The 115343-nt window shown below is 39.2% G+C and carries 111 protein-coding genes, 1 pseudogene and 1 other annotated feature (2 of these 113 only partly in view); of the genes and pseudogenes, 98 read left to right on the plus strand and 14 right to left on the minus strand.

The genetic code is table 11. The annotated features are described in order from the left end of the window. Nucleotides 1-221, minus strand: partial view of an ISL3 family transposase gene (locus AC4PHI_RS03960; protein WP_492201016.1) — the 5' end (the start) only. 1084 nt of this gene lie to the left of the window's left edge; the window shows 221 of its 1305 coding nt (coding positions 1-221); its start codon is at nt 219-221; the stop codon falls past the left edge of the window. Nucleotides 222-747: 526 nt separating this feature from the next. Then, nucleotides 748-1575, minus strand: coding sequence for a pyruvate, water dikinase regulatory protein (locus AC4PHI_RS03965; protein WP_492201017.1), 828 nt, complete (start codon nt 1573-1575; stop codon nt 748-750). A 72-nt stretch (nt 1576-1647) separates the two neighbouring features. Between AC4PHI_RS03965 and AC4PHI_RS03970 the strand changes: the two genes are divergently transcribed. The 3 genes from AC4PHI_RS03970 (at nt 1648) to AC4PHI_RS03980 (ending at nt 2865) form a co-directional block, all read left to right on the plus strand. After that, nucleotides 1648-2115 carry a Fur family transcriptional regulator gene (locus tag AC4PHI_RS03970; RefSeq protein WP_492201018.1) on the plus strand — a complete coding sequence of 156 codons (468 nt, stop codon included), beginning with the start codon at nt 1648-1650 and terminating at the stop codon, nt 2113-2115. 105 nt (nt 2116-2220) lie between these two features. Continuing rightward, nucleotides 2221-2397 (plus strand): 30S ribosomal protein S21, encoded by a 177-nt coding sequence (gene rpsU, locus AC4PHI_RS03975; RefSeq protein ID WP_492201019.1) that lies wholly within the window; start codon nt 2221-2223, stop codon nt 2395-2397. Nucleotides 2398-2421: 24 nt separating this feature from the next. Further along, the gene (locus AC4PHI_RS03980) at nt 2422-2865 is read left to right on the plus strand and encodes a GatB/YqeY domain-containing protein (protein ID WP_492201020.1); all 444 of its coding nucleotides are present in this window, start codon (nt 2422-2424) and stop codon (nt 2863-2865) included. A 116-nt stretch (nt 2866-2981) separates the two neighbouring features. Here the strand turns inward: AC4PHI_RS03980 and AC4PHI_RS03985 are convergent, their stop codons facing one another. From AC4PHI_RS03985 to AC4PHI_RS04005, 5 genes are all read right to left on the minus strand, one after another. Further along, nucleotides 2982-3803 (minus strand): NUDIX domain-containing protein, encoded by an 822-nt coding sequence (locus AC4PHI_RS03985; protein ID WP_492201021.1) that lies wholly within the window; start codon nt 3801-3803, stop codon nt 2982-2984. Between the two features lie 224 nt (nt 3804-4027). Then, nucleotides 4028-4402: a lactoylglutathione lyase gene (gene gloA, locus AC4PHI_RS03990; protein ID WP_492201022.1), complete on the minus strand. Its 375-nt coding sequence runs from the start codon at nt 4400-4402 to the stop codon at nt 4028-4030. A gap of 74 nt (nt 4403-4476) precedes the next feature. After that, entirely contained in the window at nt 4477-5283 is an 807-nt protein-coding gene (yidA, locus tag AC4PHI_RS03995) for a sugar-phosphatase (RefSeq protein WP_492201023.1), read from the minus strand. Nucleotides 5284-5378: 95 nt separating this feature from the next. Continuing rightward, entirely contained in the window at nt 5379-6746 is a 1368-nt protein-coding gene (locus tag AC4PHI_RS04000; RefSeq protein WP_492201024.1) for an HD domain-containing protein, read from the minus strand. Beyond that, nucleotides 6730-7611, minus strand: a complete 882-nt coding sequence (locus AC4PHI_RS04005) for a lipoate--protein ligase family protein (RefSeq protein WP_492201025.1) — start codon at nt 7609-7611, stop codon at nt 6730-6732. Before AC4PHI_RS04005 ends, AC4PHI_RS04000 begins: the two co-directional genes overlap by 17 nt. Nucleotides 7612-7801: 190 nt before the next feature. Between AC4PHI_RS04005 and AC4PHI_RS04010 the strand changes: the two genes are divergently transcribed. From AC4PHI_RS04010 to dltD, 7 genes are all read left to right on the plus strand, one after another. Continuing rightward, on the plus strand, nt 7802-8245 hold the full coding sequence (locus AC4PHI_RS04010; RefSeq protein WP_492201026.1) for a YwiB family protein: 444 nt from the start codon (nt 7802-7804) through the stop codon (nt 8243-8245). Nucleotides 8246-8319: 74 nt separating this feature from the next. Then, nucleotides 8320-8934 carry a DNA-directed RNA polymerase subunit delta gene (rpoE, locus tag AC4PHI_RS04015; protein ID WP_492201027.1) on the plus strand — a complete coding sequence of 205 codons (615 nt, stop codon included), beginning with the start codon at nt 8320-8322 and terminating at the stop codon, nt 8932-8934. A gap of 391 nt (nt 8935-9325) precedes the next feature. Further along, nucleotides 9326-9487 carry a teichoic acid D-Ala incorporation-associated protein DltX gene (locus tag AC4PHI_RS04020; protein ID WP_492201028.1) on the plus strand — a complete coding sequence of 54 codons (162 nt, stop codon included), beginning with the start codon at nt 9326-9328 and terminating at the stop codon, nt 9485-9487. Nucleotides 9488-9570: 83 nt separating this feature from the next. Next, entirely contained in the window at nt 9571-11085 is a 1515-nt protein-coding gene (gene dltA, locus AC4PHI_RS04025; protein ID WP_492201029.1) for a D-alanine--poly(phosphoribitol) ligase subunit DltA, read from the plus strand. Beyond that, complete coding sequence (dltB, locus tag AC4PHI_RS04030) at nt 11082-12314, plus strand: D-alanyl-lipoteichoic acid biosynthesis protein DltB (protein ID WP_492201030.1); 1233 nt, start codon at nt 11082-11084, stop codon at nt 12312-12314. The genes dltA and dltB overlap by 4 nt, the downstream gene beginning before the upstream one ends. 12 nt (nt 12315-12326) lie before the next feature. Then, entirely contained in the window at nt 12327-12566 is a 240-nt protein-coding gene (gene dltC, locus AC4PHI_RS04035) for a D-alanine--poly(phosphoribitol) ligase subunit DltC (protein WP_492201031.1), read from the plus strand. Between the two features lie 2 nt (nt 12567-12568). Continuing rightward, nucleotides 12569-13834, plus strand: a complete 1266-nt coding sequence (gene dltD, locus AC4PHI_RS04040) for a D-alanyl-lipoteichoic acid biosynthesis protein DltD (protein WP_492201032.1) — start codon at nt 12569-12571, stop codon at nt 13832-13834. Nucleotides 13835-13934: 100 nt separating this feature from the next. Here the strand turns inward: dltD and AC4PHI_RS04045 are convergent, their stop codons facing one another. The 3 genes from AC4PHI_RS04045 to AC4PHI_RS04055 are packed head-to-tail and all read right to left on the minus strand — an operon-like array spanning nt 13935 to nt 15818. After that, nucleotides 13935-14666: an alpha/beta fold hydrolase gene (locus tag AC4PHI_RS04045; protein WP_492201033.1), complete on the minus strand. Its 732-nt coding sequence runs from the start codon at nt 14664-14666 to the stop codon at nt 13935-13937. 56 nt (nt 14667-14722) lie between these two features. After that, entirely contained in the window at nt 14723-15115 is a 393-nt protein-coding gene (locus AC4PHI_RS04050) for a hypothetical protein (RefSeq protein WP_492201034.1), read from the minus strand. A gap of 4 nt (nt 15116-15119) precedes the next feature. Then, nucleotides 15120-15818 (minus strand): DNA/RNA non-specific endonuclease, encoded by a 699-nt coding sequence (locus AC4PHI_RS04055; protein ID WP_492201035.1) that lies wholly within the window; start codon nt 15816-15818, stop codon nt 15120-15122. A 119-nt stretch (nt 15819-15937) separates the two neighbouring features. Here AC4PHI_RS04055 and AC4PHI_RS04060 point away from each other — a divergent pair, with 119 nt between their 5' ends. The 7 genes from AC4PHI_RS04060 (at nt 15938) to floT (ending at nt 23068) form a co-directional block, all read left to right on the plus strand. Next, nucleotides 15938-16504, plus strand: a complete 567-nt coding sequence (locus AC4PHI_RS04060; RefSeq protein ID WP_492201036.1) for a TetR/AcrR family transcriptional regulator — start codon at nt 15938-15940, stop codon at nt 16502-16504. 21 nt (nt 16505-16525) lie between these two features. Beyond that, nucleotides 16526-17227 carry an ABC transporter ATP-binding protein gene (locus tag AC4PHI_RS04065; protein WP_492201037.1) on the plus strand — a complete coding sequence of 234 codons (702 nt, stop codon included), beginning with the start codon at nt 16526-16528 and terminating at the stop codon, nt 17225-17227. Between the two features lie 8 nt (nt 17228-17235). Beyond that, nucleotides 17236-20010: an FtsX-like permease family protein gene (locus tag AC4PHI_RS04070; RefSeq protein WP_492201038.1), complete on the plus strand. Its 2775-nt coding sequence runs from the start codon at nt 17236-17238 to the stop codon at nt 20008-20010. Nucleotides 20011-20239: 229 nt separating this feature from the next. Beyond that, the gene (locus tag AC4PHI_RS04075) at nt 20240-20479 is read left to right on the plus strand and encodes a hypothetical protein (RefSeq protein ID WP_492201039.1); all 240 of its coding nucleotides are present in this window, start codon (nt 20240-20242) and stop codon (nt 20477-20479) included. Between the two features lie 99 nt (nt 20480-20578). Next, nucleotides 20579-20743 carry a hypothetical protein gene (locus AC4PHI_RS04080; RefSeq protein ID WP_492201040.1) on the plus strand — a complete coding sequence of 55 codons (165 nt, stop codon included), beginning with the start codon at nt 20579-20581 and terminating at the stop codon, nt 20741-20743. A gap of 327 nt (nt 20744-21070) precedes the next feature. After that, nucleotides 21071-21592, plus strand: a complete 522-nt coding sequence (locus AC4PHI_RS04085; RefSeq protein WP_492201041.1) for an NfeD family protein — start codon at nt 21071-21073, stop codon at nt 21590-21592. Between the two features lie 18 nt (nt 21593-21610). Further along, the gene (floT, locus tag AC4PHI_RS04090; RefSeq protein ID WP_492201042.1) at nt 21611-23068 is read left to right on the plus strand and encodes a flotillin lipid rafts scaffold protein FloT; all 1458 of its coding nucleotides are present in this window, start codon (nt 21611-21613) and stop codon (nt 23066-23068) included. A gap of 51 nt (nt 23069-23119) precedes the next feature. On the opposite strand, the gene AC4PHI_RS04095 is transcribed toward floT, so the two are convergent. Next, complete coding sequence (locus tag AC4PHI_RS04095; protein ID WP_492201043.1) at nt 23120-23725, minus strand: FUSC family protein; 606 nt, start codon at nt 23723-23725, stop codon at nt 23120-23122. Nucleotides 23726-23853: 128 nt separating this feature from the next. On the opposite strand from AC4PHI_RS04095, the gene AC4PHI_RS04100 reads away from it, so the two are divergent. From AC4PHI_RS04100 to AC4PHI_RS04360, 53 genes are all read left to right on the plus strand, one after another. Then, a complete protein-coding gene (locus tag AC4PHI_RS04100; protein ID WP_492201044.1) occupies nt 23854-24807 on the plus strand; it encodes an aromatic acid exporter family protein in 954 nt (317 codons plus the stop codon). A 71-nt stretch (nt 24808-24878) separates the two neighbouring features. Beyond that, on the plus strand, nt 24879-25427 hold the full coding sequence (locus AC4PHI_RS04105) for a hypothetical protein (protein ID WP_492201045.1): 549 nt from the start codon (nt 24879-24881) through the stop codon (nt 25425-25427). Nucleotides 25428-25437: 10 nt separating this feature from the next. Beyond that, nucleotides 25438-26256 carry a M15 family metallopeptidase gene (locus AC4PHI_RS04110; RefSeq protein WP_492201046.1) on the plus strand — a complete coding sequence of 273 codons (819 nt, stop codon included), beginning with the start codon at nt 25438-25440 and terminating at the stop codon, nt 26254-26256. Further along, nucleotides 26195-26836: a glycoside hydrolase family 73 protein gene (locus AC4PHI_RS04115; RefSeq protein WP_492201047.1), complete on the plus strand. Its 642-nt coding sequence runs from the start codon at nt 26195-26197 to the stop codon at nt 26834-26836. The genes AC4PHI_RS04110 and AC4PHI_RS04115 overlap by 62 nt, the downstream gene beginning before the upstream one ends. 58 nt (nt 26837-26894) lie before the next feature. Beyond that, complete coding sequence (locus AC4PHI_RS04120; protein ID WP_492201048.1) at nt 26895-28019, plus strand: ATP-grasp domain-containing protein; 1125 nt, start codon at nt 26895-26897, stop codon at nt 28017-28019. A 23-nt stretch (nt 28020-28042) separates the two neighbouring features. Continuing rightward, nucleotides 28043-28708, plus strand: coding sequence for a GntR family transcriptional regulator (locus AC4PHI_RS04125; RefSeq protein ID WP_492201049.1), 666 nt, complete (start codon nt 28043-28045; stop codon nt 28706-28708). Nucleotides 28709-28734: 26 nt separating this feature from the next. Next, complete coding sequence (locus tag AC4PHI_RS04130) at nt 28735-29664, plus strand: aldo/keto reductase (RefSeq protein WP_492201050.1); 930 nt, start codon at nt 28735-28737, stop codon at nt 29662-29664. A 106-nt stretch (nt 29665-29770) separates the two neighbouring features. Further along, on the plus strand, nt 29771-30412 hold the full coding sequence (gene pcp / locus AC4PHI_RS04135; RefSeq protein ID WP_492201051.1) for a pyroglutamyl-peptidase I: 642 nt from the start codon (nt 29771-29773) through the stop codon (nt 30410-30412). 274 nt (nt 30413-30686) lie between these two features. Continuing rightward, nucleotides 30687-31289 (plus strand): TetR/AcrR family transcriptional regulator, encoded by a 603-nt coding sequence (locus AC4PHI_RS04140; protein ID WP_492201052.1) that lies wholly within the window; start codon nt 30687-30689, stop codon nt 31287-31289. A gap of 116 nt (nt 31290-31405) precedes the next feature. Continuing rightward, the gene (locus tag AC4PHI_RS04145) at nt 31406-31891 is read left to right on the plus strand and encodes a flavodoxin domain-containing protein (protein ID WP_492201053.1); all 486 of its coding nucleotides are present in this window, start codon (nt 31406-31408) and stop codon (nt 31889-31891) included. A 65-nt stretch (nt 31892-31956) separates the two neighbouring features. Then, nucleotides 31957-32952 carry an aldo/keto reductase gene (locus tag AC4PHI_RS04150; RefSeq protein ID WP_492201054.1) on the plus strand — a complete coding sequence of 332 codons (996 nt, stop codon included), beginning with the start codon at nt 31957-31959 and terminating at the stop codon, nt 32950-32952. 718 nt (nt 32953-33670) lie between these two features. Continuing rightward, entirely contained in the window at nt 33671-34783 is a 1113-nt protein-coding gene (gene pdhA / locus AC4PHI_RS04155; RefSeq protein ID WP_492201055.1) for a pyruvate dehydrogenase (acetyl-transferring) E1 component subunit alpha, read from the plus strand. Nucleotides 34784-34785: 2 nt separating this feature from the next. Continuing rightward, nucleotides 34786-35763, plus strand: coding sequence for an alpha-ketoacid dehydrogenase subunit beta (locus AC4PHI_RS04160; protein WP_492201056.1), 978 nt, complete (start codon nt 34786-34788; stop codon nt 35761-35763). A 34-nt stretch (nt 35764-35797) separates the two neighbouring features. Beyond that, complete coding sequence (locus AC4PHI_RS04165) at nt 35798-37411, plus strand: dihydrolipoyllysine-residue acetyltransferase (RefSeq protein WP_492201057.1); 1614 nt, start codon at nt 35798-35800, stop codon at nt 37409-37411. A gap of 12 nt (nt 37412-37423) precedes the next feature. Then, nucleotides 37424-38830, plus strand: a complete 1407-nt coding sequence (lpdA, locus tag AC4PHI_RS04170; RefSeq protein ID WP_492201058.1) for a dihydrolipoyl dehydrogenase — start codon at nt 37424-37426, stop codon at nt 38828-38830. A gap of 465 nt (nt 38831-39295) precedes the next feature. Further along, the gene (locus AC4PHI_RS04175) at nt 39296-41341 is read left to right on the plus strand and encodes a BglG family transcription antiterminator (protein WP_492201059.1); all 2046 of its coding nucleotides are present in this window, start codon (nt 39296-39298) and stop codon (nt 41339-41341) included. Beyond that, complete coding sequence (locus tag AC4PHI_RS04180; protein ID WP_492201060.1) at nt 41334-41621, plus strand: PTS sugar transporter subunit IIB; 288 nt, start codon at nt 41334-41336, stop codon at nt 41619-41621. Before AC4PHI_RS04175 ends, AC4PHI_RS04180 begins: the two co-directional genes overlap by 8 nt. 112 nt (nt 41622-41733) lie before the next feature. Further along, nucleotides 41734-43092, plus strand: coding sequence for a PTS ascorbate transporter subunit IIC (ulaA, locus tag AC4PHI_RS04185; RefSeq protein WP_492201061.1), 1359 nt, complete (start codon nt 41734-41736; stop codon nt 43090-43092). A gap of 36 nt (nt 43093-43128) precedes the next feature. Next, the gene (locus AC4PHI_RS04190) at nt 43129-43968 is read left to right on the plus strand and encodes a transketolase (RefSeq protein WP_492201062.1); all 840 of its coding nucleotides are present in this window, start codon (nt 43129-43131) and stop codon (nt 43966-43968) included. Next, complete coding sequence (locus AC4PHI_RS04195; RefSeq protein ID WP_492201063.1) at nt 43968-44921, plus strand: transketolase family protein; 954 nt, start codon at nt 43968-43970, stop codon at nt 44919-44921. Before AC4PHI_RS04190 ends, AC4PHI_RS04195 begins: the two co-directional genes overlap by 1 nt. A gap of 200 nt (nt 44922-45121) precedes the next feature. Beyond that, nucleotides 45122-45360, plus strand: a binding site (T-box leader). A 46-nt stretch (nt 45361-45406) separates the two neighbouring features. Then, a complete protein-coding gene (locus tag AC4PHI_RS04200) occupies nt 45407-46051 on the plus strand; it encodes an amino acid ABC transporter permease (protein ID WP_492201064.1) in 645 nt (214 codons plus the stop codon). A 12-nt stretch (nt 46052-46063) separates the two neighbouring features. Then, complete coding sequence (locus AC4PHI_RS04205; RefSeq protein WP_492201065.1) at nt 46064-46696, plus strand: amino acid ABC transporter ATP-binding protein; 633 nt, start codon at nt 46064-46066, stop codon at nt 46694-46696. Nucleotides 46697-46707: 11 nt separating this feature from the next. After that, a complete protein-coding gene (locus AC4PHI_RS04210; RefSeq protein WP_492201066.1) occupies nt 46708-47550 on the plus strand; it encodes an amino acid ABC transporter substrate-binding protein in 843 nt (280 codons plus the stop codon). A 424-nt stretch (nt 47551-47974) separates the two neighbouring features. After that, nucleotides 47975-48364 (plus strand): DUF1149 family protein, encoded by a 390-nt coding sequence (locus tag AC4PHI_RS04215; RefSeq protein ID WP_492201067.1) that lies wholly within the window; start codon nt 47975-47977, stop codon nt 48362-48364. Between the two features lie 196 nt (nt 48365-48560). Beyond that, entirely contained in the window at nt 48561-49295 is a 735-nt protein-coding gene (locus tag AC4PHI_RS04220; protein WP_492201068.1) for a metallophosphoesterase, read from the plus strand. 62 nt (nt 49296-49357) lie between these two features. Then, a complete protein-coding gene (locus AC4PHI_RS04225) occupies nt 49358-51544 on the plus strand; it encodes a Tex family protein (protein WP_492201069.1) in 2187 nt (728 codons plus the stop codon). 8 nt (nt 51545-51552) lie between these two features. Next, nucleotides 51553-52050, plus strand: a complete 498-nt coding sequence (locus tag AC4PHI_RS04230; RefSeq protein ID WP_492201070.1) for a SprT family protein — start codon at nt 51553-51555, stop codon at nt 52048-52050. Between the two features lie 182 nt (nt 52051-52232). Next, entirely contained in the window at nt 52233-53117 is an 885-nt protein-coding gene (gene cdaA / locus AC4PHI_RS04235) for a diadenylate cyclase CdaA (RefSeq protein ID WP_492201071.1), read from the plus strand. Then, entirely contained in the window at nt 53110-54168 is a 1059-nt protein-coding gene (locus AC4PHI_RS04240) for a CdaR family protein (protein WP_492201072.1), read from the plus strand. Before cdaA ends, AC4PHI_RS04240 begins: the two co-directional genes overlap by 8 nt. A 21-nt stretch (nt 54169-54189) precedes the next feature. Continuing rightward, a complete protein-coding gene (gene glmM, locus AC4PHI_RS04245) occupies nt 54190-55548 on the plus strand; it encodes a phosphoglucosamine mutase (protein ID WP_492201073.1) in 1359 nt (452 codons plus the stop codon). A 65-nt stretch (nt 55549-55613) separates the two neighbouring features. Continuing rightward, nucleotides 55614-56540, plus strand: coding sequence for an alpha/beta hydrolase (locus tag AC4PHI_RS04250; RefSeq protein WP_492201074.1), 927 nt, complete (start codon nt 55614-55616; stop codon nt 56538-56540). 348 nt (nt 56541-56888) lie between these two features. Continuing rightward, entirely contained in the window at nt 56889-59540 is a 2652-nt protein-coding gene (alaS, locus tag AC4PHI_RS04255) for an alanine--tRNA ligase (protein WP_492201075.1), read from the plus strand. A 48-nt stretch (nt 59541-59588) separates the two neighbouring features. Next, nucleotides 59589-60134 (plus strand): DUF805 domain-containing protein, encoded by a 546-nt coding sequence (locus tag AC4PHI_RS04260; protein ID WP_492201076.1) that lies wholly within the window; start codon nt 59589-59591, stop codon nt 60132-60134. Between the two features lie 92 nt (nt 60135-60226). Continuing rightward, a complete protein-coding gene (locus AC4PHI_RS04265) occupies nt 60227-61165 on the plus strand; it encodes a hypothetical protein (RefSeq protein ID WP_492201077.1) in 939 nt (312 codons plus the stop codon). Nucleotides 61166-61311: 146 nt separating this feature from the next. After that, nucleotides 61312-62640 carry a UDP-N-acetylmuramate--L-alanine ligase gene (gene murC, locus AC4PHI_RS04270; RefSeq protein ID WP_492201078.1) on the plus strand — a complete coding sequence of 443 codons (1329 nt, stop codon included), beginning with the start codon at nt 61312-61314 and terminating at the stop codon, nt 62638-62640. A 68-nt stretch (nt 62641-62708) separates the two neighbouring features. Continuing rightward, nucleotides 62709-63410: a Bax inhibitor-1/YccA family protein gene (locus AC4PHI_RS04275; protein WP_492201079.1), complete on the plus strand. Its 702-nt coding sequence runs from the start codon at nt 62709-62711 to the stop codon at nt 63408-63410. 232 nt (nt 63411-63642) lie between these two features. Beyond that, the gene (polA, locus tag AC4PHI_RS04280) at nt 63643-66297 is read left to right on the plus strand and encodes a DNA polymerase I (RefSeq protein ID WP_492201080.1); all 2655 of its coding nucleotides are present in this window, start codon (nt 63643-63645) and stop codon (nt 66295-66297) included. A gap of 75 nt (nt 66298-66372) precedes the next feature. Beyond that, complete coding sequence (gene mutM, locus AC4PHI_RS04285) at nt 66373-67206, plus strand: DNA-formamidopyrimidine glycosylase (RefSeq protein WP_492201081.1); 834 nt, start codon at nt 66373-66375, stop codon at nt 67204-67206. 16 nt (nt 67207-67222) lie between these two features. Then, the gene (coaE, locus tag AC4PHI_RS04290; protein ID WP_492201082.1) at nt 67223-67825 is read left to right on the plus strand and encodes a dephospho-CoA kinase; all 603 of its coding nucleotides are present in this window, start codon (nt 67223-67225) and stop codon (nt 67823-67825) included. Between the two features lie 145 nt (nt 67826-67970). Continuing rightward, a complete protein-coding gene (nrdR, locus tag AC4PHI_RS04295; RefSeq protein ID WP_492201083.1) occupies nt 67971-68462 on the plus strand; it encodes a transcriptional regulator NrdR in 492 nt (163 codons plus the stop codon). A 12-nt stretch (nt 68463-68474) separates the two neighbouring features. Then, nucleotides 68475-69875 carry a replication initiation and membrane attachment family protein gene (locus tag AC4PHI_RS04300; protein ID WP_492201084.1) on the plus strand — a complete coding sequence of 467 codons (1401 nt, stop codon included), beginning with the start codon at nt 68475-68477 and terminating at the stop codon, nt 69873-69875. A 1-nt stretch (nt 69876) separates the two neighbouring features. Next, the gene (gene dnaI / locus AC4PHI_RS04305; protein WP_492201085.1) at nt 69877-70809 is read left to right on the plus strand and encodes a primosomal protein DnaI; all 933 of its coding nucleotides are present in this window, start codon (nt 69877-69879) and stop codon (nt 70807-70809) included. A 251-nt stretch (nt 70810-71060) separates the two neighbouring features. Next, complete coding sequence (locus tag AC4PHI_RS04310) at nt 71061-71243, plus strand: ABC-2 family transporter protein (protein WP_492201086.1); 183 nt, start codon at nt 71061-71063, stop codon at nt 71241-71243. Nucleotides 71244-71326: 83 nt separating this feature from the next. After that, nucleotides 71327-71896: a YceD family protein gene (locus AC4PHI_RS04315; protein ID WP_492201087.1), complete on the plus strand. Its 570-nt coding sequence runs from the start codon at nt 71327-71329 to the stop codon at nt 71894-71896. 59 nt (nt 71897-71955) lie between these two features. Then, nucleotides 71956-72138 carry a 50S ribosomal protein L32 gene (gene rpmF / locus AC4PHI_RS04320; protein ID WP_492201088.1) on the plus strand — a complete coding sequence of 61 codons (183 nt, stop codon included), beginning with the start codon at nt 71956-71958 and terminating at the stop codon, nt 72136-72138. A 551-nt stretch (nt 72139-72689) separates the two neighbouring features. Continuing rightward, nucleotides 72690-74204 carry a 2-isopropylmalate synthase gene (locus tag AC4PHI_RS04325; RefSeq protein WP_492201089.1) on the plus strand — a complete coding sequence of 505 codons (1515 nt, stop codon included), beginning with the start codon at nt 72690-72692 and terminating at the stop codon, nt 74202-74204. 20 nt (nt 74205-74224) lie between these two features. Continuing rightward, the gene (gene leuB / locus AC4PHI_RS04330; protein WP_492201090.1) at nt 74225-75274 is read left to right on the plus strand and encodes a 3-isopropylmalate dehydrogenase; all 1050 of its coding nucleotides are present in this window, start codon (nt 74225-74227) and stop codon (nt 75272-75274) included. 12 nt (nt 75275-75286) lie between these two features. After that, nucleotides 75287-76672 (plus strand): 3-isopropylmalate dehydratase large subunit, encoded by a 1386-nt coding sequence (gene leuC / locus AC4PHI_RS04335; RefSeq protein WP_492201091.1) that lies wholly within the window; start codon nt 75287-75289, stop codon nt 76670-76672. After that, on the plus strand, nt 76673-77254 hold the full coding sequence (gene leuD / locus AC4PHI_RS04340) for a 3-isopropylmalate dehydratase small subunit (RefSeq protein ID WP_492201092.1): 582 nt from the start codon (nt 76673-76675) through the stop codon (nt 77252-77254). Between the two features lie 127 nt (nt 77255-77381). Next, nucleotides 77382-78800, plus strand: coding sequence for an NADP-dependent phosphogluconate dehydrogenase (gnd, locus tag AC4PHI_RS04345; RefSeq protein ID WP_492201093.1), 1419 nt, complete (start codon nt 77382-77384; stop codon nt 78798-78800). Between the two features lie 146 nt (nt 78801-78946). After that, on the plus strand, nt 78947-79633 hold the full coding sequence (locus tag AC4PHI_RS04350) for a response regulator transcription factor (protein ID WP_492201094.1): 687 nt from the start codon (nt 78947-78949) through the stop codon (nt 79631-79633). Then, on the plus strand, nt 79633-81129 hold the full coding sequence (locus tag AC4PHI_RS04355) for a HAMP domain-containing sensor histidine kinase (protein ID WP_492201095.1): 1497 nt from the start codon (nt 79633-79635) through the stop codon (nt 81127-81129). Before AC4PHI_RS04350 ends, AC4PHI_RS04355 begins: the two co-directional genes overlap by 1 nt. 232 nt (nt 81130-81361) lie before the next feature. Further along, nucleotides 81362-82366 carry a Gfo/Idh/MocA family protein gene (locus tag AC4PHI_RS04360; protein WP_492201096.1) on the plus strand — a complete coding sequence of 335 codons (1005 nt, stop codon included), beginning with the start codon at nt 81362-81364 and terminating at the stop codon, nt 82364-82366. Between the two features lie 83 nt (nt 82367-82449). On the opposite strand, the gene yidC is transcribed toward AC4PHI_RS04360, so the two are convergent. Further along, a complete protein-coding gene (yidC, locus tag AC4PHI_RS04365; RefSeq protein WP_492201097.1) occupies nt 82450-83424 on the minus strand; it encodes a membrane protein insertase YidC in 975 nt (324 codons plus the stop codon). An 83-nt stretch (nt 83425-83507) separates the two neighbouring features. Then, nucleotides 83508-83783 carry an acylphosphatase gene (locus AC4PHI_RS04370; protein ID WP_492201098.1) on the minus strand — a complete coding sequence of 92 codons (276 nt, stop codon included), beginning with the start codon at nt 83781-83783 and terminating at the stop codon, nt 83508-83510. 231 nt (nt 83784-84014) lie between these two features. Here AC4PHI_RS04370 and AC4PHI_RS04375 point away from each other — a divergent pair, with 231 nt between their 5' ends. The 10 genes from AC4PHI_RS04375 to AC4PHI_RS04420 all read left to right on the plus strand — a co-directional run bounded on the left by AC4PHI_RS04375 (nt 84015) and on the right by AC4PHI_RS04420 (nt 94620). Continuing rightward, nucleotides 84015-84800: a TrmH family RNA methyltransferase gene (locus tag AC4PHI_RS04375; protein WP_492201099.1), complete on the plus strand. Its 786-nt coding sequence runs from the start codon at nt 84015-84017 to the stop codon at nt 84798-84800. Between the two features lie 96 nt (nt 84801-84896). Next, nucleotides 84897-85394, plus strand: coding sequence for an HD domain-containing protein (locus AC4PHI_RS04380; protein WP_492201100.1), 498 nt, complete (start codon nt 84897-84899; stop codon nt 85392-85394). 115 nt (nt 85395-85509) lie between these two features. Next, nucleotides 85510-85857: a winged helix-turn-helix transcriptional regulator gene (locus tag AC4PHI_RS04385; protein WP_492201101.1), complete on the plus strand. Its 348-nt coding sequence runs from the start codon at nt 85510-85512 to the stop codon at nt 85855-85857. Nucleotides 85858-86220: 363 nt separating this feature from the next. Beyond that, the gene (gene pheS / locus AC4PHI_RS04390; protein WP_492201102.1) at nt 86221-87273 is read left to right on the plus strand and encodes a phenylalanine--tRNA ligase subunit alpha; all 1053 of its coding nucleotides are present in this window, start codon (nt 86221-86223) and stop codon (nt 87271-87273) included. A 1-nt stretch (nt 87274) separates the two neighbouring features. Beyond that, complete coding sequence (gene pheT / locus AC4PHI_RS04395) at nt 87275-89689, plus strand: phenylalanine--tRNA ligase subunit beta (protein ID WP_492201103.1); 2415 nt, start codon at nt 87275-87277, stop codon at nt 89687-89689. A 241-nt stretch (nt 89690-89930) separates the two neighbouring features. Then, a complete protein-coding gene (racE, locus tag AC4PHI_RS04400; RefSeq protein ID WP_492201104.1) occupies nt 89931-90731 on the plus strand; it encodes a glutamate racemase in 801 nt (266 codons plus the stop codon). Nucleotides 90732-90753: 22 nt separating this feature from the next. After that, the gene (gene rph / locus AC4PHI_RS04405; RefSeq protein WP_492201105.1) at nt 90754-92097 is read left to right on the plus strand and encodes a ribonuclease PH; all 1344 of its coding nucleotides are present in this window, start codon (nt 90754-90756) and stop codon (nt 92095-92097) included. 67 nt (nt 92098-92164) lie between these two features. Then, entirely contained in the window at nt 92165-92677 is a 513-nt protein-coding gene (locus AC4PHI_RS04410) for a metallophosphoesterase (RefSeq protein ID WP_492201106.1), read from the plus strand. Between the two features lie 103 nt (nt 92678-92780). Next, a complete protein-coding gene (cbpB, locus tag AC4PHI_RS04415; protein ID WP_492201107.1) occupies nt 92781-93269 on the plus strand; it encodes a cyclic-di-AMP-binding protein CbpB in 489 nt (162 codons plus the stop codon). A 214-nt stretch (nt 93270-93483) separates the two neighbouring features. After that, a complete protein-coding gene (locus tag AC4PHI_RS04420) occupies nt 93484-94620 on the plus strand; it encodes a glycerate kinase (protein ID WP_492201108.1) in 1137 nt (378 codons plus the stop codon). Between the two features lie 48 nt (nt 94621-94668). On the opposite strand, the gene AC4PHI_RS04425 is transcribed toward AC4PHI_RS04420, so the two are convergent. Next, nucleotides 94669-95580: a mechanosensitive ion channel family protein gene (locus AC4PHI_RS04425; RefSeq protein WP_492201109.1), complete on the minus strand. Its 912-nt coding sequence runs from the start codon at nt 95578-95580 to the stop codon at nt 94669-94671. A 158-nt stretch (nt 95581-95738) separates the two neighbouring features. On the opposite strand from AC4PHI_RS04425, the gene AC4PHI_RS04430 reads away from it, so the two are divergent. From AC4PHI_RS04430 to AC4PHI_RS04515, 18 genes and pseudogenes are all read left to right on the plus strand, one after another. Next, nucleotides 95739-96182, plus strand: a complete 444-nt coding sequence (locus AC4PHI_RS04430) for a DUF948 domain-containing protein (RefSeq protein WP_492201110.1) — start codon at nt 95739-95741, stop codon at nt 96180-96182. 20 nt (nt 96183-96202) lie between these two features. Continuing rightward, nucleotides 96203-96661 (plus strand): YtxH domain-containing protein, encoded by a 459-nt coding sequence (locus tag AC4PHI_RS04435; RefSeq protein ID WP_492201111.1) that lies wholly within the window; start codon nt 96203-96205, stop codon nt 96659-96661. 151 nt (nt 96662-96812) lie between these two features. After that, on the plus strand, nt 96813-97559 hold the full coding sequence (locus AC4PHI_RS04440; protein WP_492201112.1) for an NADPH-dependent oxidoreductase: 747 nt from the start codon (nt 96813-96815) through the stop codon (nt 97557-97559). Between the two features lie 218 nt (nt 97560-97777). Beyond that, nucleotides 97778-97978, plus strand: a complete 201-nt coding sequence (locus tag AC4PHI_RS04445) for a hypothetical protein (protein WP_492201113.1) — start codon at nt 97778-97780, stop codon at nt 97976-97978. Nucleotides 97979-98135: 157 nt separating this feature from the next. Beyond that, nucleotides 98136-99059 (plus strand): annotated as a pseudogene (locus tag AC4PHI_RS04450) (IS30 family transposase). A gap of 438 nt (nt 99060-99497) precedes the next feature. Continuing rightward, a complete protein-coding gene (locus AC4PHI_RS04455; protein ID WP_492201114.1) occupies nt 99498-100259 on the plus strand; it encodes a MurR/RpiR family transcriptional regulator in 762 nt (253 codons plus the stop codon). Between the two features lie 627 nt (nt 100260-100886). After that, the gene (locus AC4PHI_RS04460; protein WP_492201115.1) at nt 100887-101897 is read left to right on the plus strand and encodes a LacI family DNA-binding transcriptional regulator; all 1011 of its coding nucleotides are present in this window, start codon (nt 100887-100889) and stop codon (nt 101895-101897) included. A 5-nt stretch (nt 101898-101902) separates the two neighbouring features. Beyond that, entirely contained in the window at nt 101903-102841 is a 939-nt protein-coding gene (locus AC4PHI_RS04465; protein WP_492201116.1) for an ROK family protein, read from the plus strand. Nucleotides 102842-102881: 40 nt separating this feature from the next. Next, nucleotides 102882-103826 (plus strand): ABC transporter permease subunit, encoded by a 945-nt coding sequence (locus AC4PHI_RS04470; protein ID WP_492201117.1) that lies wholly within the window; start codon nt 102882-102884, stop codon nt 103824-103826. A 14-nt stretch (nt 103827-103840) separates the two neighbouring features. Further along, nucleotides 103841-104725: a carbohydrate ABC transporter permease gene (locus AC4PHI_RS04475; RefSeq protein WP_492201118.1), complete on the plus strand. Its 885-nt coding sequence runs from the start codon at nt 103841-103843 to the stop codon at nt 104723-104725. Between the two features lie 27 nt (nt 104726-104752). Beyond that, a complete protein-coding gene (locus tag AC4PHI_RS04480; protein WP_492201119.1) occupies nt 104753-106378 on the plus strand; it encodes a type 2 periplasmic-binding domain-containing protein in 1626 nt (541 codons plus the stop codon). A gap of 19 nt (nt 106379-106397) precedes the next feature. Beyond that, a complete protein-coding gene (locus AC4PHI_RS04485; RefSeq protein ID WP_492201120.1) occupies nt 106398-107018 on the plus strand; it encodes a DUF624 domain-containing protein in 621 nt (206 codons plus the stop codon). Next, nucleotides 107015-108343, plus strand: a complete 1329-nt coding sequence (locus tag AC4PHI_RS04490; protein ID WP_492201121.1) for a glycoside hydrolase family 30 protein — start codon at nt 107015-107017, stop codon at nt 108341-108343. Before AC4PHI_RS04485 ends, AC4PHI_RS04490 begins: the two co-directional genes overlap by 4 nt. A gap of 1248 nt (nt 108344-109591) precedes the next feature. Further along, complete coding sequence (locus AC4PHI_RS04495; RefSeq protein ID WP_492201122.1) at nt 109592-111646, plus strand: BglG family transcription antiterminator; 2055 nt, start codon at nt 109592-109594, stop codon at nt 111644-111646. Continuing rightward, nucleotides 111639-112091 (plus strand): PTS sugar transporter subunit IIA, encoded by a 453-nt coding sequence (locus AC4PHI_RS04500; protein WP_492201123.1) that lies wholly within the window; start codon nt 111639-111641, stop codon nt 112089-112091. The genes AC4PHI_RS04495 and AC4PHI_RS04500 overlap by 8 nt, the downstream gene beginning before the upstream one ends. A 102-nt stretch (nt 112092-112193) precedes the next feature. Then, nucleotides 112194-113258 carry a PTS fructose transporter subunit EIIC gene (locus AC4PHI_RS04505; protein ID WP_492201124.1) on the plus strand — a complete coding sequence of 355 codons (1065 nt, stop codon included), beginning with the start codon at nt 112194-112196 and terminating at the stop codon, nt 113256-113258. Between the two features lie 14 nt (nt 113259-113272). After that, complete coding sequence (locus AC4PHI_RS04510) at nt 113273-113587, plus strand: PTS fructose transporter subunit IIB (protein WP_492201125.1); 315 nt, start codon at nt 113273-113275, stop codon at nt 113585-113587. Nucleotides 113588-113752: 165 nt separating this feature from the next. Then, nucleotides 113753-115343 carry the 5' end (the start) of a GH92 family glycosyl hydrolase gene (locus AC4PHI_RS04515; protein ID WP_492201126.1) on the plus strand. It continues 3431 nt past the right edge of the window, so only the first 1591 of its 5022 coding nucleotides appear in the window; its start codon is at nt 113753-113755; its stop codon lies beyond the right edge, outside the window.

Raw genomic sequence — 115343 nt, forward strand, 5'->3', positions numbered from 1 at the left:
TCCAACCGAATCATAGAAGATTTAGTCCCATTTTTAACGACCCTATACTTCCCCTCATGGTCCATAGGACTTGAACCGCATACTTGGCAAACTTTAGGAGCGGGTAAATAATCAGCTTCAATAATCAGTGTTTGCCTGTCTTGATACACTTCTTTAGAAACAGCTAAAATAGTTAGATCAGGGTCTATAATTCTTAGTAATTTTTTGATATCATGTGTCATAGCATATAGTTCTCCTTACTGTTTAGGTTAGACGCTTTAATAGTAACAGAAGAACTATATGTTTTTTTATTTAATACAAAAAAATGGGATTGATGAATCAATTTTTGATTCATCAGTCCCATAAATTATAGAGCCGATTAAATCGTAAGATGTTGGTTAGGAAATAGACTTTCTGAACAGCATCTTTTTAGTTATTTTGATAAAGTCATTCATTAAAAAGATTTTCAACCCGATATTTTTAAAGTCGTAGAAAATAGTTCAAGGGCTTAAAAAAAGAGAAATTTAAAGGTGCGTGATTTTTATCTTTTTCATTTATTTTCTTATTAGTTTATCAGAGAGTGCAAGCAGAAGTGTCAAAAAGAAATGATAAATTGAGTTCGTTATCAGGGGTTGGAAAGTTTTGCTTGAACTATTTTTTGAAGGTGGAGTGGGCAACAGGATTAGGAATAAATTAATAAAAAATAAAACAGCATGGCCAAGTGCCGTGCTGTTTTATGAAACTTTGTTCAGTTTTTTTAAAGATTTTTTATCCGTAATAACTGTGTTCGTCAATCTCCAGCAAATCTAATATCATCGAAGAGGTTTCTTCGATAGACCGGTCAGCAACGTTGATGACGATGCAGCCTAATTTGTCATAAAGTTCTTGTGCAAATTTTAATTCTTCATGGATTTTATCGATATTAGAATAGGCGGTATCCGGATTGAGTCCGTAGGCTTTCATCCTTTCTTGACGGATCCTGTTTAACACGTAGGGATCGTTTGTCAAGCCGACGATTTTTTTGGAGTCGATTTCCCAAAGCTGCTTAGGAATATGGGCCTGCGGAATCAGCGGCAAGTTTGCCACTTTCAGATTTTTATTTGCTAAGAATAAGCTCAAAGGTGTTTTCGAAGTCCTAGACACTCCTAAAAGAACGATATCAGCTTCAAGGAAGCCGTTGGGATCTTTACCATCATCGTAGGTAACGGCAAACTCCATTGCTTCGATACGTTTAAAATAGTTTTTGTCTAGAAAATGTAGTGCCCCAGGTAAACGGTTAGGTTTCACATGGGACCTTTGTTCTATTTCTCCCACGATAGGTGAAAGAATATCCATACAGAACAGCTGGTGTTTTTCACAATATCGGTTTGCGATATCTACCAATTTAGTAGATATCATGGTGTGGATAATCATGGAGTTGGAAGAATGAGCCATTTCCAGCGCCTCCATCAAATCTTCTTCTTCATTGATAAATGTTTTTCTAACCAAACAAATATTTACATCTTGGTACTGAGCGATTGCAGCAGAGGCTAGTTTTGATGCTGTTTCGCCTGCTGAATCTGAAATTACAAATATACTTACGCATTCTTCGTTCATCTTGAGATTCCCTTCTTGATTTTGTTCCCAACTTATTATAGCATAAGTTTAGAAAACGGAGGACTGGTAAAAATGAGCGATTTGAAAATTAATCAAGCTCTGGCACTGATGAAAGAAGCAGGCTTTAAATTTACTGAGCGAAGAAAGGCAATGCTGACTTATTTAGAAGCAGAAGATAAGTATATCTCGGCAAAAGAAGTTTATGATTTCATGAATGAACACTATGAAGGTATCAGTTTTGATACGATTTACCGCAACTTAAGTGATTTTACTGAACTGAACATTCTTGAGGAAACTGAATTTGACGGGGAGAAAAAATTCAGGTTCCATTGTGCTCATGGGGGCAGTCATCACCACCATCATTTTATTTGTACAGAATGCGGAGCGACACAAGTGCTTGAGATGTGTCCAATGGATTATTTTGAAGAACAGTTAAATGGCGCTGAGATTCAAGAGCACCGTTTTGAAATTTTCGGAAAATGTGCAAAATGTGTCGCAAAAAAAGCCGAAAAAGATAACAGTTTTTCCAATAAAAGTTGACGTAAAAATAGCAATTAGATATAATGGTGTAAGGACAGTTTTTTTGTCTGAAATTATTCAAAGAAAAAACGGTTACTTTTTAAGCTCGGAGGGAGGGGAATTTACATGTCAAAAACAGTCGTTAAGAAAAATGAATCTCTTGATGATGCTCTTCGTCGCTTCAAACGTTCCGTTTCAAAAACAGGTACACTGCAAGAGTATCGCAAGCGTGAATACTACGAAAAACCAAGTGTCAGACGTAAGAAAAAATCTGAGGCAGCTAGAAAGCGTAAGAAATTTTAATCTTCGTGAATGGAGCTGGAAAGTATGTCATTATTAAATACTTTAAATGAGGACATCAAGGTAGCAATGAAAGCGAGAGATCGCGAGACGTTGACTACATTACGGATGATCAAGTCTTCCTTGCAGAATGAAGGCATCAAGGTGGGGCGTGAGCTGACAGAGGATGAAGAGTTAACTGTTTTAGCCCGTGAAGTAAAACAGCGACGTGATTCCATCAGTGAGTTCAGTAAAGCCGACCGTGATGACTTGGTGACGAAAGTGAAGGCGGAACTGGTGGTCGTTGAAAAATATTTGCCGGTTCAGTTGACAGAGGATGACGTCCGGGAGCTGGTCTCTAAAGCTATTGCTGAAAGCGGGGCAGCATCCATGAAAGAATTTGGTAAAGTTATGGGACTTGTGATGCCTCAGGTGAAAGGCAAAGCAGACGGCAAGATGGTCAACGCCATCGTTAAAGAACTTTTAAATTAAAATCAAAGGCTATAAATGAAAATGTTGACAAGGAATCGCAGATGATTTCCTTGCCAACATTTTTTTGTATAGAAGATTTTAAAAAATAGTTTCGAATGTGCGAGCTGATATTTTACTCATTCATCAATTGTTTTCAAATGGTAAATTTTTGAAGGTCTGCCAATGCCGATTGGCCGCTCACCCACCTCTTCAAAATATTGCCGCATAGCTTTTTTAAAATTTGAATGGTCGATGTCATGAAAAGAAATCCCTAAAAATTTAGCAAAGACTTTGCGAGCTTCTGTAATCGAAAATTCTTTCCCCAGTACCTGTAAGATTTTAGGCTCATGATACATTTTATTTTTGATTCTTTTGAATGCTTTTAAGATAATTTCACTGTGGTCAAAAGCCAGAGAGGTTTTTCCAAGGGATTCACCTGTTTCCAAATCTAAAATGATGTCGTCATACTTTTCATGCTGTAGGTATAATAAGTTATCTTGACGCTGGAGAGTGAACCACAGCGCCTGCTTGGCATCGTCACCGGCTGTAAGCGGCTCTTCACCGATAAAAGCCAAGTAGCTGACCGTAATGACCCAACCGCGGGGATCCCGACCCGGTGTGCTGAATGTGTGTAGTTGTTCGATATTATCAGTACAGATTGCCACACTGGTCTCTTCTTTGGTTTCGCGGATACAGCTGTCAGCAGTAGACTCATTAGGATGGACGAATCCACCGGGCAATGCCCAAGAATATTGAAAAGGGTGAGTATTTCTTTGGATAAGAAGGACTTTCAGCTGATCTTCTTTTCGATTATAACTCAGCAGCACATTATCTACAGTTACAGCAGGTTTTATATAGGCAGGTTTTTCCTGATGGGCATACCAGTCTAAGAATTCTTTTTCTGCTGCTTGGGTTTCATAATAGTTTTTTTCTTCTTCTTTGCTAGCAAACTCCTTCATTGTGTTTCCCCCTGAATTTAAGTAATCTTGACCTTATTGTAGCAGAAAAAAAATAAAAAAACATTAATCAAACGATAAAATGTCAGTATATGGATTGTTTATACTGACAGGGGCCTTTAGTGATAAGTGCAGACTGTCTATAAAGGCTTATACAATAAAAAATCGGGAGAAATCTTTTTCTCCCGATAATTTGGTTGTTTTTTTTAATAACGCTTGGTGAATTTTTATTTTTCCCGGATGACTTCAACTTTGTAACCATCTGGATCGATGGCAAAATAATATGACGGCGGGACTCCCGGCAGATTTTTAAGAGGAGTTACTTCAATCCCCAGATTAGTATGTTTGGCATGAAGGCCTTCCAAATCATTTGTTGCGATGGCAATATGCCCATAACCATCTCCTAAATCGTATCCCGGATGGTCATAATTATAGGTTAATTCCAATTCATAGTCATCATCGGGCAAGGTTAGATAGACTAAAGTGAATTTATGTTCAGGGAAATCCCTTCTGCGAGTTTCTATAAAACCAAACGCTTTTTGATAAAAGTCCAGTGATGCCTCCAAATCTTTTACGCGAACACAGGTATGTGCCATTTTCATAATTGGATCATTCCTTTCCAGTAAGTTAATTCAAGTATAGCAAACTTCCTTTGGGACTAAAAGAAACTAGCGGTTTAGGTCCATTGTTCCAGAGCATGAGCCACGCCTTCGTCATCATTTGTCAAAGTGATTTTGTCAGCGTATTTTTTTGTTGTATCAGTAGCATTTCCCATAGCCACACCCATACCAGCATACTCTAGCATAGAAATATCATTTTCGTTATCACCGATAGCCATCACTTCAGAACGCTGGATTCCCAACTTATCTGACAAGTTTTTCAAAGTCAGTCCTTTGCTTGCTTCTTTGTTCAAGAATTCGAGGAAGAAGCCGGTACTTCTTACGATATTATAGCGGTCATAGTACCTTTGAGGAATTTTCTTCATCACATCATCGATGATTTCTTCATGGTCGATAATCATGTATTTATTGATGGAAGCTGTTGGCGAGACTTCCGACATTTCTTTGTAAAACAAAGGCATCTGGGTTAAAAATGCTTCATGAACCGTGTAAGGACTGATGTCTTTATTTGGTGTGTAAATAGCTTTCGAATCTTGGTAATGGGAGTGAACATCTAATTTTTGGCTTAAATGATGGAACTCTAACAATTCTTCATAGGTCAATGTATGCTTCACGAACGCTTCTTTTGTTGCACTATTGACAGCTAAAGCACCGTTGTAGCTGATAATGAAATCGTCCTCCGTGGTCAATCCTAGAGAGTTTATAAAGGTGGTCATCCCAATTAAAGGACGGCCAGAGGCTAGGACGACTCGAAGTCCTTCCTGACGTTTCTGCTTAATCGTATCAATCGTTTTTTTACTTATTTGATGATGGGAATTCAGTAGAGTGCCATCAATGTCAATGGCTACAAGTTTTATAGACAAATGAAATCCTGCTCCTTTTTATTTTTTTATATGTGAAACCAATTTTTATGAAAGAGATAAAGATGGAATACTTTTTCCTCAAAGCTGCCAATCGCTTAAGGAATATTTTTTTTAGGGTCGCTGATTCTGCCGTTGTGTATGTAAGAGGCAAATAAGCGGGTGTCATCTTGAAAGAGATCTGATGCCGGCTGATACATCTCTTTTGGAAAATAGAAACGTTCATCTCCGTGGGTCTCGCCTGCCAGGGCTTCTACGAGAGAACTTTGTTTTGAAAGCTCCACCAGAGTGCCGTCGTGTTCCATCAATTCGATTTGCGTCCGGACGGACTTTTGATTAGGCCGGTAAAAATCATAAGGCAAATCGTAACTGGAGTTGATGGCAGTGTAGTTTTTTGCATCGTATCCTAGTTTTTCAATAATCTCAGTCATTTCAGCAATTAGCGGTTCATCTTGTCCCGCCACAAATTTCACCGATTTTAAGGGACGCCGGTTCAGAAAACGGCTGGCTAAATCCCGCAGAATCGGATCAGGATGTTCGCACCACATCATGAAGTAGCAGTTTAAGACGTTGTCATCTAATTTTAAATATTCTGACAAGGTGTAGTGATTTTCTAAAAAGGGAACTAAGAGCGGCGAGTGTAATTTGAAAAAACTAGCATCTTGCCGGTAGAGTTTTGCTGCATGTTTCAACAGATGATCTAAAATCACTTCCATCCCTCTAGAGACCGGGTGAAAATACACTTGCATGTACATTTGATAACGGCTGACGATATAGTCTTCGACTGCATGCATGCCATTCGTAGTAAAAGCAATCCCGTCTCTGTAAGGACGTACCACGCGCAAAATCCGTGTCAAATCAAAAGTACCGTACTCCGTTCCGGTAAAGTAAGCATCCCGCAATAAATAATCCATCCGGTCCGCATCGATTTGACTGGAAATCATCTGTACGACTTGAGGATTTGGGAAATCTTTTGTAATAACGCTGGCGACTTTTTCGGGAAAATTTTCCTCAACATCATTTAAAATACTGAAAATTTCCGTTTCCGGCGAGGTGATGATATCAACTGTGAAGGCTTCATGATCCGTATCAAAAATACCTTCAAAAGTATGGGAATAGGGTCCGTGACCCACATCATGGAGCAGGGCGGCACACAACGCAATCAATCTGTTGGAATCATCCCAGCCATCTACGGGATTATCTGCAATGGAAAAATTTCTGGCGAAAATATCGCATATCCTTCGGGTGATTTCGTAGACACCTAGAGAATGAGAAAAACGACTGTGTTCACCTCCGTGAAATGTAAAAGAAGTAGTCCCCAACTGTTTGATACGGCGCAGACGTTGAAATTCCTTTGAGTTGATTAAATCGAGAATCACTTGATGCTGCACATGGATATAATTATGTACAGGGTCCCGGAAAACTTTTTCAATAGGTAATAGTTGTTCGTTAACGGTCTTCTTCATAGTCACCTCCTAGGATATCGACAATGGCTGAGTTGCGGTTTTCCATCCGGTCCAGCTGATTTAACAAGCTTTTATTGAATGATTCCGATTGCTCCATCATTTCAAGATAGCTTTCATCAATCGTTTGATCAAATAGACCTTGGAAGACATTGGTAAATCTTTCTTTCAGCTGTGGGATAGTCAATGAGTCAGACAATAAAGTATTTAAATTCTCCATGGCGTCAGGATTGACTGGAGGAAAACCATTTGTGCCAAATGCTTCTTTCAAACCAGTCCGGTAAAAGTTTGCCATTAGTTCTCCCCGGTGATTTTGATTTCCGGAGACGCTTAGATAAAGCATGACACTGATACCATTTTTTATCCGCCGTTGTGCAAGACCGGCAAATTTTTTTCCATTGATGGACAAATCATAAGTGCCCGGGCAGTAGGAATCGCTGATTTCACGTGCTTTGATATCCACAGGAAAGTCTGCGAAGACCTGCCTGACCAGCTGGACAGCAAATTCATAGCCTTGCTGAATACTCAACTTGTTATCGGGAAAATTAGGTAAAATAAAAGAGATGTTTAGGATGCCCTCATCGGAAACAACACCTAAACCTCCAGAACTTCTTAAAATCGGATGATAATTTTGTTCTATCAAGTAATTGAGCGCCTCTGAAAAGTATGAAACTCTAGAGTCTTTCATACCGAGGATAACGGTCCGTTCAAATTCCCAAAAATGAATGACGGCAGCATTTTTTTCAACTGCTTCAGCTGTTAAAACATCTGTTAAAGCAAACGGAAGGAAAGCTTCGGATTGTTTAACGATCTGCTGATCTGCTGCTTTAGGAGAATAGGAACGCAAAGCTTCAAGATATTTTTTCATGAATCATTTTCCTTTTTCATAGTTTCTTTCACTGTTATTATAGCTGATTTCAAAAGAAAAAGTTACTTTTTGCTTTGAGTTTTTACACGGGACAGATTTTCAGTTTGACCGGGATGTCTATCAATAGGACAAAAGAAAAATAATTTGGTAAAATAGTGAAGGATGATTAAAATTTAGGAGTCGAAGCGAAATGAAAACAAGTGGTATTCCAATAGCGATTCAATTGCAGACTGAAATATTTCAAAATGGACAGCTGGATGAACATTTTTTTGATGTGCCGGGACAATTTGTTAAAATCGGCGACAGCTTATATCTTCGGTATCAAGAACCGGTGAAAAAGGAAGACGGCACTCAGGAGTCGATCAATGTAACCTTTAAAATAGAACCTGACGGAAGTGTTCAATTAATCCGGGCCGATGAGCATAGGATGCGGCTCAGATTCAGTTATCAAGAAGAAAACTTCACTAACTACCGCACCCCTGTCGGTATCCTGCAAATCAGGACAGTGACCACTAATTTGCGTGTCACCTTGAAGGATAGACCGGCTTCAGGCAATGTTTTGATCGACTACGAACTGTATGCCGGGCGGGAAAAACTTGGGGTTTACCATCTGCGCCTGAAATTTACCGCATAAAATGTTTTTTTGATTGCATTTTAGCGTGCTAATCATGTATGATAAACAGTAGACTTTGAAAGGACGTGTAATGATTGGAGATAAAAACGTTTAATGGTGTTGATAAAGAAGAATTATCCATGATTGAAGTGGCTCATGCTATTTTAGAAGAGCGTGGAGACATTATGGACTTCTCTGATCTTGTGAATCAAATTCAAAATTACTTGGAAAAAGCCGATAGTGACATTCGTGAAGATTTATCTCAATTTTATACTGATTTAAATATTGACGGCAGTTTTATTTCTTTAGGAGAAAATCGCTGGGGATTGCGTTCATGGTATCCCATTGATTCGATTGATGAAGAAGTGACAAGTTATAGCGATGAAGACGATGAGGATCGTCCGAAGCGTAAAAAACGCAAACGGGTAAATGCTTTCCTTGATATGGATGATGAAGATGCCATCGATTACAACGACGATGATCCGGAAGACAGTGATTTGGCTGACGAAGATGACAACTATATCCTTGATGATGAGGAAGAGGATGAAGAAGAAATTGCAGCTTACAATAAAGATTTGTCCGAAATCGGTGCTGACAACATGGACGATGAAGATGAGATTCCAGAAGGTGTGGAAGATGAATTGACAGTTGTCGATGAAGATGATTTAGATTCTGATTTGGATTTTGAAACTGAAGACGAGGAAGAATAAAGAGAATAAAAACGATTGAAAGAGCGGTTGAGCAGATATCTCAACCGCTCTTTTTTGTTGCGGAAAATCACCTGGGGGTTTGTTCCTTTCTTAAAAAACTTCTATCTACGACTATCTTATCTGACAGTTACCTTACAATTTTGTTAGTTTTATGAATAAGTCACGGTGATATAATACTAAACGTACTCCAGAGGCGAATAATCAGCATTTGTTTAAAGATATCCGTCTCAAGTAGGAGAAAATGTTCCTCCGAATGATGGATAGCAGTAGCAGGAGAAGCATACTATGATAGGGTCAGAAACAGTTTTTGAATTCTACGGAAAATAATATAAGCATTCATAATAGACGATTCATTTGCGACTATAAGAGTTGAGAAAGGAATGTGATTAAAATGTTTTTAAAACTAACAAAGGCATATCAAAATGAAAAAGTAAAAAACACAGGGATGTTTATTGGAAAAACTATGCTGTATTTTTTTATTTTGCTTGTTCTTTTTTATTTATATCATTACAGTCATGTAGGCGGAGGATCATTTATTTATAATCAGTTCTAAAAACATGGGTGTCTTTCATTGATATAAAAATCTCAAATGACGGACCGATGATGAATGAATCGGTAAAAGGAAGTGGTGAAACAATGGGAAATATAATACTTGAGGCTATCAGCCGGACAGCTGCATTAACCCCCATGCAGGTGTGTTTCGATGACAAAGAAAATGGCGAAGCACTGACTTATGGAGCGTTGGAAAGAGAATCGGATGCGTTAGCTGCCTATTTCAGCAGCGAATTTTCAGGAAAAGAACCTATTTTAGTGGCAGGAGGCTTGACCGGGCAGATGCTGGTAAGTTTTGTTGCCTGCTTGAAAGCGGGGCATCCTTACGTTCCAGTGGACTGCCATACACCTATGGATAGAATCAAGCTGATTTATGAGGAAGCAGAACCAGTGTGCGTGGTCGCTTTTAACGATTGGCAGATTGCGACAGAACATCTGATTGATTCCAAAAAATTTGCTGAGATTATTAAAGAGAAGAAATCTGCTCTTTTAGAAAACCAGGTCACCGGAGATGATTTGACTTACATCATTTTTACTTCTGGTACCACAGGAAAACCTAAAGGAGTCCAAATCAGTTACAATAATTTGGAAAGTTTTCTTCAATGGATACTGGCAGATTTTACTTTAGGTCAGGGTCAGCGCTATTTATGTCAGGCCCCTTTTTCCTTTGATTTATCTGTCATGGATGTTTTTCCTGCGCTTTTGACAGGGGGAACATTGGTACCTCTTGAAAAAAACACGGTAGATAATTTCCCGATTTTATTTAAAACGATACCTAAATTAAAATTGAACGTGTGGGTGTCCACGCCTTCACTGATCGAAATTTGCTTGGTGAGTCCTGACTTTACAGCAGCTGCATTGCCGGAATTGTCCCATTTTTTATTTTGCGGTGAAGAACTGCCCCATAAACTGGCAGAAAAACTACTGGATCGTTTCCCGCAGGCTAAAATTTATAATACTTACGGACCGACAGAAGCCACGGTTGCAGTGACTGGGATTCAGATTACCCGGGAAATTTTAGGGAAGTATGAGCGTTTGCCTTTAGGAAGAGTAAAGAAAGATACTAACATTTATCTTTTTGATGGTCAGCATCAACTGGAGACAGCAGGAGAGATCGGGGAAATAGTGATTGCGGGACCAAGCGTTTCCCGAGGTTATTTTCGAAACGAACAAAAAACAGAAGAAGCTTTCTTTTCCTACCAAGGAAAACAAGCTTACCATACAGGAGATGCCGGCTACTTGAAAGATGGACTGCTGTTTTATCAAGGACGTTTAGATTTTCAAATCAAGTGGCATGGCTACCGGATGGAATTAGGGGAGATCGATCACTATTTGTTAAGCTTATCCGCAGTTCAAAATGCCTGCGTTGTTCCTAAATATCAGAATCATAAAGTGCAGCAGCTGATTGCTTATGTGGTTTTGGAACAGGGAGAGCCGGAAAATCCGAGGGAAAAGGTTAAGGAATTGAAAGATTTGCTGAAAGAAAAATTAATGGCGTATATGATGCCACAAAAATTTATTTTTACCTCCCAGTTGCCTTTGACCAGTAATGGGAAAATCGACCGTAAACAGCTGATGGCAGAGGTGAATCCATCATGAGTTATTTACTGAATTCTTTTCCTTTTTTAACGCCCTATGAAAAACCTTTTTACTTTGTGATTTTGGGCATTTTGTTATTGCCGTCGATCGCCGCTTCTTTAAGAGGAAAACGGCTGTCGGGGTATCAGGCTTTTTTGACTTTATTTTTCTTGTGGATGAGTTTTGGCGGGCCACATCGTCAGCAAGGCTTTGCATTGATTGGCTATGTTTTGTGGCAAATCGTGATAGCAACAGGTTATCTCCGTTACCGCCAAAAGGAAAATCAGGGCCGCTGGTTTTATCTCAGCGTTTTTCTCAGTATTTTGCCCATGGTGCTGATTAAAATTTTGCCCCTTTATACGGGCAAACAACCTTTGCTATATTTTTTAGGTTATTCATACCTTACGTTTAAGTCAGTTCAAGTAGTGATGGAAATCCGTGACGGGACGATTAAAGAGTTGAGAGTGAGAGATTATATCCAGTTCCTGATTTTTTTCCCGACAATATCTTCGGGACCAATCGACCGTTTCCGGCGATTTACCGCCGAAATCCATCAGCCGCCTTCACGGGAAAAGTATGTTGAACTCTTGGGCAAGGGGATTCATTTTATCATTATAGGCTGTCTTTATAAATTTATTATCGGCTATGTTTTAGGCAGCCAGTTATTGCCGATTATCCAAGATAAGGCGGTCAATCAAGGCTTTCTTCTTTTAGGCAGTCTAGGCTATATGTATATCTACAGTTTTTATTTGTTCTTTGATTTTGCCGGCTACAGCTTGTTCGCTGTGGGTGTCAGTTACCTTTTAGGACATGAGACACCGATAAACTTCAACAAACCTTTTATCAGTCCAAATATCAAAGAGTTTTGGAACAGATGGCACATGTCTCTGTCATTTTGGTTCCGTGATTATGTCTATATGCGTTTGATGTTTACACTCATCAAGAAAAAAGTATTTAAAAGCCGGGTTGTGGCATCAAATGTGGGCTACTTTGCTCTGTTTCTCATTATGGGAGTTTGGCATGGGCTGACTTGGTATTATATTGCGTACGGATTATTTCACGCGACGCTTATTTGCTTGAACGATGCTTGGATCAGATTTAAAAAGAAACATAAAGAAAAGCTCCCAAGCAATATGGCAACGAAAGGGTTATCGATTTTTCTGACTTTTCACGCAGTTTGTTTTAGCTTGTTGATTTTTTCCGGCTATTTTGACACACTGCTTAAACTTTTTTTTACACATAAAATTTAGGAGGGATTTATTATGACAACAAAAGAAACGGTCTTAGAAATACTTGAAATAATTACAGGAAGTGACGAAGTGAAAGAAGATTTAGAGATGGATCTTTATGAGGAAGGTATTCTAGATTCCCTTGCAACCGTACAGCTGTTAGTCGAATTAGAAAATCAGTTGGATGTGACAGTGCCAGTATCAGAATTTGATCGATCAGAATGGGGAACCCCACAACAAATCATTGAGCAAGTGGTCAGTTTGCAGGGATAATCATGAAAAAGAAATTAATGATGGCGCTTGGTCCTTTTGCAGCAGCAGTGCTGCTTTTACTATTACTGCTTTTTTCCCCGATAGAGTGGCTGAAAGCTCCCTCGCAAAAAGAATTAAAAAAATCTGCACCATCCATGTCCATCAATGTGATCAAAGGGAATGCCTACAAAAATAGTGCGGCAGCTTCACAGGACTTCTTGCCTTTTTTTGGCTCTTCCGAACTTAGCCGTATCAATGCCTTTCATCCTACGGTATTGGCAAGAAAGTACCATCGAGGCTATGAACCCTTTCTTTTGGGGGCGCCAGGGACTCAGTCTTTGTCCCATTTTTTGATGCTGCATTCCATGCGGGATGAGTTGAAAGGAAAACAAATAGTATTTATTATTTCTCCTCAGTGGTTTGTCAAAAATGGTGTGAGCGACCAGATGTTTTCCGTCTACTATTCCCCATTGCAGACTTATCAGTGGCTGTTGAGTCTGGAAGGACAAACCATTGGAGAGGAAGAACAGTTCGTCGCCAAACGGTTACTGACTTTTTCCAGCATCAGTTCTGATACCGGGCTAAGCCGGATGTTAAAAAAAATCGAACAACATCAGGCGCTATCAAAGCTGGACATGAAAAATTGTCAGCGGCAATATAACTTGTTAGCACACGAAGATTTGATATTTAGCCGGATAGCTATCCAACATAAGGAAAAACGTATAGAAAAAGCCATCAGTGAACTTCCTGACGACTATTCAGTTGATGAGTTGGATACTCTTGCGTATCAGACAGGAGAAAAACAGACAGCTAATAATGAATTAGGAATCGCTAATAATTTTTACTCCCAGCGGATTGCCCCATTAAAAGGTCAGCTGAAAAATTCTCAAATCTCTTATGATTACCTTCAATCTCCAGAATTTTCAGATTTTCAGTTAGTTTTGAACGAGCTGGCAGAAAATAAGATAGATGCTTTGTTTGTTATTCCGCCTGTCAACCAGCGCTGGTCGGACTACACTGGTCTATCTAGAGAGATGCTGGATGATTTCAGCAAAAAAATCACCAAACAGCTGCGCTCTCAAGGCTTCAACCAAATAGCAGATTACACGCAACATCGTGGAGAAGATTATTTTATGGAAGACACGATACATATCGGCTGGCGCGGCTGGCTGCAATTAGATCAAGATTTGCAAATGTTTTTGAATGATAAGAAGGAAATAAAAAATCAGAAAAAAATAGATAACAGCTACTATTTAACAGAAGAGTGGCAAAAGGAACGGCAGTTTTGAGCACCAGCAGGACAACACCAAAGTCCTGTCTGAAAAAATCTGAAAATAAATACCCTGTGAAGCGGAATGAATGATTTCGTTTCACAGGGTATTTTTATAATTATAAGTGAGTCTTATCTGAAATGGGATGTGCGGTGTTTTTTTCGGTTAAGAAAGACCGCACTTGCTGATTAAACCACTTAGGACGCAATCTTGGCACAGAGTGACCGGTATTTTTAGCAAGGAGAAAAGAAGCATTGGGCAGCTGCTCAGCAATTTTTTCCATATGGCTCCGCTTAATGATATCAAAGGAGCCGCCGATAATTAGTACAGGGCAGACGACTTTTCCCATCTCTTGCTTAGTAATGGGCAAATCAGTTAGTCCTAGATTGATGACACGGCTGATTTTTTCCAGCTTTAAGGCATTGGTCAAGCGAAGTAACGCTGTTGATTTTACACGGTGGGAAACTTTCAGTCCTTTCACATGAACATTTGGCGAAGAGAGAACCAAATGCTTGACCCGCTCAGGATATTTACAGGCAAATGTCAGAGCAATGTTCGCCCCGTCGCTGAAACCGATGATGGTCAGAGTCGACAGTCGTTCGATCATCATCAACTGGAGAATATCTTCGATGACCAACCCTATTTCCAAGTAATCTTGAGTATTTCTGGATTTGCCATGATCTCGTGTGTCTAGTAAAAACAATCGGTAGCTCTGTGAAAAATCTTTGATTTGTTTGTCAAAATAGCGATTGTTTTGGCTGTTGCCATGTAGAAATAAAAGGGGTGGACCATAACCTAAAACATCATAATAGATGGGAGTATCGTCTTTAGTCAGCATTATTTTTTTCATGAAATCCTCCGTTTCAAAAAGTAGGCACTGCTAAGACAGTCAAGTTTTCAAGCATTTTAAAAGATCTGTTCAGGAATAATTTGAGACTGTATCTCTCCTGAATCAAGTGCCAGAAAGAATTTCCTTATGGGCAAATCGAATATCTCTAAATCAGCTTTAAGCAGATTTTTTGGGATGCAATAGGTGTGTTGCTGGTTGCCGCAAATAAAATCGCCGTCGATGGTCATTGCCAGCACTTCGCTTTGATTTTCATTCAAAAAATCAACAGAAATAGTGTCAGGTGAGGCTAGTGCCTGGCTCGTCTTATTGAAAATATTTGTGATTGCTGGTTGTTGAAAAATCAGCACATCGTTGACTTCTTCAATTTGCTGACTGGCAAGCATTGTTTTGAAAGAGATGATAGTGTCGTCCTCTAATGCAAGCAGCTGTCTGATAAATAAATGTTCCATGATGCTATTCCTCTTCCTGTTTATTCATAATCGTAACGTCAAAGTCGATCTTTCCGCCAGCAGAGATACTCTTGGCTTCTAAGCGGATGGCGGCGGGCATCATCTGCTCCCTTTCATACAAAGGGGTCACACGATATCGGACTGTTTCTCCCTGATCCACTGCTTGTCGGATTTTATTTTCATATTTGGTCATGTAAGGCGAGTTCACTGGATACTGGAAGAGGGTGACAAGGTTTCTTTCGTCATCCCCGCTGCCGCCAAACTGTCTGCCAATCAAATGTCCCCGGGCATGTCCGTGGGGCTCGAGGCCGGAGATAAAACCGGGAGGCCGGATATTACTGTTGGCTTTAGTTCCTGTGCCAATCATGTCTTTTGTGATTATTGCATCTGCTCCCGTTGCCCGCTGGCTTTTATCAAGAGGGCCGTATGTGATCCAGCCTTTTCCGTCAAATGCTAATTCTTCAGAAGTAAAATGTGAAGCTTTTTCATTTGAAAAACTCTCTGTCTGCTTATCCTCTGGCCGCAGTTCAGTTACTGTACCTACTTCCGGCACATCAAAAAAATCTGTCACTACTTTCGGCAGATCGATACCAATCAATCCGAGAATCAAAACAAGGATACTCCCCAAAAGGAATAATTTATTCTTATTTTTATTAGATGATTTAGTTTTATAATACTTTTTTTTGTAGGGATTGTTCTTCATTGTTTTCCTCCTATTAAGTATGACTATTATACAAAAGAATAAAGAAATTTTAAACAGTTAAAATAATTGACAACTGTCAATTATTGTGAGAAAATTTAAAAAGATTTGGAGGAGTTTCAATGAAAAAGACGGACAAAAGAATTTTGAAAACTCAGCAGGAATTATTGGATGCCTTTGTGTCATTGTCAAAAGAAAAAGAAATCAACGCGATCAGTGTGAGCGAATTGACTCAAAGAGCAGGCATCAGCCGTGCCACATTCTATCTGCACTACAAGGACCCAGACGATATGCTGCAACAGCTTAGCCGGCAGCTGCTGACAGAATTAGTCAAAATGATTGAAGAAGAAAAATCAAAGTCGACGATGGCGGCATTTTATGGTGTGTTCCGTTGTATTCGGGAAAATGAAAAAATCGCTTCTCTAATTTTATCTACCGATACGACGTTAACTTTTGTTTATCAGATGGATCAGCTTGTCCGCCAGCTGTTTAAGGAAGATTTCGCAGAAGAGTTTGATTTATCAAATTCCAGCTCGGCAATGACCAACTATCTTCTCACATTTATTGTTGGGGGTAGTGCAGGGATTATTTTAAAATGGTTCGAAGAGGGCATGAAAGAATCAGAGGAAGAGATGGGTCAGTTGCTGTATCAAACAGTGATTCAAGGAACACGTCATATCGGGAAATAAAAAAATAAAAAGAGGTAAAAAATGAGCTACGTACAATTAAAAAATGTTTATAAACGTTATCAGATGGGCGAAAATATCATTGTGGCAAATAATGATATTAATTTTTCAATCAATGAAGGAGAATTTGCCATCATTCTTGGTCCCAGCGGTGCCGGGAAATCGACGGTCTTAAATATCCTTGGAGGAATGGACAGCAGTGATGAAGGTCAAATCATTGTTGACGGAACAGACATTGCAACATTTAACGAAAAGAAAATCACCACTTACCGGAGAATTGATGTGGGGTTTGTTTTTCAGTTTTATAATTTGGTCTCCAATTTAACGGCGAAAGAAAATGTGGAGCTGGCTTCTCAGGTGACTTCTGCTGCTTTAGACGTGGAGGAGGTCCTGGCACAAGTAGGTCTATCTCACCGCAAGGATAATTTTCCGGCACAACTGTCAGGCGGTGAGCAGCAAAGAGTGGCTATCGCCAGAGCATTGGCTAAAAATCCTAAACTGCTCTTGTGTGATGAACCTACGGGTGCTTTAGATTACAAAACAGGCAAACAAATTTTAAAATTACTACAAGACAGCTGTCGCAAAATGGGCAAGACGGTGGTGGTCATCACTCATAATTCGGCGATTGCACCAATGGCGGACCGGGTGATTCATATCAATGATGCCACCGTACGCAAGATAGAAATCAATGAACAGCCAATCCCGGTAGAAACAATTGAGTGGTAGGTGAGATTGTGAGAAAAAAATCGCTGCAAAAGACAATTTTTAGAGAAATTTGGCAATCAAAATCAAGATTTTTTTCCATCCTCGGTATTATTATGCTGGGTGTGGCATTTTATGTAGGAATCAAGGCAACAGGTCCCAATATGCTGGACACGGCTGATAAATACTATAAAGATCAATCGTTGATGGAAGCGAGTATCGTCTCCACAATGGGTCTGACAGAAGATGATGTGGCCATTTTAGAAGCTGATAAGTCGATTGATAAAATTCAGCCAAGCTATAATTTGGATGTGAATTTTGAAGAGGACAGCCGTACGATCAGAATCCTTTCTTTCAATCGAAAGAACAAAGAGGCGCTGAACCAAATCGTTGTTGCAGAAGGACGATTGCCGGAAAAAAGCGGCGAGATCGTTTTGGACCAGCAAGCGCGAGTACTGGACGGTTATCAAGTGGGGGATCAGTACCGTCTCGTGACGGATCAGGAAACAATGGATCAGTTTAAAGTGACATCTTTTAAAATCGTAGGTTTTGTTGACTCGCCTGAGTACATAGAAAAAATTTCCCGGGGAAAAACCAATGTGGGAAAAGGTTCTATTGATTATTTTGCGGTTATTCCTGAAGATGCTTTTGATATGGAAACTTATACCGGCATTTATGTGACATTTAAAAATCTGGCGGAGGAAACAGCTTATACGGATAGTTATGATAAAAAAATCGAGAAGCATTTGGAGCGGTTAGAGAAAAATTTTTCTGCCCGTCCGGAAGAACGTTTAGCTGAGATTAAAAAAGAGTTTTCCGAACCTATAGAGGAAGCCAGAGAGACGATTCGTGATGGGGAACAGAAACTGGAGACGGCGAAAACACAATTAACTGCTGAAAAGAATAAGCTGCAAGCAGCTCAAGACCAAGTGTCTCAAGCAGAACAAAGCGGTATGACTCAATTACCTGAAGTGGCTGCCCAAATAGAAATATCTAAAAAGGAAATCGAAGAGGGAAAAACCAAACTGGCTGAGGCTGAAACAGAGTTGGCAGAGGAAGAAGAAAAGCTGTTAAAGGCTAAAAATGAATTGGCGGAGAAAGAACAGGAATTAGCTGAACTGGAACTGCCGGAATATCTTTTCTCTACCCGTGACGATAATCCCGGTTATTTGGAATTTAATGAGAATGCCGACCGGATTTCTTCCATCGCAACAGTATTTCCTGTATTTTTCTTTCTGATTGCTGCTTTAGTCTGTTTAACGACGATGACACGCATGGTGGAGGAGAAACGGGGGGAAATCGGCACCTTAAAAGCTTTGGGGTATACGAATTTTGAAATCTCTCAAAAGTTTATCGTCTACGCGACCATCACCACGATTATTGGAGCCGCAGCAGGTTTAGTTATCGGATTTAATTTATTTCCAAGAGTTATCTTCGATGCTTACGGAGCAATGTATGATTTGCCCACAGTGGAAATTACTTATTATATCAGCTACGCATTACAGTCCTTTCTGGTTGCGATTGCCTGTACATTAGTCTCAACATTAGTGGTTTTGCGAATCGATTTGTTCAGCAAGCCTGCAGTACTGATGCGGCCCAAGGCACCAAAGGCAGGGAAACGTATCTTTTTGGAGAGACTGACCTTTATCTGGAAACGGCTAAACTTTAATCACAAGGTGACTGCTCGTAATTTATTCCGTTACAAACAGCGGATGTTTATGACCGTTTTTGGAGTGGCTGGCTGTATGGCGTTGATGGTGACAGGTTTTGGAATCAGGGATTCTATTTCAGATGTGGTCTCTATCCAGTACAGTAAACTTTGGCAATACCAAGCTATTGTGACTAAGGAAGAAGCACCGGAAACCGATGAAAAAGATTATGAAGAAATTTTAGAAAATCAGGACTCGTATGATAAAAAATTGGCAGTGGCTATGAAAAGCTTCACGATGAATGGCCATGATATACTGAGTCAAGATGTCATTCTTGAAGTGCCTGAAAAAACTGAAGAGATGGAAGAGTTTGTCCTGTTCAATGACCGTAAGTCAGGGAAAGTTTATCAAATGACTGACGAGGGTGTGCTTGTGACAGAAAAACTAGCAAAGTTGTTTGATTTAAGTGTAGGAGACACATTTAAGATGGCAGATGACGATGATAAACTCTATGAGTTCAAAGTTTCGGATATTGTTGAAAACTATGCGATGCACTATGTGTACGCCACACCGACTCTTTATGAAAAAGTTATTGTCGAAAAGCCGATATATCAGACCGATTTGCTGCTTTTCGATGAGAAACTCACGAGTAAAGAAGAGGATGTTTTGTCAACAAAGCTGATGGAGGTGGACAACGTATTGAATGTAACGTTCACCAGTGATGCCAGTCAGGCCATGTCTGATACAATCGGCAGTTTAAATATCGTGGTCTGGGTTTTGATTATTTGTGCAGGGTTACTAGCCTTTATTGTGCTGTATAATTTGACCAATATCAATGTTTCTGAAAGAATCCGTGAGCTGTCTACTATCAAAGTTCTCGGTTTTTATCCCAATGAGGTGACCATGTATGTGTATCGGGAGAATAATATTTTGACTTGGTTGGGAATCATTGCCGGTATGGGATTAGGAAAATTACTCCATACTTTTGTCCTTCAAACAGCAGAAGTAGATATGGTGATGTTTTCCCCTACAATCCATTGGGAGAGTTTTGTTTATGCAGGTGTACTGACATTACTGTTTTCAGGTATCGTGATGTATGTGATGCACCGGAAACTAAAGAAAATCGATATGATCGAAGCATTGAAATCTAATGAATAATGCTTAGGAATAAGGATGAACTAACAAAAAATTGAAAGCCGACATAGAAAAGACAGGTCTTCAAAGCTGTTAAGCTTGGAGACCTGTCTGAAATATTTTATAGAAAAGTTTTGACTATTAAGAATTTTTCTCCATGTGTTTTAAGCTACATCATCATTTTTCACAGCAGTTTATATATTTATTTTGTTTTTTCTCTGTCAAGGCGTATAATCTGGTTAGAGGTGATTCAATGGAAAATGACAAGTTGAAGTACAAAATCCGCTGTTCTTGCGGTATGCAGTTCACAGGTGTCACTTTTGAACCCCCGACAGTCTCTTTGGACATGGATGATTTTAAGTTTTCTGCGGTAAATTTTGAGAGCGAACAACAGGCAAATGAGATACTTGGCCAAGTTTCAGGAAATCACGCAACATTTCTTTGTCCGAATTGTCAGAAAGAAATCACTAAGAAACGCAAACGTACAGGTTAATCCTGTGCGTTTTATTTGTGCAGATTTTTGAACGCCTGTTTCTTTCTATGATTAATTGATATACTAAAGCTGATTAATTAAAAAAAGGGGTAGGTTAGTGTGGGTTTTATAAAAAAATATCAATGGGAGTTGGGCTTGGTTTTAGTTTTTATTGCCGTCAATGTTGCTGATTATTTTACGAGTTACGTGACTGTAAGAGGTATTATGATGGTTGGAGTATCATTGTTGGCTATTTATTTTTCTATTATAAAAAAATTTAAGTGAAGACGGATTTTCCATGACTTAGATAAAAAACATCGGTGCGTTTCTCATTAAAAAAACGGTGTAGAGCATTACTCAAGCAGTATGTCCTAGAGGTGAATTAATACTGATGAAATCGTGATGTTCGATTTTTTTAGGTGACTTCAGTTGGAATCTGTCATTTTTCAGTCAAAAAAATCAGTCGCACTACTACTTATCAAGAAAAGAGACGAAAAATAGACAGGTGTCTGATTGCTTCATATTGCGCAAGTTTTTGGGGAAATTACTATTCTTTTTAACTAACAATTGTTAAAATAGAATTACGCTTGTTGGAGGAAAGGAAGTGATGAAATGATTGGAGGGGTACAATTGGAGACCATTTATTTTTATTCGTTGCTGATTTGTGCTGGGATTGCAGTGTTACTGTTTCTTTTTGGTGACATCTTTGACTTCGATGGTCCGATTGATCCGATGCTGATTGTACCTTGGGTCGCGTTTACATCGCTTTTCGGTTATCTAGGTGAACGCTTGATTGATTTAAACGGGCTGACCATCTTTTTAATTAGCGGAGCAATTTCCACATTATTAGTTTTCTTGCTGAATTTTTATGTCATCGTTCCTTTGAGAAATTCTGAAGCGACGATATCGATTTCCGAGAAAGATATGGAAGGACGAGTGGCGGTAGTGGTCACGCCGATTCCTATTAAAGGGATGGGAGAAATCCAGTATAAAAGTGTTACCGGCTCTTTAACCCGACCAGCCGCACTTTATGAACCGCAAGAAGAACCCATTCCTGCGGGAAAAGAGGTTTTGATTATTGAAATCAGAGAAAGAGTTTGCTATGTAGTCCCATTTAAAGAAAATTTTATTTGACATTAGGAGGAGAAAGACATGCTTTTTATACCGATTGGTATTGCAGCATTTGTGATTTTAATGCTGCTGATAGTGTTTGTTTCAAAGTATCAAACAGCGAAACCTGATGAGGCTTTAATCATCAGCGGGTCCTATTTAGGGGCTAAAAATGTTCATAGTGACGAGGCTGGTAATAAAGTAAAAATCGTTCGCGGAGGCGGTGCCTTTGTCCTGCCTGTTTTCCAACGGTCCAATCGTTTAAGTTTATTATCAAGCAAGTTGGATGTGTCTACACCTGAAGTTTATACGGAACAAGGTGTGCCAGTCATGGCTGATGGCACGTCTATCATTAAAATAGGTTCCTCTGTGGAAGAAATTGCCACAGCAGCGGAACAATTTTTAAGTAAAACAAGAGAAGAGTTAGAGAATGAAGCCCGCGAAGTCCTTGAAGGTCATTTGCGTTCGATTCTTGGCTCCATGACAGTTGAAGAAATTTACCAAAACAGAGACAAGTTTAGTCAGAGTGTGCAGGAAGTTGCCAGTGTGGATTTGGCCAAAATGGGTCTGGTCATCGTTTCATTTACCATCAAGGAAGTCAAGGATAAAAACGGCTACCTTGACTCACTTGGGAAACCGAGAATCGCTCAAGTCAAACGTGATGCGAACATTGCAGAAGCTGAAGCAGATAAAGAAACTAGAATCAAGCGGGCTCAAGCAGAAAAAGAATCACAGAAATCAGAATTGGAGCGGCAGACTGAAATTGCCGAAGCTGCGAAAGAAAAAGAATTGAAGTTAGCAGCTTATAAAGAAGAACAAGACATTGCCAAGGCCCGTGCCGACCAGGCTTACGGCTTGGAAAGTGCCAAGGCACAACAAGAAGTTATCGCTCAAGAGATGGAAGTCAAAGTTATCGAACGGCAAAAACAAATCGAACTGGAAGAAAAAGAAATCATCCGTCGTGAAAAGCAATATGATTCTGAAGTGAAGAAAAAAGCTGACGCCGACCGCTATGCGAAAGAACAGGAAGCTCTGGCAGCCAAGGCACGGGAGGTTGCTCAAGCCGAAGCTGAAAGATTTAGAATCGAAGCAATGGCAGAAGCAAATGCTTCCCAAGTTCGTTTGGAAGGTCTGGCAGCAGCTGAAGCAATTTTGGCTAGAGGACAGGCAGAAGCAGAAGCAAAAGAAAAGATTGCCGAAGCGTTCAAACAATACGGCGAGGCGGCAGTTCTCAGCATGGTGATTGAAATTTTACCATCCATCGTTAAAGAGGCGGCACAGCCACTAGGAAACATTGATAAAATCTCTGTTGTGGATACTGGCAGGGGCGGTGAAGGAAGCGGCGCTAATCGTGTGACTGATTATGCGACCAACTTGCTGGCCACGACCCAAGAGACCCTGAAAGAAACTACAGGTCTAGATGTGAAAGAGTTGATAGAAAACTTTTCTAAGCGGGGAGAGCACAAGGTAGTAAATATTTCTGATTCTGAAAATAAATAACGAAAAATCCACGCTTTCTTTTTGAGCGTGGATTTTTTGTTTTAACGATTGTTATGAAGTTGATTTTTTCTCTGCTAATTCTTTTTTTAGTGCGGCGATTTCTTTTTCCAGTTCTCTGATTTTTAATTTCTCCAGCTCCTCGGCCGCTTCTTTTTCGCTGATGACTTCCTCGATAGCTTGGGGCGGTGACTTAACTAGACGATTGACACTGACCGCGATGATGACGCCGATAAAAGAGTCGAACGTCCGCTGGATGATGTAAAGGTATGCTTCACCTTGAGGGATACCAAAAACAATGACTAAAAAAGTAGCCACACTAGCAATAATACTTTTATTCATATGGATGCCGTTCAAAAAAATGATGATGATTGCAACAAAGGCAGGAATCAAGATGATTTCAATAATCTCTTTTTGCTGAAAGGGCTGCTGGAAGAAATAGTAACCCACAGCTGCTAATCCGCCAATCACCGTACCAAAAATCCTCAATCCGCCGAAGGAGTAAGTGCTGGAAAGATCTTCCCTTAAAGCAAAAACTGCTGCCAGTGAGGCAATCATAGGTGAATGGTCGCCAAAATAATTGAATATAATGATACAAAGGGCAACTGATAAAGCTGTTTTAAATGTTCGAAAACCTAGCCTGAAAGATCCTAGTGCCATTTTTTTTCCTCTTTCCTTGTTCCTGTTTTCTTACTATAACTATAACAAAATTTTCAAAAAAAATCAGGGACTAGCCAATATTAAAAAACATGGTAAAATGGTTTGAGAATAGAAAAGGAGATCGTGGTATGAAAATCGGTTTGCGAACGATAAAAACGGCAGTCAGTGCAACTGCAGCTATTTTTGTGGCGAAACAACTTGCCTTGCTGAACCCGGCTTCTGCAGGAATTATAGCCTTGCTCAGTGTAACAGCAACTAAAAAGTCAACGATCAGGGTAGGGGTTGAAAGACTGGTAGCCTTGAGTATTGCTGCCTTTATCGCTTGGGTGATTTTTCCGACTTTGGGCTACCACGCCTTATCCTTTGGCCTGTTTTTGCTGGTGTTTATTGTCTTGGCAAATTATTTTCAGCTAAACGAAGGAATTCCAGTCAGCTCGGTGCTGATTTCGCAATTTCTGATGGCAGGAGATATCAATATTCAGCTGGTAAAAAATGCCTACATGCTGCTGATTATCGGAGTAGGGTTCGCATTGGTTGTGAATCTTTACATGCCAAATGCAGAAGACAAACTAAAAGAAAAGCAAGAATTAATCGATAAAGAGCTGATACAAGTGTTAACGAGTTTCGCAGACCTGCTTGAAGCTAAAAGGATGGGCAACTGCGACAACAAGCTGGCTATTTTAAAAAATACTTTGGAACAGTCAGAAGCGTGGGCAAAAACTCATGACGATAATTTTTTGTTCCGGGATGAAAGTTATTATGCTTCTTATTTTTCGATGCGTGCACTGCAGGTCCAAACTCTGGAAAAAATGAATTCTGTGATTCAAAGTGTGCTTCCCTTGGCGCAGGGACAGGGACAAGGAACGGTCATTGCGGGATTATTGAGAGAGACTGTCAACCGTTTCTCCAAAGAAAATGACGGGACGGAATTGCTGGAGCAGTTGGAGGAAGTCTATGATTTTTATCGGCACAGTCCGTTGCCCGAAAATCGTGAGGAGTTTGAATATCGGGCGCAATTGTTTTATTTTTTGACTGAATTCGAACATTTCTTGGAGATTAAGAAAAGTTTCTTTAAATTTTAATGGAATTGACACAGACTTAATCAAAAATTTGTTATGATTAAGGAAAGCAAATAATAATTGAGGTGATAGGAATGCATCAAGCATTAGTTGCGATTATTGTTGATCGGGTTCATAATCAATTTTCTACGGAACAAGATTTTTGTGAAAGTTATTTAAATGTGGGATCTGACAGATGGGAAGAATGGAAACTTGGCGGGAACACACTGAACAGTGAGACCGTTCAGAAAATCAAAAACCTTTTTTCAGACTATGAATGGATGCTTGTTCAAAAGATGATTCGGCAAGCAGCATTATTTCCTGAAAAAAGAAACTATATCGTTCCAGAGTATAAACGTTTGAAAACGATTATTGCTAAAAAATGGATTCAAACGGGGGAAGCAACGGTAGAGCTGATTACCCAAAAGGATTCCCATTCCCACCGCGAACGCTCTTGGAAAATAAACAGCATGATTCATTTAAAAGTTTCGCTGGAGTATGACACATGGGGCTATGATGATATTTTGACTTTCCATCTCCCAACCATGATCCAACGGCAAATTGAAGATTCGCCGGTCGACTTATTGGAATGGGTAAATGAAAATCTGACAGAAAGTTATTTGTATTCTGAACAGGAAGAATGAGATGAAATAGATGTCTAAAAAGATATTAATGGTATTAACTGCTTTAGTAGGTTTTTTTCTTTTTATTCACTTAAAGGAATTGCAAGAGCGTCAGCTGGGCATACCCATGTTTGAGTTGTATGATTATCCCAAGCTGGCTGCCGAAGAAACTGAAAAAGAAACTCTGCCGGAAGCCGATTTGTCAGACTACTGTCTGCGATTGATCAATAGTGACCATTCCTTTGTGGACAAAGATTTGACAATGCCTTTAAAACCGCTGGCAGACGGGCATGAAGGTGCAGAAGTTCTTGTGGAACCTTATAAAGCAATGGTGAAGGCGGCGGAAGAAGCAGGGATTACATTAAAAATTATTTCTGGCTACCGTTCATTTTCTTATCAGGAACAAGTCTATCAAGACAACTTGTCGGAGAATTTGAATCAGGGAACGACAGAAAAAGAAGCACAGAAGTTAACAGAGGATTATGTGGCTAAACCCGGAACAAGTGAGCATCACACGGGTTTAGCTTTGGATGTATTGGATGACACATGGTTGGCAAGCGGCAAAGGTCTGGTTGGAGAATTTGGCGAAACTAAGGCAGGAAAATGGCTAGATGAACATTGTACAGAGTTTGGTTTTATCATCCGCTATCCCAAAGATAAAGAAGGTATCACCAAGATACTGTATGAACCATGGCATTTACGATACATAGGAAAGGAACACGCTCAGTATATGAAAAAACACGGTTTGGTACTGGAAGAATATATTGAGCTTTTGGAAAATGAACAAAATGAAAAAAAAGACAGTACGACGTCAGAATCGTCGTCAAAAGAAACGACAAAAAAATCTTAAGCAGATGATAACCTTAGGGGTGTTTCTTTTTGCCTTGATTGGTTTAAGTTCTATCGTGAAAAATGTGGTCGGTGTTGTTTTTTTAGATAGAAACACGCCAGCGATTCAAGAACCAGATACCAGCAAAGAGGACTTCATCAGGGAATTGGTGCCCACAGCCCAGTCCCTCAGGCAGGAATTTGGCGTGCTTCCCAGCATTATTTTGGGGCAGGCGATTCTGGAATCTGATTGGGGACGCAGTGAGCTGGCCGCGAAGTATCATAATCTTTTTGGCGTCAAAAACCATGAAGAAGGTAAAGGTGTCTTTTTAAAAACAAAAGAATTTGAAAATAATCAGTGGATCGAAATTGACGGAAATTTCAAAGTGTACGACAGCTGGGCGGAGTCAATGCGTGATCACAGCTTGCTGTTTGTCAACGGTGTTTCTTGGGACCCCACGCTCTATCATGGGGTATTGAACGCAGCAAATTACCACGAGGCTTCTTTAGCTTTGGAGCAAGCCGGGTATGCAACTGATCCTGATTATGCCAATAAAATTATCAGCGTGATTGAAACGTATCAGCTGTCTGCATACGATTAACGAAAATGGAAGCAACATTGAACAGGTGTTAAAAAGAGAAGCAGAGTAGGGAGGCAACATGTCGAGTTTGTTTATTCCAGGTCAGGTTTTGGGCATTATTGGCGGTGGACACACTGCAAGAATGTTGTGTCTCTCGGCACAAAAAATCGGTATTGAAGTCGGTGTGATCGACCCAGATGAAAACTGTCCAGCAGGTCAAGTCGCTTCGTGGCAGATTATTGCTGATGTCACAAGTCGCAATGGTTTGAAAAGGCTGGCAGAATTATGTGATGTTGTCACCTATGAAAATGAAGATATTCCTGAAGAACTGTTAGCAGAATTAAATCAAAAAGTAGCAATCCCTCAAGGGCTGCTGACTAATATCTTTGCTCATGACCGCATAAAAGAACGGAGATTTTTGGAAGAGAGCAATGTGAACATTGCACCCTATCAAGAAGTTTATTCTATGCTGGATGTTCACAATGCTTTAGAGCAGATTGGCTATCCTTGTGTGTTAAAAACAGTTCATAATCGCGAAAATCCTGACAACGTTAAAGTAATCAGGCGTTTGGAAGATTTAACTGATTGCATTTCTCTAATCTCAAGCGGTCCTTGTTTGATCGAGTCCATGATTTCTGAAGCCAGAGAGATTTCAGTCATGGTGGCAAGCAATGGAGATGCACCATCTGTTTTCTTCCCGATTGCGGAAAAAATATCTTTGTCGAGCCGCTTACAGGGAATTGTCGGCTCAGTAAATCTGCCGGAAGAAACAGCAGAGGAAATTTATCGCATTGCGGATATTCTTTCTGTGACCCTCCATGTCCGTGGGATATTAAACATTAAAATGTTTGTCAATGATGTGGGGACGATTTACGTAAATTCTATTTCCTCTATTCCCGGAACGGATGGCTATTATACTGAACAGGGATGTTCCTTATCACATTATGATGCTCATATACGCGGGATTTGCGGCTGGCCGATTCCTGAAATAAAACAGACTGAGAAATGGCTGACACTTGAGGTGACAGGTCATGAGTACAGTCGTGCGCTGGGCCAGATTCCTTATCAGCATGACTGGTATTTTCATTTCTTTGGACGTGAAATGACTCATAGAGAAGAACTGATGGGATTCGTGACTATGCCAGTAAGTGAGCTGTCGGACAGTATCGCGGCAGTAATCCAATCTCAGATTTGGAGTGATTAGAACAGTAAGCGAAAGGAATAATTATGGGGAAGAAAAAAGCTGAAACAAGGGTATTGGACTATCTTATAACACAAATAACCATCGGGAAATTAACACCGAAAATGAAACTAAACGAAGTGGACGTGGCCAAACAGCTGGAGGTGAGCCGTTCTCCCGTGCGTGCAGCTTTTAAGAAACTTGAGTCTTTGGGCTATCTCGAGATAGTACCTAATAAGGGTGCCTTCATTAGCGAGAAAAAGTTGACTCAAGAAGAATTTTTAGAACGTTTGCAGGTTTTTGAATTATTGTTCAGCCAATACATGTTTGATGTGGAGAGATGGGAACAAATTTTTTCCCAAGAGAAACTATTGTCCCAAACAGAAAAGCTGACTCAAGCACAAAGCTTAGAAGAGCAAAAGCAGCAGATAAACAATTTGCTGATGGAAATTTTTGCTTTTCAAAAAAATCACTACTATCGGGAACTCATGCTGAGTATAACGGAGGAACTGCTGGCCGTGAATTTTTCTAAAGGCGGGTTTAGGCAAAGTGACCTTGTGTCTCTGTTTATTAATTTTTTAGGCAATATCGTCTCCCAGTTGCTTTTGCGAAAGTACGCACATGGGCGAAAAGAAATCCGCTTATTCGTAAATCGTGTGTCGCTTGAGCTATTAGACAAGCAGGAGATTATTCAGAATAAATACCAATCTTAAGTAGAAGAAAGTGGAGGTTAAAGGCAATGAGATATTTGGAACTTGGCGGAAATGCAGACATGAAAGTTTCTCAAATCGCCATCGGGTGTATGCGTATGTCTAAATTGGAAACGGTTGAAATCAGCCGCTATTTGGAGCATGCAGTGGCACAGGGAATTAACTTTTTTGACCATGCAGATATTTATGGAAAGGGAGAATGTGAAGAAAAATTTGCATCAGGGTTTAAAAACACTTCTATCAAGCGAGAAGATATTTTCTTACAATCAAAGTGCGGCATTCGTCCGGGATTTTTTGATTTTTCAAAGGAACATATTTTGTCCTCTGTAGACGGTATTTTGGATAGGTTGGATACAGACTATTTAGATGTTTTGGCACTGCACCGGCCTGATACGTTGATGGAACCAGAAGAAGTGACAGAAGCTTTTGTTGCGTTGAAAAAAGCTGGAAAAGTCAAACAGTTTGGCGTGAGCAATCAAAACCCTGGACAAATGATGCTATTGAAGAAATATCTTGATCAGGAGAACATTCCTCTGATTGTCAATCAACTGCAACTAAGTATGGCATTTACACCGATGATTGATGCTGGATTTAATGTAAATATGTTGATTGATCCGGCAATTAATCGAGATGGGGGGATTCTTGAATATTGCCGTCTCCATGATGTGACGATTCAAGCTTGGTCACCATTCCAATATGGCTTCTTTGAAGGTGTATTTATAGATAATCCGAAATTTTCAGAATTGAACAAAGTAATGGAGAAAATGGCTGACAAATATGGTGTAACTAAAACAGGTTTGGCAGCGGCTTGGATCAACCGTCACCCGGCAAATATCCAAACGATTATCGGGACTATGACAAATGAGCGTGTGAAAGAAGTGGCGGATGCTTCTGATATTCAAATGAGTCGTGAAGACTGGTATGAATTGTACCGAGCGGCAGGTAATGAACTGCCATAAGAAAGCATGAATGGTCTTAACAAAAAACTATCCATTTTGTATGGATAGTTTTTTATTAGGATTCAAACGTAATCACTGTCCCCATTAGCCTTTAAGGAGGAAAGAAATGAAAATATTAATCACAGGTTTTGATCCCTTCGGAGGAGAAGTAATCAATCCTTCGATTGAAGCAGTTAAAAGACTTCCAAGAACCATTAACGGAGCAGAAATCATTCCATTGGAAATTCCCACAATCGTGAGAAAATCACTTGTTAAAATAGAGGAAGCTATTATTAGGCACGATCCAGATGTGATACTTTCCATCGGGCAGGCTGGGGGACGTCCGGATATCACTATTGAGCGTATCGGCATCAATGTGGATGATTGCATAATTCCGGATAATGAAGGTAATCAGCCGATAGATGAACCTATTTTTGAAGATGGGCCATCAGCTTATTTTGTTAACTTGCCAATCAAAGCTATGGTTGCAAATATTCGAGCTAAGGAAATTCCGGCTTCTATTTCTAATACAGCAGGAACATTTATCTGTAACCATGTGACTTATGGTGTACAGCATTTAATAAAGACTAAATTTTCCGGAAAGCGTTCGGGTTTTATCCATATACCTTTTCTTCCAGAGCAAGTAGTCGACAAAAAAGGTATGCCCAGTATGTCATTGGATGTCATTGTGGAAGGACTTTGCTATGCTGTTGAAGCAATTGTTGTTCATGAAATGGATATCAAAGTAATCGGCGGAGCAATTCAATAGAAAGAAAAATTTCAATTTTGTTTTGGAAAATCGGATGGGAAAGTCAGTGGATTTTTATTTCCATTGTTTAAAAAGATATTATGAGAACGAACCTTTTCATGGGTTTGTTTTTTAAAAAAAATTAAAGAAAAAAGAATCAACCAGACTTAGCTCAATACAATGCATACTAAACAATATAATCAATCTTGATGATATGCCTTGACATAAATTCAAAGCAGTGATACATTAACACTGTTAATATAGTTAACAGTGTTAATGGAGGTGTGAAGTAATCGTGGAAAAAAGGCGTTCACTTGAAAAAGAAAACATGAAAAAGTTGATTTTAGATGCCAGTATAAAAATTATCAATGAGGCTGGCTTTGAAAAATTGTCAATGCGTAAAATCGCAGAGCGGATTGATTATTCTCCTACAACCATCTACATCTATTATGAAAATAAAGCTGAAATCGCCGAAGATATAGGAGCTAAAATTTACGAGAAAATAGTAGCAGACGTCACGAGCACTCTGGATAATAATAAAGATTTGACCATCGACCAGCAGTTAAAATATTCTTTCATGCAATTTATTTCCAGCATGACCAGTAATCCCGAGATGGGAAAAGCGTTTATCAAAACCGGTTCGAATACAATGTTTAAAATGAAGCATGATAATGAAAACGATAAAAATTTATTGCAAAATTTACTCTTAAAAGGCTATTCCGAAGGGGTTATCAGGCAACTTGACAGCCATTCTTCATGGATGATTTTAACAGCTCTTATCGGTTTTGGAATGAATGCCATCGAAAATCAATTATATCTTTTAGAAAATTGGGAAGAATTAATCGAGACATTTGTCGATCTGTTTATGTATGGGTTGGTTAAGGGAAGTGAAAAATAATGAGGAACTAATACGTTGATTAAATCCCAGTGGGTAAAGTGCTATTTACAATGGTGAAAACGAAATAACTTTTCCATGATGTTAAGGATAGTTGAAAATTTTAAAGAAAGAAGAGAATGAAAATGAAAACCCTGATTGTTTATTCCAGCAAATATGGCTTTACGGAAGAGTGCGTCGCGTATCTTGTAAACAAGTTTAAACACGATGTGACAATCACTGATATTAATTCTAATCCCAAAATCGACTATGAGAATTTTGATTGGATTATTATTGGAAGCCCGGTGTACATCGGCAGGATAAATAAAAATATCAGACGTTTTACAGAAGAAAATACCGATAAACTTGCCTCTAAGAATCTCGCCCTGTTTGTTTGCTGTATGACACCCGCTGATTCAGAAAAATATATTCAAGATGGCTTTCCGGGGGAAATTTATGATTCTGCCAAACACAGGACAAATTTTGGCGGAAAACTTCAACCAAATAAATTGAATTTTTTTGAAAGGAAGCTAACAGAGATGGTTTCAAAAAAAGTTGATAAAAAACCGGAAACACTGTATCAAAACATGGATAAACTTGTGGAATTTATCGATTCGTACCATTGATATCTCAACAAATAAATATATAATAAATTGAGATAGTCATCTAGTATTAGATTGAGAGGAAGCAGATGAAATATATTAAATTGGGAAACTCAGATTTAAATGTTTCACGTATTTGTATGGGATGTATGGGATTTGGAGAAGCTGCTAGAGGACAGCATACGTGGACGATTGATGAAGAGCATTCCCGTGAAATCATCAAACGGGGATTGGAGCTGGGCATCAATTTTTTCGATACAGCACTCGCTTATCAAGGCGGCACCAGCGAACAATATTTAGGCAGAGCCATACGTGATTATGCCCAGCGTGACGAAGTGGCAGTGGCTACGAAATTTCTTCCCCGCACACAGAAAGAAATCTCTGCAGGGATTACTGGACAACAACATATTGAGCAGATGATTGATTACAGTCTTGCAAACCTTGGGATGGACTATGTGGACTTATACATCTATCATATGTGGGACTATCACACGCCGCTCTATGAGATTATGGAGGGATTAAATAGTGTAGTAAAAGCAGGGAAAGCTCGTTACATCGGTATTTCCAATTGCTTCGCATGGCAGCTTGCTAAAGCCAATGCACTGGCAGAACGAGAAGGCTTTGCAAAATTTATTTCTGTACAGGGCCATTATAATTTGATTTTCCGAGAAGAAGAACGGGAAATGGTGCCTTACTGCAAAGAAGAAAATATTGCACTGACGCCTTATAGTGCATTAGCTGGCGGTCGGCTCTCAAAGTCTCTCGGAGAAACTTCAAAACGTGCCTCTGAAGACAGTTATGCAAAAATGAAATATAGCAGCATGGAAGAATTTGATTCTGTTATTATCAAACGGGTTGCGGAATTGGCTTTGCAAAAAAAGGTCTCTATGACAGAAATTTCTCTCGCTTGGCTGCTGACCAAGACGGCTTCTCCTGTAGTAGGAGCGACTAAATTGCATCACGTAGAAGGAGCAGTGAAATCGGTCGATTTACTTCTAACTAAAGAAGAAATCGAATATTTAGAGGAAGTTTATGTCCCTCACAAGCTGGTGGGAGTCATGGCTGAAAATAAGGCGCGGCAATAAACATGAACGATATCGTCCGATAAGCAACCTGTGATTAGGAAAATATTTTCTATATGAAATTTCTTTTTGATGTTCATCCGTTTTTTATAAATACACTTGATGTGACTTGTTTCACAATTGTTTTCTGCGGTTAACTTTTAATCCTGGATAAAATATGGAAAAGTAAAAATCAACAAGTGCCCCACACTGTCATGAAATTAAAATATGTTTAAAAGAAAAATGGCGTTTGCGGGAGAGTGTTTAAAAATTTTTAACTAAAAGTCTAGAAAAATCAAACCCAGACAAGTTGAATTTTCAATATTTCCCGAGGACTTAAAAATATCTAAAAAGGCTAAACAGCTGTATTTGACTGTTTAGCCTTTTTATATTTCAAAAATAAAAAGCATCATTATAATTGACTTTTGTTTGTCTGACTGAATTGATTAACGTCTTTCTAAAAAAAGATACTATAACAGTTTTTTAATTGTGTGATAGTGTGAACGAAGAAAATATAGTTGCAAAAATAATTTATTGAAAATAAACACCAACAAGTTTATTGTTTCACAAACCGTAGTTGTTTAGAGCTTGTCAGCAATACCGTGAAAACCGTCCAGCTGAGACTTAATGCTTGCATAAATTATTTCATCGTGATAAATTGAGAATGTGAAAACATAAAAATGATACAGTTTGCTGATCTGTTTTGCGACTTAATGAAAAGAAAAGAGAGGATTGTGTAGCAATGGCAAAGAAAGAGAAAAACACGATTGATTTTGAAGCACAATTAAAGGCAATTAATCAAGAATTTTCCACACTGCAAGTGTTGGATGAAAATGGAAAAGTAACAAATCCTGATTTGATGCCGGATTTATCTGATGAGGAACTTGTCGAACTGATGAGTAAAATGGTATGGGCACGTGTGCTGGATCAGCGCTCTACTGCTCTAAACCGTCAAGGACGTTTAGGTTTCTACGCACCTACGGCAGGACAAGAAGCCAGCCAGTTGGCAAGTCATTTTGCATTATCGAAAGAAGACTATGTTCTACCTGGATACCGTGATGTACCACAATTAATTCAACATGGTTTGCCGTTGAGAGATGCTTTTCTCTGGTCGCGCGGTCATGTTGACGGCAGTAAATATGCCCCAGATTTGAATGCTTTGCCTCCGCAAATTATTATTGGGGCACAGTACGTTCAAGCAGCAGGGGTGGCACTAGGATTGAAAAAACGCGGCAAGCAAGCTTTGGTAGTGACTTATACAGGTGATGGCGGTTCTTCTCAAGGAGACTTCTATGAAGGAATCAACTTTGCCGGAGCTTACAAAGCCAATGCACTATTCTTCATACAAAACAACGGCTATGCAATTTCTACACCTCGCGAGGTTCAGACAGCTGCAGAAACATTGGCTCAAAAAGCCGTGGCAGCTGGTATCCCAGGGATTCAAGTAGACGGGATGGACGCTTTAGCTGTTTATGCTGTGACAAAACAAGCACGTGAGTGGGTACTTGCCGGCAACGGTCCTGTTTTGATAGAAACATTGACATTCCGTTATGGTCCGCACACATTGTCTGGTGATGACCCAACGAGATACCGTACAAAAGATGTGGAAGATTATTGGGAAAAACGTGATCCGTTAAATCGTTTACGGATTTATTTGACTGAAAAAGGATTATGGTCAGAAGAAAAAGAAACAGAAATCATTGAACAGACAAGAGAAGAAATCGCTCAAGCAATCAAAGAAGCAGATGCGGCACCAAAACAAAAAGTATCTGAATTTTTGGCATCAATGTTTGAAGTATCACCTCAAAACATTGCAGAACAAATTGAAATTTACAAAGCAAAGGAGTCGAAGTAAACATGGCACAAAAAACTATGATTCAAGCAATTACTGATGCTTTAGCAATCGAACTTGAAAAAAACGAAGACGTGTTAGTCTTTGGTGAAGATGTCGGGAATAACGGCGGGGTATTCCGTGCGACGGAAGGTTTACAAGAAAAGTTTGGTAAAGACCGTGTTTTTGACACTCCTTTAGCTGAGTCGGGCATCGGCGGATTAGCATTTGGTTTGTCTTTGGAAGGCTACCGTCCCGTACCTGAAATTCAATTCTTTGGTTTTGTTTTTGAAGTTTTTGACGAAATCATTGGTCAGATAGCCCGTACCCGTTATCGTATGGGCGGCACTCGCCAGATGCCGATAACAATTCGTGCGCCTTTTGGTGGCGGTGTTCACACACCAGAAATGCATGCTGATAATCTTGAAGGATTGATTGCTCAGTCTCCTGGGATACGTGTGGTGATCCCAAGCAACCCATACGATGCGAAAGGTCTTTTAATTTCAGCTATCCGCGACAACGACCCGGTGGTATTTTTGGAACATATGAAATTGTACCGTTCCTTCCGTGAAGAAGTACCTGAAGGAGAATACACAGTACCGCTGGATAAAGCTGCGGTAACTAAAGAAGGTACAGATGTGTCTATCATTACCTATGGTGCGATGGTTCGCGAGGCTCTGAAAGCTGCAGATGTTTTAGAAAAAGACGGCATCAATGTTGAAATTATCGATTTGCGTACTGTTGCTCCTTTGGATGTTGAGACGATTATCTCTTCTGTTGAGAAAACAGGCCGTGTGGTTGTGGTTCAAGAAGCCCAGAAACAAGGGGGCGTCGGAGCACAAGTAGTTTCCGAAATTTCTGAACGTTCGATCCTTTCATTAGAAGCCCCTATCGGAAGAGTATCTGCTCCAGACACAATATTCCCATTTGGACAAGCTGAAGGTTCTTGGCTACCAAATGCAAAGGATATTGAAGAAAAAGTTAGAGAAATTTACGAATTCTGATTCATAGTATCCATTAGAAAAGGAGATTAATAGCATGGCTTTTAAATTTAAATTACCAGATATCGGCGAAGGAATTGCCGAAGGAGAAATCGTCAAGTGGTTTGTTAAAGAAGGCGATACAATCAGTGAAGACGATGTGATGCTGGAAGTGCAAAACGATAAATCTGTGGAAGAAATTCCTTCTCCTGTGACAGGGAAAGTCTTAAAAATAGTAACTCCTGAAGGAACAGTAGCAAATGTGGGAGATGTATTGATTGAAATCGATGCACCAGGTCATGAAAGTGACGAGTCTGAGGAATCCCCAGCTGCTGAAACAGCTGCTCCAGCAGCACCAAAAGCAGAAGGACAAGCAGTCTATCAGTTTAAATTACCAGATATCGGCGAAGGAATTGCCGAAGGAGAAATCGTCAAGTGGTTTGCTAAAGAGGGCGATACCATCAATGAAGATGATGTGATGCTAGAAGTGCAAAATGATAAATCTGTGGAAGAAATCCCTTCACCTGTGACAGGTAAAGTGGTGCGCATCGTCGTACCGGAAGGAACAGTGGCAAATGTTGGAGATGTGCTGATCGAAATCGACGCACCGGGCCATAACACTGTTGTGTCATCAGAAGCACCGGCAGCAGAAGTTGCGGAAGCGGCTGTTTCAGCGCCTGAATCAAAATCTGCATCAACTGGTTCAGCTACGGGTACACCTTCTAAACGGGTATTAGCAATGCCTTCTGTCCGTCAATATGCACGTGAAAAAGGTGTAGATATTTCATTGGTGACACCAACTGGAAAAGGCGGACGAATCGTCCGTGAAGATATCGACACATTCTCTCAAGGCGGTCAAGTCGAGTCAGTTCAGCCGACAGCAGTTTCAGCAGAAACTCCTGCACAAGCTCAAGCACCGGCAGTTTCAACACCAGCGGCTGCTTCTCAACCGTTTGTTGGTTTACCTGAACAAGAAACGCGTGAAGCAATGAGTATGACAAGAAAAGCCATCGCCAAAGCAATGGTTAACAGTAAGCATACGGCACCTCATGTCACTTTGCATGATGATGTGGAAGTTTCCCAATTATGGGATCATCGTAAGAAATTCAAAGGTGTTGCGGCTGAACGTGATACTAAACTGACATTCTTGCCATATGTTGTAAAAGCTTTGGTAGCTACAGTGAAGAAATACCCAGTTTTGAATGCTTCAATTGATGATGCAACAAATGAAGTGGTATACAAACATTACTATAACATCGGAATTGCTACCGATACTGAGCATGGTTTGTATGTACCAAATATTAAACAAGCCGACATGAAGAGCATGTTTGATATTGCAGACGAAATCAGTGAAAAAGCAGCTTTGGCTCATGAAGGAAAACTAGGTGCTGCGGATATGCGTAACGGTACTATCACTGTTACTAATATCGGCTCAGTTGGCGGGGCATGGTTTACACCAGTCATTAATTATCCGGAAGTAGCGATTTTAGGGGTAGGTACAATCAAACAGGAACCTATTGTCAATGCGGATGGAGAATTAGCTGTGGGACGTATGATGAAACTGTCACTAAGTTTCGATCACCGTATCGTGGATGGCGCGACTGCTCAGCAAGCCATGAACAATATTAAACGATTGCTGGCAGATCCAGAATTACTATTGATGGAAGGATAAGGTGAAGAATATATGGTAGTAGGAGATTTTGCTCTAGAATTGGATACAGTAGTAATCGGGGCAGGTCCTGGCGGATATGTAGCGGCAATTCGTGCTTCTCAAATGGGGCAAAAAGTTGCTATTATTGAGCGAGAATATATCGGGGGCGTTTGTTTAAACGTGGGATGTATTCCTTCCAAGGCGCTGATTAGTGCAGGTCATAAGTATCAGGATGCACTCAACTCGGATATATTTGGTGTGACAGCAGAGAACGTCAAGCTGGACTTTGCTAAAACACAAGATTGGAAAGACAATACCGTTGTTGCTAAATTGACCGGCGGTGTTAAAGGTCTGCTAAAGAAAAATAAAGTAGAAATTATTGAGGGTGAAGCTTTTTTCAATGACGAACACACATTAAGAGTCATTCACGAAGACGGTGCGCAAACTTATACATTCAACCACGCTATTGTAGCGACTGGAAGCCGTCCGATTGAAATCAAAGGTTTTAAATTCGGCGGGCGTATCATTGATTCAACAGGTGGTTTGAACCTGACTGAAGTACCGAAAAAGCTCGTGATTGTGGGCGGTGGTGTTATCGGTGCTGAGTTAGGAGGCGCCTACGCAAATCTAGGTGCAGAAGTAGTCATTCTTGAAGGTTCCCCGCAAATTTTACCAACATTTGAAAAAGATATGGTTCGTTTGGTTGAAACTTCATTTAAGAAAAAAGGCATCAAAGTAGTCACCAATGCAATGGCCAAAGAAGCAGTTGATAATGGCAATGGTGTGACTGTCACTTATGAAGCAGAAGGCAAAGAAGAAAAAATCGATGCTGATTATGTAATGGTCACAGTAGGTCGTCGTCCGAATACGGATGACCTTGGATTGGAAGTGGCTGGTGTCGAGATGAACGATCGCGGTTATGTCGTTGTCGATGAGCAAGGACGTACTAATATAAAAAGTATTTTTGCTATCGGTGATATTGTTCCCGGCGCTGCGCTTGCGCATAAAGCCAGCTATGAAGCAAAAATTGCGGCTGAAGCTATTTCAGGCAAGGCAGTGGCCGTAGATTATATCGGTATGCCGGCAGTGGCGTTTACTGATCCTGAATTGGCAACAGTGGGCTACACTGAAAAAGAAGCTAAAGAAGCCGGTCTAGATGTAAAAGCAGTGAAGTTTCCATTAGCTGGCAACGGACGTGCTCTATCATTGAATCAGACAGAAGGTTTTGTCCGTCTAGTCACAACTAAAGAAGGCAATGTTCTTGTTGGCGCACAGGTTGCAGGAGTGAGTGCAAGCGATGTGATTGCTGAACTTGGTTTGGCGATTGAGTCAGGTATGAATGCGGAAGATATTGCATTGACTATTCATTCCCATCCATCTTTGGCCGAAGCTGCTATGGACGCATCAGAGTTAGCATTAGGATTGCCGATTCATGCGTAATCATTATTAAAAATAAGTTTTGGAAAAGAGGTGTTTAAATGCACCTCTTTTTTGTGAAGAAATTTAAGCTGATAAGTATTAAAAAGTACTTTGACTTGTACTGTTTTGATTTAAAGATGAAAGAATCCGTAAGCACCCTTTAAACTTGGAAAACACATATATTAAAAATCCCGTGAAATCAATTTTTCGAAAAAGGTTTCACGGGATTTTCTTTATTCCAAGATTTTTTAGATTAGATTCGTTGTAATCTATTATAGGTATTGATTTTTTATTTACGATATCAAGTGATAGAATATTTCTGGAAAGGGGCATTTTACTAAAGAAATAAGGAATAGTTTGTTGGTATATAAGTGTTTAAAGGAGATGAGCACAGTCAATGAAGATTTTACAAAGGTGAATTGGACTCAAAAAGTCTTTTAAAATAAAAATAAGTGCACTATGCTTGAATTAAGGGAGGAAAAATTGATGGACAATCGACTACTTGCTTTGTTGGAAAAAATGATTGAGATGCCAGTATTGTCGTATTGGGAATTGGGGAATATTTTTGAAATGCCTATTCAACAAGTGAAAAAAGATATTCAAATAATTGAAGGGAAACTAAAAGATAAAAAAATTAATAATCTAATTCTGAGTGACAATGGATATGAAATTTTTGGTCAATTTGAGGATTTAAAACAAGTTCTCAATCAAGAGTTAAAACATAGTCAGTTATATTTAACAGAAAAAGAAAGATTATATTTGATATATTTGTACACGTTTTCAAGAACTGAAATATTATCGAATTTTCATTATCAATATTTTCTAAGAGTAAGTAAAAATACAATTATTTCAGATATTAAAAAAGTAAACAAAATAATGATTCAGAATAATGTTGCCATACAATACTCACGTTCGAAAGGGTATTACTTATCTGGAAAAGAAATTGATAAAAGGACAGCTGCACTTTTTTTCGTGTCTGAGCTTCTTAATATGCCTACTGGTTCATGGCAATTAGGTTATTTATTGAAAGATAAATCAGTGAAAATCTCGGAAATAGAAAAAATCATTCTTGAATTAGCCAAAATCAAACAAGTGGATTTAGTTAATGACCGCTTGGAACATATGGTTTATTTTCTAGGGTTACTAATGCTAAGACTTGATAGAGTGAAAGATAAAAGGGTTGATATAAACTTACCTACTGAAATTGAAGATGGAGAAATTTTTAGTCTAGCCTGTCTTTTGCTCAACAGAATTTATCCCCAATCGACCCCTTTTAGTGAAGTTCAGTATTTAACGACTCTATTGCTTGGAATTAGTCAAGGCAAATATCAGAGAGTCAATAGAGTATTTAGAGATTTGACAAATGAAATTATTGATAGGATGGAAACAATTGCTGTTTTAAATTTTACTGATAAAGAGAAATTGTTTAATAATTTATACGCACATTTAGTTCCAGCTTATTACCGCTTAGTTTTTGGAAATACCATTCAAAATGACTTAACGGATTATATTAAATATAATCACTTTGCTTTATTCGAACTAGTAAAAGAAGCTTTGGCACCATTATCAAAATTAGCAGGAGTAACAATACCTGAGGACGAAATTTCTTATTTCACCATTCATTTTGGCGGACAGATAGAAGCACAAAAAGAAACTAAAAGAAATATTAAAGCTTTGATTATTTGTCCGAACGGAATCAGTTCGTCATTGATTTTAAAAACAGAGTTACAAAATTTATTTCCTCAATTTGAATGGTTAGAGAATCATTCAATGTATGAAGCGGATCATTTGAAAAATTTAGAACATGATTTGGTTTTTTCTACAATATATATCGGCACCGATAAGCCGTTATATATTGTAAAACCGATTATGGATAACTTATTTAAACAGTATTTGGTACAAAAAGTTTCAAAAGATTTTCATCTGACTGGGTATCGACATATTGAAATGACAAAAATATTATCAATTATTGATCGTTACGCCACTATCCATGAACGTGACAATTTGGAAGAGGAGTTATTCATTCAATTGCTACCAGAAAAAAAATATGAAGAGGTGGGCTTGCCGGTGTTAAAAGATATTATTACTAAAGATAGAATTCAGATTGAGAAAAATGAAGGGTTGGATTGGAAAAGTGCTATTAGGCTGAGCGGAGCTCCTTTACTTTCTGAAAGGGCCATTGAACCGGAGTATGTAGACGCTATTATTAAGAAGGTAGAAGAATTAGGTGCATTTATTGACTTGGGTTCAGGGATAGCTATTCCTCACGCAAGGCCAGAGGAGGGGGTGAATAAACTTGGTATGTCCATCCTTAAACTAGATCAACCTGTAAATTTGTTAGATGATAAGGCACATGCTATTTCAATATTCATTTTTATTGCAGCAACAGACAATCACACACATTTGAAAGCTTTATCACAACTTACAAAAATTTTAGTGGATCCAGATAAGGTGGAAAAATTAAAATCAGCAACAGAGGTTGAAGAAATTATGACATTAATTTATGAAGGAAGTGTGGCAGAAGATGATTAAGTTTGCAGCAGTTTGTGGGTCAGGGCTAGGATCAAGTTTTATGGTGGAAATGAATATTAAAGCAGTACTGAAAGATTTAGGAGTGTTGTCTCAGGTTGAGGTGTCTCACTATGATCTGGGTTCTACCACTCCTGATTTAGCTGATGTTTGGTTTGTAGCAGCTGACTTGGCTGATGCAGCCGCTCATTTAGGGGATGTTCGTGTTTTAAAAAGTATTATAGATAAGGAAGAGTTAGCAGCGGTAGTGAAACAAGCTTTAAAGGATAAGGAGATTATATAGAGTTTTAGAAATCTCTTGATGCAGTGTGACTAAATGTCAAATTTGTACCGCTGATAATAGTTTCTAAGTTGTCGGTGGTCAAAATAAACTAGGGTAGAAAGGGAGAATAATTATGAATGGGATTTTGGATATAATTGTGGATATTGCCAGTACCCCTGCTTTATTGGTCGCTGTTATTGCAATATTAGGATTAGTCTTGCAGAAGAAACCTTTGCCAGAAGTTGTTAAAGGAGGAGTCAAGACTTTTGTTGGATTTTTGGTTGTTACTGCAGGGGCTGGAGTGATAGAAAGCTCGTTAGCACCTTTTGGAGAAATGTTTCAGGTTGCTTTTAATATGCAAGGAGTCGTACCGAATAACGAGGCAATCGTGGCTGTTGCATTGAATGATTATGGAGCAAATACAGCACTAATAATGCTAACGGGGATGTTATTTAATATTTTAATAGCCCGATTTACTAAATTTAAGTATATCTTTTTAACAGGTCACCATACGCTCTATATGGCATGTATGTTGGCAGTGATTTTGACAGTTGCTGGATTTTCGTCCGCACCATTAATTTTACTTGGAGGTCTGTCTTTAGGAATAATTATGGCGATTTTTCCAGCTATGGTACAGACATTTATGCGCGAGTTGACTGGTAGTGACGATGTAGCCCTTGGACACTTCAGTACAGTGGGATATTGGTTGAGCGGTACAGTAGGGAAATTGTTTGGGAATAAGAAAAAATCAACTGAGGATATCAGTTTTCCTAAGGGACTATCTTTCCTGCGAGACTCAACTGTGAGTATTGCAATAACAATGACTATTATTTATGTTGTGGTGGCAATTTTCACTGGCGGCGAGTATATAATGGAAAATTTAAGTAATGGTACTAATCATATTATTTTTGCAATTCAGCAGGCAGGCTCCTTTGCAGCGGGAGTGTTTGTTATTTTAGCAGGTGTAAGATTAATTTTGGCAGAGATTATCCCAGCTTTTAGAGGTATTTCTGAAAAACTTGTTCCAAATGCAAAACCAGCATTGGACTGTCCTATTATTTACCCGTATGCACCAAATGCCGTTCTAATCGGTTTCTTCTCTAGTTTCGCAGGCGGAATTGTCAGCATGATTATTATGATTTTGACAGGTGGTGTGATTATCTTGCCGGGAGTCGTTCCTCATTTCTTCTGTGGTGCAACTGCTGGAGTTATCGGAAATGCTTCAGGTGGCTTGAAAGGTTCCATCTTTGGTTCATTTTTACAGGGAATATTGATCAGTTTTCTACCTGTGTTTTTATTGCCCGTTTTAGGTGATTTAGGGTTTGCTGGGTCGACATTCTCAGATGCAGATTTTGGGGTTTCTGGTTTGTACTTAGGAAGCTTGGCTAATTCATTTGGAAAAATGGGTGTTATTGTAGGTATAGGAGCGATTTTATTTATTATGATAGGACTTACTATTTTTGGCAAGAAATCCAAAACACCTGTTGAGTAATTCCCAAGGATTATATTAAGTTGAGAGGAAGAGAAAATGACTGAAAAAGATTTAACTATTTTTTCTAAGAAGATTCGTTATTACTTATTAAAAGAATTAGACTATATGGGATTTGGACACTATGGTGGAAGCTTGTCGATAGTTGAAACATTGGCAGTACTGTACGGAAAGCATCTAAATGCTTCACCCGAAAGGCAGAATGATAAAAACCGGGATTACTTTGTTCTTTCAAAAGGACACGGGGGACCAGCATTATACGCTACTTTGTTTTTGAAAGGATATTTTTCAGAAGATTGGCTCTACACTTTGAACGCTAATGGAACAAAACTACCTTCTCATCCAGATCGACTTTTGACACCAGGGGTAGATATGACTACTGGCTCTCTTGGACAAGGTATTTCTTCCGCTACAGGTATTGCAATGGGAAACAAGTTAGCAAACAGAAAAAATTATACTTATTGTATAGTGGGAGATGGTGAATTGAATGAAGGCCAATGTTGGGAAGCTATTCAATTTGCCGCACATCAGGGATTGAATAGATTTGTCTTATTCATTGACGATAATAAGAAGCAGTTAGATGGTTACACAAAAGATATTTGTAAACCTTATGATTTTGTTGATAAATTGAGAGCCTTTGGTTTTGATGCTGTACGGGTGGATGGCTCGTCTGTAAGTGAAATTGATCATGCAGTCTCAATAGCCAAAATCACTAAAAATCGACCAAGTGCTATTATATTGGACACTGTGAAAGGACAAGGTGTTCCTTATATTGAGCAAATGATGGATAATCATCATTTAAGACCAAGCGAAGAAGATACTCGCGCGATAAAAAAAGCGATAGAAAAGCTTGCCTATGAATTGGAGGTCGAGAATTAATGAAATTAAACATTTTAGACTCGCAGGAGATGCGGGCGGTCTATGCCGAGACATTAGTTGAGCTTGCTGAGAAAGATGATTCAGTTGTTGCGATTGAGGCAGACTTATCAAGTGCTATTTCCACTTCTAAAATCAAGGAGCAATTGGGTGACCGTTATCTTAATATTGGTATTATGGAAGCACAAGAAATGGGAGTTGCTTCTGGACTTGCCGTAGCCGGCTTCAAACCTTTTATTCATACATTTGGCCCATTTGCAAGTCGCCGCGCGTTTGATCAAGTATTTTTATCTTTGAATTACGCTAAAACTAGAGCAGTTCTTTTGGGATCAGATGCTGGAGTTACAGCTGAAGCAAATGGAGGCACGCATATGCCATTTGAAGACACGGCGTTAATGAGAACCATTCCACATGCTTATGTTTATGAAGTGAGCGATGCTAAACTGCTGAAACATGTTTTGCTTTTGGAATACATGAAAGACAGATTTTGTTATATTCGAACAATTCGAAAACAAGCTTTTCAAATTCATTCGGAAAATACTGATTTTTCAGAAGGAGCTGTGGTCGTAAGAGAAGGAAAAGATGCAGCAATTTTAGCGTCAGGGATTATGGTGCACGAAGCTTTATTGGCAGCAGAAAGTTTGGCTAAGGAAGGAATTGAGACTAGAGTAGTTGATGTATTCCGAATCAAACCAATTAATGAGGAGGTAGTATTAGAGTCGGCAGAGACAGGTGCTATCATAACGGCTGAAAATCATAATGTAATTGGTGGATTAGGTAGTGCAGTTGCAGAAATTTTAGCTGAGAATAAGCCAACGTTACAGTATCGAATCGGTGTTAGAGAACAATTTGGGCAAGTTGGAAAAGTTCCTTACTTAAAAGAAGCTTACAAATTAACTAAAGATGAAATCATTTTGAAAACTAAATTATTAGTTGAACGAAAAAAGGATATATAAAATTTAATGAGCAGTTTTCTGAATTGATTCAAGAGCTATGAAAAAAAATTAAAATCGTATGGGAAATCGCATTGAAAGCAGATTTTACATACGATTTTATTTATCAAATAATGTAAACTGTAACAAAATTTTTGAAACAAAATATAATTAACAGTTGACGAATCCTTATATCTATGATAAATTGATTAAAATCACATTAGAAAAAAGCGGTGAATAGGACAAGTAGTTCAGGCTAATCTTTCAAAGAGAACTTCCGGTGCTGGAAAGGAAGTAAAGGTCCCTGATTGAACACACCTCCGAGTTGTTTTTCTGAATGAATCTTTTGTTTAGTAAGAAAAATCGGTTTGCCCGTTAAAGCAATCAGTTGTAAACTGTTTGAGGTTTTTATTGTGAAATAAAAACAAACAGAGGTGGCACCACGTAAATTTGCGTCCTCTTGGCTTTTATTAGCCAAGAGGGCTTTTAATTTTTTAGGGGGAGAAAAAATGGATATAGCAATAAAAGTATTACCGGCTTTGATAGAAGGAATCAAAACGACATTGCAAGTGTTCGCGTTGACGTTGGTTTGCTCTTTGCCGTTAGGATTGTTGGTCGGGTTGGCGGCAGTCAGCCGCTTCAAGCCTTTGACGATTATCATCAACACCTTTATTTGGGTTATTCGGGGGACACCTTTGCTCCTTCAAATGATTTTTGTCTTTTTCGGATTTCCATTGATTGGTCTAACGATTCAGGATCGTCTGCTGGCTGTGCTGTTCGCATTTATTATTAATTATTCAGCGTATTTCGCCGAAATTTTCCGCGGGGGAATTCAAGCAATCGCAAAAGGGCAATATGAGGCGGCTAAAGTTTTGGGCTTGTCAAAAATCCAAACAGTTAGAAAAATTATTATCCCTCAAGTGATTAAAATTGTTTATCCATCAGTGGGTAATGAAGTGATTACACTGATTAAAGACACTTCACTTGTTTACGCCTTAGGCTTGAGTGAAGTGATGAAGGTGGGGCGGATTGCCATGCAGCGTGAAGCCAGCATCATTCCATTGATTGATGTGGGCATTATTTATTTAATTTTGACCGGTATTGTGACACTGCTTTTAAAACTCGGGGAAAAGAAACTGAGCTACTACAAATAGGGAGGGAAAGAAATGTTTGAGGTTAAAAATATTACAAAATCCTTTCAACAGAAAAAAGTTCTGGATAACTTTTCTTTCAAAGTCAATAAAGGAGAAATTGTTTGTTTAGTTGGGCCTTCTGGCGGAGGGAAAACAACTTTATTGAGATGTATCAGCGGGTTGGAAGAGATGGACGCTGGTGAAATTTGGTTGGAGAATCAGCTGATTGATCCAATCAACCAACACAGCGGCAGTCAGATAGGAGTGGTCTTTCAGGATTTCAACTTATTCCCTCATCTGTCCGTGATGGAAAATTTGACTTTGGCTCCCGTTTTGGTTTCGAAAGAGAATAAAGAGGAGGCACAGGGGAAAGCAGAAGAGATATTAGAAAAACTGGATTTGATTGAACGCAAAGATCATTACCCTTATCAACTTTCAGGAGGACAAAAGCAACGAGTTGCGATTGCCCGGGCGTTGCTGATGAGACCGAAAGTGCTTTGCTATGATGAGCCTACTAGTGCCCTTGATCCAAGTTTAAGAGACAGTGTAGCACAAAATATTTTAAGTTTGAAAGATGAAGGTATCGTGCAAATCGTGGTGACCCATGACCATGATTTTGCAAAAAAAATTGCTAATCAATTAATCGAAGTTGCTTCAATTAGATAGGAGGAAATAGGATGAAGAAAAAAAGTATTGTTTGGAATTTATTGTTAGGGGCTGCGTTGCTGTTAGCCGTAGGATGCGGCAGCTCAGAAAAAAAAGAAGGCGGCGGAAAAGAAAAGTTAGCTGACTGGGCGAAAATCGAGGCGGCAGGAAAAATCGTTGTAGGAGTGGATGACACATTCGTTCCTATGGGATTCAGAGATGAAAACAATGAGTTGGTAGGCTTTGACATTGACTTGGCCAGTGCAGTAGGAGAAAAGCTGGGTATCGAAGTGGAATTTCAGCCAATCGACTGGTCAATGAAAGAATCTGAATTGGATAATGGAACGATTGATGCGATATGGAATGGCTATACGGTAACTGAAGAGCGTAAGAAAAAGGTCGCCTTCAGCAGCTATTATTTAATCAACGAGCAAGATATCGTGTCGATGAAAAAGGATAATGTGCAAAGTTTTTCAGAAATGAAAGACAAAGTGCTGGGAGCGCAAGAAGGTTCGAGTGGTGCAGAATCTATCGAAAACTTCCCGGAGCTGCTTAAAGATATCATCAAAGATCAAGAGCCGATTTTATATCCGACGTTTACAGAAGCTTTCCTAGATTTGGAAGCAGGCAGGATTCAAGGACTGGTTATTGATAAGGTCTTTGCAGAATATTATATCGCTCACCAAGAAAACAGTGAGGATTATGTAGTTGCCCCAAGTGAATTTGAGCAAGAAAATTTTGCGGTCGGTTTGAGAAAAGGCGATAAGGAAACGTTGGAAAAAATCAACGAAGCCTTAAAGGAGCTTTACGATGACGGTACATCCAAAGAAATCAGTGAAAAATGGTTTGGAGAAGATCGCATTTTACCACAGTAGCTGCTTAGCGTTGGAATATACTGAAAATTGCAGCATAATTTAAAGTTGAAAAGTTTGGAGGGGTCTCATGATTGCCCGTCCAAACTTTTTTAATTTGGGCTATCAAAAATTTAAAACAGAAAAATAGTTAAGCAAGTGATGAGTTTAGACGCATTTGAAGCCTTTGTGTTACAATAAAAAGTGTAATGATAACTGTGGAAAATAGGCTTACAGAGAAAAAACACTCAGGAAATCTAATGCAAATGATGAAAAAACAATAGGTATTTTTAGGGTTGTTAAAGCAACAAAGGAAGAAACAATTCTTTGAGATTAAAAAATAAAGCGAAAAAAAGTAAACATCATCATGATGTTCTTTGAGTGATTTTCGTAAGTATTGCGGTGAAACTTTGTATTGGAAAAATAAAATTACTTATAGGAGGCATGTATGGAAATTGTGCGACAACCAGAGCTTGTAGAAGCTTTTCACTACGACATGAATCAAAATAAGAAAGAGGAAAATGATATCAGGGTGGAAGTCAATCCCATTGATATGTCAGGACAACCGGACTTTCCTGCAGATAAAGGCACTGTGCTGGGAGTACGTGTAATCTTTAAAATAGTTTTTCCGGAATTTATTCTGACGGGTGCACTTAGACAATTAGTGACCGTTACCGACCGGGAAATCAAGAGCAATACTGATTTGAACCAAAAAGAAGTCAATGAGTTAGTCCGCCCGCTGTTTTCCATAATAGAAAGGCTGACTTATGAAGTCACTGAAATAGCGTTGGACCGACCGGGTTTGACATTGAATTTTGAGAGCGGACCAAACGAATAGCACAGGCTGTCAACGATTGTTCTTTAGCAGTTGCGACCGGGATGAGCAGGGGGCATTCCGCAGGTGGATATTGACTGACGGATTCAGCAAACGTGTAAGAGAATCAAATCTTGTTGGAAATATTTCAGGAATAAACTTTCTTAGGATGATGTTTTTGGAAGAATGTTTTGTTTGAATAACAGAAAGGATGAGTCCGATGAAGTCTTATGTCTATGCCATCGGGGATATACACGGGGAAGAAAAAATATTCCGTGAGCTACTGACTTATTTCGATCCAAAAATCCATCAGCTTGTGTTGATGGGAGATTTAATAGACCGTGGCTTTGACGGGAAGCAATGCTTGCTACTTGGCAAAGAATTAGCAGAAAAATATGATGCTGTTTATTTAATGGGCAATCATGAAGATTTATTTTTGAGTTTTTTGAGCGATCCGGAAGGTTATTTTTTTAATTATTTGATGAATGGCGGAAGATATACGATTGATTCTCTATTGCACGAGGGGGCTACTAAAGAATACTCTGCAACAGAAATCAGCATGATGATTCGTTCAAGATATAAAGATTTGGTCAAGTTTCTGAAAGAATTGCCCCTTTATTATGAATGGCATGACTACGTCTTTGTCCACGCAGGAGTTAATTTAGAATTGAAAAATTGGCGTCATACATCAAAGAGAGATTTTGTCTGGATTCGCGACCCTTTTCATACAGGGAAAAATAATACAGGGAAAACGATTGTCTTTGGTCATACTCCAGTTCAAAATCTGTTTGTGGACAATACGGTGACAAAAATTTGGCAGCAGGACCATAAGATCGGGATAGATGGTGGCGGAGTTTACGGTGGCTCTATTCACGGAGTTGTTTTTTCTGACAAAGGTATGGTTCAAGATATAGAAATCCAAAACAATGACGGCGGCTGGCGGCCTGATTTTTAAACAGGGAAAAGTTATGATAGGATAATATCAGTGTTTCAAATTTAGAAAAAGGGGTACCAGACATGTCAGAAGAGAAAGAACAGCAAGTCATTGAATTATTGATAACCGAGTTAACAGACTATCGGCCGAGTCAAATAAAAAAAGTGCTGGATTTATTGGGAGAGGGGAACACGGTTCCGTTTATTGCCCGTTACCGGAAAGAGATGACGGACAGTTTAGATGAGGTGGCAATTCGTCAAATTGAAGAAAGACACCTCTATTTGACCAATTTGATTAAACGCCGTGACGAAATCATCCGTTTAATCGAAGAACAGGGGAAGCTGACACCTGAGTTGAAGAAAGATATTCTTCGAACAGCGACAATGCAGGGGCTTGAAGACATTTACCGGCCTTATAAACAAAAACGCCGGACTAAAGCCACGATTGCTAAGGAAAAAGGATTGGAACCTTTAGCACAGTGGTTATTTTCATTGCCGGAAACCAGCGATGTGATTGAAGAAGCAAAACGATATATCAATGAGGAAAAGGAAGTTCTAACTGCCGAAGAGGCTCTGGACGGGGCTCATGAAATCATGGCTGAGATTATCGGCGATGAACCGAAATATCGGCAGTGGGTCCGCCGGTTTACTTATCAAAATGGGGAAATTATCAGCACAGAAAAAAATGCTCAGGAAGATGAAAAAAAGATTTTTGAAATGTACTATGATTTTCAGGAAAAAATCAGCACAGTCGTTTCCCATCGGATTCTGGCGATGAATCGCGGCGAGAAAGCTGGTATTTTGAAAGTCGAGCTGGCAGTTCCAGAAGAAAAAGTGATGGACTATTTTGATAACCAGCTTATCGGAAAACGCAGCGGAAGTTTGACTGCTGTTTATGTACGCAAGGCTTATCAAGACAGCTATAAGAGGTTTATCAAGCCGGCTATAGAACGGGAAATCCGCGGGGAACTGACGGAGAAGGCGGATGAACAGGCAATCGCTATTTTTGGTGAAAACTTGCGGAACTTGCTGTTGCAGCCTCCATTGAAAGATAAAGTTGTCATGGGCTTCGACCCGGCTTACCGGACGGGGTGCAAGCTGGCAATCGTTGATGGAACGGGAAAAGTTTTGGCAATCGAAGTGATTTATCCCCACAAACCAGCGAATCAGGCAAATCGTGCGGCCGCCGCTGCACGATTCAAAGAACTGGTTACTGAGTATCAAGTGGAAACAGTGGCCATAGGCAACGGCACTGCCAGTCGTGAATCGGAAGTATTCGTTGCTGAAAATTTACGGGAGATCAATCGTCCTGTTTATTATCTGATTGTCAATGAAGCCGGGGCTTCAGTTTATTCTGCCAGTGATGCTGCCCGGGAGGAATTTCCAGACTTGCAAGTAGAAGAAAGAAGTGCTGTCAGCATTGCCCGCCGTTTGCAGGACCCGCTGGCAGAATTAGTAAAAATTGATCCTAAAGCAGTGGGAGTTGGGCAATATCAGCATGATGTGGCTCAGAAACGTTTGGCAGAACAATTGGACTTTGTTGTAGAAACAGCAGTCAACCAAGTAGGTGTCAATGTAAATACTGCAAGTCCTCAACTGCTGCAGCATGTGTCAGGTTTAAATAAAACCACGGCACAAAATATTGTAGCCTATCGCGAAGAAAATGGTGCCTTTGCTGCCCGCAATCAATTTAAGAAAGTTCCTCGTCTGGGACCGAAAGCTTACGAACAGGCTGTCGGATTTATGCGGATTGCCAACGGTAAAAATATTTTCGATAATACCGGTATTCATCCTGAAAGTTATGATACAGCTCAAAAAGTTTTGGACGAAGCAGGTCTTTCCTTAGGAGATTTAGGGACTGCTGAAGGCAAAACACAGCTGGAAAGATTGTCTTTGCCTTTACTGGCAGAAAAATTGTCTGTAGGTTTGGCAACCTTGGAAGACATCGTGGCAGCTTTGAAACAGCCGGGGCGGGATATGCGGGAAGAGATGCCTGCTCCTCTGTTAAGGAAAGATGTTTTGTCGCTGGAAGATTTAAAACCCGGCATGAAGTTAGAGGGGACCGTTCGTAATGTGGTGGACTTTGGAGCGTTTATTGACGTTGGTGTGAAACATGACGGCTTGGTCCATATTTCCAAAATGAGCCGGCGTTTTGTCAAGCATCCAACGGATATTGTTGCCGTCGGTGATGTGGTGACCGTTTGGATCGAAGAAGTGGATTTAAACAAACAACGGATCGCGTTAAGTTTAGTTTCACCTGAAGAGGTTTAGAATAAAAAATGCTGAAATCTGATAAAGTTTTTTTTGCCCGATATTGTCAAACATTGCCCGATTTAGGGAATCATGAATTGCAACAGTTAGTTGAAACGGTCTCCGTCCGATGTTTCGACAAAGAATTCCGCCATACGGTTTTTTTCAACAAACGTCTACGAACCACCGGGGGCAGATATCATCTCAATGACCATCATATTGATATCAATCCCCGAGTGTTTGAGAAGTACGGCTGGTCAGAACTAATAGATGTAATCATTCACGAGTTATGCCACTACCATTTGCATTTGAATGGTGAAGGTTATCAGCACAGAGACAAAGCATTTAAAGACCTGCTGAAAAAAACCGGCGGCAGTCGTTTTGTACGGCCTTTGATGGAAGAGAAAAGTATTCGGAAAATCATCTACCAGTGTTCCAAATGTGAAAAGGTCTACCCTAGAAAACGACGGATGAATGTAAAAAAATATTGCTGCCCATGCGGCGGCAGTCTGACTTTAATCAAATAAACAATAAAGAAGCTTAGCAAAAATCCTTTGATATTGCCAGGCTTCTTTATTTGTGATTCATGTTTAAAATATTTTTTTATCCGTCATAGGCGGGAGACTGCAGCAAATAAATTTTTGGATATGATGTTTTGAATTGTGGTATACTAGGTAACATAAATTAAGCTAAAGGGGAGAATATAAATTTGTTGAACTTAACATGGTTGATAACACTGCAAGATATAAAAGATATTCTCTATCAATATATATTTTCAAAGAGCTTTATAGTCGGCGTTCTTGATATTTTAGTTGTCTGGTACTTGATTTACAAACTGCTGATTCTGATCAAAGGGACTAAAGCAGTTGAAGTACTCAAGGGTATCGCCATAATTTTAATTGTGCGCTCCATCAGTGACATGATTGGTTTGAATACCGTCTCATGGATCATGGAACAGGTGATTAATTATGGTGTGATTGCTTCGATTGTTATCTTTCAGCCGGAAATCCGCAGAGGACTGGAGCACATCGGCAGGGGCACGATTTTTCAAAGAAAGACACGTCATGCACAAAAAGATAAGACCAATATGATCAATAGTCTGGATCAGGCGATTCAATATATGTCAAAAAGAAAGATTGGCGCATTGATTACTATTGAAAGACAAACTGGTTTGGCTGAATATATCGAGACTGGGATTCCTTTGAACGCTACTATCTCGGGAGAATTATTGATTAATATTTTTATTCCTAACACACCTTTGCACGATGGTGCTGTAATCATTCGACGTAATAGAGTAGCGGCGGCCTCTGCTTATCTTCCGCTCTCAGAAAATGACCAGATTCCTAAAGAATTCGGGACCAGACACCGGGCGGCTATCGGGATAAGCGAAGTCACAGACTCCATCACCATCGTCGTGTCTGAGGAGACAGGAGATGTGAGTATCGCAAGAGCCGGACGTTTGCACTCTGATTTGACTTCAAAAGAATATTTGAAAATTTTGAATACAGAACTTATCGGAACCGAAGAAGAGCATGAAGGATTGATGAAATACTTTGTAGAAGGCTTTACAAAGGGGGCGAACAAGGATGAATAAAGTAACTTCCAGCAATAAATTTACTGCGTTGTTAGCTCTGGCATTTTCTCTTCTTTTATTTTTTAATGCTAATTTTCCAAGCGGCCTGCTTTCACCGGAAGAGAACCGTTCCAATATCCGGCCCCTTGAATCTGTGGTCAATGATGTACCGATAAAACTGGTGTATGATGACAGTCAGTTCTTTGTATCCGGTTATCAGGAAACAACCACTGTCTACTTGAGCAGCACTAATCGGCTGCTGCTGGATACTGAAACAAATGAACAAACAAGAAATTTTGTTTTAGAGGCGGATTTGACCAACCGGCAGCCGGGAACTTATGAAGTCGAAGTTGAAGTAAAAAATTTGACGAGCGGTGTGAAAGCCGAACTGAAAGATTCTAAAGTCAGTGTGAAACTGGAAAGACGGGTCACAAAAACGTTCTCTGTGAATGTCAGGATCAGTGATAATTTATTGAAAAATGGCTATACTATCGAAGAAACTAATGTATCGCCTTCAGAAGTGGAAATCACTGCTGGTGAAGAAACCATCAACAGTATTACGGATGTTTTAGTTTCTATCGATCAGGACCAGCAAATTACCTCTGATTTTTCTAAGCGTTTAGATGTTTATGCCATTGACTCTCAAGGAAATATGCTCAATGTGATTGCCAATCCTTCCTCGGTGACGGTCAGTCTAAATGTAATCGCACCGATGAAAACCGTGCCTCTGGTAATCAAACAGTCCGGCAAGATTCCTCCGGGCGTGGAAAGTTATACTTTTACCAGTGAAACACAGAATGTAGAAATCACAGGTCCAAGGGAGATTATCGATGACATTGATGAAGTAATTGTGTTAGTTGACACAAGCACGATTACTGAAACGGCGACCAATACGTATTCGATTGAAGAAATCGATAATGTTCGATTCAATCCTGCAACAGTCAGAGTTACTGTAACACCGAAGTTATCCGAAAAAAAACCGGAAACCAGTTCATCGGATAAAGAAAAGAATAATGGAACAAATGATAAAAATAGAACATCAACTGAGAAAAATAAAAATTCATCAGATTAAAAAGTAAGGTGGAAATCAACAATGGGAAAATATTTTGGAACAGATGGGGTTAGAGGGGTTGCCAATAAGGAACTGACACCTGAACTAGCTTTCAAGTTAGGGCGCTGCGGCGGGTATGTTCTTGTTCAGCACCATATAAATGGAGGAAGCAGGCCCAAGGTTTTAGTTGGTCGAGACACACGTATTTCAGGAGAAATGCTTGAGCAGGCGCTGTTGGCGGGATTGATGTCTGTGGGGATAGAAGTCTTTCAGCTTGGTATCATTTCTACACCAGCAGTGGCTTATCTCACAAGACTACAAAAAGCAGATGCAGGAATTATGATTTCTGCTTCCCATAATCCTGCTGAAGATAACGGCATCAAATTTTTTGGTCCAGACGGTTTTAAATTAGCCGATGAAGAAGAATTGGAAATCGAAGAACTGCTGGATGCTGATGAAGATAATTTGCCGCGTCCTTCTGCAGACGGATTGGGGACATTAGAAGATTATCCGGAAGGACTGCTGAAATATTCACAATTTTTGACAAATTCAATCGACGGAAATTTAGCTGGAATGAGTGTTTGTTTGGATGCCGCAAACGGTGCCACTTCCACTGTTGTCAATCGTTTGTTTGCAGATTTAGAAACAGACTTTTACACTATGGGGACAAAATCAAACGGCATCAATATCAATGACCAGGTAGGTTCTACTCATCCAGAAGCTTTAGCAGCCTTTGTCCTTGATAAAAAAGCAGACGTAGGTTTAGCTTTTGACGGAGATGGAGACAGGGTGATTGCTGTAGACGAAAAAGGTCAAATCATTGATGGGGATAAAATCATGTATATTTGCGGAAAATATTTACTGTCACAAGGAAAATTGAAGCATAATACAATCGTTTCCACTGTCATGAGTAACTTAGGTTTCCATAAAGCGGTGGAAGCTGCCGGCATGGTGGCATTGAAAACACAAGTGGGAGACCGTTATGTAGTCGAAGAGATGCGGAAAAATGATTATAATTTCGGCGGCGAACAATCCGGCCACATTGTATTTTTAGATTACAATACCACAGGCGACGGATTGCTCTCCGGTATTCAACTGCTGAATGTGATGAAAGTGACCGGTAAAAAATTATCAGAATTAGCTGAAGAAATCCAAGAATATCCGCAGAAACTGGTCAATATCAGAGTCAAGAACAAGGAAGAAGCTCTAAGCAATGAATTGATCAACAAAACGATTGCCGAAACGGAAGAAGAAATGAATGGCAACGGACGTATTCTTGTCAGACCTTCAGGAACAGAACCCTTATTGCGGGTGATGGCAGAAGCACCAACTATAGAAAAAGTTGAATATTACGTCAATAAAATTGCTGATGTGGTCAAATTGGAAGTCGGGGAAGATTAATCAAAACAACAGCCGGTTCAGAAACTTGAGCTGGCTTTTTGTTATAAGAAAAGGATGTTAGTCAAATGAAGCGTATCTGGTTTATCTCTGGAACAGTGGGAGTTTTGCTGTTAGGAACTTTGGGTTGGGGCGTAGATTATTTATACCGCTATGCTGTGGCAACAGGAAAAAAAGATTTTATCAATCAAAAAGAAGCCACAGGCAGCGAGGGGGCACCATTTGCTGACTGGACGTTTGCAGAAGAAGCACCGGAAACTCTTTTTTTAACAGCAAGAGACGGACTGAATTTGCAGGGCACCCATTTTAAACATAGTGAAAAAAAGCGGCAACTTGCAGTTCTTGTCCACGGTTACGGCACTGATTCAACCTATATGCTGGATTATGCAGAAATGATTTTCAATATGGGCTGGGATATCTTTTTGCCAGATGCCCGGGGACACGGAAAAAGTGAAGGGGATTATATCGGTTTTGGTTGGGATGAAAGACTGGATGTCATTGACTGGATCCATCAGCTGATTAGGCAATATCCCCAAGATGCGGATGTGATGCTGTTTGGTGTCAGCATGGGTGCGGCCACTGTTATGATGGCTTCGGGGGAAAAACTGCCGGAGCAAGTCAAAATAATCATAGAAGATTGCGGCTATACGTCGGTCAAAAATGAATTGAGTTATCAATTAAAAGACATGTTTCATCTGCCGTCATTTCCTTTGATACCTTTGACGTCGTTCTATACAGAACTGAAAAACGGCTACAATTTTTACGAAGCAGATGCAATCAAACAGCTGAAGAAAAACAAGCTGCCGATTTTGTTTATTCATGGAACCAAAGATACCTTTGTTCCAACATCAATGGTTTCTTCTTTATATGATGCTGCGCAGGGTCCGAAAGAATTATGGCTTGTGGAAGGGGCAGAGCATGCTGAAAGTTTGAAAAAAGCACCGGAAAGCTATGAAAAACATTTGAGAAATTTTATTAGCCGCTATCTGAAATAACGTGAAATCCCCTGTTCAAAGATTGACTTTTTAACAGGCTTTCAGTATACTTCTAATCGCAAGGACATATTTTTAAGAACGAATTGTTCAGAGAGTTTTTTGACAGCTGCGAAAAAAACCAATTCACTTACAAATGCTCCCTTGTTTTTGAAATAGGAAACTATTTCCGTTCATGTCCGCGTTAAAGACTTTAAGAGGTAATGAAACTATTTAACATCATTGCAAACGAGGTGGTACCGCGCGTATGTCGTCCTTGTTCTGCAGGGTGTTTTTTTATTTTCCGGTGAATGATTTATTTGTTGGGAAAGTCAGATGTCTAATCAAGAAAATGAAGGAGAACAATTAAATATGAAACAATTATCGAGCAGTGAAGTCCGTCAGATGTTTTTAGATTTTTTCAAAGAAAAAGGTCACAGTGTGGAGCCCAGTGCTTCATTGGTGCCTGTAGATGATCCCACGCTGTTGTGGATTAATTCAGGAGTGGCAACACTCAAAAAATATTTTGACGGTACCATCGTCCCGAAAAATCCAAGGATTGTGAATGCGCAAAAGAGTATCCGGACAAATGATATTGAAAACGTCGGGAAAACAGCCCGTCATCACACCATGTTTGAAATGTTGGGAAATTTTTCAATTGGAGATTATTTCAAAGAAGAGGCAATCACCTGGGCATGGGAGTTCTTGACCGATAAAAGATGGCTGGCATTTGAACCTGAAAAATTATATGTCACTGTTCATCCAGATGATCATGAAGCTCGCCGAATCTGGCAAGACATCGTCGGCTTGGCCGAGGAGCGCGTCATCGACATCAAAGACAATTTTTGGGAAATCGGTGTGGGCCCGTGCGGACCAAACTCTGAAATCTTTTATGACCGGGGACAAGCATTTAATGATTTAGCTGAAGATGATCCGGAAAATTATGCCGGCGGTGAAAATGAACGCTATCTGGAAATTTGGAATCTGGTTTTTTCCGAATTCAACCGGACAGAAGACGGAGAGTACGAACCGCTGCCCCATAAAAATATTGATACAGGCTTAGGATTGGAACGGCTGGTTTCTGTGATTCAAAATACTCCTACGAACTTTGAAACAGATTTGTTTATGCCTATCATTCAGGCGACCGAGAAATTAAGCAGCGGTTTTGTTTACGGCAAAGAAAAAGAGGCAGATATTTCTTTTAAAGTGATTGCGGATCATATCCGTGCGGTGACATTCGCGATTGGCGATGGGGCGCTGCCTTCTAATGAGGGCAGAGGTTATGTGCTGCGTCGGCTGCTGCGCCGTGCAGTCAGACACGGGAAGAAACTAGGTATCGATCGTCCATTTATGTATCAGCTAGTTCCAGTTGTTGGCGAAATCATGGAAAGCTTCTATCCAGAAGTTTTAGCCCAGCGGGAATTTATCGCAAAAGTGATTAAAACAGAAGAAGAAAGATTCCACGAGACCATCAACGAAGGGCTGCATATTTTATCGGGGATTTTACAAGACTTAAAAGAACAAAACAAAACAATGATTCTTGGGAAAGATATGTTTAAATTGTACGATACTTACGGATTTCCGGTGGAACTGACAAAGGAAATTGCTGAAGAAGCCGGACTTGAGGTAGATGATGAAGGTTTCGAAGTGGAGATGGAAGCACAACGTGAAAGAGCACGTGCAGCCCGGAGTGATGCTGCTTCTATGACGATTCAATCTGGTTTGCTGACAGATATTCAAACAGCCAGCGAGTTTGTCGGCTATGACACTCTGAAAATAGAAAGTCCGCTATCTGTTTTGATTCATAACAATGAAACAGTGAAAGAATTGACACCCGCAGAGGAAACTGTTGCCGAGGGGATGTTTGCAGTCACGCCTTTCTACGCTGAAATGGGCGGACAAATTTTTGATACTGGAAATGTTTACGATAAGAATAATGAGATTGTTGCAAAAGTAACGGAAGTAAAAAAAGCACCGAACGGTCAGCCGTTGCATAAACTAGCAGTGTTAAAGACGTTAAAAGTTGGAGAAAGTTATGTTCTCGAAGTGGACAAGAAAAGACGCAACGGGATTTTGAAGAATCATACGGCAACTCATTTACTGCATCAGAGCTTAAAGGATATTTTAGGAGCCCATGCAAATCAGGCGGGGTCTTTAGTTGCTCCGGGATATCTCCGCTTCGATTTCACCCACTTTGGTCAAGTGACAACAGCGGAACTGGAGAAAATGGAACAAATCGTTAATCAGAAAATTTGGGAAAGTTTACCGGTGGAAACAATAGAAACTGACATCGATACAGCTAAAAAAATGGGTGCCATGGCGTTATTCGGCGAAAAATACGGTTCGGAAGTTCGCGTAGTGAAAATCGGGGATTATTCCATGGAACTTTGTGGAGGGACTCATGTTAAAAATACCAGCGAAATCGGCATTTTTAAAATTTTATCAGAGTCAGGTATCGGGGCAGGTATTCGCCGTATCGAAGCCGTGACAAGTAAAGAAGCGTACGATGTGTTCCATGAAGAAGAACAGCAGTTAAAAGAAGTGGCGCAAATTGTTAAAGCACCACAGTTGAAGCAGGCGGTCAACTGGGTGGAACAACTGCATGAACAATTGAAAGAAGCACAGCGGGACATTGAAACACTAGCCGCTAAACTGGCGAATCAGGAAGCAAAAGATATTTTCACAGATGTGGCTGAAGCCAACGGGATTCGCTTCATTGCCAAAGAGGCTCATGTGAAGGACATGAATCAACTGCGTCAATTAGCAGATCAATGGAAACAAAAAAATATTTCTGATGTTTTGGTCTTAGGTATTGCTCAAGACGGGAAAGCCAATTTGCTGGTGGCGATGACAAAAGAGATGAATGCCCAAGGTCTGCGGGCAGGAGATTTGATAAAAGCTATTGCACCGCTAATCGGCGGCGGGGGCGGCGGCCGTCCTGATTTGGCACAAGCTGGCGGAAAAAATCCGGCAGGAATGAAAAATGCGCTGGCAGAGGTAGAAAATTGGCTGAAAGAAAGTTAAACTTAAACTGATAGGATACTTTAAACAATTAGAAATAAGAAGGATATGATGAAATTTATGGCACGAATCGAACAAAAACCTGGCAAGGTGACTTTTACGCAAGCAGTCAACGATTTTTTCAGAGGATACGTGGACTTCAAAGGGAGAACGACTAGAGCAGGTTACTGGTGGGCACTTTTGATGTATGCCTTAGTATATGCTGCGTTTCTGATAATTTTTACCCTCTTTCTTTTTTCGTCAGCAGGCAAAGCGGTAGTTGCCGAAAATTTTGAACAATTTTTTCTCAATACAATGTTGAACTCAGGATTGCTTGGTCTGTTTTTTATGTTGTTTACCTTGGGGACTTTCCTGCCTTTGTTTGCGATGAAAGTCAGACGTTACCGCGACGCGGGCATAACAGGTTCAGGGATAGTGGTTTTTCTGATTGCAGGGTACTTAATCCGCAATGTTGTCGCTGGCAACAGTTTGGTTTATTTAATGACCTATGGACTGATGATTCTCGAACTTGTCCTCACGCTGCTGCCGACCGATACATTTTTTTCAAAAAGCACTGACAATGATGTGAAGAAATTCTTTTTTCGTGTAAAATCATAGGAAAAGAAGCCTGAAACGGGCTTCTTTTTCTACTAAACAGATAAAAATATGATACACTATAGCAGAAAAGAAATAAAAAGGATTGAGCAAGTATGAAATCACAATCAGATAAACGACAGCATTTTCGTTTTCCGGCTTACGATGATGAAGAAGGAGTCAAGCTGGTCAATGAGGACAGCCGCTATTTATTTGCGGAAGAAAGAGAAACAAGAATTTTTAATGCCCTTAGAGAAAATACTGAAGAAAATTATAGAGAAGAAAAAAGAACCCCTAAACGTGAGGCGGAGCGTGAGGCTCCCGTACAAGCGGAAACGAAAACCATCAGACCTAATATTGCTTCATCATGGGAAGCGCCAGATTTATCCCGTACAAAGACGCAATATTCCGGTCCTGCAATTACCAGCTATAAAAAAGAACCGGCGAGCTCTCTTTTCAATAAGCCTCATCGGCCCAGCATTATGTCAAAGGATGAAAGTCTGTCTCGGGAAAATCGTACAGATATGGACCGGAGAATTGATAAAAACAGTTATTTAGAAGAAAAACTGGCGAGTACTCGGTTTGCTGCTCCGGCAAAAAAGTTCAAACCTAGAAATATTCCGCAACAATTATACGGTGTTGACGGCTTTGATAAAAATTGGCAGAAAGCAGAGATCGCCAATCAAATCACAAAAAATAAAACAAGTTATTTGATGCTGGCAGGAAAAGGTGACAGGGAGTTGCCTGAGCTGACAGATCATCGCACTCTTCCGGAGGCAAAGGAAGAAATATCCGAAGCGGTTAGAGACCGCCGACAGCCGACCGAAGAAGTGGTCTTGAGAAAAAAACGAAAAATTCCAGAAGTCGCTTCTCGTGAGTTTGGTCCCCAATCAATCGGGACTGCTGCAAAAAAAAATGATGCAGTTGAAATGCCTGCCATCCAAAGAAAAAAAAGAGAAGAAGAGCAGGGAACTAAAAACCGTTTGGAAAAATCTTTATCAGGAATTATTTCTGAAGAAGACTCCCAGTTAGGTGTCAAAAAATATTTTGATTAAGTGCTCAGTTGAGATGGCTCAGGTCTATCTCAACTTTTTTAGTTACTGAATCCTGTGCTAAGTGTTGAAAAAAAAAGAAAAATGTACGATAATGGAGTTCGAATTAAATTTGTGCGTGTATGAATGGTTTAAGAAAGAGGACTTCTATGACTAATAAAATATATCATTTTGTAGGGATAAAGGGTGCCGGCATGAGTGCCTTAGCCTTGATTTTACACGGAAAAGGCTACCGAGTACAAGGGTCGGATATTGATGATTATGTATTCACACAACGTGAACTAGAAAAAAATAAGATAACTATATTACCTTTTGATGAAAAAAACATAAAAGAAAATATGATTGTAATTGCAGGCAATGCTTTTCCTGATACACATCGTGAAATACAGGAAGCTTTGAAAAAAGGACTGCAAGTGATTCGTTATCACCGCTTTTTAGGAGACTTTATTCAAAAGTTTACCAGTGTGGCAGTGACGGGTTCCCACGGGAAAACCACGACCACCGGTTTGCTGGCCCATGTATTGAGCGGTATTAAACCCACCAGTTTCTTGATTGGGGACGGTACAGGACAAGGTATAGCCGACTCGGACTTTTTTGCTTTTGAAGCGTGCGAGTATCGCCGGCATTTTCTTTCCTATAGTCCGGAATATGGCATCATAACGAATGTGGATTTTGATCATCCTGATTACTATCAAAGTATTGACGATGTTTTTGATGCTTTTCAAACATTCGCCCATCAGGTGAAAAAAGGCATCGTCGCTTTTGGTGAAGATGATTATTTACGCAAACTAGAAGCGGAAGTACCGGTTTATTATTATGGGAGCAGCCTTGACAATGATTACCGGGCTGTCAATATCAAACGGACTACTGAAGGTTCTTTCTTTGAAGTGGAGTTTGAGGGAGAAGTGATTGGTCAATATATGGTGCCTGCATACGGTATGCATAATGTTTACAATGCACTGGCGGTGATTGCTGTTGCCCATCTTGAAGGCTTGGATCAAAAGAAAGTCGCTGAAGAATTATTGACTTTTACCGGGGTGAAGCGCCGCTTTACTGAGAAAAAAGTTAGTGATATGATAATCGTAGATGATTACGCCCACCATCCGGCAGAAATCAAGGTGACGATTGACGGTGCAAGGCAAAAATATCCTGATAAAGAAATCATCGCGGTATTTCAGCCCCATACTTTCACAAGAACCATTGCACTTTTAGATGATTTTGCCCAGTCTCTGGATTTAGCTGACCATGTCTTTTTATGTGATATTTTCGGATCTGCCAGAGAACAGCAGGGTAGCGTAAAAATTGAAAATCTTGGAGAAAAAATATCTAAAGGCGGTACGGTAATCAGCGAAAACAACGTTTCCCCGTTGCTAGATTATCATGATGCAGTGATGATTTTTATGGGAGCTGGTGATGTTCAAAAATTTGAAAGAGTGTATGAGACACTTTTGGCGAGCACGAGAAGAAATATTATGTGATAAGCTAGTTATGTGTTAGTTCAGTTTTTTTCAAACGAATGAAGAAAAGATAAAAAGGAGTGTTTCAAATGAACGATTACAACACAAATCAAGTCTCCAACCAGGAGCAATTGGCTTTAGCCAGTTTTTATTCAAGAGTATATGCAATTTTAGGAATAGGGATTGCCATCAGTGCTATCACCGCATTTTTGGTCATCAACTTTTTCTTTTATCAAGTCGCTGCAGTATTGACCGCCATTCCATTGGGCTTCATGCTTTTATGGATTGCTCAAATCGGCTTGGTCCTTTATTTAGGTAAGAAAGCGTTCAGCAATCCTACCGCAGCAATGGGCGGCTTTGTGGCGTATTCGATTCTTAACGGGTTAACAATCAGTTTTACTTTGGCGAGATATGATATTCATACTGTCGGACAGGCGTTCCTGACCGCCTCTGTCACTTTTGGTGCCATGGCATTGATTGGCATGTTTACCAAAAAAGATTTGTCTGTGATGGGCCGTGCGATGCTGACAGCGTTGATTGGTGTGATTATCGCTTTGGTTATCAACATCTTTTTACGAAGTGAAGGCTTGGATTTCTTCCTTTCAATCTTGACTGTTTTGATTTTCTCCGGTTTGACGGCTTATGACAATCAAATGATTAGAAATTATTATTATCAGGCACAAGGAAATCAGAAAACGTTAAGCGGCATTGCCATCTTCTGTGCATTACAATTGTATCTAGATTTCATCAACTTGTTGTTAGCCTTTATCAGAATTTTTGGCAGAGATTAATCAGATTAATCTGCTGTTTCCGTACTGTTTGATCCTTTTCGGGTCAAACAGTTTTTCTTTTTCCTTTTTAAGCAGATGGAACTTTGTTAGAATAGAAAGGAGCGAAGAAAGTCTTATTTTTAAACTAAAATTTTTTTAAAAAGATTTTCCGAATCCAAGACAGCAGGTTTTGACAAATCCGGCTGAGTTAAAAATAGGAGCTACCAACTTAAGACAAAAGGGGATCAAGTCAATGACAGATAAAAAAAAGTTATTATTAGTAGATGGGAATAGTGTGGCGTTCAGGGCATTTTATGCCCTGTATCAATCTTTGAACCGCTTTAAAAACAGCAGCGGATTGCATACGAATGCTATCTACGCCTTTCATAATATGATGGAAAATATTATAGAAAAAGAAAAACCCAGTCATATTTTAGTGGCTTTTGATGCAGGAAAAACAACTTTTCGTCATGAGACGTTTGCAGAATATAAAGACGGGCGTTCCAAAACCCCGAGTGAATTTAGAGAACAGCTTCCATACATCCGGGAAATGGTGACTGCGCTAGGAATCAAACATTATGAATTAGATAATTATGAAGCTGACGATATCATCGGCACGCTGGCGACAAAAGTTTCCCATGACGATTTCGATGTGGTAGTCCTTTCAGGAGATAAGGATTTAACGCAGCTGGCGGACGATCACATCCGCGTGGAAGTAACGGTCAAAGGAGTCAGCGAGCTTGAATCTTATACCCCGGAACACATCAAAGAAAAATACGGTCTTACTCCCAGTCAAATTATAGATATGAAAGGTTTGGCAGGAGACTCGTCCGATAATTTGCCGGGAGTAACTGGTGTGGGTGAAAAAACAGCCATCAACTTATTGAAAGAATACGGCAGTCTTGAAGGTGTTTATGACCATCTTGACGACATGAAGAAAAGTAAAAGAAAAGAAAATTTAATCAAAGACAGAGATCAGGCGTTTATGAGTAAAGAACTGGCAACTATCTATTTGAACACTCCAGTGGAATTAAAAATAGATGATCTGGCTTATGAAGGAAAAGATTTTGACAAATTGATTCCTTTATACAAGGAAATGGATTTTAAGTCTTTTCTGGCAAAAGTTGACAGTGATGAAATCAAAAGCAATGCAGAAAATCTGTCAGAGATTTCTTTTGAACACGTTCTTGAAGCAAAAGAAGAAATGTTTGCTGATGGGATGGAATTTTATCTTGAAATGTTGGACGAAAATTATCATCTTGCCGATATTGTTGGAGTTGCTTGGGGCAATCAGAAGAATCTGTATGTATCCAAGGGGGAGGAAATTTTGCGGCAGCCTTTATTCAAGCAATGGCTTGAAAATAGTCAACTGTCCAAAAAAACCTACGACGTAAAACGCACAGCAGTTGCTTTAAACCGCTATGGCATCAAACTATCAGGGGTCACGTTTGATGCTTTACTGGCTGCGTATTTATTGGATACAAATGATAAAAGTGAAGACTTGGCAGAAGTTGCCTATAATTATGATTACCGCGAGATAGAAACAGATGAAAAAATTTACGGCAAAGGTGCTAAACGGGGGGTGCCAGAAGACCCGGTGCTGCTGGAACATTTGGCACGTAAAATAAAGGCTCTGAACTATCTTTCTCCCACACTTGATGAGCAATTAAGCGATAAAGAACAACATGATTTGTTTTATGAGATGGAATTGCCTTTATCCCAAGTTTTAGCAAAAATGGAAATAGCAGGGATTAAAGTGGATGCCAGCCGTTTGACTAATATGCAGCAAGAATTTTCAGTTATCTTAAAAGAAATTGAAGAACGAGTCTATGAACTGGCGGGAGAGACTTTCAATCTTAATTCACCGAAACAGTTGGGAGTCATCCTATTTGAAAAGATGGGCTTGCCGCCTGTCAAGAAGACGAAGACAGGTTATTCCACAGCGGTGGATGTTCTTGAGCAGTTGAAAGATAAATCGCCTATCATCCCTGAGATTTTACATTATCGTCAAGTAGCGAAAATCCAGTCGACCTATGTGGAGGGATTGTTGAAGGTTATCCATCCCGAAGACGGCAAGATTCATACGAGATATGTGCAAACGTTGACTCAAACAGGACGATTAAGTTCGGTTGATCCTAATCTTCAAAATATTCCTATCCGTCTGGAAGAAGGACGGAAAATTCGTCAGGCATTCGTGCCGAGAAAATCTGGCTGGAAAATATTTGCTTCGGACTATTCTCAAATCGAATTACGTGTGTTAGCGGAAATCAGTCAGGACGAACATTTGCGTCAGGCGTTTATCGAAGGACAAGACATCCATACAAGTACCGCCATGCGTGTATTCAACATCCCCACATCTGAAGAGGTCACACCGAATATCAGACGTCAGGCGAAAGCGGTGAACTTTGGTGTCGTCTACGGCATCAGTGATTATGGTTTGTCTCAAAATCTGGGAATCACCCGAAAAGAAGCGAAGGAATTTATTGATACTTATTTTGAAAAATATCCCGGGGTAAAAAAATATATGCAGGACATTGTCCGGGAGGCAAAAGATAAAGGCTATGTGGAAACACTGTGGCATCGCCGCCGCTATTTGCCGGATATCAATTCCCGTAATTTTAATCTCAGATCATTCGCAGAAAGAACTGCCATCAACACTCCGATTCAGGGAAGTGCTGCGGATATTTTGAAGCTGGCAATGATTGAGTTGGATGAACGGCTGGCAAAAGAAAATATGGAAGCCACCATGCTGCTTCAAGTTCATGATGAACTGGTATTCGAAGCCCCGGCCGAAGAAATCGAGCAGTTGGATAAAATCGTTACAGAAGTGATGGAAGGTATCGCCACTTTTAGTCTGCCTTTAAAAGCGGACAGCAGTTGGGGAGATACCTGGTATGATGCCAAATAAAATAATGTTGAGCAAGGACTGTTTTCTATTAAAGAAACAGTCCTTCGTTAACAAATAGATTTAGGAGCGGAGAGTATGCCGGAATTACCAGAAGTTGAAGCCGTTAAGATTGGGTTGAGCCAGCTAGTAACTGGAAAAAGAATCAAAGAAGTCGCTGTTTTTTGGCCCAGAATCATTGAGAGACCAGAAGTAGACTTTTTTAAAACACAATTAATCGGGGAATCTATTGAAGGATTTGAACGAAGAGGAAAATTTTTGATTTTTAAATTAACTCATTACGATTTAGTTTCCCACTTAAGAATGGAAGGCAAATATGAATATCATCAGCAAGAGGATGAACTCTTAAAGCACACCCATGTGATTTTTAAATTTGCTGACGGTACAGAATTGCGTTATTTAGATGTGAGAAAATTCGGTCGGATGACATTGATGCCGAAACATCAGGCAGGAGAGTATCCCGGGATTAAAAAATTAGGGCCAGAGCCTATCCGGTCCGAATTTCATTTGGAAATATTCGCCAAACAATTGAAGGCCTCCCATAGAGCCGTCAAACCTTTACTGCTGGATCAAAGCCTTGTCACAGGGCTGGGGAATATTTATGTTGATGAAGCTTTGTTTCAGGCGAGAATCCATCCGGAACAGCCGGCGGATACTTTGACTAAAAAAGAAGTCTTGGCTCTGTACGAGAGCATTATAGATGTCTTGGCACGTGCAGTAGAAGCTGGCGGAACGACGGTAAGAACCTATAAAAATGCCTTGGGGGAAGCCGGAAAATTTCAAGTGGCTTTGAATGTTTACGGGTTGACCGGCAATCCTTGTCCAAGATGCAGCACACCTATCAGCAAAATCAAAGTGGCACAAAGAGGCACCCATTTTTGTCCCAAGTGCCAGAAAAAGAACGTTAAGTGAGAAAGAGGGAATCCAGATGACATTTGTATTAGGGATTACCGGAGGCATCGCCACAGGCAAATCAACAGCGGGGAAATTTTTCAGTGACAGAAATATCCCGCTGATTGATGCGGATTTAATCGCCCGCCAAGTAGTGGAACCTGAGACGGACTGCCTAAATGAGATTGCCGCAGAGTTTGGCAAAGATATTTTAACTGATGCGGGTGAACTCAATCGGAAAAAATTAGGAGCCATCGTTTTCAATGACAAAGAAAAATTAGAACGATTAAACTATCTTTTAAAAGAAGCACTGCTCCATGCTATCAGCGGAGCAATCAAAGATGTCAAGAAAAAAAATCCGGCACTGATTGTGGTGGATGTCCCTTTGATGTATGAAGAAAATTATCATCAGCTGATGGATGCTGTCATGGTAATTTATGTTCCTGAAAAAATCCAATTGACACGACTGATGGAGCGGGACGGATTGAGCGAAGAAGCCGCCGGACAGAGGATAAAAAGTCAAATGCCTATTGAAGAAAAAAAACAGCTGGCAGACATCGTCATTGATAATTCTTTCAGTGTGGCACACACCTATCAACAGCTGGAAAGTTGGCTGCAAACACATTTTCCGGCACTCTAAGCAGGGATTAGAAACTCCGAACAGTTAAATAGTCAGACTGTACCAATCATTGTTTTTCATGGTACAATAAAAGACAGAAGGACTAGTACAGAATGGCTAGTTTGAATAGACTACGAAAACGTAAAATCTATAAGGGGTGAAAAAAATGCAATGTCCAAAATGTCAAAATAATGGCTCCAGAGTGGTGGACAGTCGTCCAGCTGATGAAGGACGTGCGATCCGCAGACGGAGAGAGTGTGAAGCTTGCGGCTTTCGTTTCACAACTTTTGAGAGAATTGAAGCGACACCTTTATTAGTTATTAAAAAAGACGGCAAGCGGGAGGAATTCAACCGGGAAAAAATTCTGCGGGGATTGATTCGTGCAGCGGAAAAACGTCCAGTTTCTTTAGAACAAATGGAAAATGTTGTGGATCAAGTGGAAAACAGAGTGCGGGCTCTCGGTGAAAATGAGGTGCCGACCACTTTGATCGGCGAGTATGTGATGGAATATCTGGTCGACTTGGATGAAATCGCCTATATCAGATTCGCCAGTGTTTACCGCCAATTTAAAGATGTAGGAGTCTTTATCGAAGAGATGCAGGAGATGGTAAATAAAGGCCAAACCTCCAATAATCCAAAAGATGAGGAAAATGATTAGGAGTTGACATTGTTGAATCAGGCATGGAAAAATGTGAAGCCAAAAGATACTTTTTTTGTGCAGCAAGGACAAGTGGTATCAGATGTGGATAAAAAAACGTTAAGCTTTCTCTATCAGCCTTTAATCGGCGTGGTAGCTTTCAGTCTGTATCATTTGTTTTTGACAATGATTCAATCTAACGATAAGGAAAGCAGAGAAATGTTTCATGCAGATCTTCTGAATGAAATGGATATTGATATCCCGACTTTTTATCAAGGACGCAACCGCTTAGAAGGATTGGGATTGTTGCGGGTCTTTGAAAAAGAAGAACACCATAATAAAAAATTTATCTACCGTCTTGAAGCTCCGCTGTCATATCGGACTTTTTTTCAGGATGATGTGTTGACGCTGCTGCTTTTGGACAAAGTAGGAGAACGCCGTTTTAAAGGGTTGGTGGAGGAATTTGCTTTTCAAGAGAAAGTTCCTGCTGATTATCATGAAACTACCCGCAAGTTTGTTGAAACTTATCAGTTCAATGGGGAACGTCTGTTGTCTGCCCCGAAAGAACTATCCGATGCAAAAAACAAAACGGCGACTGTGTATCAGCCTGAAATCCAGCTTACTTCAAAGACATTTGACTGGGAATACTTTTTATCGGTGACAAAAGAGCTCCATCTCAAACCCGGCTATTTATCAGGTGAAGTGAAAGAGTTGATTTTGCTTTTACATCAGCTCTACGGCATCAATGAGTTAGAGATGAAAGAAAATCTGCTGCCTTTTGTGGACTACACTAAAAGTGAACTTGAGCTGAGTAAATTAAAACACTCTTTCGTAAAAAAACATCATACTAAAGAACAGTTGGGGAGTCCTGCTCTTCAATCAGGAAATGTTGTTACCGAGATGGGAAAGAGAAGCAGCAGTTTGAAACAGCAGGGATTTTCTGACGGGGAAATCGGTGTGATTTTGACAAGTGAGGAAAGCGCCCCGCTGAATTTCATTCAAGACATCAAAGAACAGAAAAAAGGGTTTGTTTCCAACGAAGAAAGATGGGCGGTCGAGAATCTGGTCAGACAATCCGGTTTGCCCGACGGAGTCATCAATATTTTGATTCACTATATTTTGGTGGTGAAAAATGAGCCGACTTTCGTTGCAAAGTTGGCCAACACGATTGCCAACGATTGGGCGCAATCAGGTGTCCTTTCGCCGGAAGCTGCAATCGAAAAAGTCAAAAGTATCGTCAATAAAACAAACGGCCCGTCTCAAAAAAAGAGACCTCAGACTGCCAAGCGGAACTATTATCAGAAGAATGTCCGGACAGAGACTCTGCCTGAATGGGCGGATCAGGACGTGAAAGAGACCCCTTTGTCAGAAGAAGAAATCAAAGCATTTAAAGCTAGGTTGAATACATTTAATGGGACAGAAGAAGGTGAATAACATGGAGCATGTTGGAGAAGAAATGGGAAAAATTATCCGCAAAAATAAATGGAACGACCGGTTTCAGCGGCTTGTTTCAGAAGTTGTAAGTCATCCTCAGGTAAAGGAATTTATTGAGGAGCATAAGGACATTGTGACAGAAGAAGTGATTGAAAAAAGCTACGCCAAGCTTTACGAATTTGTTCAAGAGCGTGAAAAATTTGAAATGGGCGATCCCTCCATGCTTGCTCCGGGCTATGAACCGAAATTATTTTTGAATTACCGGTCGATTGACGTGACGTATGTGCCTACCAAAGAGCTGTTGGAAAAACAGAAGGAAGCAGCAATCCGCCAACGCGTGAAAGCAGTAGATATCCCCAAAGATGTACGGGAAGCCAAGCTTAGCGAATTTCATTTGACGGCAGAGAGAATGGAAGCCGTTGAAGAAGCTTACAACTTCATTTCTGCTTATAAAACTAATCCTAAAATATTTCAGGAAGGGCTGTACTTACAAGGGTCTTTCGGTGTAGGAAAGACTTATCTGCTGGGTGCGATTGCTAATGAGTTGGCGCAACACGGTTTCAGAACCACACTTGTCCATTTTCCTACATTTGCGGTAGAGATGAAACAATCTATTGGAGACAACACTACAGGTGAAAAAATGGATGAGGTGAAAAAATCTCCTGTGTTGATGATTGATGATATCGGTGCAGATTCCATGACACCTTGGGTTCGTGATGATATTTTAGGCGTGATTCTGCAATATCGCATGCAGGAACAACTTCCGACTTTTTTCAGTTCCAATTTTGATATGTACCAGTTGGAACATGAACACTTACGTCAGTCTCAGCGCGGAGACGATGAACCGTTGAAGGCTAAACGAATTATGGAACGGATTCGTTATTTGTCAAAAGAAATCAAAATGGTCGGTGTTAACCGGCGACATCAAGAATAAATGAAAACTTGAATATTTTAGATTGTAATAAAGCTCCCTTGGAAGAGAATTCCAAGGGGCTTGTTTTGTGTTGGAGATGTTTGGAAATTTTTCAAATCCAAGGTCTGATTAAAATACCGTGCTTGATTTTCGCCAACTTCAACTTTGACGATTAAGAAAGCACTAAAAAATTTATGAAATCGAGAAAATATTTGCAAAGGCATTTTCAATTTCTAGTCTCTTGAAAAAAGCTAAAGAATGGACAAAAAGTATTGAAGTTCGTCACATACGTTATACCGTACGCTTTGATTCAGTATTATCCATTTCTCTATCTTATTGACAAGTCCGCCAATGATTGGTATCTCTTTGCGCCTTTAGGGGTCGGCGTATTCAGTTTGGCTGCCTATGGTTTCTGGCGTTTTGGCCTGAGACATTATCAGTCTGCCGGATCATAGAGAAACAAGCTGTCAAGAAAATTTGATTGACAAAGAAAATCGAACCTAGTATAATTATTTTTGTTGCGCAAGAGGTGATAAGGATGAAATGGTCGCTGCTGGAGTTGCGGAAGTATCAAGGCAATCCATTAAAAATCGACACGAAAATCGATATAGAAAAATCATTGATGGCTCGGGATGACACCATTTTAAGCGCCGGTGAAGCAAAAGTGTCCGGCTTTTTAAATGTTGATGAAACATCTTACGAAGCACAGCTGAAAGTAGAGTTAGAGTTGGAGATTCCTTCCAGCCGTTCGCTGACACCTGTAAACTATCCAATGACATTTTTGATCGACGAAGTGTATATGAAACCTGAGCAATATGAGCTGGTAAAAACAATTGAAGGCTACGAAGATGTCATAGTACTGGAAACCAATACGCTGGATTTACGTGAAGCAATCGAAGATTATGTGTTGCTGAATATTCCAATGCAGGTATTGACAGAAGAAGAAAAAAGATCTGACAAAATGCCTGAAGGTGAATTTTGGAAAATCATGTCAGAAGAAGAGTACTATCGACAACAGGAACAAGCTCAAGAAGAAATTTTGGATCCTCGTTTTGCGACATTGTCGGCTTTGTTAGATGATAACGAAGCTAGTGATGATGAATCGTAAGATTGGAGTAGATATACTGCATTTACTGCAGTAGGAAGAGTTGAAGGAGGTGTAGTTCAATGGCAGTACCTGCAAGAAGAACTTCAAAAGCAAAAAAAGCAAAACGTCGTACTCATTATAAATTATCTGTACCTGGTATGAGCGTCTGCTCAAACTGTGGTGAAATGAAACGCAGCCACCATGTATGTCCAGAGTGTGGTCATTATGATGGAAAAGATGTAACAAACGCAACAGAAGAATAAGACATTTTTTGAAAATGTTGAAAACCCGTTAGACAACCATGGAGTCTAACGGGTTTTTTATGTTTATTTGATGAGAGATTCTTTTTCAGCCACTTAGTAACCCATTTACGAATAAAAAACATGAGATTATTTTTGGAAAATGTAAGTTTTTGCAGGTTTATTGAAAAAATGCTTGACTTTCTCATGATAAACTAATATTATTTTAATTAACTTGAATTCTGAATTTTCAGAAAATTTTAAATTTTATGATTTCAGTAACAGCAGACCAAATAACCTGCAAAGAAGAAGGAGTACAGAAAGATGATTAAAAGGACAAACAGAAAAGTTTTCTTTTTATTATTATCGTAAGGGCTGACGGGAAAAAATACCTGTGGCCCTATTTCTGCATTCAACGATGTGGGGCTGGCATCTCACATTGTGAGATGCTTTTTTTAATGATTTAATTAAAAAATTGCTCGGGTTTTGTTTGAAAAAAATGCTGCAAGTCTTCATTTGATTATTGCTACACGAAAAGAACAAAGGAAAAGTAAACAATTTAGGAGGGTGTCATCATGAAAAAAATCCAGTTTTTTGATACGTCATTGCGTGACGGAGAACAAACCCCTGGGGTAAACTTCAACACAAGCGAAAAAGTAAGAATTGCCAAACAATTAGAGACTTATGGTATCGATGCCATCGAAGCCGGTTTTCCGATTTCCTCTCAAGGAGATTTTGAAGCAGTCAAAGCGATTGCGGAAGCCGTGACAAAAACCACAGTAGTTGGACTAGCCAGATGTGCAGTAGCAGATATCGATCGTGCTTATGAAGCCCTGCAGCATGCGAATCATCCGCAAATACATGTGTTCATTGCCACCAGCGAGATTCATATGAGAGATAAACTAAATATGACAAGGGAGGAAGTTCTCAGCTCTATCAAAAAGCACGTGGCATACGCCAAATCTAAATTTGATAAAGTTCAATTCTCACCAGAAGACGCTACAAGGTCGGAAAAAGAATTTTTGCTGCAAGCAGTTCAAACAGCTATAGATGCGGGTGCTACGATTATCAATATTCCTGATACTGTTGGATATACCAATCCGACCGAGTACGGGCAGCTATTCAATTTTCTAAAAATGCATATTGCTAATTTTGATGACATTATTTTTTCTTCTCATTGCCACAATGATTTGGGGATGGCCACAGCTAATTCCCTGGCTGCGATTGAAAATGGTGCAACCCGTGTGGAAGGAACAATCAACGGCATCGGAGAGCGCGCTGGCAATACTGCCATCGAAGAAGTGGCACTGGCACTTTATGTGCGAAAGGATTTCTATCAATGTGAAAGTAATATTGTTTTTGAAGAGACAAAACGCACCAGTGATTTGGTCAGCCGCATTTCCGGTGTCCCGGTCCAGATTACCAAACCGATTATTGGTTTGAATGCATATTCTCATGAGTCGGGGATTCACCAAGACGGGGTATTGAAAAATCCAAATACTTATGAAATCATTACTCCTAGTCTGGTAGGGGTAGCAACCAATTCCTTGCCTTTGGGTAAACTTTCTGGCAAACATGCGTTTAAAACTAGAATGACCGAATTGGGCTACCAGCTGTCTGAAAGTGAAATGACTGAAAGTTTTAAACGTTTTAAAGATTTGGCGGACAAAAAGAAACAAGTAACGGTAGATGATCTCCATGCACTTGTTTTGGGCCAAGCCTACGAAAAAGCGGATAAATATCTTTTGAATAGTTTGCAATTGCAATACGTGTCCAATGGCCGCCAAGGAGCCATCGTGACGATTCAAGAAGGGGACGAGACCTATACTGATTCGGCAGTCGGCTCGGGAAGCATTCAAGCGATTTATAACACGATCAATCGTCTGGTAGATGAGGACATCATGCTTGAAAATTATCAAATCCGCGCGATTACCGGGGGAGAAGATGCACAGGCAGAAGTCCATGTGACGATTTCAAAACCCAAAAGCAACGAATTTTTTAACGGTGTGGGCATCGATTTTGATGTGCTTCAAGCATCAGCAAAAGCTTATTTACAAGCTTGCTCTCACGCATCAAGTGAGCAGGCATGATCATATTAAGAGGTGGAAAAATGACAAAGAAAAAGATTGTAACATTACCCGGTGACGGTATCGGAACAGAAATTATGAACAGTGCATTGAATATCCTGGCTGAAGCAAGCAAGAAATTTGATTTTGATTATGAAATAGAAAGTTTCCCATTCGGAGGTGCCGGAATTGATCAGGAAGGGGAACCTTTATCTGAAAAAACTTTAGCAGCTTGTCAAAAAGCAGATGCCATTTTACTAGGGGCAATCGGCGGGCCAAAATGGGAACAAGCTGAGAAAACACCGGAGCAGGGATTGCTCCAATTGAGAAAGGCGCTGGGACTTTTTGCCAATGTCAGACCTATCCGAGTGCCGGAAGCCATCGCCCACTTGTCTCCTCTAAAAGAAGAAATCGTCAAGGGCAGTGATTTTGTCGTCGTTCGTGAATTGACTGGCGGTATCTATTTTGGTACACCGCGCGTGTTAGAAGAGGACTATGCGGTGGATACTTGTCCTTATACTGGTGAAGAAATACGGAGAATCCTTAAAAAAGCTTTTGATATGGCAAGCAATAGAAAGAAAAAAGTTACTTCAGTGGACAAATCTAATGTGTTGGCGACCAGTAAACTATGGCGGAAAATCTCAGAAGAAGTTGCTAAAGACTATCCGGACGTCGCTCTGGAACATCAGCTGGTGGATTCTGCTGCCATGAAAATAATTACCCAACCGGCATATTATGATGTGATTGTCACAGAGAATTTATTTGGCGATATTCTAAGCGATGAAGCGTCAGTCATCACCGGTTCTTTAGGAATGCTGCCAAGTGCGAGCCACAGTGAAAACGGACCTTCGCTCTATGAGCCGATTCACGGTTCTGCGCCGGATATTGCCGGGAAAAACATTGCTAATCCGATGTCGATGATTTTATCTGTGACGATGATGCTCCGTGAATCTTTCGGACAGCATGAAATGGCGGACGATTTGGAAAAAATATGTGACGAAGTGATGGTTGAGGGTATTTTGACTAGCGATTTGGGCGGAAAAGCAACTACCAGCGAATTTGAAGCAGCGGTCATCAAAAAAATAAAAGGTTAGGGAGTTTTATGTATGGAAAAATCTGGAAAAACACTTTTCGATAAGTTGTGGGATCGCCACGTTGTTTACGGTGAAGTTGGAGAACCACAACTGTTGTATATTGATTTGCATTTGATTCACGAAGTTACTTCTCCCCAAGCTTTTGAAGGGTTGAGAGAAAACGGCCGGAAAATCAGACGTCCCGAAAAAACATTTGCTACCATGGATCATAATGTACCAACCAAAGATATTTATAATATTACCGATTTGGTAGCCAAGAAACAAATAGAGGCTCTGGAAAAAAATTGTGAAGAATTTGGTGTTGAATTGTGCGGCAACGGCAGTGAACGGCAGGGTATCGTGCACATGGTGGGCCCTGAAACCGGCTTGACCCAGCCGGGGAAAACAATTGTCTGCGGAGATTCCCATACGGCAACCCACGGCGCTTTTGGTGCTATTGCCTTTGGTATCGGCACAAGCGAGGTGGAGCACGTGTTCGCCACACAGACGATTTGGCAGAGCAAACCTAAAAATATGGGGATTCATATCACTGGAAAATTGCCTAAAGGGGTTTATGCAAAAGATATTATTTTGTATCTGATCGCTACTTATGGAGTGGATTTTGGAACAGGCTACGCAATAGAATTTTTTGGAGACACAATTGAAGGTCTAACGATGGAAGAACGGATGAGTATTTGCAACATGACTATCGAAGGTGGCGGCAAGATGGGGATGATTGCTCCTGACCAAACTACTTTTGATTATGTTCAAGGACGTGAGTATGCACCGGAAAATATGGCTGCTGCCATTGAGGACTGGAAAACTCTCTATACCGATGAGGATGCCCAGTATGATCATCTTATCGAAATGGACGCCAGTCAGTTGGAGCCGATGATTACTTGGGGAACTAATCCGGGAATGGCTGTGCCTTTTTCTGCTGATTTCCCGGAAATAAAAAATGTCAATGATGAACGTGCTTATCAATATATGGCTCTAAGTCCAGGACAAAAAGTTTCTGAGATTGATTTAGGTTATGTGTTTATTGGTTCATGTACCAACGGCCGGTTGTCTGATTTGAAAGAAGCCGCCCGCATCGTTGACGGGAAAAAAATCCATCAGAACATCACAGGCATTGTTGTTCCGGGTTCCCGTCCCGTTAAAAAGGCTGCAGAAAAAATCGGTTTGGATAAAATATTCAAAGAAGCCGGATTTGAATGGCGGGAGCCGGGCTGCTCCATGTGTTTGGGAATGAATCCAGATCAGGTACCGGAAGGTGTTCATTGTGCTTCGACTTCAAATCGTAACTTTGAGGGCCGGCAAGGTAAAGGAGCAAGGACCCACTTGTGCAGTCCGGCTATGGCAGCGGCTGCCGCTGTTTCAGGCACCTTTGTGGATGTTAGGGAAGGAGATTGGCTATAAATGGAAGCTATTAAAGTACACACGGGAAAAACAGTCCCTTTGATGAATGATAATATCGATACAGATCAAATTATTCCTAAATCATTTTTAAAACGAATCGAGAAAAAAGGGTTTGGTAAAAATTTATTTGACGAATGGCGTTTTTTAAAAGACGGAAGTGAAAACCCGGACTTTATTTTGAACCAGCCGGACCGTCAGGAAGCCACAGTGTTAGTAACAGGAGAAAATTTCGGTTGTGGATCTTCGCGGGAACATGCGGCATGGGCGCTGATGGATTACCGTTTTAAAGTAATCCTTGCTGGAAGCTACAGTGACATTTTTTATATGAATGCCATCAAAAATGGTTTGCTTCCTATTGTTTTGCCCCGCGAGTCACGGGAAAAAATTGCAGGAATCAGCTCAGAGGAAGAGATTATTGTTGATTTGGAACAGCAGGAAGTAAAAACCTCCGTAGGAACGTTTCATTTTGACATCGATCCGACATGGAAAAACAAACTGATTCAAGGCTTGGATGATATTTCCATCACCATGGCCCACGAAGAACTGATTACAGCATTTGAAGAAAGCATGGTCAGTTATTAAGGGAAATAAAAAATTGTCGGGTCTCAACCAACTTCATGGTTCGAAATGTTTTCATCAATCTTTAAATAATGTATAATTAGAAACGTGAATGTGAGTTATTTGCAATATAACTTTTAGGAGGTTCGACATGTCTAAACAACAAATCGGTGTCATTGGTATGGCAGTGATGGGTAAAAATCTTGCCCTGAATATTGAGAGTCGCGGCTACAGTGTTTCTATTTTTAATCGAACAGGAGAGCGCACGAAAGAAGTCGCAGCTGAGCATCCGGATAAAAAACTGGTGCCCACTTACACAGTAGAAGAGTTCGTGGCATCTTTAGAAAAGCCAAGAAAAATCATGTTGATGGTAAAAGCTGGAAAAGCAACAGATTTAACGATTCAAAGTTTGCTGCCTCATTTGGATAAAGGGGATATTTTGATTGATGGAGGAAATACATTCTTTAAAGACACTATCCGTCGAAATGAAGAGCTGGCTGACTCTGGTATCAACTTTATCGGTACTGGCGTTTCCGGTGGTGAAGAAGGAGCGTTAAGAGGACCGTCAATCATGCCTGGAGGGCAGAAAGAGGCTTACGATTTAGTTGCACCGATTTTTGAAAAAATTGCGGCTGTGGCTGAGGAAGACGGGGAACCCTGTGTGACCTATATTGGTCCTAACGGTGCTGGTCATTATGTGAAGATGGCCCATAACGGCATCGAATATGGCGATATGCAGCTGATTGCGGAATCTTATGATATCATGTCCCGTCTATTAGGTTTATCCGTAGACGAAATGGCTGATATTTTTAAAGAATGGAACACTGGTGAGTTGGACAGCTATTTGATTGAGATCACAGCTGATATTTTGACTCACAAAGATGATGAAACAGGGAAACCACTAGTGGATGTCATATTGGACACTGCGGGAAATAAAGGAACAGGAAAATGGACAAGCCAGAGTGCATTAGACTTAGGGGTGCCATTACCTTTAATCACAGAATCAGTTTTTGCCCGCTACATTTCCGCAATAAAAGAAGAACGTGTGGAAGCCAGCAGCAAGATTAAAGGAATTGATGTGACACCTTTTGCGGGAGACAAAAAAGTATTTATAGAAAAAATCCGCGAAGCGTTGTATTTCAGTAAAATCATGAGTTATGCCCAAGGGTTTGCCCAGTTAAGAGTTGCCAGCGAAGAATACGGCTGGGATTTGAAGTATGGGGATATCGCTAAAATATTCCGTGCCGGCTGTATCATCCGTGCTAAGTTTTTACAGAAAATCACTGACGCATATGACCGCAATCCTGAACTGAAAAATCTGCTTCTGGATGAGTATTTCAATGATGTGACGCAGAAATACCAACAGTCAGTCCGTGAGGTCGTGGCAGCCGCGATACAAGCAGGGGTGCCAGTACCGACGTTCTCATCTGCTATTGCTTATTATGATTCTTACCGCAGTGCAGACCTGCCTGCAAATATCATCCAAGCACAAAGAGACTACTTTGGTGCACATACCTTTGAACGTAAAGACAAAGAAGGTATTTTCCATCACGAGTGGTATGTCGACTAAAGAGCATGTATCGGCTGATAAATCTAAACAGATTTATCAGCCTTTTCCTATTTATTGCTAGTGAATGATAGCTTTTTATTAGATTAATCGCTATAATATGAGTTGTGTGAGAATATTTCTAATGAAATGAAAGGAATTGCTCCGAAATGAATAAAATTTTAATCATAGAAGATGAAAAAAATCTGGCTCGCTTCGTAGAACTTGAATTAAAGCATGAAGGCTACGAGGTCGAAGTACATTATAATGGTCGGACGGGATTGGAGGCGGCCTTAGGCAGTGATTGGGATGCCATCTTGTTGGACTTGATGCTGCCGGAATTAAACGGAATCGAAGTCTGCCGACGCATCCGACAAACTAAGGATACACCTATCATCATGATGACAGCCCGTGATTCTGTCATTGATCGTGTATCGGGGTTAGATCACGGAGCAGATGATTATATCGTCAAGCCTTTTGCTATCGAAGAACTTTTGGCCCGTCTGCGGGCATTGCTGCGCCGGATAGATTTTGAAGGCGACCGGAATATTACAAAACAGACCACCATCAGCTATCGCAATTTGACGATTGAAAAAGAAAATCGGATTGTTCGCCGCGATAATGATGTGATCGAATTGACAAAACGCGAATATGAGCTGCTGCTGACATTGATGGAAAATGTCAATGTGGTCTTAGCTCGTGATGTTTTGCTTAAAAAAGTTTGGGGTTATGAAACAGAAGTTGAAACAAATGTGGTAGACGTTTATATTCGTTACCTTAGAAACAAGATTGATTTACCGGGACAAGACAGCTATATCCAAACCGTTCGCGGTACTGGATATGTGATGAGATCCTGATGAAAAAAATTTATACTTGGTTGAAAGACAAAGTTCATTTGCACTTGCCCTTAAGTGTCAAGTGGACTTTGCTTACTTCCGCTTTTGTTTTCATCAGTGTAATCATCTTTTCAGCGGTAACTTATCAATCTAGTATGTCCACCTTGATCTCACAGGAAAGAGAAAAGGTGACCGAGGTAACGGAAAATATCGAAAAACGTTTATCAATTTCTAACCTGGAACTTACCATTCGAAATACAGCGTATTACTTAGGCGAAAGCGGCGGACAGCTGACGAGCGAACCGACAGAGCGAACACTGGAGGCCAACTTGATTCGTCTAAACTCATTTATTTCAGATTTGTCTTTACCGGAATTAAGCGTTTCTGTTTACAATAAAAGCAAAAAATTAGTATTTGAAACCAAAAACACCAACTATTCTTATGTAGGCAATGAGAAAAAAAGTTTGGAAAAAACTGTGCTGAACGACACTTCGGGATTTTTGGCCACAGAACCGATATTTTCAAAGGAATCAGGTGAAAAGATAGGTTATATTCAATTGTTTTATAATTTGTCCTCAGTAGATGAAGTTCGCAGTCACCTATTTAAAACATTGATTTTACTGATTATCGGCGGTTTGATTATCAGTCTGGTACTGGGATTTTTGTTGTCAAATTATTTTCTGCGTCCGCTAAAGAAAATTACAGCGACAATGAATGAAATCAAAGCAGATCCTCAAACAGATGCCCGAATTCCGGAAATCAAACAACGGGATGAGTTTGCTGATTTGGCGTTGGTGTTCAATGATATGATTGACAGGATGCAGCGTTTTATCGAACAGCAGCAACAGTTTGTAGGGGATGTTTCCCACGAGCTTAGGACACCGGTTGCAGTAATCGAAGGGCATTTACAGTTGTTGAACCGTTGGGGAAAAGATGACCCGGAAATTTTGGAAGAGTCTTTACAAGCTTCGCTTCAGGAAATCAGCCGTATGAAAACTCTGGTTCAGGAAATGCTTGATTTGTCTCGTATGGGTCAGGTGGAATTGCATCATAAAAATGATGTCTCCAACGCAAAAGAAGTGGTTCATCAATGTTACAATAATTTTGTGTTACTGTATCCGGATTTTACTTTTATTTTGGATGATGATTTGGACCAGGAAATGCACGTCAAGATTTATCGCAACCACTTTGAACAAATTTTGATTATTATCATGGACAATGCTGTGAAATATTCTTTGGATCGAAAAGAAGTTAATTTGTCAGTGTCTTATAACCCCAAAAGCCTTGAAATCGCCATCCAAGATTTTGGAGAAGGAATCAGCGAAGAAGAATTGGATCAGGTCTTCAATCGTTTCTACCGGGTAGACAAGGCACGAAGCAGACATAAGGGAGGCACTGGTTTAGGTCTGTCTATTGCTAAAGAACTAGTGGAGACGTATGGCGGGACAATCCATGCCGACAGTGTTTTGGAAAAAGGGTCAGTGTTCAGGATTACATTGCCTCTGAAAAAAGATTAGGAGCCACACCTTATATTCAATAAAGCACATGAAGCAAGTGACTTCGTGTGTTTTTTCTTGAGAAATTTTTTTTGAGAGAGAGGCGGGAGCTTATTTGATTTTTTAGCATTTTAATAGCATTTGGGAGTAAAAGGAATCGATAAGATACATTCTTATGTTACACTGTTTTTATCAATGTTTTTTGTCTTTCACCGTTTTTTCCGCATGAAGATACTAGCTTTTACTGTGACTGGTGAGACAAGATTTTTTAAACTATAAAATTTTTGGGGGAATGAGAATGATCCAATGGGGAATCATAGGGGCAGGAAATATTGCACACCGATTTGCCAGCAGTTTAGCAAAAACTGAAAATGGGAATTTGTATGCTGTGGCTAATCGAACGTTGGAAAAAGCACGGGCTTTCCAATCGGTATATCCCTGTGAAAAAATTTATGATGATTATGAGGAGCTTTTAAAAAATCCTAATGTATCTATCGTTTATATTGCTTTGCCACATTCTTATCATAAGAAATGGATAGAGCGTGCCATAATGCATGGAAAGGCCGTTCTCTGTGAAAAGCCGGCAACGCTTAATTTGTCTCAAATGCTTGAAATAAAGACCTTGTTGCAAGAAAATCAGCTCTTTTTCATGGAGGCAATGAAAAGCCGTTTTGTGCCGGCCTATCAAAAAATGTCTTCACTAATTAAAGCAGGTGTGATCGGTGAGGTAACGGACATCTCTACCAGCTTTTGCCGGTTGGTACCTGAGACAGATTCCGGGTATTTTTATGAGCCGGTTCAGGGAGGGTGTTTACTCGACATGGGGATTTATAATGCCGGTCTGATCGAAGATTTTACAAACGGACCACTGTCTGTCCAACAAGTGGACTATACATTGCATCCGAGCGGCGTTGAAACTTATGTTAACGCTGTGCTGACAGATGACAAGATTACCTGTCGGCTGGAATCAGCTTTTGACCGCAACTTGCCTGTGGAAGCAGTAATCAACGGGACCAAAGGAAAAATCGTCATGCCTGATTTTCATCGCGGCAGCCGTTTCTCAGTCTTTTTGAATCAAAAGGGAAATGAGGCGGAAACTTATGAGATTCCTTATCATAAGGATGATTTTTATGGAGAAATCCAGCATGTGATGGACTGTTTTTCGAAAGGATTGACGGAAAGCAACGTAATGCCTTTGCAAGCATCCATAAATTGTGCGAGTATAATCGATGCAATCAAAGAAAAATTAATCCCTTAAATATTAAACGTTAAAGACAAAAAAACCGGCAAGGATGATTCCTTGCCGGTTTTTGCTTATGCTATAGTTTTTTCGATAAAAGGCTATCTGCGGATATTTTGTTTGCGTCCCGCATTTAATCCCTTTTTAGGTCTGGCATTCAGTTTGTTTCCTTTGCCTTGATTCATCCCGCTGTTTCCGGCAGGTGCCGCTCCGTTTGGTTTTACTTCTTTAACAGGTTTTACTTTTATCGGTTTCGGCGGATTCAGGCGGATTTCTTCTTCAACTTGTGCACGTATTTTTGGTTTTTGCACCAGATTAGTATACAAGGTTTGAAGACTGCCGATCACACCTCCGACCACCCAATAAATAGTTACTACGGCAGGGGAAGAAAATGAAATCATAATCATCATGATTGGTGTCATAAACATCATTGAACGCATCTGTTTCTTCTGTGCTTCATCAAGACCGATTGTCCCGAGATAAGCTTGTCCCAGATATAAAAGGCCGACAATGATGGTCAATACCAGACTAGGTTCTGATAAATTGATTCCTAAGAACGGTGCGGCTTCATCAACACCGCTGGCATACTTGATGGAATAAAACAGCGCAGTAAAAACCGGCATTTGTATCAATAAAGGCAGACAGCCGATGCTGTTAAAGAGGCTGATGTTGTGATCTTTATTAAATTCTTGCAGCTCTCTGTTGGCTGCCACTTGTTCCTCAGGGGTGGTAGCCGCTTTGATTCTTTCGTTAAAAGCATCGATGTGAGGTTTCAAATGTGCCATCTTTTCAGTTGTGTAGGTAGATTTTTTGGTCTGATTAATCATCAGAGGAAAAAGGATTGCCCTCACAATCACTGTCAAAATGATGACAGCTAAAACGTAGTTCCCATCAAATGCTTGTACCAAAGCGTCGATGACACTGCCCATGGGACGAACGAGAAGATTGTAGACCCAGCCTTCTTTGGTAGGCTCGCCGGCGTTCGGACCGCTTTTAATTGTTTGTACACAGCCTGACAGTGTCAGCATCATACCGAAAAGGCCGGAAGCAATCAGCCATTTTTTAAATTTTTTCATGCAACTCTTCCTTCTATTTATTTATTCACGTAAAGATAACTATAAGTCAAAATGCGGAACTTTTCAATTGATTTATCAAAAAGTTAGTAAAGTACGTCAAAATTCCGCCGCTCTTTAATCCCATCGTCCTCTACCACGTTGCTGTAAGTAACCCGTCCACTGGGGGAAGGGGAAGCCTTTATCTTTTTAATAAACTCTTCCATAGTAGTTTCATCCGCGATGGCTTCGATATAGACGGAGCCGTCATCCAGATTTTTAACATATCCTTTAACGCCTAAACGGTCAGCCACCATTTTGGTTGTAAATCTGAAACCTACGCCCTGCACACGGCCGGAGACAATCATTTTTACTTTTTTCATGTACCCTCACTCCCTTTTGTTTTTGAAAGTCTATTCTATCATTTGAAGTTGCCGGATTTTCTTGTCAAATGACTCAAAGCAACGATTTTATTTTCTACTCCATTTTTGTAATCGCATCCAGCTATTATTTTCCTTAATCATATCAAAAATTAAGGAGTTTTAACAAGTTAAAATAACTAGAAGAGAAAGAATTATCATGCTATAATGCTTCGTGAAGAAGGGAAGAAGATAATGAAAGAAATTACCTCCTTGCAAAATGCAACTGTCAAAGAAACTAAGAAACTTTTACAAAACAAATACCGTGAACAAACGGGGGATTATTTAATAGAAGGAGAGCATTTGGTCCAAGAAGCATTGAAAGAAGCCTTGGATTTGAAAAAAATCTTTGTGACTGAAAAATATATGACCGGTCATGACACTTCCCAGTTGTTGGAAGCAGCCAAAGATATTTTTTTAGTTAGCGAGCAAGTGATGAAATCAATTTCCTCTTTGCCCACTCCTCAAGGGATTGTTGCAGTTCTCCAACAACAGGGGAAATCACTGTCTTTTCCGTTAGCAGGTCCACTGTTGATTTTGGATCGTGTACAAGACCCGGGAAATGTGGGTACGATGATTCGTACAGCAGACGCTGCTGGGTATGCGGGCGTGGTTCTTGGAGAAGGCTGTGCTGATATTTATTCAGGGAAAGTGCAGCGTTCGCTACAAGGCAGTCATTTTCATTTGCCTGTGGTCCGAAAAAATCTCGAAGTGTTTTTACCTTTACTTAAAGAAGAAGGCGTTCAGCTCTTAGGGACAGCTTTAGATAAAGAAGCCAAGGTCTATACAGAGTTTACTCCCCAAAAAAACTTTGCGCTCATCATGGGCAACGAAGGTCAAGGGGTATCTGAAAGTTTTCTGCAATTGACAGAGACGAATTTGTATATCCCGATTAGAGGGAAGGCGGAATCTCTTAATGTGGCTGTTGCAGCAGGGATTTTGATGTATAGATTGCAGGAGAAAATATTACAAAAATATTAAGATGAATCTGCTCTGCTGGAAACTTTGGCCGAAAGGTGCTATTATATGGAAAGTACCGTTTCAAAAGGTACATTAAATATGAGGAATGATAAGAGAATGAATTTGAACTGGCAAAATGATCACGAGTATATGTCCTATGTTGAAGATTTGATTTACACAGAAGAAGTTCAGCGTTTGGCAGAATTTAAGCAACACCGTTCAGAAACACGTTTGAGTCATTCAATCAATGTCTCATATCTAAGCTACCGCTTGGCAAAAAGATGGAATGGCGATGCCAGAGCGACAGCACGTGCAGGGTTGCTTCACGACCTCTTTTTTTATGATTGGCGTGATCAAAAATTTGACGAAGGCACTCATGCTTACGTTCACCCCCGCATGGCAGTAAAAAATGCTGAAAAATTAACTGATTTGTCAGATTTGGAGAAAGATATTATTGTGAAACATATGTGGTTAGCAACCATCGCCCCTCCTAAATACAAAGAAAGCTATATTGTTACTTTTGTGGATAAATATTGCGCTTTGTATGAAGGGCTGTCACCGACTTATTATACTGCTAAAAATAAGTTTGTTGCTTTCTTCAGCATGGCAAGCTAAGAAATCTCATGGAGTGACCGTCAGGACGGTCGCTCTTTTTTGTTTTTCAAAGGAGAATAGTTAAAAATATTATTTTTTTATGTTATAATTTGAGAAAGTTAAGGGAGGGGGACTAATGTTGGATAAGCAAGCGTGTGAAAAAAGACAGTTTCAAATGTGCCCGAAGTTTGAAAAAACTTTTGAATTTTTAGGCAAACGCTGGAATGGTCTAATCATCGATGTTCTCTTAGAAGATGGAATTCAGCGATTTGGAGAACTGGCTGATAAGATACCGAACATTAGTGACCGGGTACTGGTAGAAAGATTAAAAGAATTGGAAGCTTGCGGTATTGTCGACCGGATCGCTGATGAAAAAAATGGCAAAAAGGTTGAATATCGTTTAACGGAAAAAGGCAGCGACTTGAAAACCGCAATGAAAGAAATTCAAAAATGGGCTGAAAAATGGATGATTCTGCCGGAGTAGGTTGACCTTTATCTGTTTTTCTTGTAGACTGATAACTAAATAAGAATGAACAGAGATGGAAAAGAGTAGTTTATCTGACACTCACAGGAATAGTTTGCCGGCGACTGAGAGCAGACTAAGTGTAGGTTAAATGAAGTTCACTTCCGGAGTTGCTTAGCCAATATCTAAGCCGGTGAAAAACACTGTTAACAATTGATTGAGAGCATCATTTTTATGATGAACTAGGATGGTACCGCGAAGCTTCGTTCCTGATAATTGGAACGGAGTTTTTTTATTTTCAGGAAAAATAATCAATCGGAGAATTATTTTAGGCAGTCTTATACTGCTGAAAATTGCAACGTATAAAAGAAAAGGAGAAAAAAGATGTCTTTAAAACAACAGTTGGAAAAACTAAAAGAAAAAACTATTGCTGAAATAGACGAGGCAGTGGATCTAAATGCTTTAAACAATATTCGTGTGAATATTCTTGGGAAAAAAGGGCCAATCACGGAGGTTTTGAGAGGAATGAAAGATTTAACCTCAGAAGAAAGACCAGTGGTGGGAAGTTTTGCCAATGAAATCAAAAATAAAATCGCCCAGCAAATTGAAGAAAAGAAAGAAATACTGGAAGCTCAAGCATTAAATGATGCCTTGGCAGCTGAAACACTAGATGTGACTCTTCCCGGTAAAAAAATCCCACAGGGCACAAGACACATCCTGACGCAAATCATGGAAGAAATCGAAGATATTTTTATCGGTATGGGTTATCAAGTGATTGAAGGTTATGAAGTTGAGAAAGATGCTTATAATTTTGAAAGAATGAATATTCCAAAAAATCATCCGGCCCGCGACATGCAGGATTCATTTTATGTGACGGAAGAACTTTTACTACGGACGCACACCTCGCCAGTCCAAGCCAGAACAATGGAAGTGCATGATTTTTCAAAGGGACCGTTGCGTATGATCAGTCCAGGGAAAGTTTTCCGCCGGGACAATGATGATGCTACCCACAGTCATCAATTCCATCAAATCGAAGGTTTGGTTGTGGATGAACATATCACCATGGGGGATTTAAAGGGAACTTTAGAAGTCTTATTGAAAAAAATGTTTGGCGAAGATCGGGAAATCCGTTTGCGTCCAAGTTATTTCCCGTTCACTGAACCATCAGCCGAAGTGGATATCAGCTGCTTCAAATGCGGTGGTACAGGCTGCAGTGTGTGTAAAAAAACTGGTTGGATAGAAATTTTAGGTGCCGGTATGGTCCACCCCAATGTATTGAAAATGTCCGGCATCGATCCGGAAGTTTACAGCGGTTTTGCTTTTGGTTTGGGACCCGATCGAGTGGCCATGCTGCGCTATGGAGTCACTGATATTCGTTCCTTCTACCTGAATGACTTGCGCTTCATTGAACAATTTAAAGTAAAGGAGTCGAATTAAGATGTTAGTGTCATATAAATGGCTGCAAGATTTTTTAGATTTATCGAAAACTTCAGCACTTGAGTTAGCCGATAAAATGTCCCGGACAGGGATAGAAGTGGAAAAAGTCAATACTCTCCAAGATGGTTTGAAAAAAATTGTTGTGGGTTACGTAAAGGAATGCAGAAGTCATGAAAATAGTGACCATCTTTCTGTTTGTCAAGTTGATGTGGGAGAAGCAGAAGATTATCAAATCGTTTGCGGAGCACCTAACGTGGCCGCCGGTCAAAAAGTCATCGTAGCATTACCCGGTGCGAGAATTGTCGGCAATGTCAAAATCAAAAAAAGTAAAATGCGCGGAGAAGTTTCCATGGGGATGATTTGCTCCCTTGAAGAGCTGGGTTTTCCTGAAAGCGTGATTCCCAAAGCGTATGCAGACGGTATCTATGTGTTGCCTGCTGATGCCAAAGTGGGAGAGGATGTATTTTCTTATTTAGGGATGGACGATCCGATCATCGAGTTGTCAGTAACACCTAACCGTGCGGACGCATTGAGTATGATGGGGGTTGCTCATGAAGTGGGGGCAATCTATCGTCAAAAACCTGAATTTGATAAGAAAACTTTGAAAGAAGGCAACACCACAGCAATTCAAGATTTGCTGACTGTTAAAGTTGAGGACGAGAAGGATGCACCTAACTACCGGATGCGTGTGGTAGAAAATATCACTGTCAAAGAAAGTCCTTTATGGCTGCAGACGCGTTTGATGAATGCTGGCATTCGTCCCCATAACAATATTGTAGATGTGACTAATTATGTGCTCTTATTGTTTGGGCAACCGCTCCATGCTTTTGATTATGATAAAATCGGTTCAAAAGAAATTTTAGTCCGTCGCGGATTGCCGGAAGAAATTTTGGTGACCTTAGATGATGTGGAACGAAAAGTCGGACCGGACAATATCATGATTACTAACGGACAAGTCCCGATTGCCTTGGCGGGAGTGATGGGTGGTTTTGATTCAGAAGTGACGGGAGAGACCACATCAGTTGCTATCGAAGCGGCAAGTTTCGATCCTGCACTGACTCGTAAAACTTCTGCTCAATTCAATCTCCGCAGCGAATCAAGTGCCCGATTTGAAAAAGGCATTAATTTGGCAACTGTTCGGGATGCTTTAGAGTATGCTGCGATGCTGATGGCAGAACTGGGAGATGGTGAAGTTGTTGCCGGAGAAATTGTTGCTTCGGAGACTTTGCCGGAAGAAATATTTGTGGAAATCCCGCTTGAAAAAATCAATCAGTTGTTAGGGACGGAGTTAATCCTCTCTGACGTGAATGAAATATTTGATGCACTAGGTTTCATCTACTCGGAAAATGACGGCTATTATGTCGTCAATATCCCGCCGCGCCGCTGGGATATTAAAATTCCGGAAGATATCGTGGAAGAAGTGGCCCGAATCTACGGCTATGACAATCTTCCATCAACCTTGCCCAAGGGAGAAGCTCTTCCCGGCGGTTTGACAGTCAATCAACGACTGATTCGTGAAATACGAGATGTGCTGGAAGGCAGCGGTTTGTCAGAAGCCATCAGTTACGCTCTTACCACTGAAGAAAAAGCAGGACAGTTTGCTATCCATCAAGGAGAAAACGTCAAACTGGCTTCGCCGATGAGCGAAGATCACAATGTGATGCGTCAGAGCTTGATTAGCGGTCTGCTGACAGACATGTCTTATAATGTTGCCCGTAAAAATTTAAATGTTGCCCTTTACGAAATCGGAAATATTTTTATTCAAAAAGAAGAGAAAGAAATTCCCGAGCAGCGCAAGCATTTGGCACTGGCGGTGACAGGATTATGGCGTGAAAAAGCTTGGAGCGAATCAAATCAATCCGTTGATTTTTACTTGTTGAAGGGGATTGTGGAAAATCTGATGGCCATGTTAGGTGCTGAAAACGTGCGCTATGAATCAACAGCCGAATACAGTGAACTGCATCCGGGTCGGACAGCCAAAATGATTTTAAATGATGAAGTAATTGGGTTCGTAGGACAGCTTCACCCAAGTGTAGCCAAAGCTTATGATATCCGTGAGACTTTTGTTTGTGAGATTGATTTGGATCTATTGTTTGCCCAGGAACTGAAGAATTTTGATTTCAAAGAAGTCAGCAAGTATCCGACAGTCAGCCGTGACATTGCGTTGCTTGTTGACAAGACCATCACCAATCAGCAGTTGGTAGATACGATTCGTGCACGAGGCGGTGCTTATCTAAAGGATGTTCATTTGTTCGATGTTTTTGAAGGGGAAAAGCTTGGAAAATCTAAAAAATCCTTGGCCTATTCTCTTACATTCCAAAATCCGGAAAGCACTTTAGTTGACGAAGAAGTGACTCAAGCTGTGGAAAAAATCACCTCAGCCTTGGAAAAGGATTACTCGGCAGAAATTAGATAAAAATTAAAGCTGGAACATTTTTTAATGTTTCAGCTTTTTAATGGCGGAGTTAAAAATTTCTAAAGGTTTATGAAAATCAATTAGAGATAAATATTTTTTATTGGGAAAGCTTTGCAGTTGTGGTTTTTTGTTTTTTATTTTATGAATAAAGAGCAGGTCCCCAGTTAAAAGACTTGCAACTTTCTTAAAAAAATTAGAGAATAGAAGAATGAGAAACAGGCGGAAAGGAGTTGGAAGCAGAGTGAATGAAGAAGCAATCGGCTTTATTGATTCAGGGGTGGGCGGATTGACAGTTGTCAGAGAAGCCCTGAAACAACTTCCGAATGAACGCATCATTTATCTTGGAGATACAGCAAGATGTCCCTATGGTCCGCGGCCTGTGGAGCAGATTATTGAATTTACATGGGAAATGACTTCTTTTTTAATGAAAAAAAACATCAAAATGCTAGTGATTGCCTGTAATACAGCAACGGCAGCGGCATTGGATCGTATAAAATCAAGTTTGGCGATACCCGTAGTAGGAGTAATTCTGCCGGGAGTCCGTGCAAGTTTAAAACGGACAGAAAGTAATCGCATCGGTGTCATCGGTACTGTCGGGACTGTGAACAGCCGCTCTTACTCCGAAGGGATTTTGACTAAAGCACCGAAAACTTTCGTCACTGAGCTGGCTTGCCCTAAGTTTGTTCCTATTGTGGAAAGCAGCGAATACAGCAGTCCCCTTGCAAAAATGGTAGTGGCAGAAAGTCTGAAATCTTTGAAAAGAGAAAAAATAGATACACTGATATTGGGCTGCACTCACTATCCTTTATTGCGTCCATTGATTCAAAATTATATGGGCAGTCAAGTTTCCTTGGTGGATTCAGGGGCGGAAACGGTGGGAGAAGTCAGTATGCTTCTTGACTATTTTAACATCGCTGCACCAGCTACTGATAAAATAAGAGAACACGAATTTTACACCACAGCTTCACCTAAAATGTTTGATGAAATTGCCTTGGACTGGCTGCCGCTAAAAGAGATAGCAGCGAAGAAAGTCAGATTATAGGTTGAAAGAAAGGAAAAGTAAAATGAGACATGATGGTCGACGAGTGGATGAACTCAGACAAGTCAGTATAGAAACAAATGTGCTGAAGCATGCAGAAGGCTCAGTCTTAATTCGTTTTGGGGATACCATGGTTTTATGTGCTGCTACGGTGGAGAATTCGGTCCCGACATTTTTGAAAAATAGCGGCAAAGGCTGGGTCACAGCTGAATACAGCATGCTGCCCAGAGCGACGAATACGAGAAATCGCCGGGAGAGCAGTAATGGCAAACTTTCGGGCCGGACGATGGAAATCCAGCGTTTGATCGGCCGTTCATTACGTTCTGTTGTGGATTTAACTGCCCTAGGGGAAAAATCAATCGTCATCGACTGCGACGTTCTTCAGGCAGACGGTGGCACACGTACAGCAAGTATCACCGGTGCTTTCGTGGCGTTGTCTCTTGCTGTCCAGCATGAAATCGACGAAGGCAGACTGGCAAAAAATCCTTTGAGAGAACATCTGGCGGCTATCAGCGTAGGAGTGCTGGCAGACGGCACAGCTGTCCTTGACTTGGATTATGAAGAAGATGTGGACGCTGCTGTAGACATGAATCTTGTGATGACTGAATCAGGGGAATTTGTAGAGATTCAGGGAACAGGAGAGGAACAAACTTTTTCCCGAAACGATTTGCTCACGATGTTGAATTTAGGAGAAGACGGCATTTTTAATTTGATTCGCTTGCAAAAAGAAGCCTTGGAAACTTCTGCTTCTCCTGCGTACGCTGCTTCGGAAAAAGATATTTTGATTGCCACACATAACGCTGGCAAGGCAAAAGAATTCGAAGCGATTTTTGCGGAAAAAGGTTACCGAGTAAAAACTTTGGCGGATTTTCCGGAAATTCCCGAAGTGGAAGAAACTGGTACGACTTTTGAAGAAAATGCACGTCTGAAAGCCGAAACAATCGCAGCAAGGCTAAAGTGTATGGTTTTGGCTGATGATTCCGGTTTGATTGTGGATGCTTTAGGCGGACAGCCGGGAGTCTACTCTGCCCGTTTTGCCGGGGAGGCACATAATGATGCTGCAAATAATGCCAAACTGTTGCATGAGTTGACAGGCGTTCCTAAAGAAGAGCGGACAGCCCGTTTCCACTGTACATTGGTTTTGGCGGCACCCAATCGGAAAAGTCTGGTCGTCAATGGACAAACAGAGGGCCGCATTCTGAACATTCCCCGGGGAGAAAATGGTTTTGGTTACGATCCTTTATTCTTGATTGAAGAAATGGGAAAATCTATGGCGGAATTAGAACCTGAAGTTAAAAATAAAATAAGCCACCGTGCCAAAGCCATCCAAAATCTGACAAAGGTTTGGGACGATTGGTTGGGGAGATAGCCGTTGTTTTTAGAAAATGACTATCTCAAAATCTCAGCATCAAGCTAGCAGGAAGAGGAGAATTGAGATGAAGTATTTAGTAGTCAGTGACAATCATGGAGACTATAAAGTGTTAAAGAAGTTAGCCGATAAATACCGCGGGAAAGTGGACGAAATGTTCCACTGCGGCGATTCCGAACTGTCGCCTAGTGATTCCATCTGGAAAGATTTTCATGTGGTCACAGGCAATTGTGATTATGACCCGAGATTTTCAAACAGCCAAACGTTATCCAATGGCTTAGATAAAATCTACCTTACCCATGGGCATCGCAGCAACGTCCGTTTCGGCTTGCAGCGTTTATTTTATGAAGCAGAAGAATCAGGCGCCAATATCGCTTTATATGGTCATACACACCAGCTGTTTGCTGAATTGGTGGACGGGATCCTCATTGTCAATCCCGGAAGCATCAGTCAGCCTAGGGGAAGATTTCGTGTGAAAACTTATGCCGTCATCGAAAGTACAACGGAAAAATATTCAGTTTCTTTTTTTAACGAACAACATCAGCTCTTACCGGAACTGACTCAGGAATTTATAAGATAGGAACATGAGGATTTACTAAAAAAAGATTGAATAAAGTGTGAAAAGGCTTTTATTTTATCTTTAATTCGCTACAATGTAGTTAGTGAAAAGGAGGCAATCTTAAATGATTGGAAGCATAATAGAAAATCTTTTATTAGAAAATCAGAGCGATTTTCTGATCAGTGCAGACAAAGTGGCTCATGTGATGGACACTAATCCCCTCACCCACGCACTGCTGGTCCTTTCGAAAGTCCGTTATTCTAAAATTCCGGTTTTAAATGCCCAAGACGAATTGGTAGGATTTATCGGATTGACAAACATTGTTGATGAAATGTTTGATTTAGATGAAGTGGATCCCGATAATTTGAATGATAAAATAGTTTCAGACGTGATGGATGATGACGTCACTTTCATTAACGATACCTATGATGTAGAAAGGCTTTTCCATCTGGCTGTGGATCATCCGTTTATTCCTATTTCCGATAAAGAAAATAAATTTATGGGAATCGTGACACGCAAAGAATTGCTAAAAGCGGTGAATCATCTGATACACACCCTCGGCAACGATTATGATTTAAAGCCGAAAGAAATTGAGATACGGAAATTCGGTTGATAAAAAAATGCCATAAACTTTAAATCATCAAAACACAATAAGTTCTCTTATCAATTGAATTTATTGTGTTTTTTTGTGTTGATGTGAGCAATTATTTTGGGTAGTTGACAATGTTGCCGTTTGTCATATAGTTTAAAGGTGAGGAACCAATGATATCTTGCGGATAAGCATAAAAAAACAGATAAAAATTATTAGTTATAGGGGAGGTGACAAGATGAAAATTGTTTCAGCTATCGACTCAATGAAAGGATCTTTATCCAGCGTTGAGGCAAATGAAATCATTGAAAAAGTGTTTGTTTCAGACGATATTGAAGTGAAGAAAATAGCTATTGCAGACGGGGGAGAAGGAACGGTAGAAGCCTTTATCACTAATTATGCTGGCAAGTACGAACAAATATCCTGTCAAACTTTAACTGGAGAAATTGGAACATCCTTTTTTGGCTGGTTAGCGGAAGAAAAAATTGCAGTTATCGAATCTGCTTTGACTTGCGGTATCCAGTTTCTTGACGGCACCGATAAGACACACCCGAGTCAGACAAACTCAGCTGGACTGGGCGAATCTATCTTGGCTGCTTTGGACAAGGGAGCCGAGACAATCATCATTGGTCTTGGGGGGACTGGGACTGTGGATGGGGGTATGGGTGCTTTGCATGCACTTGGAACGGATTTTTTTGATGTCTCTGGCAATAAGCTTTCACCTAAAGGGATGAATTTAGGTCTTGTGCACCGAGTGTCGAAAGAAAATATGGATAAGAGGTTAGGCAAGACAAACTTTATTATTGCTGCTGATGTGGACAGTCCGCTGACAGGGCCAACAGGTGCGGTTTATATGTTTGGACAGCAAAAAGGACTCCAACAAGGAGAACTTAAAAATTATGAAGCTATGATGGCTAATTATGAACAGGTACTTTTAAATGGAGAAGCGTCGCAAAAAGGTGACGGTGCAGCAGGTGGATTAGGGATTGCCTTGCGCACACTGCTAAATGCTGAAATGGTCCGGGGCTTTGATTTGATTGCCCACTATTCGGATTTGGAAAAAGAAATAGGTTCTGCAAATCTTGTTATCACAGGTGAAGGGAAAATAGACAGTCAAAGTCTGCAAGGAAAGGTTCCTATCGGCATCAGTCAAATAGCAAAAAAATATCAGCTGCCAGTGATTGCCTTTGTCGGTTCAGTTGAGGGGGATGCCGCAGCATTTCAGTCAAGCGGTTTAGACGTGGTGGTACCAATCGTCGATAAAATTTCGTCCCTAGAAGAAGCAATGACAGAAGCAGGAGATAATTTAAAACGGACGGCATTGCGAACAAAGGAACTTTTATTTTTACTTTGTAAAGAAACACAAGATCATTAGCTCTTACTTAAATTGAAAAAATCCGGAACTATGAAAAGTCCCGGATTTTTATTTTGTCAAGGTAATCGGTGAAGAAGGAATTTCTATTCCTTCTTTTGCAATGGCCTCAATGTATTCTTCTAAAAATTTTGACTGGACCTTTACTTGGGCACCGTTCAGTGTTCCGATTGTCACTCTGATTGCCAAGGAGCCGTTGCCTAAATCGATTACACCCATGATTTCAGGAGGAGAGGTGATTTCCGGAAATTCAGGTGTCAAAGTCTCGTTGACTTGTGCCATGATTGCTTTGATTTTGTCAATGTCGCTTGAAGGTTCAACCCGCAATTGGACCACAGCAAGACGGTTGGATTTGGACAAGTTGCTGACCACCAGAATACTTCGATTGGGAATATAATGCATGATACCATCGGCGCTTTTCAACTGTGTCGTACGCAGTCCCACTGACTGGACAGTTCCTTCGAAATTTTCAATTCTTACATAGTCTCCCACTTCGATTTGTTTTTCAAAAATAATGAAAAAACCAGTGATAAAATCATTGATAAAACCTTGAGCACCCAGCCCAATGGCTACTCCGACGATTCCGGCACCCGCTAAAAGAGAACCCACAGGAATTCCAATAATTGATAGAAGGGTATAAAGATAGATGAAAAACAAGATGTACTGGAAAATATTTTTAGACAGGGCATATAACGTTTCCGCTCTGGTTTCGCTTTGTTTTTCTTTTATTTTATAGTTATCAAAAGATTTTCGTATAAATTTATTTCCAATCCTGTAAGTGAGTATTATCAGCAGCGTAGCGACAAGAATAACGATACCTCTGGAAATAACTAAAGTGATAATTTTTTCCCAGTCGATATTTTGCCAGTAATTCGCAAAAGCACCGATTTTTTTTGTTGTTTTTTCAGTGACAGAGACATCTGTGTTTTGTGTGGCTGTTAAAAAAAGATGGTTGAACCCCAAAGAAAAAACTCCTTTCAAGTTTTAGATTCTGTAACCATTGTAACAAAAAAATGATTAAAAAAAAGTTAGAATTGGTTATTGTAATTAGTTGAGAAAAGAGATTGTAAGTGGTATGCTAAAAAAAAGTGTTGGAAAACGATAGAAAAGAGGAATGTAAAATGACCGGTACTGAGATTGCTGCTCTAATCGCTGCAATTGCGTTTGTTATTTTAGTGGTAGTGCTCGTGGTGGTGTTAATGAGTTTATTGCCAAAATTAAAGCAGACATTAGACTCGACCAATGAAACCATCAGTAAAGCGCAAGCAATAGTAGATGAGACGACTCATACGATACAAGTGGTGACCAAGGACGTCAATGTTCTGGCTCATCAGGTAGAAGATCTTCTTATAAAGAGTAACGAATTGCTGGCTGATGTGACTGGCAAAGTTGAAACAATCGATCCGTTATTCGATGCAGTGGCAGATTTGAGCGAAAGTGTGTCAGATTTAAACAAATCAAGCCGGCATATGGCCAGCAAACTTGGTGCGGTAGGCAGCGGGGCGGCCAAAGCAACAGTAGCTACAAAACTTGGGAAGACGGCAGTTAATTTTTTTAAAAAATAGATTCTAGGAGGACAAAGGACATGGGAAAAAAAAGCTGTGGATTTTTATTAGGAGCGGTCATCGGCGGAACAGCAGCTGCATTTACGGCATTACTTTTGGCACCAAAGTCAGGAAAAGAAACAAGAGAAGAGTTGCTCAAAAAATTTGACGATTTAAAGGATAAAACGTATGAGTATGGTGAGTATGCGAAACAAAAAGGTGCAGAGTACTCTGAGTATACGATGAACAAGGCACAAGAGTTTCGTGACTCCACGCTGAACACACTGAAACAGCAAACTTCTGATTTGGAAAAAGAGTTCAAGGAAACTGTTGCAGATTCTGACTGGGAAGCAAGACTAGATGACTTGGTGGATGATGGCGAGGATATCGTTATTGATGTTGAGGATATGGCGGAAGAAGTGGCGGAGACGGTGGCCGATGAAGCGCAGGACATTTCAGAAGATATCGGCGAAAAAATAGATCAAGAGACTAAGGAATAGTCAACGACACCTTCTCAGAAAGTTATTTTTGGGAAGGTGTTTTATGTTTCTTTTATCATCCTTCTGTTAAACTATACCGATTTAATGAAAATAACAGGAAAAAAGTGTATAATACTATTATACAGGTGAACAAAAACAGGAGGATCAACAGATGAACGAAACAATTAAAACACAGTTGAATCATCGGACTATCCGTAAATTTTTGAAAGAGGATATCTCTCAAGATGATTTTAATACTTTGATAGAAGTGGCTCAGCGGACCGCTACCAGCAATTTTATGCAAAGCTATTCGATTATTCAAATTACTGATCAGTCTCTCAAAGACGAAATCGCAAAAATTTGTAATCAAACCTATGTGGCGGAGGCGCCATGTCTGCTGATATTCGTCGCTGACCAGCACCGCAACCGTCAAATTGCCGTTGAAGAAAATCAAGACACTGATGTTTTGGCACAATTCGACCGGTTTATGGTAGCAATGACGGATGCCTGTCTTGCGGCTCAAAACGTTGTAGTGGCGGCTGAAAGTTTAGGCTATGGGACAGTTTATCTAGGCAGTATCGGCAACGACAGCCAAAAGATAATCGAGCTGCTGAACCTGCCTGACTATGTTTTTCCGGTATTGGGATTAGGAATCGGGAAGCCGGCGGAGACACCTTCGCAGAAACCGCGTCTGCCGAAAGAAGTAGTGCTCCATACCAATGGTTATCAAGAGACTGATAATTTACATGAAGCTTTGAAAGATTACGATGCATTGGTGGAAACGTATTATGACTCACGGGACACTAATAATCGTTTAGACAGCTTTACCAAGCAAATTGTGACTGGTATGTCGCGTCAGTTGGCTAAACGGAAAGATTTGCTGGAAAATGCTAAAAAACAAGGCTTTATTTTGAAATAAGTGGAAAGTGCTTAGGCAATTTTTATCAGCTAGCCTGTCATAAAATCGTTGTTTTTTGGGAATATATTCGATACTAGAAGGCAGATACCAATGATTTAAAAAGCAAACATTCAAAAACCGGTTCATGTTGAGTATCTGAAAGTGAAGCAATGGCTTATAGTTATTTCTTAGACTATCTGGAATAAAATGAACGGAAAATAATTAAGGAGGGGAATCAGATGATACTTAGTAAAGTGATGGGATTTGTTTTAATTTTAATGGGAATAGGGCAGATTTATTTGACAAGACGTTATTTAAAGCATATGCAACTAGAGGGAGACAAAAACACCTCTCCATTTGCACCAGCAGCATTGTATTTTGGCTATCTTTTTGGAACACTTTTTATAATCATAGGAAGTCAAATCATGCTGCACATGTAGAGCTAAGCAAGTTTGAGTTTTAAAATGCGTCAATTGTAAAATTAAGTTAGACAACTAAAAAAGTCATTTGTGCTACACTCAGAATAGTCCCTGCGAAAGAATTATAAGGAGTGCACACAAATGACCTACCACCCATCTTACACCAAACGAACTCGCAATGATAGGAGCTTATTTCAACATAAGCGAATCCGTCTCCAACGTCGCATGTCAATTAAATCGTTCAAGACAAACCATCAATAAAGTTTACCAATATTTCAAACAAGGAAAAACAGCATTAGACTACTATCAACAATACAAACAAAACAAATTCCGCTGTGGAAGACGTTCAATCGTTTTTCCTAAAGAACAAGAGGACTATGTCCGAAAAATGGCTGCTCAGGACTGGTCGCCTGATGTCATTCTTGGTTGTAGAGAATGTCAAATAGATTGTTTTGTGCTTACATTCCACCGTATGTTCGAAAAAGTCGTATTCAATGTGTCTGATTTGGGATTGAAAGGAAAGTTCAAGCCTAATGTTCATCAAGAAAAACGCGGAAAACAAGCGTTTCGTCGGTCAATTCATCAACGAAAAACCGATCATACTAATTACTTAGAATAATTTGGTGACCTTGAAGGAGATACAATCGTAGGTGCCAAACACAAAAGTGCCGTCATCACACTCATTGAACGCTTATCAAAAGTGATCATTACACTGAAACCACAGGGGAGACAAGCCATAGCTATCGAAAACAGATTGAATCAGTGGTTCTAATCTGTTCCCAAACACTTATTTAAATCAGTTACTTTTGATTGTGGCAAAGAATTTTCTAATTGGAAAACCATCAGCAACATCACTGATATTGACATCTACTTTGGCGATCCCGGTACACTTTAGCAACGCGGATTAAATGAAAAATCTAATGGGCTAATGAGTAGAGAAGGATTGTTTAAGATCATGGATTTTAATGGTGTCACAAAAGCGTTTATTCAATCAGTTGCCTCAAAAAGAAATCATGACCTAAGGAAATCATTAAATTATCAAACACCGTTGGAAGTATTTATGACCCATGCGGATAAAGACGATTTGTTCAGCTTAACTTGATAGATGAAAACATATTGGAAGTATTATAATCGTTATAGAATTCACAGTGGTATCAACTATTTAACCCCCCAAAAAAATGGAGACTCTTTGCCAGCAAGCTGTCTAATAATTCTCTTACATATTTTTCAGTAGGAAAGTCACGTGTTTATGCTCTCGTCGTTTCTCTAAGCTGTCAAGTGGTTTTGGCTTGAAATTTTAGAGAAGCGAGGGCATACCCACCAGTGACATTCTTTCGAAAAAAGCCCCCAAAAATTTGTTCAAGATATTGACTTAAGTTCGGAGAGGAAAATAAATTTATTATAAAATAGTTTTAAAATATATTTTAGTCGAAAATATAGAGCATTGTTGTGCTAAGTTTAGTGTACTATTAATCTAAAAAGCAGTGTATTGTTTTCTTTGATTATGCTCCATATAAAAATTAATCGGAGGAAGGAAAGAATGTCTTTTTTTGGAAAATTAGATTTTAATGAGCTATCAGAAACTGATCGAGCAATTTATCACTATATGTCTAGTCAAAGCGATAAAATCCCCTATATGCGTGTCAGAGAGATTGCGAAAGAATCTCATACTTCAGCATCATCGGTTATGAGATTTATCCGTAAAATTGGGTATGAAAGTTTCACAGAATTCCGTACCCAGTTTAAAATTCCTGATACAAAACATAATCAATTGTTGAGTGGAAAGGAATGTCTGAGTATGAAAAACTTTCCTAGGGATACTGAAACAAAGATTTGGCAAATTGCTGAGAAAATGCTTGAGTGTGAGAATATAATTTTCTTTGGTATGGGAGCATCAAGTTATATTTGTGAGTATTCTGCTAGACGTTTCGCAACATTGGGCCTTAACAGCTATGCTTTAATTGATCCAACATATCCTATTTTTGCAAAATTGAGAAATACTGCTGATAATATGTTTGTTACATTATCTATCACTGGTACTACCACAGAGATTATCGAGATGGTCAATGGTTTTCGCAATCAACCGGATTATTCAACGGTGGCTGTTACTAGTTATGCTAACAGTACTCTGGCGAAAATGTCTGATTTTGTTTTAGATTACCAAATTGAAGTTCAGCGAATTAACCATTACGAAGATTTGACAAGTCAAATCCCTTGTTTGTTTCTAGTGGAAACTCTATCAGAAGCGGTTAGACAACTTATTGAGAAGAATGATTTTTCATCAAATGGTATTAATAACTAAAAAATGAATAAAAATTGACTCATCGGTGGAGAGTTTTTCTCTACCGATGTTATTGTTTATGTTCCAAAATAAGTCCTTGTATGATGTAGACCTTACCAAGTAATTGATAAAAATTTCGGTAGTCCAAAGAGATAGGTTTAATTGGAGTGCAGCCAATTACTATTATCTATTGTTGAATATAGTTTTGGTGACTAAGACAAACTAACATTTGAAGGCAGACTCATAAATTTTGTCCTTTCGATTACATTCTAATTTATATTCATCAAATGAAGTTGCTTTAGTAGAAGATGATGAGGTTATGATGAGGGATGGGTATAGAGAATAATTGATGTTAGTAGTTATGAAACAGGGGAAATGGCAAATCGTCATGATTCATTTACACAAATAAAATTAATCATAGACAATCAATTTTTTATCACCTTATAAAGACTTTACAGGAAATCATGCCAAATGGTGAGGATTTATAAATAAAAAAGCTCATGAAATAAATGAGGGTACATACTGTACCAACGTGGTTCTAGTGTCAATTTAATGGTACAGATACCTAAATTATGAAACGATATTGTCTATGGTAGCATTTTCAATTATGATTAACTCAAAAATAAAAACGTTTTTATGAGGGACGATATGAAAAATAGAACAACAATTAGAGATGTGGCAAAAGAAGCCAATGTATCGATAGCTACAGTATCGAAAGCCTTAAATGGTGTTGATGTTGTAAAACCATCGACAAAAAATCGTATTCTAGAAGCAGCTCAGAAGCTGCACTATGTTCCAAATCTGATGGGAAAACAATTGAAATCGGGTCAAACTAAAATGCTAGGTTTTTATACTAATACTATTAGTGGACCTTATTTTAGTCCATTAGTGGAAGCAATGGCAAGAGAAGCGGAACGCTTAGGATATGGTATCAATGTTTTTATTACAACTGATAAACAAATTATCATTAATAGTATTATGGGAAATATGGTGGATGGAATCATTGGTTTTGAAGACTTGATTGATGAAGAAGATTTAATTGCTATTAAGCGTGAAAAAATAAAAGCAGTATTCATTGATCGACGTACAGTAAGTGAAACAATAGGAAGTGTCGTTTTTGACTCATTTAAAACAGGAAAAACAGCCACAGAATATTTATTATCCAAAGGGCACCGTCGCATTGCTTTTATATTAGGGTTTTACGGTGTATATGATAATGATGAACGATTTTTAGGTTATCAATCTGCTTTGAAAAAAGCAAAGATACAATTTGATAAAGATCTGGTATTGGTGGGAGAATTTGAAGAAACTGCAGCTTATCATACTATTCAATCCTTTATAACTACTTATAAAGGAGAAATGCCTTCTGCTTTTTTAGCTGGCAATGATTTGAGTGCAATTGGTACAATTAAAGGCTTGCTGGATTTAGGATATCAAATACCAGCAGATTTTAGCGTGGTTGGTTTCGATGGTATTGATTTATTAGAGTATTTTGAACCTAGATTAACCACAGTTGTGAATCCAATTCAGCAGCAAGGGAAATTAGCAGTCAGACATTTGGTTAATTTAATTGAAAAAAATGAAAAAGGAACTTCTTTTGTATTAAAAGGTAAGCTTGTTGAAGGGTGTTCAGTTAGAAATTTTGGAAGAAAAGAGTGAGGTACATGTATATCGGTATTGATATTGGCGGAACAACAGTTAAGTATGGATTGATAAATGAAAAAGGAGAAATATTGAGTAGAGATTTGATACCCACGAATCATAAAAATAAAAATTTTATTGAAGAAATTATCAGAATTATACAAAACTTTCAAATGAAAAACTTAGAAGTCAAGGGTGTTGGAATCAGTGCTCCTGGAATTATTAAAGAAAATGGTTATATGATTACGGCAGGGGCAATTAAATCGTTGTATGGAATTAACCTAAAACATGAAATAGAAGCTGCTGTTCACTTACCTGTTTTTGTGGAAAATGATGCTAATTCAGCAGCAATTGCTGAAAAATGGATTGGCAATGCCCAGGGAATTGAAAATTATTTGTGCATCGTTTTAGGTACAGGAATGGGTGGTGGCATTGTCATTAATGGTGATATTTATCGTGGTGGTCATGGAATGGCTGGAGAATTTGGTTGGATGATTATTGATGATATACCGGAAAAGGGAAATATTGAATCAGCTTCATTAAATCAACGAGCGGCTGTCGTTAGCGGTTTGTGTTCACAATATAATAAAATGATGAAGCAAAATGATATGTCTTTTGAGGAAATATATGATGCTCAAATTATTTTTCAACAAGAAAAAACAAATAAAATTGCAGCATTTGTTATTCAACGTTTTTTCCAAGAATTATCAATAGGTTTGATTAATTTGATTAGTTGCTTTGATCCGGAATTGATTTTAATCGGTGGCGGCATAAGTGAGAATAATTATTTTTTCACGCGTTTAAAAAGTGAATTAGCTACTTTGGAAAATCGGCATGGGAGCATATCGTATTTAAAAGAACTGACAGTTGCTCCAATCAAACAAACTAAGCTAAAAAATGACGCTGGCATGATTGGTGCAGTTTTTCAAGTTCGTCAAAAAATAAATAAACAAATGAAATAAAAACGTTTTTACTTTGATGAGATGTAAGGAGGAATTCAAAATGGAAGCAAAAAATAAAAAGATTAATAATAAAATAGTTGATTGGCTTCAGAATTTTTTTGATCAATGGGAACTTCAAACAATGGTATGGCCAGGAATTATTTTTATGATTATTTTTAATTTTATTCCTATCTATGGATTGACGATGGCCTTCAAACGCTACACTGTTATCGACACAATGGACACGGCTCCATGGGTAGGGTTAGAAAATTTTCGAATCATTATGAAAGACCGCTTTTTTTGGGATTCAGTGATGAATACATTAGGGATTAGTTTTTTAAAACTGGCAATTGGATTCTTTTTACCGGTTATATTAGCTATTTTAATTTTTGAATTGCGAAAGGGTCCTTTCAAGAAAATCGTACAAACTATTTCCTACATGCCATACTTTTTATCTTGGATTGTTTTAGGTGGGATGTTGATCAATTGGTTATCTACTACAGGGTTATTAAATTCAATCTTAGCAGGATTAGGTTTTTCTATAAAAAATGAAAATTACCTGCTATCAACCGGTAAATATTGGTGGATTGCTGTGTTATCGGATATTTGGAAAAACACTGGTTGGGGAACGATTCTATACCTAGCCACATTGGCTAAAATTGATCCATCATACTATGAAGCTGCGAAAATCGATGGTGCATCTCGTATGCAGCAAATGATGAAAATTACGCTACCTATGCTAAAGGGAATCATTAGTTTAAATTTGATATTAACTATTAGTGGTTTACTGGGTTCAAATTTAGACCAGACGATGGTTTTAATGAATAATCAAAACCAAGCAAAGGCGGAAGTAATTAATTCTTATGTTTTTAGAATGGGGATTGCGCAAGGAGATTTCTCTTATGCAACAGCAGTTGGTTTGGGAGTATCCGTTGTTTCAGTGATATTGCTTATTCTTTCAAATCAATTTACCAAACGATTGAATGATAATCAGTCAGTATTATGAAAAGAGGATGGGAAATGGAAAGAAAAATTATGAAAAAAGATGTGGATAGTCGTCTATTTGATGTGATTAATGTACTCATCTTATCTATCTTCACTCTATTGATAGTTGTCCCTCTGTGGAATGTAGTTGTTTCATCTTTTGCTTCTGGGCAAGTATTAGCAAAGGGAGATTTTGTTTTCTGGCCTTCGGAATTATCATTGGAGAATTATAAGGCAGTGTTTCGTGACAGTACAATTTTAAGAGCATTTATCATTTCTGTTTTAAAAACAGTGATTGGAGTTGTAACTCATGTCTTTTTCTGTGCCATGATGGCTTACGGAATGAGTAAGTCAAATTTAAAAGGACGTAAATTGTACTCTGCCATGGGAGTCACAACAATGTTTTTTTCTGGAGGGATGATTCCGACATATTTATTGCTTCGACAATTAGGAATGTTAAACAGTTTTTGGGTGTATATTATTCCTGCTCTGCTAAGTTACTATGACGTAATTATTTTAATGAATTTTTTTCGAAATGTTCCAGCTTCATTAGAAGAATCTGCCATGATTGATGGTGCGGGGCATTGGCGTATTTTTCTTCAAATTTTCCTGCCATTGTCAAAACCAGCGTTAGCTACTATTGCATTATTCAATGGTGTGAATCAATGGAATGATTTTATGACAGCCCGTCTTTATATCACAGATAAAGAATTGTATCCTCTTCAGATGAAGTTGTATGAAATTATCGTGCAATCACAAACACAAGGAATGCAAAATATCGGAACAGCAGTAGCGGAAAGCACAACGAAAGGCGTTCAGCTAGCCACAATCGTTGTAACGACAATTCCAATTTTAGTGATTTATCCCTTACTTCAAAAGCATTTTATTGCGGGAATGATGGTTGGGGCTGTTAAAGAATAAAAAAAATAAAGAAAAGAGGCATACGAAATGAATTACAAAAAAATTTTAAGCAGTCTTGCTTTGGCTAGTTCTATCTTTTTACTAGCAGCTTGCGGCGGAAATGATTCTGATAGGAAAGAGAATGAGGAAGTAGACATTTCTAATCGCTATGAACTTGATCCAGAAAAACCAGCGTGGCAGCTGGATACGAAAGAAGAAATAACAGAGTTAACATGGTATGTGAATGCTGATTGGTGGAATGATGAGTGGGGGAATGATGTTGTTACCAAGCAGTTAGAAAAAGATTTGAATGTAAAAATCAAATTTATTAAAGGGGATGACACCAATTTAAACACAATGTTTTCTAGCAATGATATGGCAGATATTGTAACAATTTTTGATTCTAACTCTCAAGTAGCTCAAAAAGCAAATACTTGGGCCTATTCATTAAATGAGCTCTCAGAAAAATATGACCCTTATTGGGATAAAGCAGCAGCGGAAGACACGATAAATTGGTTCCAATTATCAGATGGGAAAACTTATGGCTATCCCAATTATTCAAATACTACAACAGATTATGATAGTGGCTTAATTCCAGCCAACACAAATTTTTTAATTCGTAAAGACGTCTATGAAGCCATCGGTGAACCAGACTTTGGAACACCGGAACAATTTAGGGATGGGATGATGAAAATTAAAGAAGCATTTCCGGAACTAATGCCATTTGGCTTTAATGCATTTGGCGATGGAGCAGGATCTTTAGGTGATGTTTTTCAAGATTTCCTAGGAGTTGAATTAGAAACAGAGAATGGTGAATTCTATAATCGTAATTTTGATGAAGAATACATAACTTGGCTTCGTACACTTAGACAAGTTCACACTGATGGTAATATATCAGATGATAGTTTTTCGGATGATGGTACTGCTTTTGAAGAGAAAGTAAAGTCAGGCCAATATGCAACAATTTTGGCAAGTGGTACGGCACAGATGAGTGCCTTTATGCAAGATTGGTTAGCTTCCAATCCTGATGGGCAATATGTTGCTATCGATGGTCCACAAAATAGTTCTGGAAAAGAACCGAAACTAAATCAGAGTGGCATTACAGGCTGGATGATTAATTATATTAGTAAAACAGCTAAGGATCCAGCCAAAGCAATTCAAGTTTTCACTTATTTACAAAGCGAAGTAGGGCAGTTATTAACTACATTTGGTATTGAAGGTGAAACCTTTGAGTACGATGGAGATGGTAAGATTTCGTTACTTCCTGAGGTTCAGCAAATGAAGGATAACGACGCAGACCGTTTCAAAAAAGAATATCGGCTAGGGGAATTTATATTTTTTGGACACGATAAATATCAAGCTTTCGCTAGCACATCTACTCAAACACCTGCGCTAATTCAACCACGTAAATGGGGGGAAGGAAAATTATATCCACATTTTATTTTAGAAAACATTAATCCTGAATCAGGGACACCAGAAGCTCGTAATTTATCAGGTATTGATACAAGTTGGTATACGACGTTGGTAAGCTTAATTCGTTCCTCTTCAGATGAAGAATTTGATAAAATTCTAACAGACCATAAAGAATTTTTGGAACAAAATGGATGGGAAGATATCGTTAAAATTCGCAACGAAAAAATGAAAGAAAATAAAGAAAAGTTGAACATTAAATAAAAGAAAAGAGGCAGTATTTATGAAAAAAGTATTTCAGTTAGAAGGAGAAGCTTACCAGTTTTTATCAAAAGGATATGAATTATTGGTGATTAATCTACTTATGATACTTTTTAGTCTACCTGTATTTACAATAGGTAGTGCTGTAAATGCTGCCTTTCATATTTTAATTGATTTAGAAGAAAAAAATATAAGTGAAATTACGAAAACATATTGGTATTACTTTAAAAATCATTTTATTCCAAGTACGTTACTGTTTCTAGGAAGTATCGGAATAGCATTAGTGACAATAGGTTTAGTTATTTTTACTATGCAAACACCCATTCAGTTTTTAATCTTGATTCTTGCAGCTTTCACAGGAATTTTAGTACTTAATTTGTTAACAACAGCAGCTTATCAAGAATTAAATATAAAAAAAATTATTATAACAGCTTTTGGTATGAGTTTAAAATATACCGGATATTTTTGTTTAAGTATTACTGCCTTTGTATTGTCGATTTTAATTCCAATCTTTCTGCCGAAATTGATGTTCCCCTGGTTCTTTTTTGGTCTTAGTTTACCAATGTTGTTACAAATTAAGTTATATATCTATTGCCTGAATCACTTTAAAAACAATTATTCTGCAAAAGGAGAAAATAAGTGACTAAACATTTTTTTAGAACAACCGATGAAAAACATTTATTTGAGGAAGTTTTATACTCTAAAGAGGAATTTCCAGTTACTGCTAAGATTCAAATAGATGAGCGTGTATACGAACAAACCATAGATGGATTTGGAGCTTCATTTACAGATTCTGCGGCTTTTTTGATAGATAAAAAATTAAGTAGTCAGCAGAAGGAAGAGGCAATGACACAACTTTTTGATCCAGAGGACGGGATAGGGTTGTCGTTGATTCGCAATCCCATGGGTGCTTCTGACTATGCTCGTTTCATATATAGCTATGATGACCAGTTTGAAGGTCAGAAGGACCCGGAATTAAATAAGTTTTCAATTGCACATGATAAAGAAAGTATTATTCCTTTAACACAGTGGGCACAAAAGCTAAATTCCGAATTAAAGCTATTTGCTTCACCATGGAGTGCTCCAGGTTGGATGAAAGATACGGGGAAAATGGTTACAGGACGGTTATTGCCGGAATATTACGGGATATATGCTGACTATTTTGTACGATTTATTCAAGATTATGCCAAAGAAGGTTTAAAAGTGTACGCTGTAACTCCTCAAAATGAACCATTATTTGAACCACAGCACTACCCCGGAATGCTTTTTTTAGCACATGAGGAAGCAAAGTTTGTAAAAGAGTATCTAAAACCTGCTTTCCAAAAAGCTGGTTTGAAAACCAAAATATTTGGCTATGATCATAATTGGGATCGTGTGGATTATGCTTTTGAATTGTACGATCACGCTGAAGAAGCTTTTGATGGCATCGCTTGGCATTGGTATGGTGGAAATCCTATAAACCAGTCACGTGTCGCTTCTTTCTTTCCAGAAAAAGAAATTCATTTTACAGAAGGATCTGGTGGGGAGTGGATTCCTGCTTTTGAGCCAGCTTTTAGTAATTTAATTCGAACAGGGATTGAAGTCTTACGCAACGGTTCTAAATCTTTTATTTTGTGGAATATTGCTTTAGATGAAAATAATGGCCCAGTTATTCCAGGATTCGGGAGAAGCACTTGTCGCGGATTATTAAAAATTAGTCAAAAAGATCAGACAATGGAATATACTCTAGATTTTTATGGATTGGCTCATTTTAGCAAATTTATCCGTCCAAATGCGAAACGGATTAAAACAGAACAACTTCATCCGGTGAAGAATGTCATCTTTGAGAATGAAGATGGCTCTCTTGTCTGGGTAGTCTTTAATGATTCATCTGATTCCCAAATGATTGAATTAGTCGAACAAGGGAAATTAATAGGAAAAATTTATTTACCTCCTAAAGCTGCTGGTACATTCGTTCAAAAAAATTAAATATAAACTGCTGGCTATTTGTTTTTTTATTCTAAATATTTTCTTGTGAAAGTTATCTTTACTTCATACTTTTACACTGGTAAATACTTAGCATTCAAACAAAAAGCAGTTTGAGCAAATAAGGATAATATAGTCCTATTAGTGTATATTCTGGTTCGGTGGTTGAGGTATATTACTTGTGAAAAGATAAAAAATTTTTTAGATAAATAATAATTTCTATAGTACTTTTGCAACCATTTTTAAAAGCAAAGCAGGAATTGAACACCAGTTTAACCTATCTTGACATCGGTGGTGTACTTTTACTCTCTGCCAACAGCGATTTTGAAAATCTTGAAGATTATTTTCACTTTAATTTTGATATTGATAATCCTTTATAGGTTGCCCATTAAATAAAAGAGGTTTGAAATCATTGTCGACTAGTGTCAAAAGGTTGATAATAAATTATTGACTAATTCTTGCTAAGAGTCCAAACTGACTAAGTTTGTACCCGTCAGCACTCATTTTCCAACTATTCAGACAAAGTAGACTAGTCGTTTAGGATTCCCCCAATTTTACTTTGAATCTTAAAAATAGAAGAGTTCCTTATCATATCAAAAAAATTTAGTTCCTTTGAAAAAGTTCAGATGATTCTGTTGAGCTTTTGTATAATTAGCAGCGCACGTGTTTAGAGAATGCATCCTCTCATTAAGACGTTATTTCTCCGATAGCTAGCTTTGCGGCTTTAAATTGCGCGCAACATTTGATGTTAGGACTTTTGATATTGCCTGCCCTTCTGTAATGGTTTTATTGGTTTGGGTTTTCTTGTGTGTTGAGATGCGGAAATAGAATTTTTGATTATTAGTGTCCGAGTTCTTCAGCTGTACGAATAGGACCTAAACAAATCTTGGTCCGTTTACTAATCATAGGTTTCAAGCACTCGTAAGCACTAGACTTCGACATATGTAATAAAGGCTTATTTTGTCTATATATTTGCTGCCGTCTAATCAGCATTGTCTTTGGAAATATTTTTAGTCCTTTCACTATTAAGAGTGAGATGTAATAGAGTCATTGACTTCAGTCCATTAGAGTAAGTTTTTTTACGAAAACATTATACTCAAGACTGTCGTCAATGGCTTTTTTTATATGATCAATTTTTAACCATTTATATGGATTTTATCAAGGAGGTACAAATAATGGAGAATGTTTTACATGTTTTAGACCTTACAGTATTCAAACATAGAAAATATAATGGATTTGAAGGAGGTGTAAATGATGATTGATAGACGAATGTTGCTAGTTCTTAATTACCTGAAGGAGAATAAAGAATCTACGTATAGGGAAATTTCAGAATCTCTCGAAATTAAAGAACGATACGTTAGATATGATATTGATAAATTAAATGACGTGCTCTCTTTGAATAAGTTACCAATGATAGAGAAAAAATCCAAGGGAAAACTTATTTTTCCTAAGACAAAAAAGCTTAATCTTTGGCTAGTTTCTCAAAATTTTTTATTTTCTCAAGAAGATCGAGTGAATGTGATACTTTTGATACTTTTACTTGATAATAAATCTTTGAGGCTGAATCATTTATCAGACAGGCTAGAAGTTTCACGCTCCACTTTGAAAAACGATTTGAACGAACTGGAAAAAGAATTGGCATCCTATGATTTAGTGATAAATTATCGGAAATATTTCTATTTAGAAGGAAACAGTGACCGTTATAATTATTTACTATATAAAGAGTTAAGAAAATATAATTATTTATTTTTCTCAGACAGTGAAAAAGATTTACCTTTTGACATGATAATTAAAGAGATTTTTTTATCTGCCTTTAATGAAATATCTATCAAACGATTAGTAGAAATTATACGTAAAGATTTGATCGCTCAACAAATTATTTTAACTGATGATTCATTTGAATGGTATTTTACCAATACTTTGATAGTTATATGGTCAAATATTCATCATCGAGAAGATGTAATAGATTTTCATCGATTTTATTATGATTCCAATATATTAAATGTTCAAAATGTTGTTAGAAGTCTGGAAGAGGAAATCGGTATCGGTTTCACTGAGGAACAGAAGGAATACATAGGTGGGTTGCTAAATTACACAAGCAAATACTCGGACTTAAGTGAGACTGATGATGTTATGCAGGCCCAGGCCATTACTTTTCAACTGGTAGACAAGATGAGTGAAGAAATTGGCATGGACTTTAGAAAAGATGAAGGTTTAATCAAGGGGCTGATCAACCATGTCTCTCCACTTATCAAAAGAATTAATAATAAAATAGAGATTGCTGAAAATATTTTACCAGTCCTTTCAACACGAGATATAGAAGTTTATGAAATTGTTTCAAGAGTCATCAAGAAAGTAGATGTTTTAAATCGTATTACTAGCGAAGAAGAGTTGACATACATTGCAATTCATTTTTTGGCCAGCATTCGTAGAGTAGGAGAAGCTTCTCCAAAAAGGGTATTACTTGTCTGTGGCTATGGTTATGGAACTTCATTGATGTTAAAAGAAGCTTTGATTAATGAATTCCAGTTGGAGATTATGGCAGTCATTCCTTCCTATTATATTCCGAGTTACGATGATTGGGCTAATATAGATTGCGTTATTTCAACGACTAATCATTTTAAGTTATCCGTTGAAAAGCCATTAGCTTACGTTAATCCGATATTGACAGAAGATGATTTTCAAAAAATTAGTAATTTAGGAATCGTGAAAAAGAAAGTATTGTCCCATTATTGTTCGATCAACGACAATCTTGCATTTTTAAATGATCAAAATCGACTAAAAGTTCTCGAAGTTATCAGAAAAGAATTTGGTTATCCTTCTAAGAATAGTAAAAACAAGATAAATACTTTGTCTGACATGCTTGATTTATCACGTATTCGAATGATTGAGAAATCCGATTCATGGATTGAAATCGTTAAAGAAAGCAGTGATATCTTGTTTGAAAATGGTTTTGTGGATGAGTTATACGGTCAGGAGATTATTGATAGTGTTAATCGGATGGGATACTACTCTATTTCGGATGATCATTTTGCATTACTTCACGGCAGTGCAGGAAGGCATGTAGTAAAAAGTGGCATGAGTATGGTGGTCAGCAAAAAAGCGATTCGATTTGGTGAAAAATATGTGAACTTTGTTTTCTGTTTAGCTAGTAAAGATAACAAAGAACACATTCCTGCTCTTATTTCTTTGGTAAGGATGGTAAAGCAAACACCTATCATTCATGATTTGAAAAAGGCAGAAAATGCTGAGGAAATCCTCAATCAAATATACGAATGTGAAAGGATGATAAATGAAAATGGCTGAAGTTTTGGATCGGAGCAGCATCATTATTGATATTGAGGGAAAAGAAAAAGAAGACATCTTACTTCTAATGGCTGAGCAGTTGAATAATCTTAATCGGATTAGCAATGTGAGGACATTTATGCAAGATGTAATGGCCAGAGAATCTCTTGAACCCACTGCAATTGGGCATATGATTGGAATGCCTCACGGAAGAAGCCGTACAGTTATATTTCCATCAATTTGTTATGCAAGATTATTTGAACCAATTATATGGAATAAAAAAACAGGAGAAGAGGTTGATACAGTGATAATGATTGCGGTTCCAGATGATGATAATGAGACCCACATAAAAATTATTTCTAAATTAGCCAGAAATTTAATGCATGATGAATTCAGAGAAAATTTATCTCACAGTACCACAGAAGAAATTTATCAAGTGTTTAAAAATATTTTAACTGATGAATAGGCTTACACTATTTGATAGTTTTTTTTCAAAAATCATCACTGATATTTCGCTGATGGTTGTTTTATGATATTGAATGAAGAGAAGATAAAGGAGAGAAAAAACATGAAAGAAAAGATCCATGAAGTAAAGAAGCATTTATTAACAGGCACGTCTCATATGATTCCATTCATTGTGGCAGGAGGTATTCTGTTTTCAATTTCAGTTATGCTGAATTCAACACCATCAACACCGACTGAAGGATGGCTGGCAGGACTAGCACAAATCGGTTTAGGTGGTCTTAGTCTGTTTGTCCCAGTGCTTGGCGGCTATATTGCTTATTCAATTGCAGATAAACCGGGACTTGCACCGGGGATGATTGGCGCATATCTAGCTAATCAAATTGGTGCTGGTTTTCTAGGCGGAATCTTAGCAGGGTTTTTAGCTGGAATCATTGTTTATCAGTTGAAGAAAATAAAGTTGCCTCTAGCTTTGAAAACATTAGGTTCTATTTTTATTTACCCGTTGGCAGGAACATTTTTAACAGGAGCAATTATTGTTTGGGGGATCGGTACACCTGTTGCAAGTTTGATGGAGGGATTGACGAATTGGCTGAATACAATGGGAGAAATTGGTAAAGTACCTCTTGGAGCTATTTTAGGCGGCATGACTGCTTTTGATATGGGTGGACCAATCAATAAAGTAGCCACATTATTTGCGCAAACTCAAGTTGATACAGTACCTTGGCTGATGGGAGGCGTTGGGGTAGCTATCTGTGTACCGCCAATTGGTATGGGAATTGCAACGTTGTTAAGTCCTAAAAAATATAATATAGAAGAAAAAGAAGCAGGAAAGGCAGCAATTTTAATGGGATGCGTAGGAATTACTGAAGGAGCGATTCCATTTGCTGCAAATGATCCATTACGAGTAATCCCATCTATTATTGTTGGAGGAATTGTAGGGAATATTGTGCCATTTATGATGGGAGTGCTTAATCACGCTCCATGGGGAGGTATTATCGTATTACCAGTAGTGGAAGGTAAATTAGGATATATCGTAGGGATTCTTGCAGGATCTTTTGTGACTGCTGTCATGGTAAACCTGCTTAAAAAAGAGAATACGGATGATGTTCTTGAAGGCGGAGCAAGTGATGAGGATTCAGTGATAGAAATTAATTTAGATACTTTATAGGAAGGATGTAGTAAATGAAAATTGTCGGAGTAACAGCCTGTCCATCGGGGGTAGCACATACGTATATGGCGGCAGAAGCATTGAAATTGGCTGGGAAAAAAAATAATGTTGAAGTTCTGATTGAAACACAAGGAGGAGCAGGTGTTGAAAATCAGTTGAATCCAAAAGATATCGAAGAAGCGGTTTGTGTGATTATTAGTAATGACGTTGATATAAAAGGAATGGAGAGATTTAAGGGAAAACCTTGTTTAAAAAAAGGAGTATCTACATTAATTAAGCAAGCAGACCCAATAGTGTTGGCTCTCAAGAACAAATTCGAAAAAGCCTAATTAGTTTTTGATGATTTATGACAGATTTAATAAGAGGACAATTTTTCAAGAGCTGTACTTCCAGTTGACTAATGTAATGAAAAAAATTGGAAATTGTAGTTTTAGTAAATTGTCCTTTAATTTTTTTAGCATCGAAAATTAGTCAGAATAGAAAGGATTAAATACATGGTTAACAAGAAAAAAGCATTCCTTAGCAGTACAGCTCTAATTTTGCTTTCGGCTTCTTTATTTTCTAGTGATTTAGCATCTCCAGTGGTTGCGGCAAAGAAGTCAAAGATTAGTATTGAGAAGACATCGGGAAGTAAGAAAATTCTTTACCAAAATTCTTTTGAAGAAGAAGAAACGAAAGAATTTAAAGAATCAACTTTAGATCAAGAAAAAGGGATGGCAAATGTCAATGGACTTCGTCAAAATTCGATGGTAGGAGATGTTACACATTTAGTTGTCAAAGAGACTATAAAAGGAAGCAAAAACTATAATGACAATGAGACAAAACAAAAATTATTTGATAAATCTACTTCAACTAAATTCCTGACAAATGAAAATGAGGGGAAAAATGTATGGGTTTCATTTGAATTGAAGGAAGCTAAAGCGATTTCTTCATACTCATTGACCTCTGCTAATGATGCTAAAGAGCGAGATCCTAGAGATTGGAATTTTTACGGGAGTGACAATGGAGAAGATTGGGTTAAATTAGATGAGCAGGCAGAGCAGGTATTTGAAGGAAGACTGACAGAAAAAATTTACCAACTACCAGATGCAAAAGAATATAAATTTTATAAAATTGAAATAAAAAATAATAACGGAGCAACGATGACTCAATTTTCTGAATTAAATCTTGCTACAGGGAATGAAGCAGATGAAAATCGTCCGGAAAATGATAATATGCAAAGTAAAATAGGCACTGGTCCAGCATCTTCATGGAATCAAATGTCTAATGTTGGTTGGTCTGGGAAAAAAGCATTAGAAATTTCAGGAACACATCTGGAGAAAGGTGCAGGTCATGCATACAATGATGTCTTTGATGTAGATATACCTGTGACAGAAGATACTCATTTGAGTTATGTGATTTTTCCGGCTTTAACAAATGAAGAAGACTATGATTATTCCTATACCTCAATGCATGCAGCTATTGATTTACGCTTTACAGATGGAACCTATTTAAGTGATTTGGGAAGTGTAGATAAAAATGGGAATGTGGTGTCACCTGAAGAACAGGGCAAATCACGAGTACTGACATATAATCAGTGGAATAAAGTCACAACTAAAATCGGAGAAGTGGCTAAAGGAAAAACAGTAGATAAGATTCTTGTTGGATATGAAGATTCAGCGAAAGACTCTTCAAAAACTTTTCTAACTTATTTTGATGATGTTGAATTGTCTAATTATGAGGAAGAATTTTACGATGAAAAAGCCGATTACGTCAACATATTGAGAGGGACCAATGATAGCGGTGGATTTTCTAGGGGATTAACTGCTCCCGCTGTTACTGTTCCTCATGGATTTAATTTTTGGGTGCCTGTCACGGAGTCAGGAAGCAATACAATGTACAACTATCAACAAAATGGTGATCGTAAGTTTCAGCATATGACAGTTAGTCACGAACCTTCCATTTGGGTCGGGGATAGAGGAACGTGGCAATTTATGGTCAACTCCTCAATAGATATTGATAAAGTTGCTTCTAAAGATGATATTTCAAACAAAAAAGTTGCTTCTTCATTCTCACATGACAATGAAACTGCTAAGGCACACTACT

It is taken from the genome of Vagococcus sp. QWL-13, assembly GCF_058683555.1.

Coding starts and splice junctions, on each gene's coding strand:
- AC4PHI_RS03965 (WP_492201017.1), bottom strand. CDS start 1,575: ATGAACGAAGAATGCGTAAGTATATTTGTAATTTCAGATTCAGCAGGC.
- AC4PHI_RS03970 (WP_492201018.1), top strand. CDS start 1,648: ATGAGCGATTTGAAAATTAATCAAGCTCTGGCACTGATGAAAGAAGCA.
- rpsU (WP_492201019.1), top strand. CDS start 2,221: ATGTCAAAAACAGTCGTTAAGAAAAATGAATCTCTTGATGATGCTCTT.
- AC4PHI_RS03980 (WP_492201020.1), top strand. CDS start 2,422: ATGTCATTATTAAATACTTTAAATGAGGACATCAAGGTAGCAATGAAA.
- AC4PHI_RS03985 (WP_492201021.1), bottom strand. CDS start 3,803: ATGAAGGAGTTTGCTAGCAAAGAAGAAGAAAAAAACTATTATGAAACC.
- gloA (WP_492201022.1), bottom strand. CDS start 4,402: ATGAAAATGGCACATACCTGTGTTCGCGTAAAAGATTTGGAGGCATCA.
- AC4PHI_RS04000 (WP_492201024.1), bottom strand. CDS start 6,746: ATGAAGAAGACCGTTAACGAACAACTATTACCTATTGAAAAAGTTTTC.
- AC4PHI_RS04005 (WP_492201025.1), bottom strand. CDS start 7,611: ATGAAAAAATATCTTGAAGCTTTGCGTTCCTATTCTCCTAAAGCAGCA.
- AC4PHI_RS04010 (WP_492201026.1), top strand. CDS start 7,802: ATGAAAACAAGTGGTATTCCAATAGCGATTCAATTGCAGACTGAAATA.
- AC4PHI_RS04020 (WP_492201028.1), top strand. CDS start 9,326: ATGTTTTTAAAACTAACAAAGGCATATCAAAATGAAAAAGTAAAAAAC.
- dltA (WP_492201029.1), top strand. CDS start 9,571: ATGGGAAATATAATACTTGAGGCTATCAGCCGGACAGCTGCATTAACC.
- dltB (WP_492201030.1), top strand. CDS start 11,082: ATGAGTTATTTACTGAATTCTTTTCCTTTTTTAACGCCCTATGAAAAA.
- dltC (WP_492201031.1), top strand. CDS start 12,327: ATGACAACAAAAGAAACGGTCTTAGAAATACTTGAAATAATTACAGGA.
- dltD (WP_492201032.1), top strand. CDS start 12,569: ATGAAAAAGAAATTAATGATGGCGCTTGGTCCTTTTGCAGCAGCAGTG.
- AC4PHI_RS04045 (WP_492201033.1), bottom strand. CDS start 14,666: ATGAAAAAAATAATGCTGACTAAAGACGATACTCCCATCTATTATGAT.
- AC4PHI_RS04050 (WP_492201034.1), bottom strand. CDS start 15,115: ATGGAACATTTATTTATCAGACAGCTGCTTGCATTAGAGGACGACACT.
- AC4PHI_RS04055 (WP_492201035.1), bottom strand. CDS start 15,818: ATGAAGAACAATCCCTACAAAAAAAAGTATTATAAAACTAAATCATCT.
- AC4PHI_RS04060 (WP_492201036.1), top strand. CDS start 15,938: ATGAAAAAGACGGACAAAAGAATTTTGAAAACTCAGCAGGAATTATTG.
- AC4PHI_RS04065 (WP_492201037.1), top strand. CDS start 16,526: ATGAGCTACGTACAATTAAAAAATGTTTATAAACGTTATCAGATGGGC.
- AC4PHI_RS04075 (WP_492201039.1), top strand. CDS start 20,240: ATGGAAAATGACAAGTTGAAGTACAAAATCCGCTGTTCTTGCGGTATG.
- AC4PHI_RS04085 (WP_492201041.1), top strand. CDS start 21,071: ATGATTGGAGGGGTACAATTGGAGACCATTTATTTTTATTCGTTGCTG.
- floT (WP_492201042.1), top strand. CDS start 21,611: ATGCTTTTTATACCGATTGGTATTGCAGCATTTGTGATTTTAATGCTG.
- AC4PHI_RS04095 (WP_492201043.1), bottom strand. CDS start 23,725: ATGGCACTAGGATCTTTCAGGCTAGGTTTTCGAACATTTAAAACAGCT.
- AC4PHI_RS04100 (WP_492201044.1), top strand. CDS start 23,854: ATGAAAATCGGTTTGCGAACGATAAAAACGGCAGTCAGTGCAACTGCA.
- AC4PHI_RS04105 (WP_492201045.1), top strand. CDS start 24,879: ATGCATCAAGCATTAGTTGCGATTATTGTTGATCGGGTTCATAATCAA.
- AC4PHI_RS04110 (WP_492201046.1), top strand. CDS start 25,438: ATGTCTAAAAAGATATTAATGGTATTAACTGCTTTAGTAGGTTTTTTT.
- AC4PHI_RS04115 (WP_492201047.1), top strand. CDS start 26,195: ATGAAAAAAAAGACAGTACGACGTCAGAATCGTCGTCAAAAGAAACGA.
- AC4PHI_RS04120 (WP_492201048.1), top strand. CDS start 26,895: ATGTCGAGTTTGTTTATTCCAGGTCAGGTTTTGGGCATTATTGGCGGT.
- AC4PHI_RS04125 (WP_492201049.1), top strand. CDS start 28,043: ATGGGGAAGAAAAAAGCTGAAACAAGGGTATTGGACTATCTTATAACA.
- AC4PHI_RS04130 (WP_492201050.1), top strand. CDS start 28,735: ATGAGATATTTGGAACTTGGCGGAAATGCAGACATGAAAGTTTCTCAA.
- pcp (WP_492201051.1), top strand. CDS start 29,771: ATGAAAATATTAATCACAGGTTTTGATCCCTTCGGAGGAGAAGTAATC.
- AC4PHI_RS04145 (WP_492201053.1), top strand. CDS start 31,406: ATGAAAATGAAAACCCTGATTGTTTATTCCAGCAAATATGGCTTTACG.
- AC4PHI_RS04150 (WP_492201054.1), top strand. CDS start 31,957: ATGAAATATATTAAATTGGGAAACTCAGATTTAAATGTTTCACGTATT.
- pdhA (WP_492201055.1), top strand. CDS start 33,671: ATGGCAAAGAAAGAGAAAAACACGATTGATTTTGAAGCACAATTAAAG.
- AC4PHI_RS04160 (WP_492201056.1), top strand. CDS start 34,786: ATGGCACAAAAAACTATGATTCAAGCAATTACTGATGCTTTAGCAATC.
- AC4PHI_RS04165 (WP_492201057.1), top strand. CDS start 35,798: ATGGCTTTTAAATTTAAATTACCAGATATCGGCGAAGGAATTGCCGAA.
- lpdA (WP_492201058.1), top strand. CDS start 37,424: ATGGTAGTAGGAGATTTTGCTCTAGAATTGGATACAGTAGTAATCGGG.
- AC4PHI_RS04175 (WP_492201059.1), top strand. CDS start 39,296: ATGGACAATCGACTACTTGCTTTGTTGGAAAAAATGATTGAGATGCCA.
- AC4PHI_RS04180 (WP_492201060.1), top strand. CDS start 41,334: ATGATTAAGTTTGCAGCAGTTTGTGGGTCAGGGCTAGGATCAAGTTTT.
- ulaA (WP_492201061.1), top strand. CDS start 41,734: ATGAATGGGATTTTGGATATAATTGTGGATATTGCCAGTACCCCTGCT.
- AC4PHI_RS04190 (WP_492201062.1), top strand. CDS start 43,129: ATGACTGAAAAAGATTTAACTATTTTTTCTAAGAAGATTCGTTATTAC.
- AC4PHI_RS04195 (WP_492201063.1), top strand. CDS start 43,968: ATGAAATTAAACATTTTAGACTCGCAGGAGATGCGGGCGGTCTATGCC.
- AC4PHI_RS04200 (WP_492201064.1), top strand. CDS start 45,407: ATGGATATAGCAATAAAAGTATTACCGGCTTTGATAGAAGGAATCAAA.
- AC4PHI_RS04205 (WP_492201065.1), top strand. CDS start 46,064: ATGTTTGAGGTTAAAAATATTACAAAATCCTTTCAACAGAAAAAAGTT.
- AC4PHI_RS04210 (WP_492201066.1), top strand. CDS start 46,708: ATGAAGAAAAAAAGTATTGTTTGGAATTTATTGTTAGGGGCTGCGTTG.
- AC4PHI_RS04215 (WP_492201067.1), top strand. CDS start 47,975: ATGGAAATTGTGCGACAACCAGAGCTTGTAGAAGCTTTTCACTACGAC.
- AC4PHI_RS04220 (WP_492201068.1), top strand. CDS start 48,561: ATGAAGTCTTATGTCTATGCCATCGGGGATATACACGGGGAAGAAAAA.
- AC4PHI_RS04225 (WP_492201069.1), top strand. CDS start 49,358: ATGTCAGAAGAGAAAGAACAGCAAGTCATTGAATTATTGATAACCGAG.
- AC4PHI_RS04230 (WP_492201070.1), top strand. CDS start 51,553: ATGCTGAAATCTGATAAAGTTTTTTTTGCCCGATATTGTCAAACATTG.
- AC4PHI_RS04240 (WP_492201072.1), top strand. CDS start 53,110: ATGAATAAAGTAACTTCCAGCAATAAATTTACTGCGTTGTTAGCTCTG.
- glmM (WP_492201073.1), top strand. CDS start 54,190: ATGGGAAAATATTTTGGAACAGATGGGGTTAGAGGGGTTGCCAATAAG.
- AC4PHI_RS04250 (WP_492201074.1), top strand. CDS start 55,614: ATGAAGCGTATCTGGTTTATCTCTGGAACAGTGGGAGTTTTGCTGTTA.
- alaS (WP_492201075.1), top strand. CDS start 56,889: ATGAAACAATTATCGAGCAGTGAAGTCCGTCAGATGTTTTTAGATTTT.
- AC4PHI_RS04260 (WP_492201076.1), top strand. CDS start 59,589: ATGAAATTTATGGCACGAATCGAACAAAAACCTGGCAAGGTGACTTTT.
- AC4PHI_RS04265 (WP_492201077.1), top strand. CDS start 60,227: ATGAAATCACAATCAGATAAACGACAGCATTTTCGTTTTCCGGCTTAC.
- murC (WP_492201078.1), top strand. CDS start 61,312: ATGACTAATAAAATATATCATTTTGTAGGGATAAAGGGTGCCGGCATG.
- AC4PHI_RS04275 (WP_492201079.1), top strand. CDS start 62,709: ATGAACGATTACAACACAAATCAAGTCTCCAACCAGGAGCAATTGGCT.
- polA (WP_492201080.1), top strand. CDS start 63,643: ATGACAGATAAAAAAAAGTTATTATTAGTAGATGGGAATAGTGTGGCG.
- mutM (WP_492201081.1), top strand. CDS start 66,373: ATGCCGGAATTACCAGAAGTTGAAGCCGTTAAGATTGGGTTGAGCCAG.
- coaE (WP_492201082.1), top strand. CDS start 67,223: ATGACATTTGTATTAGGGATTACCGGAGGCATCGCCACAGGCAAATCA.
- nrdR (WP_492201083.1), top strand. CDS start 67,971: ATGCAATGTCCAAAATGTCAAAATAATGGCTCCAGAGTGGTGGACAGT.
- dnaI (WP_492201085.1), top strand. CDS start 69,877: ATGGAGCATGTTGGAGAAGAAATGGGAAAAATTATCCGCAAAAATAAA.
- AC4PHI_RS04315 (WP_492201087.1), top strand. CDS start 71,327: ATGAAATGGTCGCTGCTGGAGTTGCGGAAGTATCAAGGCAATCCATTA.
- rpmF (WP_492201088.1), top strand. CDS start 71,956: ATGGCAGTACCTGCAAGAAGAACTTCAAAAGCAAAAAAAGCAAAACGT.
- AC4PHI_RS04325 (WP_492201089.1), top strand. CDS start 72,690: ATGAAAAAAATCCAGTTTTTTGATACGTCATTGCGTGACGGAGAACAA.
- leuB (WP_492201090.1), top strand. CDS start 74,225: ATGACAAAGAAAAAGATTGTAACATTACCCGGTGACGGTATCGGAACA.
- leuC (WP_492201091.1), top strand. CDS start 75,287: ATGGAAAAATCTGGAAAAACACTTTTCGATAAGTTGTGGGATCGCCAC.
- leuD (WP_492201092.1), top strand. CDS start 76,673: ATGGAAGCTATTAAAGTACACACGGGAAAAACAGTCCCTTTGATGAAT.
- gnd (WP_492201093.1), top strand. CDS start 77,382: ATGTCTAAACAACAAATCGGTGTCATTGGTATGGCAGTGATGGGTAAA.
- AC4PHI_RS04350 (WP_492201094.1), top strand. CDS start 78,947: ATGAATAAAATTTTAATCATAGAAGATGAAAAAAATCTGGCTCGCTTC.
- AC4PHI_RS04355 (WP_492201095.1), top strand. CDS start 79,633: ATGAAAAAAATTTATACTTGGTTGAAAGACAAAGTTCATTTGCACTTG.
- yidC (WP_492201097.1), bottom strand. CDS start 83,424: ATGAAAAAATTTAAAAAATGGCTGATTGCTTCCGGCCTTTTCGGTATG.
- AC4PHI_RS04370 (WP_492201098.1), bottom strand. CDS start 83,783: ATGAAAAAAGTAAAAATGATTGTCTCCGGCCGTGTGCAGGGCGTAGGT.
- AC4PHI_RS04375 (WP_492201099.1), top strand. CDS start 84,015: ATGAAAGAAATTACCTCCTTGCAAAATGCAACTGTCAAAGAAACTAAG.
- AC4PHI_RS04380 (WP_492201100.1), top strand. CDS start 84,897: ATGAATTTGAACTGGCAAAATGATCACGAGTATATGTCCTATGTTGAA.
- AC4PHI_RS04385 (WP_492201101.1), top strand. CDS start 85,510: ATGTTGGATAAGCAAGCGTGTGAAAAAAGACAGTTTCAAATGTGCCCG.
- pheS (WP_492201102.1), top strand. CDS start 86,221: ATGTCTTTAAAACAACAGTTGGAAAAACTAAAAGAAAAAACTATTGCT.
- pheT (WP_492201103.1), top strand. CDS start 87,275: ATGTTAGTGTCATATAAATGGCTGCAAGATTTTTTAGATTTATCGAAA.
- rph (WP_492201105.1), top strand. CDS start 90,754: ATGAGACATGATGGTCGACGAGTGGATGAACTCAGACAAGTCAGTATA.
- AC4PHI_RS04410 (WP_492201106.1), top strand. CDS start 92,165: ATGAAGTATTTAGTAGTCAGTGACAATCATGGAGACTATAAAGTGTTA.
- cbpB (WP_492201107.1), top strand. CDS start 92,781: ATGATTGGAAGCATAATAGAAAATCTTTTATTAGAAAATCAGAGCGAT.
- AC4PHI_RS04420 (WP_492201108.1), top strand. CDS start 93,484: ATGAAAATTGTTTCAGCTATCGACTCAATGAAAGGATCTTTATCCAGC.
- AC4PHI_RS04430 (WP_492201110.1), top strand. CDS start 95,739: ATGACCGGTACTGAGATTGCTGCTCTAATCGCTGCAATTGCGTTTGTT.
- AC4PHI_RS04435 (WP_492201111.1), top strand. CDS start 96,203: ATGGGAAAAAAAAGCTGTGGATTTTTATTAGGAGCGGTCATCGGCGGA.
- AC4PHI_RS04440 (WP_492201112.1), top strand. CDS start 96,813: ATGAACGAAACAATTAAAACACAGTTGAATCATCGGACTATCCGTAAA.
- AC4PHI_RS04445 (WP_492201113.1), top strand. CDS start 97,778: ATGATACTTAGTAAAGTGATGGGATTTGTTTTAATTTTAATGGGAATA.
- AC4PHI_RS04455 (WP_492201114.1), top strand. CDS start 99,498: ATGTCTTTTTTTGGAAAATTAGATTTTAATGAGCTATCAGAAACTGAT.
- AC4PHI_RS04460 (WP_492201115.1), top strand. CDS start 100,887: ATGAAAAATAGAACAACAATTAGAGATGTGGCAAAAGAAGCCAATGTA.
- AC4PHI_RS04465 (WP_492201116.1), top strand. CDS start 101,903: ATGTATATCGGTATTGATATTGGCGGAACAACAGTTAAGTATGGATTG.
- AC4PHI_RS04470 (WP_492201117.1), top strand. CDS start 102,882: ATGGAAGCAAAAAATAAAAAGATTAATAATAAAATAGTTGATTGGCTT.
- AC4PHI_RS04475 (WP_492201118.1), top strand. CDS start 103,841: ATGGAAAGAAAAATTATGAAAAAAGATGTGGATAGTCGTCTATTTGAT.
- AC4PHI_RS04480 (WP_492201119.1), top strand. CDS start 104,753: ATGAATTACAAAAAAATTTTAAGCAGTCTTGCTTTGGCTAGTTCTATC.
- AC4PHI_RS04485 (WP_492201120.1), top strand. CDS start 106,398: ATGAAAAAAGTATTTCAGTTAGAAGGAGAAGCTTACCAGTTTTTATCA.
- AC4PHI_RS04495 (WP_492201122.1), top strand. CDS start 109,592: ATGATGATTGATAGACGAATGTTGCTAGTTCTTAATTACCTGAAGGAG.
- AC4PHI_RS04500 (WP_492201123.1), top strand. CDS start 111,639: ATGGCTGAAGTTTTGGATCGGAGCAGCATCATTATTGATATTGAGGGA.
- AC4PHI_RS04505 (WP_492201124.1), top strand. CDS start 112,194: ATGAAAGAAAAGATCCATGAAGTAAAGAAGCATTTATTAACAGGCACG.
- AC4PHI_RS04510 (WP_492201125.1), top strand. CDS start 113,273: ATGAAAATTGTCGGAGTAACAGCCTGTCCATCGGGGGTAGCACATACG.